The sequence below is a fragment of the Halomonas elongata genome (assembly GCF_029081005.1).
GTDB classification, from domain to species: domain Bacteria; phylum Pseudomonadota; class Gammaproteobacteria; order Pseudomonadales; family Halomonadaceae; genus Halomonas; species Halomonas elongata_B.
This window is the reverse complement of the sequence record NZ_JAJQTQ010000003.1, coordinates 1-115,343: the sequence shown is the minus strand read 5'-3', so window position 1 is coordinate 115,343 and position 115,343 is coordinate 1. Positions and strand designations below refer to the sequence as shown.

The following is a 115,343-nucleotide window of genomic DNA, read 5'->3' as shown; positions in this document are numbered from 1 at the left end:
CTACCACAAGGTCGCCTCGGGCAAGAGCTACGACCATCAACATGACCATCACGACGATGCCCCGGTGCGCGCCGAGCTGCACGCGGAACTGGATGACTTCCGTGCCTTCCTGCGCTCACTGTTGATACATGGCGTCGTCGGCACTGCCCTGGGCGGCGTCGCCACCATGGTCGGCGAACCCCAGAACCTGCTGATCGCCAAGGAGGCGGACTGGGGCTTCATCGACTTCTACCTCAACATGCTGCCGGTCAGCCTGCCTGTTCTGGTGGCGGGTCTGGCGACCTGCGTGCTGCTAGAGAAACTGCAATGGTTCGGCTATGGCACCGCCATGCCGAAGACGATCCGCAAGATCCTCAAGGACTATGACCACTACAAGGCCATGAAGCGGACGAATCGCGAACGCGCCGCCCTGATCGGCCAGGCCCTGGTCGCCGCCTTCCTGATCGCGGCCCTGGCGCTTCACCTGGCCGAGGTGGGACTGATCGGGCTGGCGGTGATCGTGCTGTTGACCAGCACCAACGGCGTCAGCGACGAGCACCAGATCGGCAAGGCCTTCCAGGAGGCACTGCCGTTCACCGCCCTGTTGGTGGTGTTCTTCACCGTGGTGTCGGTGATCCACAGCCAGCACCTCTTCCAGCCCTTCATCGAGATGGTACTGGCCCGGCCGGCCGAGGGGCAGGCAGGGCTGCTGTTCATCGCCAATGGCCTGCTCTCGGCAATCTCCGACAACGTCTTCGTCGCCACCGTCTACATCGGCGAGATCAAGGCGGCGTTGCTCAGAGGCGACATCGGCACCGAGCAGTTCCACCTGTTGGCCATCGCCATCAATGCCGGCACCAACCTGCCCAGCGTGGCCACGCCGAATGGCCAGGCCGCCTTCCTGTTCCTGCTCACCTCGGCGATCGCGCCGCTGCTGCGCCTCTCCTATGGACGGATGGTGGTAATGGCCTTCCCCTATGCGGTGGTGCTGTCGCTGGTCGGCTACTGGGGCGTGACCCACTGGGCAGGGTGAGCCGCCAATGCGAGCCCCGTGCCATCGACAGCATTGCTCTCGGCATGGGGCATCATTTGTCAGACAAGGAATCCATATGACCGATCACGTACTGGCCGCCATCGACGGCTCGATCTTCTCGGAAAGAGTATGCGACTACGCCGCCTGGGCCAGCCAGGCGCTGGCGTCTCCGCTGACCTTCCTGCACGTGGTGGACAACCATCCCCAGACCGCCGAGGCGGACCTCTCCGGCAACATCGGTCTAGGGGCTCGGGAACACCTGCTCGAGGAATTATCCGAGCTGGACGAACAGCGCGCCAAGGTCGCCCAAGAGCAAGGGCGACTGATGCTCCAGGCAGCCAAGGAGCGCGCCATCGAGGACGGCGTGGCCGAGCCGGCCAGCCGACAGCGCAACGGCACCCTCGTCGAGACCCTGGAGGAACTGGCCGGCGAGACCCGGCTGCTGGTGATGGGCAAGCGCGGCGAGAACGCCCATCAGGACAGTGAGCACCTGGGGTCCAACCTGGAGCGCGTGGTGCGCGGCCTGCACCTGCCGATCCTGATGGTGCCGGAGACCTTCAAGCGCCCCGAGCGAGTGATGATCGCCTTCGATGGCAGCAAGACCACCCGCAAGGGCGTCGAGATGCTGGCTCGGAGTCCGCTGTTTCAGGGCATCCCGGTGCATGTGGTGATCGTCGGCGCCGAGACCGGTGACCATCGCTCCCAGCTCGACTGGGCGCTGTCGACATTACGCGAGACCGGCCACGAGGCGGAAGGCGCCATTCGCGCCGGCGAGGTGGAAGCCACACTGCACGCCTACCAGGAAGAGCACGACATCGACCTGGTGGTGATGGGGGCCTACGGCCACTCACGAATTCGCCACCTGCTGGTGGGCAGTACCACCAGCGAAATGCTGCGCAAGACCCGCATCCCGGTGTTGCTGCTGCGATAACATTTCCCGAAACCGGCCCACCGCTTGGGGTACGTTTGGTGCGGCCGGTTTTTTTACATAGAGAGCGACACACCTCGGAGAAGAGCCTACCCATGAAAACCACGCCACCCTGATAGGCCACCGTTTCATCCCCCACCACAAGAGGACCCCGACAGTTTCCTTCTCCGCAAGGGCATGACAAGGAACCGACCATTGGACAGTACGACCTTCGCTCATACGGCTTTCTTCGATGAAAGCTCCTCATCCCAGCGTTTCGTCGCCGAGCTGCTCGAAAAAGCGGATATCCGCATCAACGGCGATCGCCCCCGAGATATCCGTTTCAACGCTCACGGCGTCATCGACGAGGCCCTGGCTCGGGGCAACCTCGGGCTTGGTGAAAGCTACATGATGGGGAACTGGGATGCCGAGCGGCTCGATGAATTCTTCTTTCATCTGCTCCGCGCGCGCCTCCCCGACAAGATCAACCCCCGCAAGCTGGTCTTCCACCATATCCGGACCCGCCTACTCAACCTGCAGACCGCCAAGCGTGCCTTCGAGGTCGGCGAAGCCCACTACGACCTCGGCAACGACTTCTACGCCGCCATGCTAGACTCGCGCATGACCTATACCTGCGGTTACTGGAAGAATGCCACCAATCTGGATGAAGCCCAGGAAGCCAAGCTGGATCTCATCTGCCGCAAGCTCGAGCTGGAGCCCGGCATGCGAGTGCTCGACATTGGCTGTGGCTGGGGCAGTTTCATGGCCTATGCCGCCGAGCACTATGGTGTGGAATGTGTTGGTCTGACGATTTCCCGGGAACAGACCGAATACGGCAAGCAACTGATGAAACAGGGGCTGCCGGTGGAGTTCCGCCTCAAGGACTACCGCGACGAGACCGAGCAGTTCGATCGCATCGTCAGCATCGGCATGTTCGAGCACGTGGGGCGCAAGAACTACCGCGAGTACATGGAAGTCGCCGAGCGTTGCCTCAAGGACGACGGCCTCTTCCTTCTGCACAGCATCGGCAAGAACGTGCGCGGTACCTCGCCGGATCCCTGGATAGACAAGTACATCTTCCCCAACGGCGAGTTGCCCGCCCTGGGGCATGTCACCGATGCCGCCGAGGAACTGTTCGTGGTCGAGGATCTGCACAACTTCGGCGCCGACTATGACAAGACCCTGATGGCCTGGCATGCCAACTTCGAGGCCAACTGGCACCGTTTCGCCACGGCCTACGGTGAGCGCTTCTACCGCATGTGGCGCTACTACCTGTTGAGCTGTGCCGGCGCCTTCCGCGCCCGTGACATCCAGCTCTGGCAGTTCGTGCTCAGCAAGAAAGGCGTCGTTGGCGGCTACCACCGGGTCAGTTGAATCGCGCCTTACCACTTACTCACAGCGTGGCAAGCCCTGCGCCGTGGATGCCGTGGTGCTGTCGACCCAGCACGATCCGGACATCGACCAGGAAGAGCTGCGCGAGATGGTCCGTCGCGAGATCATCGAGCAGGTGATTCCGGCCGAATGGCTGACCGAGACCACCCAGTATCACATCAACCCGACCGGCAAGTTCGTCATCGGCGGCCCGGTGGGCGATTGCGGCCTGACGGGTCGCAAGATCATCGTCGATACCTATGGCGGCATGGCACGCCACGGGGGCGGCGCCTTTTCCGGCAAGAATCCCTCCAAGGTCGATCGCAGCGCCGCCTATGCCGGTCGTTACGTGGCCAAGAACCTGGTGCCTGCCGGCCTGGCCGAGCGCTGCGAGATCCAGGTGTCCTACGCCATCGGGGTGGCCGAGCCGACCTCGGTGTCGATCAACACTTTCGGCACTGGACGGATCAGCGATGAGCGCATCGTCGAGCTGGTGCGCGAGCATTTCGACCTGCGGCCCAATGCCATCACCCGCATGCTCGACCTGCAGCATCCGATGTATCAGTTGACGGTGGCCTATGGCCATTTCGGTCGAGAACCGTTCGAACACCGCTACACCTGGACCGATACCCAGGACGAGGAGCATGTCGAGACCTTCACCGCCTTTCCCTGGGAGAAACTCGACCGGACCGATGCCCTGCGGGCCGCCGCCGGTATCTAACCCCAACGACACGGAGAGACGAGATGTCACAGAAGATCTACCACCTTCCCGAGGAGAATGACCCGTGACCGAACAGAAGATGAACGTCGAGAGCTTCAACCTGGACCACACCCTGGTACAAGCCCCCTACGTGCGGCTGGCCGATATCAAGACCGGCGAGCACGGCGATCGTATCCACAAGTACGACATGCGCATCTGCCAGCCCAACCGGGATCACATGGCAATGCCCGCATTGCACTCCCTGGAACACCTGATGGCCGAGCTCTCTCGCAATCACTCCGACAGGGTCGTCGACATCAGTCCCATGGGCTGCCAGACCGGCTTCTATGTGGCCATGATCAATCACGACGATTATGACGGTGTACTCGACCTCCTCGAGGGTACTCTGCGGGACGTGCTGGAGGCCACCGAGGTACCGGCATGCAACGTGATGCAATGTGGCTGGGCGGCCAGCCACAGCCTCGAGGGCGCCAAGGAACTGGCCCGTGGCTTTCTCGCCAAACGTGACGAGTGGAGCCGGGTCTTCGCGTGAGGCAATCGTGGCCAGGAAACCATCCGGGACGTCTACACAGCCACCGACAGAGGCGATATCGTGGACGGTTCCTGGAGGTGAGCCGACATGAACCACCCCGATATCGATACCGACCGCGTCATGAAACGGCTCGAGGACCAGCGCGCCGCCCTGGTCGAGCAACGCATCGAGAGTAGCGAAACTCGAGCCTCGACAGACCGGTCACCCGCGGCCTTGCAGCACCCGGCAGTGACCGAGGAGGAGGAAGAACGAAGACGCCAGACGATGCGTCGGATCGACTCTGCCCTGGACCGCCTCGATCGCAATGAGTTCGGCCAATGCCAGGCATGCGGCGAGCGGATCTCGGCCCAACGACTGGAAAGAGATCCCCTGGTGTCGGAATGTACCGATTGTGCGGATGGCAGGTACATCGAACGGCCGATCGCACACACTTGATCTTAGAGAATGACCAGAGGAGAGATGCCAAGCTTTATGCCACACAACGTGACCCTGGCAATCCAGCGACAGGACGAACGGCAGGAAGCCCTCGACGCCGTCGTGATTCCCGCCACTGACAAGCAACGCCATGATCTGGGCAGAGCCGCCGTCGGGCAGGCCTGGATGACATGGTCATCCAGCGAAGAAACCTCGAAAACGATAAAATTCATGCTGCCGCAAGTCGCTGCCACCGAAAGCGAATGGCGAACGGTGCTACAGGGCTATCGCTTCGCCATCCGCATCGCGGATCGTCATGAAGCCACCGCTCTGTCCCTACCGCTTCCCGAACAGGCAGGACTGGACTCCCGGGAAAAGGAGCAGGCATCAGTCCTGTACCGTTGCATCCTGGAACAATGCCAGGAGCTCAATCATATACGTCATGTTCGACTCCTGGCTCGCGACGAGCGTGAAGCCGCTCTTTACACGGGGTTGACGACCGGGGTCCAGGGCGAGGACCAGGCCTGATCTTGCGGCCTCACGCCCCCCTTGTTATCGTCGACCACACCTTGATTCTTTATCCAGATACCTTCCCAAGGTCGCTGGTAACTGCAGGAGATGCACTCCGATGATTCAGTTACTCACCGACACCCGCCCCAGTCCACCCTAGGTCTGCTATCCCCTGACCCGACCTTCTGGCCCGACAGGCACTGCCACGTCGGCTTTCATATCTGCCTGAATCCCGTTTCAAGCGGGGTTCCAGAGCATCTCGAAGGGGATTTAGCATGCAAAATGCCTTCATGCCCAACGTGGGCGAACTCTCCCGCGAAGATGGCTGGATCAGTGTCCATGATCATCTACCACTCGATTGTCGAGCCACCCTGTTGGTGGTCTATCAGGATCTCCATGGTGCCGGAGTTACCTCCGCCTGCTGTGAGCGAGGACGTTTCTTGAATAGTGCCAACCGCGCCCTGGTCAGGGGCGTCAAGGCCTGGCGTTACCAATAAGGCTGGCGGTATGTCCCAGTATCATGAAGACGACTCGCACCGAATCCAGGTGCTTCTGGATCAGGGATTCATCAGCATTCGGCATCGACGACCCAGCGAATCCGATCATATCGATTACGACCTTCGCTTCATGGGACAGCGGATTGCCGGTCACAAGCGCTTGAATAGCCTGCGACTGGAAGTCGATGAGGCCCTGAACCCCATCGATGCTGCCTTGCTGCTCGGCACAGGGCCGGGGATCACGTCGATCTATTGGAGGCTTCACGATCCGTCGAGTGACGACATGGCCATCGAGGCGCGCGATGAGGATTAGGCGAGATATCTGCCCTCATCGCTACTCGGCATATCAAAAACTCCCTATTCTGCAGAGTAAAGCATGTCAACCTCTAGAAAACACGCCAGCGGATCACTGCAACAGGAGGTGAAGAAGCGGCGCACGTTCGCGATCATTTCGCATCCCGATGCCGGCAAGACGACCCTGACGGAGAAGCTGTTGATGTATGGCGGTGCAATCCGCTCGGCGGGCACCGTCAAGGGCAAGAAGAGCCAGCATTTCGCGACCTCCGACTGGATGGAAGTCGAGAAACAACGAGGCATCTCGGTCGCCAGCTCCGTCATGCAGTTCGAACATGCAGACTGCGTGATCAATCTCCTCGATACACCCGGTCACCAGGATTTCTCGGAAGACACCTATCGGGTACTCACGGCGGTCGATGCTGCCCTGATGGTCATCGATGCCGCCAAGGGGGTCGAGGCTCAGACCATCAAGTTGCTGGAAGTATGCCGACTCCGAAAGACACCGGTCATCACCTTCATCAACAAGATGGATCGAGAAGTCAGGGACTCGCTGGAATTGATCGACGAGATCGAGGATATCCTGGGATTGCCTTGCGCCCCGATCACCTGGCCCATCGGCATGGGCAAGGAGTTCGCCGGTATCTTCGATCTCGGCAAGAACCGGATGCTCAAGTTTACCCCGGGAGAAGACCGACCCGAGAGTGATCAGAAAGTGCTCGATGGGGAAGATCATCCTTACCTGATTGACAACTTTCCCATCGCCCACGCGACCTTCAAGGAAGAAGTCGAGATTGTCCGTGAGGCAGCGGCGACCTTCGATCACGACGCCTTTCTAGGTGGCGACCTTTCCCCCGTGTTCTTTGGTTCGGCCATCAACAACTTCGGCGTTCAGGACATCCTCCAGGCGTTGGTTTCCTGGGCTCCGGAGCCTCGTCCTCGCATGGCGCGGCAACGCGAGGTGATGCCGGATGAAGCACAGTTTTCCGGTATCGTCTTCAAGATCCAGGCCAACATGAATCCTCAGCACCGGGATCGTATCGCCTTCCTCAGGATCTGTTCCGGTGAATACCGCACGGGCCTCAAGGTCAAGCACGTCAGGAGTGACAAGCCGATCAAGCTCGACCATGCCATCAACTTCATGGCCCAGGAGCGAGGTCAGCTGTCCACAGCCTGTGCGGGCGACATCATCGGCATCCCCAACCATGGCCGGCTACGGATCGGCGATGTCATCACCCAGGGCGAGGTGCTTGAACTGGTTGGCATCCCCCATTTCTCGCCGGAAATCTTCAAGACGACCCGACTGAATGATCCGCTGCGCGCCAAGCAGCTCAACAAGGCCCTCAAGGAGCTCGGGGAGGAAGGCACCATCCAGGTGTTCGAGCCCCTGGAAAAAACCGGCATGATCCTCGGCGCCGTCGGGCAACTGCAATTCGAGACCGTGGCTCATCGACTGCTGACCGAATACCATATCGACGTCGGCTTCGATAACGCACCGATCCATAAGGCGCTTTGGGTACACTGTGATGACCCCGTCACCATGAAACGCTTCATGCAAGCCAATGCCAACCGTCTCGCCCGGGACGCCGCGGGCACCCTGGCCTTCATGGCGCCTAACCGTTCCGTGCTCGACTTGACCCTTGAAAAGTGGCCCGATATCGCCTTCGACAGCACCCGGGAAGTCGGCGCCGTCCCGGACAGCCCCACTTCCTCCTGAATTCCTCTGTGAACGTAGCGACATGGACAACAGCAACGATATGGCCGCGCGCCAGGCCGAGCGCCGACACCTCGATGACATTCACACTCGTATCGACACCAACCTCGCCGAGCTGGACCGCCGGCTCGAGGCATATTCCGATGATATTCAGGCACAAAAGGAATATCTGTGGTCAAGCCGGGACGAGATGGATCATATCGAGAAGATCTCGGCAAGAGAATCCATCCAGCAGGCAGTGATGACAGGCGACAATGCCCTGTCACGTCGCAAGAAGCTCGAGAAACTACAGCAGTCTCCTTACTTTGGACGTTTCGACTTCGTCCAACAGGGCTGCGTGAAACCGGTCTACATCGGCATCCACCATTTCCATGACGACCTCGCCGGCGAAAGCCGAGTGCACGACTGGAGGGCGCCTATCGCCTCGATGTTCTACGAGGTCGAGACCGGTCCGGCATCCTATGAGAGCCCGGAAGGGCACGTCGCCGGTGAAATCACCCTGAAGCGCCAGTTTCGCATCAAGGGGAACGAGATCGAGCTGATGATCGACAGCGACGTGCATGTGGTCGATGACGTCCTTCAGGAGGAATTGAGCCGTGCCAGCGATGAGGGCATGAAGAACATCGTGGCCACCATCCAGCGCGATCAGAACGCCATCATCCGTAACGATGAGGCGCAGGCGTTGATCATCCAGGGAGTGGCGGGTTCCGGCAAGACCTCCATCGCCCTCCATCGCATCGCCTATCTGCTCTACCGCTTCAAGGACAGCCTGAGCTCCGAGGATATCCTGATCATCTCGCCCAATCGGGTCTTTTCCGATTACATCGGCAATGTGCTCCCAGAGCTGGGCGAGGAGACAGTCAATCAGATCGGCATGGAGGATCTGGCCGACGAGCTGCTGGATGGCCAGTATCGTTTCGAGACCTTCTTCGAGCAGACGACGACCCTGCTGGAAAAGGATGACGAGACGATGAAAGCGCGCCTGCGCTACAAGGCATCGCCGGAATTCCTCGACGACCTGGATCGCTATGCCGGCCATGTCGAGGCAAACCGCTTCGCCGCAGAGGATATATGGATCGCTCGACGCCTGGTGCCCGGCTGGTTACTGGAAGAGGTATTCCGCAAGCATCGCCATCTGCCCACCAATGAGCGCCTGAAGCAGGTCAGTTGGGAAATCGAAAAAAAGATTGGCAACCAGTATCACTATGACCTGGAACCCGATGAGCGCAAGGCGCTCAAAGCCTCGATCAAGACGATGTTGCGCCAGGCCACCCTGCGCGAGACGTACAAGGGCTTCTACGACTGGCTGGGCCGCCCCGAACTCTTCAAGTCGGCGTCCAGGGGACGACTCGAATACGCCGATGTCTTTCCCCTGATTTACCTGAAGATGCGCCTGGAAGGCATTCGCTCCAGCTGGCGAAACGTGAAGCACCTGTTGATCGACGAGATGCAGGACTATACCCCGGTGCAGTATGCGGTCATCGGCCGCCTGTTCAGTTGCAAGAAGACCATCCTCGGCGATGCTTTCCAGTCGGTGAATCCTTACAGTGCGTCGAAGGCCGATGAGATTCGGCGGGTCATGCGTCAATCCCGCTGCGTCACCCTCAACAAGAGCTATCGTTCCAGCTTGCAGATCACCCGTTTCGCCCAGCGAATATCGCCCAATCCCGACCTCGAGCCCATCGAACGCCACGACGAAGAACCTCGGGTCATCCCCTGCCGTACCCGCAAGGAAGAAATGGCGACCATTGACGCCATGGCCCGGGACTTCCTCCAGGGGGCGCACAACACGCTGGGGATCATCTGCAAGACCCAGAAGCAGGCCAAAAAGATCTTCGACGCCCTCGATGGTCAATACGAACGGCTGCAGCTGCTCGGCGAACACAGCCAAGCCTTCGGGCGAGGCGTCATCGTCTGCACCGCCCATATGGCCAAGGGGCTCGAGTTCGATCGTGTCATCGTGCCGGACGCCACGGCACGACACTATGCGACCGAGATGGACCGCAATCTGCTCTACGTGGCCTGCACACGCGCCATGCACCGATTGGCCCTGACCCACGTCGGCCCTCCCTCGCCGTTACTGTCGGGTTCCCCGGATGGCGAGCAAACCAGTGCCGGCACGATCTGAAGGGCTCCGCCCGGGACGCCTCCTTGCACGACCGATGAAACCACCGGGCCTTGTCCTTCAGCACGTCTTGTCACGATGTGCCGGTATCCGCCGAGTCGTCGTTCGTCCTCGCTCGCGAGGGACCGGCGCCTCCCCCCCTGACCTGCTGGAAGGCTTCCATGATATCGATGGGCAGCGGCACCACGATGGTGGAGGCATTCTTGTTGCTCATGTCGCTCATGGTCTGCAGGTAGCGCAGCTGCAGGGCGGCCGGGTTCTCCGACATGATGTTGGCGGCTTCGACCAGCTTCTTCGAGGCCTGAAGCTCGCCCTCGGCATGAATCACCTTGGCGCGCCGCTCGCGTTCGGCCTCGGCCTGGCGGGCGATGGCGCGGATCATGCTTTCGTCCAGGTCGACATGCTTGATCTCCACGTTGGCGACCTTGATGCCCCAGCCCTCGGCCGAGGCGTCGATGATCTCCTGAATGTCGTCGTTCAGCTTGTCGCGCTCGGAGAGCATCTCGTCGAGATCGTGCTTGCCCAGCACCGAACGCAGGGTCGTCTGGGCCAGTTGGCTGGTGGCGTTGACGAAGTGCTCCACCTGGATGATCGCCTTTTCCGGGTCCACGACCCGGAAATAGAGCACCGCGTTGACCTTGACGGTGACGTTGTCCTGGGAGATCACGTCCTGCTCGGGCACATCCATGGTGATCACCCGCAGATCGACCACCTGCATCTTCTGGATGGCGGGAATGACGATGACCAGTCCGGGGCCCTTGACGGACTGGAAGCGTCCCAGGAAGAACACCACGCCGCGCTTGTACTCCGGCAGGATGCGAATCGAGGCCGCCAGCAACAGCAGCACCAGGACGGCCGGCACGAGATAGGTAAGCATCATGATGCATTCTCCTCATCGTTGACGCCCGTGGCCGCGGCGTCTGTCGGTTCGACCACGACCGTGAGGCCATCCATGTCGATCACCCGCACGACCTGGCCTGGCTCGAGGAACACCTCGCAGCGGGCATTCCATCGCTCACCGTGCAAGCGGACGTGGCCCTCGCCCCGGAAGCCCTCGAGCACTCGGGCCTCGCTGCCCAGCAACTCTTCCTGGCCGGTGCGCGCGGGACGCCGACGCAAGCCCATGAAGCGAGTGACCACCCACAGCATCAGACCGGCCGCCACCAGGGCCACGCCGCCGATCAGGGGCAGCGAGATGTTCAACGTATCCGCATCCATCAACATCACCGATCCGATCACGAAGGCCACGATGCCGCCCATGCCGAGAATCCCGAAGCTGGGCATCAGGGCCTCGCCGACGATCAGCCCCAGCCCGACCAGGATCAATGCCAGGCCGGCATAGTTGATGGGTAGCACCTGAAAGGCGAACAACGCCAGTAACAGCGAGATGATGCCCACGGTACCAGGCACCAGACTGCCGGGATTGGAGAGCTCGAAGATCAGGCCGTAGAAGCCGATGATCATCAGAAAGTAGGCGACATTGGGGTTGGTGATCACCGCCAGCAGCCGGGTTCGCCAGTCCGGATCGAAACGCTGGACGACCAGCCCCTCGGTGGACAGGGTGTGCCGGCCGTCGTCCATGACCACCTCGCGACCGTCGATCCGGGCGAGCAGGTCATCGAGGTCGGAGGCCACCACGTCGATGACATTACGCTCCAGGGCCTCCCTGGCGGTGAGGTTGCTCGCCTCGCGTACCGCGGACTCGGCCCAGTCGGCGTTGCGCCCATGGCGTTCGGCCAGGGAGCGGATATAGGAAACGGCATCTTCCAGCACCTTGCGCTCCATGGCGGTCTCGCCACGGCGCTTGTCCGAGGCGCCCTCCTCCGCGGTGTCCGTCGTGTCGGATTCGCCTTCCGAGTCGGCATCGCCGGCACCTTCGCCATCATTCGGCGTTTCGGGCTCACCGCCGATGCCCGGCACGCCGCCGCCGCCGAGCTGGACCGGGGTGGCCGATCCCATATGAGTTGCCGGCGCCATGGCCGCCACATGACTGGCATAGAGCAGGTAGGTACCGGCACTGGCAGCCCTGGCACCGGCGGGCGCGACATGGAAGGCCACCGGCACGTCGGCGGCGAGCATGACAGTGATCATGTCGCGCATCGAGGCATCCAGGCCTCCCGGCGTATCGAGGCGCACCACCACCAGCTCGGCGTCGTCCGCCTCGGCCATGGTCAGGCCACGCTGGAAGTAGTCGCTGGTGGCGGGACCGATGGCCCCCTCGAGGGTCATCGCCAACGCCATGCCCTTCTCCCTCGGGGCCTCCTGGGCGACCGCCTGCCATCCCAGCAAGGCACCCGCCAGCAACAGACAGGCCAGGCACAGCCAGATGGCGGCGTGACGCGGGTGGTGCCTCGGCTCGACGTACATGCGCCTCACCTCGAAACGGCAGATAGAGTGAGCCGTCCCGCCGGTCCATCGGCTCGTTCAGTGCCGGGGATTCATCGCCAGGACATCGGCGCGAATCACCTTCTGCTCGGCGATCAGTTCATTGACGACCGCGCGGCTCTCCTTGTAATGGGACGTTTCCTTGTGGGCCACCAGGGCCTGTTGATCAGTGTAGATCTCATAGAGGTGTATGAGGTCCGGTTCGTCGCGATCCTCGATCACATCGAAGGCATGGCAGCCGGGCTCCTCGCGCACCGACGCCTCGGCATTGGGCAGCATGGCTTCGAGAAAACGTTCTCGGGTACCGGGCTTGAGCCGCGTCTGGACGATGATGCAGTACATGGGGATCTCCTTGGGGTTGTGGAAAGGAACGATATGTGAAAATATTTTCCACTATACGTTTCAACCTCGACCGCGCACAAGGAGGCCTCATGCAACGCCCCGCTCCGTTCAACGGCATGCGCCATATCGCCCTGCAGGTTCAGGATCTCGAAGCCTGCGAGCGCTTCTACGTCGAGATCCTGGGCCTGGACATCCTGCGGCGCGCCCACGCGGATCTGGTCTACCTGACGCTGGGCAACGACAACGTCTCCCTGGCCCGCGCCAAGCAGGCGACCGGCGGCGACCCGCAACGCCTCGATCACCTCGGCTTCGTCGTCGACGAGCGCGACGATGTCGACGCCTGGCACGACTACCTGGTGGCGCAGGGCGTCGAGGTGGTACGCGGCCCCCACGACCACGCCGACGGTGGGCGCAGCCTCTACTGCAAGGACCCGGACGGCAACACCGTTCAGCCACTGTTTCATCCCAGCGTCTCGGGACAGCGCCTGGCCTGAGGCGCATATCCAGATACCCGATGGCAAGGAGAGATCGGCTCTCTCGTGGCGGCCCATGGCCGCCTCATCCCTGCATGCCTGGCATGCTGGCTCGTTTGGCGTCCCGGTCACGGTGACGCCCTTTTTCTTTGTCCCGTAGCGGTTACCATCAGGGGATGCCCTCGACCTGGATGCCGCCGATGTCACGCCGTTTCGTCCTTGCCCTTACTCTGACCACCGCCTCGATCGCCCCCATCCCGAGCCTGGCCGCCGACGCCGAATCGCCGCTTGACGCCCCCTGGCCCGCCGTCGAACGGCAAGCCGAGGGCCAGACCGTCTACTGGAGCGCCTGGGGCGGCGATCCCGCCATCAATCGTTACATCGACTGGGTGGCTGACCGAATGGGCGAACGGCACGACCTGGACATCGTGCACGTCAAGGTCGACGACATCGCCACGACGATATCCCGGGTCGTCGCCGAACAGGCCGCCGGCAACGATGGCGAGGGCGCCGTCGACCTGATGTGGATCAATGGCGAGAACTTCGCCGCCATGAAAGAACGTGGCCTGCTTTTCGGCCCCTTCGCCCGCCGATTGCCGAACTTTTCGCTGACGGCACCCGACGACAATCCCGAAATGCTCACCGACTTCACCCTGCCGACCGAGGGCTACGAGTCGCCCTGGGGCAAGGCGCAGTTGACCTTCTACTACGACGCCGAACGGCTCGAGACGCCGCCACGCAACATGTCGAAACTGTTGTCCTGGGCCCGCGAACATCCCGGCCGCTTCACCTATCCCCTGGTGCCCGACTTCCTGGGCAGCACCTTCCTCAAGCAGGCGCTGCTTGCGAGGGTCGAGGAACCGGAAGTACTGGCCGACCCCGCCTCGCGCCATGATGTCGAGGCCGTGACCGCGCCGCTCTGGGAGTATCTCGATGCCCTGCACCCCCACCTATGGCGCCAGGGACGACACTTTCCATCCAGTGGCCCCGAGCTCAAGCGCTTGATGGGAGACGGCGAGCTGTCGCTGGCCTTCACCTTCAATCCCGCCGAACCGGCGGCCGCCGTGACTGCCCACCAGTTGCCGCCCAACACCCGCAGTTATGTGCTCGAAGGCGGCACCCTGGGCAATGTCCATTTCGTGGCGATCCCCTTCAACGCTCGCCACAAGGCCGGCGCCATGGTACTGGCCAACTTCCTGCTGTCGCCCGAGGCCCAGGCCCGCAAGCAGGATATCGATGTCTGGGGCGATCCCACCGTGCTCGACATGCGCCGTCTCGATGCCGCCGAACGCGACGCCTTCGAAGGCGACCGCCACCCCGCTAGCCCGCCCCCCGAGGCATTGCAACGCGTCCTGCCCGAGCCCCATCCAAGCTGGGTCGAGGCCCTGGAAGCGGAGTGGCAGGTACGTTATGGCGATGGCTGACGATAGGGAAACACTGCTTAAATGCCTGCGCATGCAAATCGCTGCGTTGCGCAGTGCTCGAAAGCTCGCCTAACCCCTCGTTATGTCTCGCTTTCTGTGCTCCGTGCGCCTTGCGCTTCACTATGCTCGGCGATTTATTCAGTATTTCTATAGAGCACGACACTGATGCCGTACTTCGTGACCGGGATACGCGTTGTTCCCGTCATTACCCTGGCGCTGCTGATCCTGCCGGTGCTCCTGGGCCTGGCCGGCGTGGTCGCCCCGGCTTTCGGCTGGCACCCGGCACTGGGCGGCGAGGCCTGGACACTGGTCCACTGGCAGGCGCTCGGCAACACGACCGGTCTCGATGACATGATCCGCCTGAGCCTGTTCACCGGACTGGCCAGCGCCCTGGCGACATTTGGCATCGTGGCGCTTTGCCTGGCCACCTTTCTCGAGACGCGCGCGTTCGGCACGATACGACGCCTGCTGTCGCCGTTGCTGGCGGTTCCCCACGCGGCCGCCGCCATCGGGCTGGCCTTCCTCCTGACGCCCTCTGGCCTGGCCAGTCGCCTGGTCTCGCCCTGGCTCAGCGGCTGGTCCCATCCCCCCGACTATCTGTTCCCCGGTGACGAGGCCGGCCTGGCCCTGACCCTCGGCCTGACCCTCAAGGAGATTCCCTTCCTGCTGCTGATGAGCCTGGCCGCCCTGCCCCAGTGCCGGGCCGGGGAACGCCTGATGATGGCCCGTTCGCTGGGCTACGGGCGGATCAACGGCTTTCTCAAGGGCGTGATGCCGGCTCTCTACCCGCTGATCCGGCTACCCCTCTACGCGATCATCGTCTTCGCCACCGCCAACATCGAAGTGGCCATGATCCTCGGTCCCTCGACGCCGCCGCCCCTGGCCGTGGCCGTAGTGCGCTGGCTGGGAGATCCCGATCTAACGATGCGTTTCCAGGCCGCCGCGGGGGCACTGCTGCAGATCGGCGTCACCGCCGGGGCCCTGCTGATCTGGTGGCTGGGCGAGCGGCTGGTCTCGCGACTGGGGGCCGGCTGGCTGCGCGATGGACACCGACGACGCGGCGAACGCCTGGGACGCGGCCTCGGCACCCTGATGACCTGGCTGGCCATCGGCGTGCTGGTCGCCGCCCTGGCCGGCCTCATCCTCTGGTCGCTGGCCGGTTACTGGCCCTTCCCTGACGCCTGGCCCGCCCCGCTGACCCTGCATGCCTGGCAACAGGCCACCATGGGCATCGGCGGCCCCCTCTCGAATACCGTGACCATCGGGCTGGCCGCCACCGGCATCGCCCTGGTGCTGACCCTCGGCTGCCTCGAAGCCGAGACGCATCGTCGTCGCCCATTGAGCGCCGGCGCCCAGTTGATTCTCTACCTGCCACTACTGGTCCCCCAGGTGGCCTTCCTGCAGGGACTCGTGCAGTGGCAAGCCCAGGTGGGGCTGAACGCCGGCTGGCCGGCGGTGACCCTGGGCCACGCCCTGTTCGTGCTGCCCTACACCTTCCTGTCCCTGGCGGAAAGCTATCGCCGGCAGGATCCCCGCTGGCGCCAGGTCGCCGCCACCCTGGGCGCCTCGCCCGCCAGCGTCTTCCTGCGCATCCGCCTGCCCATGCTCGCCGCGCCGATCCTCGTCGCCGGTGCCGTGGGCTTCGCCGTCAGCATCGGCCAGTATCTGCCGACCCTGTTGCTCGGCGCCGGTCGCTTGACCACCCTGACCACCGAGGCGGTGAACCTGGCCAGTGGCGGTGACCGCCGGCTCACGGCTGTCTATGCCCTGTACCAGCTCGCCCTGCCGGCCCTCGGCTTCGCCCTGGCCACGACCCTTCCCCGTCTGTGGTGGCGCCACCGCCGCCAGATGCTGTCCGGAGACGCCGCATGAGCACCGCCTCTCTACGACTGGATGAGATCGCCATCACCCATGGCGGGCACCCCCTGATCGACGTCTCGGCCAGTGTCGCCCCCGGCGAGATCCTGACCCTGATGGGGCCGTCCGGCGTCGGCAAATCAACCCTGCTGGCGCATATTGCCGGCTTCCTGCCGGTCGGCTTCCGGGCCTCGGGGCGCGTACTACTCGGCGAGACCGATCTCGGTCTCCTGCCGCCGGAGCGACGACGCCTCGGCCTGCTGTTCCAGGATCCCCTTCTGTTTCCGCATCTCGATGTAGGCGGCAACCTGGCCTTCGGCATGCCACCGGGCGGCTCGCGTCGACAACGGCGAGACGAGGTGAACATGGCGCTCGACGACATCGGCCTGGCGGGGTTCGCCGAACGCGACCCGGGGACCCTCTCTGGCGGTCAACGCGCCCGGGTCGCCCTGATGCGGGTACTGCTCGCCCAGCCCCACGCCATGCTGCTGGACGAGCCCTTCTCCAAGCTCGACACCGCCCTGCGCGACGAGATGCGACGCCTGGTGTTCGAACGAATCCGCCGGGATGGCCTGCCGACCCTGATGGTGACCCATGATCGCGCCGACGCCGAGACCGCCGGCGGACCGATCATCGAGCTCTGAGGCGTCGCCGCCGACGAGTTTCCATGGCCTGTGTAAGGTTTCGCCGTCTGCCGCGACAAAACGTTGCCCATCGACATATCGACACGGTGCTCGATGGCGTCCCACAACGCAGAAGCCCACGGAGGCAGACCATGAAACATTCCATGCTGATGGCCGCCGTCATCACCACCGCCATCGCCCAGGCCGGGGCCATGACGGCCGCCTACGCCGACGATGAATCCAAACAAGCCATGGAGAAATGCTACGGCGTTGCACTGGCCGGCCAGAACGATTGCAAGGCAGGCCCCGGAACCACCTGCGCCGGAACCTCTACCGTCGACTATCAAGGCAACGCCTGGAAGCTGGTACCGGAAGGCACCTGCACCAGCATCGAAACGCCCCACGGGAACGGTAGCCTGACCGAAATCGACCGTCCCTGACATGGTTCGACACTGTTCATGGCCCGCGCTTGCGGGCCATGGCGCCACCGAGGAGGCCTGCATGTCGACGGATTTCACCATGCTGCCAGCCGGTGCCCAGGGCATCGGACTCAAGCACCAGCATTTTCCGGAGCTCCTGTCCCGTCACACCGACGTCGATTTTCTGGAACTGCACGCCGAAAACCACATGAGTGCCGGCGGCCCGTTCCGCGACGACCTCGCCGCCATTGCCGAGCGCTATGCTCTCTCGGTGCATGGCGTCGGCCTATCCTTGGGAGGCGCCGAGCCGCTGGATACCGCTCACCTTCAGCGACTCGTCCGCCTGGTCGAAGCGCTGCGACCGTCTCTGGTCTCGGAGCATCTCGCCTGGAGCCGACTCGAGGGAGATGTCTACAACGATTTGCTACCGTTGCCGTTGACCCAGGAGAGTCTGGCCGTGGTGATGCGGCATGTCGACGAGACACAACAAGCGCTGGGGCGCCAACTGCTGGTCGAAAACCCCAGCCTCTACGTTCGCCTCGACAACACCCTGGAAGAGGCGGACTTTCTTGCCGAACTCGTCGACCGAACCGGCTGCGGACTGTTGCTGGACATCAACAACGCCTACATCAGCGCCCAGAACCTCGGGCGCGACCTCGATGCCTACCTGGACGCCTTGCCGCTATCCGCCGTGGGGGAATTCCACCTCGCCGGCCACCATCTCGACACCGAGGCCGTTCCACCGCTGAGCATCGACGATCACGGGAGTCCGGTCTGTGAGGCCGTATGGCAACGCTATGCCCAGCTATCGCGCTGGTTGCCGAACGTCCCGACCCTGATCGAGTGGGATACCCGCCTCCCCTCCCTGTCACGCTGGCTCGAGGAAGTCGACAGGGCACGCCTCCACCACCCCGCACACCGTCCACAGGCCATCGCTCAGGAGGGTGTGTCATGACCTCCCTGGCCGAATGGCAGCATCGCTTCGCCGAGGCCCTGCACGCGCCAGGTGCTGAATTTCCCGGCCCCGGCTCCCGACAGGGGCTCGATGTCTATCGCAACAACGTCAGGCAGAGCCTGATCGAGGCGTTGTCCAGTACCTTCCCGCATACCCGAACGCTACTTGGCGAACGCTTCTTCACCGCCGTGGCAAGCACCTACGCACGCCACCATCTTCCCGATGAGCCTCGCCTGGTCCACTACGGACACCGCTTTGCCGAAATGCTCGAGGACCTGCCGACGATGACCGACTACGCCTATGTCATCGACATCTGCCGTCTCGAACGCGCCCGGCTCGATGTCAGCCATGCCGCCGACACCATACCGCTGGATGCCGAGACACTGGCCAGCTCGCAAGATCCCGGCGCCCTGGCATGCTCACCAAGCCCCGCTTCATGCCACCTGATCGGTCATCACGACGTGCTCGACCTGTGGCAAGCCCTGGAGCGGGGGGAAACAGGCATCGCCGTCGGGGCGGCGGGCAGGTGGCACTGGCTGCTCGTCCGGCATGGCCGAAACGTCGACATCCAGTCGGTCACCCCGGCCTGCGAAACGCTCTATCACGCCCTCGACGCCCGGCCGATACTCGGCGACGCCCTGACGGCCTGCAGCCGGCGCCACGGTCAGGAAGACGCCGGCCAGGCGCTCGGCACGCTGCTCGGTCTCGGCGCCTTGACGCCGTGCCGCCACGAGGAGACCCCATCATGACATCGCCGCTGCTCAAGCCTCTGGAACGCTATTATCGCCACCTGGCTCCCTGGCTGGATCGCCTGCCCCTGGATGCGGTGCTGCTGTTGATGCGCGTCGTCCTCGGCAGCGTCTTCTTCCTCTCGGCCCTGACCAAGGTGGATGCCGGCGGCATCATGCAGAGCACCTTCTTTCTGTTCGAGAACGAATACGACCTGCCAGTGATTCCCCCGGCCCTGGCGGCGTATCTGGCAACCCTTGCCGAGATCAGCCTGTCGCTGGCGTTGTGGGCCGGTCTCGGCACCCGACTCGCCGCCACGGGACTGCTGTGCATGACCCTGGTGATCCAGACCTTCGTCTACCCCGGTGCCTGGGTCACCCACGGCCTCTGGGCCGGTTGCCTGCTGAACCTGATACTACGCGGCCCGGGTATTCTGTCGCTGGACTGGCTGCTGAACGCCTGGCTGACCGACTCGTCGCGCCAGCGTTGAAGGCAGGGATCGTATACGCTTGTCGATGCATGGGAGTATCACGAGACCGAATGACATCCTGCGACGGGGGGGAGGCGTGAACGACAGCACCAAGACCGCTGCCGGAGCAGAAGGCTATGGCAGGCGCCTCGAGGCCGTTCGACCTCGACTGGTGTCCTTCGCCCTCCTGCATCTACGCGACAAGGCCCAGGCCGAAGATGCCGTTCAGGACACCCTGGTAACCGCCATGGAAAAAAGCGACTCGTTCTCCGGACGCGCCGGCTACGAAACCTGGGTGTTCGGCATCCTCAAGCACAAGCTGCTCGATGCCATGCGCGCCCAGCAACACAGCGGCCGGTGGCAACCGCTGGAGAACGAAGCCAGTGACGACGTCGTCGATCGCCTGTTCCGGCAGAACGGGCGGTGGGAGCAACATGCCCGCCCGACTTCCTGGGGAGAGCCCGAGGCCTCATTCGAGAACGAAACCTTCTGGCGAGTCTTCGACGCTTGCATGATCGGCTTGCCGGACAACCTCGCCCGCATCTTCTCGCTGCGCGAGCTGATGGGACTTTCCACCCGTGACATCTGCCACGAAGTCGGCATCAAGGAAAACAACTGCTGGGTGATGCTGCACCGCGCTCGTCTGAGGCTGCGCGCCTGCATCGAAAGTGGCTGGCTGACGGAGACTTCCACATGCTGATGTGCAAAGACGCGACCCGGCTGATGTCGATGAAGCGGGATCGTCCCCTGACAATCCGCGAGCGCGTCTCGCTACGCTTCCATCTGGCGATGTGCAGCGCCTGCCGCGAGTGCGATCGTCAATTCGAACTCTTGCATCACGTGAACCGGCGTTTCGAGCCCCCGGCGGAGAATCGGAGGACCGACGCCCCCCGGCAGTGAATGTTCCCGTCACACCGGAACTGGCCCCCTGCACTTATTAACCTGGCGATCCAATAGATCGTCCTGATCTATTGGATTGTCGCCCGCACCACGCTGGCGCAGATGCGTGGATCTTCTAGTGTGGCGCGGGCTCGCGCCGGCCTGACGGCCGGCGGCGGCACGTCCCTGTGCCGCGATTGACCCGACATGAAAGCTTGCCGGGTTAATAGTCCAGGTAGCCGACCAGCCCCTCGAGATCGGACACCGTGATATCGGGATCGATGCCCCAGGGATCGAAGGGCGCCTCGGGGCTGCGCCGGACCCAAGCGGCATGCAGTCCGGCGTGGCGGGCGCCGATGACATCGAAGGCATTGCTGGAAATCAGCCAGGTATCCCCGGGCTCGACCTCGAGACGCTGGCGCAGGTGGGCATAGACCGCCGGGTCCGGCTTGAAGCGCCTGACTTCCTCGACGCTGACGATATCGGCGAAATACTCGCCAAGGCCGGCGCCTTCGAGCAACCCGGCCACGGCTTCCCGACCACCATTGGAAAAGGCCACGCAGGTGAGATCGGTCTCGGCGAGACGGGCCAGCGCCGAACTGGCATCGGCAAAGGCCGGCAGACCGGCATAGGCCCCCATCAGGTGTTCCTTGTCGGTCTCGGACAGACCGGTACCCAGCAGCCGGTCGGTGAACTCCAGGGCCTCCCGGGTGCAACGCGAGAAATCCACGTAGGCACCCATCAGTCCTCGTCGGAAGCTGTACTCCAGTTGCTTGTCGCGCCAGCGTCGCGAGAAGTCGCCGGCCATGGACGGCTCATCCAGGCGCGCCTGCAGTTCATCGACCACGCCATGGGTATCGATCAGGGTGCCATAGACATCGAAGGCCAGTACGCGTCGGCTCATTGCGGTCTCCTCGACAAAGGGGGTGCGGCAAACATCTCCGACTTCAAGATTGGCCCCTGTGCCCACCGTCGGCAAGCGGGGGCATTCAATGCCATGCCCCACCCACGGCTACGCTTTATCCGAAAACTAACTGCGCTTGCCCATCCAGCGTTAGAAATCGACTCAAAATACTCATTTACACGGCGTAAACTCCGTCTTTTCGTCGATTTTTGCCTTGTCTGACCATCGCTCGCCGACTTTTCAGACAAAGCTTAGGACAGCCGGGACAGTGCATAATCGGCGATGGCGGTATCCTGCACGCCGGTACCGGTGAGATCGCAGACCGTGATGGTGGCGTCCGACAGCCGCAGCATCTCGCGGGCCGAGATGACCTGCCCCAGCTCGTGAACCTTGAAGGGCGTCTCCCGTCCGGCAAACGCCTTGAGCTCGCCGTTGACCTCGCTCTGGGCCCGGGTATCGCAGACGAAGGCATCGGCGCGGGTCAGCAGGGAGATATCCAGCTCGCGCTTGTCGGGACTGTCCGAGCCCATGGCGGTGACATGCACGCCGTCCGGCAGGTCCCGCGCCTGCAACAGCGGCTCCCGGGACGGCGTGGCGGTGACGATGATGTCGGCCCGCTCGCAGGCAGCCGGCACATCGTCATGCACCTTGACCTCCAGACCGCGACCGCGCAGCGTTTCGGCATACGACTCGGCGGCGTCCCGACGACGTGCCCAGACATCGACGACGCGGATATCGCGCACCAGCCGCAACGCCTCCACCTGCCGCTCGGCCTGCTCGCCGACACCGAGCACGGCGACACGATGGCTGTTCTCTCTCGCCAGATGCTTCGCGGCAATGGCACCGGCCAGGGCAGTCCGAATCATGGTCAGATAGCCTTCATCGAAGAGCACCGCCTCCACCAGCCCGGTCCTGGCAGAAAACACCATCATCAGGCCATTGAGACTCGGCAGCCCGAGCCCGGGATTGTCGAAGAAGCCCGGGCTGACCTTGATGGCGAAGCGTTCGGCGCCGCGAATGTGCGCCGTCTTGACGTCGACCTCGCCGTTGGCCTCCTCGATGGCCATGGACAGGATGGGCGGCTGAACCACCTCACCCCGGCCCAGGGCAGCGAAACCGGCTTCCACCGCCGCCAGCGCGTCATGATCGAGGGTCACGACCCGGGCGATGGCATCGCGATTGTGGAGCTGCATGGAAAACCTCCTCAAAAGCTCGAAACCCAAAGCATACGAGCGGCGAGATGCGAGATCCGACCCCCGACAACCGCCTCCAGAGCTGCAACTCCCTGCTCTAAGCTCTAAGCTCGAAGCTCGAAGCTCGAAGCTCGAAGCTCGAAGCTCGAAGCTCGAAGCTCGAAGCTCGACATTCATCGTCCCGCCAGGGAGCGGGCGCGATCAAGCGTTTCCAGCGATACGCCGTTGCCGGAGAGCACCAGTGCTACCGTGTGCCCTCGCACGTCCAGGTCGTGTTCGTTCAGGGCCGCCAGCCCCACGGCGGCGGCACCTTCGACGAGGACTTTCTCGTGCTCGAGGATATCGACCATGGCCGTGGCAATGGCGCGTTCGGAGACACGCCAGTGCGAGTCCATGACCTCACGTACCAGCGCGAAGGTACATCGATTGTCCAGCCCGATACCGCCACCCAGCGAGTCGCCGAGGCTGTCGACTTCCTCGACCGTCACCGGATGGCCGGTCAGCAGGCTGTCATGCATCGCCGCGCCTTGCGACAGGCTCACGCCGGTCACTTCCAGCGACGGGCGGATTGCCTTGAGGGCGGCGCCGATGCCACCCAGCAGGCCGCCACCGGAAAGCCCCACCAGCACGCGATCGAGGTCCGGCGCGTCCTCCATCAGCTCCACGCCGATGGTGCCCTGGCCGGCGGCGATCAAGGGGTCATCGAAAGGAGGAATCGCCACCATGCCGCCTTCGGTCACCAGCCGCTCGACCTCGCCGAAGGCCTCGTCCTGGCTATCGCCGACGCGCCGAGCTTCGGCACCCAGGGCCTCGATAGCCGCAACCTTGTTGTCGGGCACCCGCCTCGATAGACAGACCACCGCCGGCACACCGAGCCGTGAAGCGGCGTGGGCCACCGCTCGACCGTGATTGCCGGTGGATGCGGTGGTCACGCCCGCCGCCAGGGCCTCGCGACCATTGCGTTCCAGCATGGCCGCGATCATGTTGGTGACGCCACGCAGCTTGAAGGCACCGGTAGGCTGCAGAGTCTCCAGCTTGAGCAGAATCTCGGCATCGAAGCGTCGCGACAGAACCTCGGAACGCACCAGTGGCGTGCGCACCGCCTGCCCGGCGATGCGTCGACGCGCCGCATAGATCTCGGCCAGGGTCACGCCATGCGATGGTGTCGACATCTCACCTCCCCTTTCTCGCATCATGCGACGGTAGGATCCATCATTGACGTCCACAACAACGACATTCGCCGCAGGGAGCCCCGCGGCGAATGTCATCACGCTATCGTCGATGTCCCGTACACGATCTAGGCGGCCTGGATGGCGCCTTCCCGGGTCAGTGCATCGGTCACCTTGTTCACTGCCCGCTCGGTGCGCGCGACGATCTCGTCGACTTCCTCGCGCGTGGTGGTCAGCGGCGGCGCGAAGCCGAGAATGTCGCCCTGCGGCATGGCACGCGCGATCAAGTCTTCCTCGAGGGCGGCGGCAGACATGCGCGGCCCGACCTTGAGGGACGGATCGAAGTGACGACGCACCGCCGGGTCAGCGGAGAACTCCAGCGCGGCCATCATCCCCACACCACGCACCTGGCCGACGACCGGATGGTCGGCGAAGGCCGCTTGCATGCGCTCCTGCAGGTAGGCGCCGGTCTCGGCGGCGTTGGCGGTGAGGCCCTCGCGCTCGATGATCGCCAGGTTGGCCAGCCCGGCGGCACAGCCCAGCGCGTGACCGGAATAGGTCCAGCCGTGACCGATCGGGCCATATTCGCCGGTACCCTGCTCCAGCACGTCCCAGACACGGTCGCCGACGATCACCCCGGACAGCGGCTGGTAAGCGCTGGTCAGGCCCTTGGCCACGGTGATCAGGTCCGGCTTGATGCCATAGCGGTGGCTGCCGAAGTCGCTGCCCGTCCGGCCGAAGCCGCATACCACCTCGTCGGCGATCAGCAGCACATCATACTTGGCCAGCACCGCCTGGATTTCATCCCAGTAACCTTCGGGCGGCGGCACGATGCCGCCGGTGCCGAGCACCGGCTCGCCGATGAAGGCCGCCACGGTGTCCGGACCTTCGTCCAGGATCATTTCCTCCAGCTTGGCGGCGCAATGCCTGGAGAATTCGCGCTCGGTCATGCCTTCCTGCTCGGCGGCACGATGATAGTAGTACGGCGCCTCGGTATGGCGAATCGTCTCGATCGGCAGGTCGAAATGATCATGGAATGCCTTCAGGCCGGTCAGCGAGCCGGAGGCGATGCCGGAGCCGTGATAGCCGCGCATCCGCGAGATGACCTTCTTCTTGTGCGGCCGACCGAGCACGTTGTTGTAGTAGCGCACGATCTTGAGCTGGGTCTCGTTGGCATCGCTGCCGGACATGCCGTAGTAGACCTTGGACATACCCGGGCCGGCCAGCTCGAGGATCTTCTCGGAAAGCGCGATCTGCGGCTCGTTGGAGTGGCCCACATAGGTATGGTAGTAAGACATCTCCAGGGCCTGCTGGTAGATCGCCTCGGCGACCTCGCTGCGACCATAGCCGATGTTGACGCAGTACAGACCGGCGAAGCCGTCGATGAATTCGCGGCCATCCTTGTCGACGATCTTGATGCCCTTGCCACCGGTGATCACGCGGCCCGGCGCATCACCCTGGGCGAAGTCGCGCAGGTGCGTGGAGGCGTGGAAGGTCACCTTGCGATCGCGGTCGATCAGATCCTTGTGCGTGGTCATGCGTTTCTCCAGTGAGACTCCCCGGCTCTGCCGGAGAGAAGGTTCATCGAATTCGGTGTGTCCTGGCGATTCCTGTATGCGGCGATTCGGCGGCAGGTCTCTGTGAGGGCGCTGTAAACCCATCCCTGGGCGCTACTTTTGCCATCCCTGGCAAAAGACCCTCACTACGACCTGTCGCCTCAGCCACTAGCGACGCAGTACTCCAGACGAAAGAGCACTGCGAGCGATGGTCAGGCAAGGCAAAAATCGGCGAAAAAGCGGAGTTTACATTGAGTAAATGAGCAGTTTGAGCCGATTTTTAACGCCGCCTGACCGAGCGCAGCATGCTCAGCTCCCAGAAACCGAACCCAGGGCTCCCAGGCAGTAATACTTCGTTTCGAGATATTCATCGATACCGGTCACGCCGCCCTCGCGGCCCAGCCCCGACTGCTTGACGCCGCCGAAGGGTACCGGGGGGCCGGTCATCTTCACCGAGTTGACCGAGACCATGCCGTACTCCAGCGCCCGCAGCAGCTTCCAGATGCGACGGATGTCGTGGGTGTAGACATAGGCCGCCAGGCCGTACTCGGTGTCGTTGGCCATCTCGATGACCTCGTCGTCGTCGCGATAGGACGTGATGCCCGCCACCGGTGCAAAGTTCTCCTCGCGCCACACCTGCATTTCCGGGGTCACGCCGGTGATCAGGGTCGGCATGAAGAAGTTCGGGCCGGGCGCCTCGCGCTGGTCGCCCGCCACCAGGGTGGCGCCACGAGAGACAGCGTCGTCGACGATGGACGAGGCCTTCTCCACCGCCTGGCCGTGGATCAGCGGGCCGAGATCGACCTCGCTTTCCAGGCCGTTGCCCACGGTCAGCGCCGCCATGCGTTCGGCGAACTGTGTCACGAACTCGTCGTGGATCGACTCGTGGACCAGGATGCGGTTGGCCGCCAGGCAGTCCTGGCCGGCGGTCTGGAACTTGGCCGCCACCGCCGCGAAGGCAGCTTCTCGAGGATCCATGTCCGGCCCCACGATGAAGGGGGCATTGCCGCCGAGCTCCAGCGACACGCGCTTGACGGTATGCGCGCACTGTTCGATCAGCAGCCGGCCGACCCGGGTGGAGCCGGTGAAGGATAACGCCTTGATGCGGTCGTCATCGCACAGCAGCTTCGACACCTCGGGGGCATCGCCCAGCACCACGTTGAACACCCCGGCAGGGATACCGGCACGCTCGGCCAGTTCGGCCAGAGCCAACGCCGAATAGGGCGTCTCGTGGGCCGGCTTGACGATCACCGGACAGCCGGCGGCCATGGCGGCGGCGGCCTTGCGGGTGATCATCGCCAACGGGAAGTTCCAGGGCGTGATCAGCGCGGCGATGCCCACCGGTTCCTTGAGGGTACCCAGCGCGGCGTTGGGAATATGGCTGGGAATGGTGTCACCGAAGGTGCGCTTGCCTTCCTCGGCGAACCAGCGCACGAAGCTGGCACCGTACTCGACCTCGCCACGGGCATCGGGCAGAGGCTTGCCCTGCTCCAGGGTCATGATGGTCGCCAGGTCCTCGCGGTTGGCCTGCAGCAGGTCATACCACGCCAGCAGGCGCTCGCAGCGCTCGTCGGCGCGCAGAGCGCGCCACTGCACGAATGCCGCCTCGGCGGCGTCCACCGCGCCCCGGATCTGCTCGGCTTCCAGCACCGGGATATGGCCGAGGGCCTCGCCGGTAGCAGGATCGAAGACGGCTTCCTCTCGGCCGGTATCGCCGTGAGTCCACTTGCCGTCGATGTAGGCGTACTGACGGAACAGTCGCAGATCGCTGAGTTGGTTGGACAGCGTCATAAGCACCTCCCCTGACACGCCGACGTCCATGCGACGCCGACCATGAAGACAACCGCGGCGATGGCCGCGTGATGCCTCCATGGTAAGGGAGATGAGGGCTCAGGACTTTTCGAAGCAAGGCACCGGAAGCATGAGGATTTTTTTTCCCGTGCGGGTAACTTGGTGTTTTTTCTGCCCGCCGCCGTTGCGCCTCATGTCGCGAGATCATCGGCGGAAATACCGGCCGACGGTCGCTTGACGGTCTTGGTGACGATGTAGGTGAAATAGCGCTCGATGCCGACATCCGAGGTCAGCCAGTCGTCGATCAGGCGCTGGTAGGTGTCGATGGTATCCGCCTCGATCCTGACCAGATAATCGAGGCCGCCGCCGACGGCCACGCACTCGGTCACTTCCGGGGTCTCATGCACCAGTGCCTCGAAACGGGCGAAGCTCTCGGCGTTGTGGGCCTTGAGCTCGATCTGTACCCAGACGGGGGTGCGCTTGACCAGCACATCGGTATTGAGGCGAGCGCCATAGCCTTCGATGACGCCGGCCTTCTCCAGGCGCCGAACGCGCTCCCAGCATGGGCTGACCGAGAGATTGATGGCCTCGGCCAGCTTCGACTTGGTGATACGACCGTCCCTGGAAAGGATCTCGAGGATCTTCAGATCATAGCGATCAAGCTTCATGGGGCTACCTGATTGTCCGTATTCAGCCGAGCGACTCGACGACCTCGGCGATCACCGCAATGGTATCACCCATGTTGACACTGGCCGGGAAGCGTCGTGCGGCCAGCACGCCATCGCGCCCAGCTCGATACTCGATGGGTGCCACGCCGCTGCGGGTCATGTCATAGACCCGGGCGATCACCTGCCCCTCGGTCACCGGATCGCCCAGCGCCACGGTCAGCTCGAGCAGGCCGGTGTGCTCGCTCTGCACGTAACAGCTGGCATCGGGCATATCGAGATAGATCTGGGGCTCGGCGGGAGCCTGGAGCTCGCCCTCGACCAGGCCGTAGTGCACCAGGAAATTATCGATGCCACGTTCGGTAATGGCCAGGCTCTCGGGCGTCGAGGTGCCGCCGCCACCCAGCTCGGTGGCCACGAAGATCTTGCCCTGACGCTCCACGGCGGTATCGAACAGTGCCTCGGCGTCGAGCTCGAACATCATGATGGCATAGGGGGCGCCGAAGGCCTTGGCCCCTTCCAGCGCGCGGCGCTGCTGGTCGGCATCATCGAGCACATGGGAGGCGGCGAACGGGATGATATCCAGCGTCCGGCCGCCGGAGTGCAGGTCGAGCACGACATCGCTCATCGGTACCAGCACCCGGGTAAAATAGTCGGCGATCTTCTCGGTGACGGAGCCGTCCGGGTCCCCCGGGAAGCTGCGGTTGAGGTTGCCGCCATCCATCGACGACGTACGGCGGCCGACCGTGCAGGCCGGCGTGTTCATCATCGGCACGATGATCACCCGGCCCTGGACGTCCTCCGCGCGCAGTCGGCTGGAGAGCTTCTGCAGGGCGGTGATGCCCTCGTACTCGTCGCCGTGATTGCCGCCGGTCAACAGCGCCGTGGGCCCCTCGCCACGCTTGACCACGGTGACGGGGATCATCACCGCGCCCCAGGCCGACTCGTCGTTGGAGATCGGCAGCTTGAGAAAACCATGCTGGACACCCTCGGCATCGAAGTCGACGGTGGCGGAAATCGGGCTGGGCCGCTGCTGGCCGGGTTGCTTGCTCATGGGGACTCCTTACTTGACGAACAGCTGGCGCGGGAAATCGGCCAGCGTCTCGCAACCGTTCTCGGTGATCAGAATGCTCTCGGTAATTTCGAGGCCCCAGTCCTCCACCCACAGACCGGGCATGAAATGGAACGTCATCCCCGGTTCGAGGATTGTCTCGTCGGAGGGGCGCAGGCTCATGGTGCGCTCGCCCCAGTCCGGCGGATAACTGATGCCGATGGGGTAACCGCAACGTGCACCGCCCCGGTCGAAGCCATACTTGTCCATGGCCGCACCCAGCGCCATGGCGATATCGGCCGTGCGGTTGCCGGGCTTGGCCACCTCCAGGCCATTCTCGATGCCCTCGAGCAACGCCGACTCGGCACGCACGAACTCGGGCGGCGGACGCCCCAGATAGACGGTGCGCGACATCGGCGCGTGATAGCGCTTGTAGACCCCGGCGATCTCGAAGAAGGTCCCTTCGCCCTCGCGAAAGGGCGAATCGTCCCAGGTCAGATGGGGGGCCGCCGCATCCTTGCCCGTGGGCAACATCGGCACGATGGCCGGATAGTCGCCACCGAATACCTTGCCGTCGGGCGATGTCCAGCCCTCGATACCGACCCGGTAGATCTCCGATACCAGCTTGCTCTTGGGTAGCCCCGGCTCGATGACTTCGAGGATCCGCGAGTGCATGCCGGCGACGATCTTGCCGGCGATGCGCATGTACTCGATCTCCTGGGGCGACTTGATCGCGCGACACCAGTTGACGAGCGCGTTGGCGTCCATGAAACGCGCATGGGGCAACTCTCTCAGCAAGCATTGATACGCCTTGGCCGAGAAATAGTAGTTGTCCATTTCCATGCCCACGACGCCCTTGTGCCAGCCACGGTCGGGCAGGATCGTCTGGGCCAGATAGTCCATGGGATGCATGTCCGGATTCTGGACGTAGTGATCCGGGTAGTAGGTGATGTTGTCCGGATCGATCCAGCAGGTGCGCAGTGCCCCGTTGGCATCCATGCGCCGTCCGTACCAGACCGGTTCGCCCTCGAGGCCGATCAGCACGCACTGATGCACGTAGAATGACCAGCCGTCATAACCGGTCAACCACGCCATGTTGGACGGGTCGCTGATGATCAGCACGTCGATACCCCGGCTCGCCATTTCGGTACGCACCTTCCATAGCCGGCCAGCGTATTCCTCGCGAGTGAAGGGTAATGAAACCTGAATCATGAAATCGCTCGCCAAACGATCATGTCACCAATATCCGGCTGCCTCTTGCCCGAGGCACCGGGGCATAGGGAAACACTGCACAAATGCCTGCGCGTGCAAATCGCTGCGTTACGCGGTGCGCGAAAGCTCGCCTAACGACATGTTATGTCTCGCTTTCTGTGCTCCGAGCGCCTTGCGCTTCACTACGCTCGTCTATTTGTTCAGTGCTTCCATAGCGCAAACCTGCCGACCGTCACGGGGCCATGTCCATTGTCATGACATTTGTTAACATGTCTCATGACAATTACCGGTCAATATCGCTAGTCTGATACTATCACCACCACTTGGCGGGCGGTCAAAGGCTTTATTGAATCATGACAATTGATCTGACGCCCTATCTCTCCGATACGGGCCCCAAGTACCTCGCCATCGCCCGAGCGTTGTCCGAGGCGATACGTCAGGGCCAGCTGACGCCCGGCACGCGATTGCCGCCGCACCGTCAACTGGCCGACACCCTGGGCGTCAGTGTCCAGACCGTCTCCCGGGCCTACGCGCAGGCCGAGAAGATGGGACTGGTTCAGGCCCGTACCGGCAGTGGCACCTGGATCAACGCCCTGGACGACACTCGGGAGTCCGCCTACCTGCGCAACCTCGAACCCCGCCACGAGGATGCGTTGATCGACTTGTCCATCGCCCACCCGGTCTGCCCCCCCGGCCATCACCTGCGCTTTCGCGAGACCCTGGCCCTGCTCGCCGAGCAGGCCAGTCCCGAGGTCGTCACCGCCAGTCGTCCGATCGCCGGGCTTCCCCATCAGCGGGAAAGGGCCAGCGAATGGCTGTCCCGGCGCCTCGGCGTGCCCGGCGAGCCGGAGGACCGCATCCTCTGCAACGGCGCGGCTCATGGCCTGCTGCTGGCGATTTCCACGATCGTTCAGCACGGCGACCTGGTACTGACCGAGGCCCTCACCGATCATGGTCTGATCGCCTTGTCCCGCACCCTGGGGTTCCAGTTGAGGGGAGTGGCCCTCGACGACCAGGGCGTGTTGCCCGAGGCCCTGGACATCGCCTGTCGGCGCTTCAAGCCCCGCGCCGTCTGCCTGACCCCCACTCAGCTCAATCCCACCGGTGCCACCATGAGTGAGGAGCGGAGAGACGCCGTCGCCGAAGTGCTGGAACGTCATGGTGTCTGGCTGATCGAGGACGATGTCCACGCCCTGCTCGAGCCCCCCGGCCTGACGCCTCTCACCGCACGCGTACCGCACCTCGGCTTCCATATCACCAGTCTGACCAAGGCCACGGTGCCGGGGCTGCGGGCCGGCTACCTCAGCGTGCCGCGGGGCCAGTTGCATCACACCCTGCCACGCATGCGCGCCACCACCTGGATGGCCACACCGCTGATCTTCGAGATCGCCGACGCCTGGATCGCCGACGACACCCTGGAGAACATGGCCAGCGAACAGCGCGAATTGCTGGCCGAACGCCAGCGCCTCGCCACGCGTCTGTTGAGCGGACACGAGCGCACCGCTCGCCCCACCGGCCTGCATGTCTGGCTGGCACTGCCGACCGCCTGGCGCACCGAGGAACTCCAGCAACAGGCCGAACAGGAGGGCGTCGCCATCACCACCGCCGTTCCCTTCATGGTGGAACAGACGGCAGCGCCTCGACGGGTTCGCCTGAGCGTCGGCGCCGAGCCGGATATCGAGCGTTTCGAGGAAGGCCTGCAACGCCTCGCCAACTTGCTCGGCGAGGCGCCACCGCCCATGATGCAATTCGTCTACTAGCAAGCAGGAGCAGGACATGATGCGCGTACTCGTCCACCACGACCGCGCCGACGACTGGCGCGAGGCCCTGGCCCGGCGACTGCCGGATGCCGAGATCCTGACCCGCGAGGCGAGTGCCAAGCAACGCCGCGATGTCGACTACCTGGCCGCCTGGAAGCCCCCGGCGGAGCTGTTCGCCGAACTCAGCCGGCTCAAGGGCATCGTCAACCTGGGCGCCGGTGTCGACGCCCTGCTGAACAACCCCGCCCTGCCTCGCGACGTGCCCATCGTCAAGCTGCGCGACGCCGGCATGGCCGGCCCGATCGCCGATTATGTCCGCTACGGGGTGCTTCACTTCCAGCGCGATTTCGACCACTACGCCCGACAGCAAGCCGCTAACCAGTGGCGCGAGCACCCCATGACGGACAAGGCGGACTGGCCGGTCGGCGTGCTCGGGCTCGGTGCCATCGGCGCCAAGGTCGCCACCTCGCTGGCCGCCGATGGCTTCCCGGTGCATGGCTGGAGCCGTTCCCCCAGGCAGCTCGACGATGTGACCTGTCACCATGGCGACGCAGGCCTCGACACCCTGCTCGGCCAGGTCCGCAGCCTGGTGCTGCTGCTGCCGGATACCCCCGCCACCCGACGCCTCATCGATACGCGGACCCTGGGACTGATGCCCGAAGGGGCCAGCCTGATCAACCCCGGGCGCGGCTCGCTGATCGACGAGACGGCCTTGCTCGACGCCCTGGACACGGGACGACTGCGCGGCGCTCTGCTCGATGCCTTCCCGGTGGAGCCCCTGCCCGCCGACAGCCCGTTGTGGTCGCATCCGCGCATTCTGATCACGCCGCACATGGCCGGCCCCACGCCGCTGGGCGACGCCGTCGATCAGGTCGCCGACGCCTTGCGCGCCTTCGAGGCCGGCACGCCCCAGCCGACCATCGATCCGGATGCCGGCTACTGACGCCATGGCCTACACGAACGCCCCTGCAAGCGATACGCTGATGAATAGCAGGGGCAATCCCGCCCCTGGACAAGTGACACCCACCGACTCCCGTGAAGGAGGTGCGCGATGTCTCGGATCACACAGTCTCAGGCCACTCGGTCCCGGCCTCCCCAGCACTATGACCGCCGCGATGCACTGCTGGTAGTCGACATGCAGAACGACTTCTGCCCGGGCGGCGCCCTGGCCGTGGCCGGTGGCGACGCCCTGGTGCCGGGCATCAACGCCGAGATGGCCGAGGCCAGGCGGGCCGGCGCCTTGATTGTCGCCTCCCGGGACTGGCACCCCGTGGACCATGTCAGCTTCGCCCATCGGGGCGGCCCCTGGCCGGTGCACTGCGTGCAGGACACCCCGGGGGCCGCCTTCCACGCCGATCTGGCACTGCCCGACACGACCATTCGCGTCAGCAAGGCCACCGCCTTCGATCGCGACGCCTACTCGGCCTTCGACGATACCGGCCTCGGTGACTATCTCCGCGAACGCGGGATCGAGCGTGTCACGGTCTGCGGCCTGGCGCTGGATGTCTGCGTCAAGGCCACGACACTCGACGCGCTGCGCGAGGGATTCACCACCCGCCTGCTCGATGGCTTGAGTGCGGCCGTGGATCCGGAAGCCATCGAGGCCTGCCGCGACACGCTCACCGACGCCGGTGCCGAACTATGCCGATGACCGCTCCGCTGACGGTGGAAGACGACGAGCTGGCGCTGCTCACCGATCTCTACCAGTTGACCATGACCCAGGCCTACTGGCGCGAAGGCATGGGGGATTCGGCGACCTTCAGCCTGTTCTTCCGCCGCCTGCCGGACGAGCGCCGCTTCATGCTCGCCTGCGGCCAGCAGCATGCCGCCGAGCGGGTCAGCCGACTACGCTTCGGCGAGCGTGCCATCGCCCGGCTGGCCGAGACCGGGCGCTTCGACGACGCCTTCCTCGACTGGCTGGCGAACTGGCGCTTCGAGGGCGACATCTGGACCCTGCCGGAGGGCACGCCGGTCTTCGCCGACGAGCCCCTCCTGGAGGTCGATGCGCCCATCGCTCAGGCCCAGTTGCTCGAGAGCCTGATCATGAACCTGGTGCAGCTGGAGACGGTGCTGGCCTCCAAGGCGGTACGGCTGGTCATGGCCGCCCGGGGACGACCGGTGGTCGACTTCGGCTTGCGCCGCATGCACGGCGTGGACGCTGCCGTGCGTGGCGTACGCGCCTATCGCACTGCCGGACTGGCCGGTACCAGCAACGTTCTCGGCGGCCTGCGCCACGACCTGCCGCTCAACGGCACCATGGCGCATAGTTACATTCTCGCCCACGACAGCGAACGCGAGGCCTTCCGTGCCTTCGCCCACCACATGCCGGACACCACCCTGCTGGTGGATACCCATGACACCCTGGCGGGCATACGCGAGGTCATCGGCCTGCTGCGTGACGAGCCCGACCTGCGCATCGGCGCCATCCGGCTCGACTCGGGCCACCTCGAGGAACTGGCGCGCCACGCACGCCGGCTCCTCGACGACGCCGGCCTCGGCGACGTGAAGATCGTCGCCAGCAGCGGCCTGGACGAATATGCCATCGATGCCCTGATCCGCGCCGATGTGCCGATCGATGCCTTCGGCGTCGGCACCCAGTTGGGCGCCTCGGCCGACGCCCCGGTCATCGACCTCTCCTACAAGCTGGTGGAATACGCCGGCGAGCCCCGGGTCAAGCACGCCCCGGGCAAGGTCAATCTACCGGGGCGCAAGCAGGTCTATCGCCACCTCGACGGCGCCGGACGCCTCGCCGGCGACACCCTGGCCGGGCGCGACGAGCCACTCGATCACGGCTCACCGCTGCTGGTACGCAGTGTGAGCCGGGGGCAGCCCGATCCCGACGGCATGGCACTGGCGGCATCCGCCCGGGAGCGCGTGGAAGAGGTCCGCCGGCGCCTGCCGGAAAGCCTCGCCCGCCTCGACGCCGGCGATAGCGACTACCCAGTGACGCTCAGCGAGGGGCTCGCCGCCTGGCGCTGACCCGAACGAGCGGAGCCGCCCCTTCGGGCGGCCCCGGGAGTCGCCGTGGCGAGCAGCCTGCGTCGCCCCGACAAGATGTCCCGGAATAACCGGTGGCTTAGGCTTACAGCAGCTCGTTGAAACGCGCCAGCCAGGCCGGATGCGCCGGCCAGGCCGGGGCGGTCACCAGCTTGCCGCTGGTGATGGCCTGATCGACCTCGATCCCGGCATAGTCACCCCCGGCCAGGGAGACCTCAGGCGCACAGGCCGGATAGGCCGAGACCCGAAACCCCGACAGGGAGATGGCGGCGGCCAGCAACTGGGCGCCATGGCAGATGGCGGCCACGGGCTTGTCGTACTCGAAGAAGTGGCGCACCGTCTCGAGGACACGTTCGTCCAGACGCAGATACTCCGGGGCACGTCCGCCGGGAATCACCAGGCCATCGTAATCGGCCGCCGACACCTCGGAGAAGGTGGCATTGAGAACGAAGTCATGCCCGGGCTTCTCGGTATAGGTCTGATCGCCTTCGAAGTCGTGGATGGCGGTACGGATCCGATCGCCCTCGCGCTTGTCGGGGCACACGGCATCCACCGTGTGACCCATGGCCTGCAGGGCCTGGAAGGGCACCATGATCTCGTAGTCCTCGACGAAATCGCCGGCGATGAGCAGTAATCTGGCCATGGTATTCACCTCGTCTGCGAGTGGAGAAGGTTGCTGTCGCCAGCATAGGTCATGTCCGGCGAGGCGACGAGCGCCCCGGCACATGACCGCTTTTCCCGGCCATCCTCGGGAACCTCGCACCCTTCTTCGCGCTCCCAGAACCGTCGACACCGAGAGGATCGTTCATGCCCGCCTTGCCGCTACTTCGCTCGTGGCTGCTGATACTGCTCCTGTCGTTCGCCGGCCCCGCCGTCGCCGACACCACGCCACAACCCTTCAGCGCCCGTTACCACCTACAAGTGGCGGGCTGGCCCGATGCCGACATCCAGCATCGGCTGCAACGCACCGCCAGCGGCTGGCAGAGCGAGATGAGCGCCAGGCTGCCTGGGGTCAGCGGCCATGAGATGGGCCGCTTTCGCCTCGAGGACGGCCGGGTTCACTCGCTCTACTATGCTTCCGGCTACTCGCTGCTGGGCATCCAGCGATCCTATCGACTCGAGCGCGATGACCTGGCGACATGGCCGGACCGCCAGAGCGCCCTGTTCGCCCTGTCCCGGGAGGCCATCGACGGGGACTGCGCATCGGGGTGTCACCTGCGCTATCTCGACCATCGAGGACGCGAGGAGCGCCTCGACTACCGGCGGGTGGGCCGCGAGACGCTGAACCTGCCCGCGGGCCGATTCGAGGCGCTGCGCGTGGAAGTGACCGAGCCGGATGAACCGGACCGCCGCCTGGTCTTCGACTTTCTCCCCCGGATGCCGGGACTGCTGCTGTCCATGGCCTACTACCGCGACGGCGAACGCCGCAACCACCTGACACTCACCCGCTTCGATTCGCCCTGAGGGAAGTGCTGCATAAATCGCCGAGCATAGTGAAGCGCAAGGCGCACGGAGCACAGAAAGCGAGACATAACGAGGGGTTAGGCGAGCTTTCGAGCACCGCTCAACGAAGCGATTTACATGCGCAGGCATTTTTGCAGTGCTTCCTGATCACCGGCCTTCCTCCCTGTACAGAAAACGCCTAGAGTGAGGGGTTTTTCGGCGCGCCGTCGGGCGGGGCAAAAGGCCCTCTCGACGGCGCCGCGTTTCTCCAAGGAAGGAATCTCGCGATGTTGAGTGGCCTCTTGATCGTCCTGCTCCCCCTGGTGCTCGGCTATCTGGTGCGTATTCGCCATGCGACGCTCATGGCCGGCATCAACCGGGGAGTGAACGCCTCCATCTACGTGATCCTGCTGCTGATGGGCATCAGCCTGGCCGGACTCGACGACCTGGGCGGCAAGCTGACACAACTGGGCGGTCAATCGCTGCTGCTGTGCGCCGTGATCTCGGCCTGCAACCTGGTGGCCCTGGCCTGGCTATCGCGCCGCCTGCGCCTCAAGGTCGACGCTTCCCGGGCAGTGGCAGGCGCCCCCACCAGCAAGCTGGCCGCCATGGCGGGCTCGCTGTCGTTGATCGGCGTAGTGCTGGCCGGCGTCATCCTCGGCCTGCTGGCGGGCGGGTCGCTGGGCGAGCCTCTGTTCGCCTGGGCCGAGACGCTCTCCGAGTGGGTACTCTATGCCCTGCTGGCCTTGATCGGCTGTCAGCTTCGCAACTCCGGCATGCCGCTCAGACAGATCCTGCTCAACCGCTTCGGCCTGGCCATCGCCAGCGTCCTGGCAGCGAGTTCACTGATCGGTGGACTACTGGCCGCCCCGCTGCTCGACCTGCGCTGGAACGAGGGGCTGGCCATGGCAGCCGGCTTCGGCTGGTACTCGCTGTCCGGTATCCTGATCGGCGACCAGTTGGGACCGCTGCTCGGTGGCATCGCCTTTCTCAACGACCTGATTCGTGAGCTGGTGGCCTTCGTGCTGATCCCCCTGGTCATCCAGCGCCACGCCGCCCTGGCCATCGGCTATGGCGGCGCCACCTCCATGGACTTCACCCTCCCGGTGATCCAGCAGCACGGCGGCGTCGCCTGCGTGCCGGTGGCGGTGGTCAGCGGCTTCATCCTCTCGCTGCTCTCGCCGCCACTGATCCTCTTCCTGCTGACGCTGTAGGCCGGGCCCTCCCAGCAGCAGTTACCGGGGACCAGGACGAAAACGCCCGCGACTCGAGAGTCGCGGGCAAGTATCGAAACAGTGCTCGGTCAGGCGAAGTGGGGTCAGAACCAGATCTCGCTCTGCACCCCGAAGGCCCATTCGCCGCCGGTAAAGCCGGCACTACCGAAGGCGTCGTCCGCCGAGTAGTCGTTGAGCTCTTCGTCCCAGTCGCTCCAGGAGGCGAACAGCCTGATCTCCGGACGCTTCCAGAAGCCTCCCACCTCAGGCTTGAAGGTCGGCGCGATGGTCAGCTTGGTGTAATCTCCTTCCACGGCGTTGTTGCCGCCGAAGCCTTCGGGCGAGATATCCATCCACTGGTAGCTGCCTTCATACTGCATCTCGAAGTTTTCGGTCAGCTCGTTGGCCAGGCGAACATTGAACGTTGCCCAGTCGTACTGGTCACCCTCGACGTAACGGTCTTCGCTGGTTTCGGCCAGAATCGCCGGCGCCACACGCCACCCGGGCGCTATGTAGGTGGTGCCATAAAGGCCCAGGCGTGTCGCGGTGGCATCCTCGCTCAAGTCGCCATTGGAACCAATGCTCTTGGTCTCGGCACCCAGTCCCTGACCATGCATCACCGCCGCCTTGAAGCTACCGTCATTCAGGCCGAAGAAGCTGTCGCCATGGTAAGCCACCATCGTGTGTACGCCGTTATCCGCGGCGCTGATGTTGCCTTCGGTCAGACGCTCATCGTTGTCGGTGGCATTCATGCCACTGACCATCCACTGCCAGTTACCGAAGTAGTTATTGGAGGTGAGGATCAGGTTATCGGTACTACCGGACTCTTCGGCCGGATTCTGGCTATCGACCGGGAAGTCGGTGAAGCTGCGACCATAGACGGACAGGTTCGACTTCCAGTTGTCGGCAAGTTGCATGTCGTAGATGCCGCCACCGGTTCCGGCCAGGAAGATGAAATCGCTGTCGAGCCAGTGAATATCGAAATTGTCGCGGTCGAAGCGCTTACCCGCCCAGATCGAGGCGTTTTCGAAGGCACCGGTAAAGCTAGGCAGATCGCTGAACTCAGCATAGACCTGGCGCACATTGAGATCCGATTCGCCGGCCGTCCAGTCATTACTGGTGGTGACGCCATCGGCGATCATGGTGGTGTACTTCGCCTTGGCACCGTTATCGAAGCGCATCTTGTAGTTGAGGATCGCCTCGGCGTAGGTATCCGGTTCGTTGCCGAGACGCCCCACGGCACCACCCTGCGAGCCGGCCGGCGTCAGGTAGGGGCCTCCCTCGGTGCTCTTGCCATCCTCACCGATCAGCAGCCCCGAACGGGCATAGGCGTTGAAGGAGAAACCTTCTTCACCATTGGCATGGCGCTCCACCTTGGCAAGACGCGACTCGATGTCCTGACCGACAGACCGAGAGTCGTCGGCCTGCTCCCGGGCCATTTCCCGTTCAGCCTTTTCGGCCCGCCTTTCCGCGGCGGCGGCGCGCTGCTCGGCGGCCACAATCCGTTGCTCCAGTTCGGCCAGACGCGCCTCGAGATCACTGTCCGCTTGAGCGTTCGCCAGCGAGCTGGCCGTCATGGCGGCGGCGGCAACCGCCAGGACAAGAGGGGACTTACGCAGGCGTTGGGTCGCAAATGTCATCTCATTCAAAGCCTTTGTTGTTGTCACGGGAAGAGACCAGCCGGCGACGTCTGTCGCCACACCCTGTGCATGGGGAGGCGCATCATCGGAACACTGATCTTAATCGATTAAGACGCTACCCCAATTGAGACCAGTTCCTAAATACCACCTATGTCTAACCACCTTGCAGATTTCTCTATAAAAATTTTTAATTTCAAATAGTTATATAGGAAATAGCTTTGAGCCGGCGCACCGACGCTCGCCGTTAGCCCAAAGTCTGGGTTGATCGTGCTCATCACCCGGTCTAACGTTTTTCTGCAGTCGATCTTAATCGATTAAGACAACACTTTCAGAAAACACTCGGAACCAAGGCTCTCCCTTTTGTCACACCGGCGGTCAGCCTTGAATCAAGCGTCAGCGCATAACAACAAGTCGACAAGGAGCACCATGAACAACAGATGGATTCCCGTCATCGCCTTGGCCGGCCTGGCCGCCCAGCAGGCCCATGCCGCCGAACTGACCATCTCCTGCGGCGCCGTGGGGGCTGAACTGCAGCTCTGCGAGCAGGGCGTCGAGGCCTGGGAAGAGAAAACCGGTCATACGGTCGATATCGTTTCCACGCCCAACTCCTCAACCGAACGACTGTCGTTCTATCAGCAGATCCTCTCGGCCCAGTCGGGCGACATCGATGTCATGCAGATCGACGTGGTATGGCCCGGCCTGCTGGCCAACCACCTGCTCGACCTGAACGAAACCCTCGGCGAGGAGGTCGCCGACGGCCATTTCGAGGCCATCGTCGCCAACAACACCGTGGATGATCGACTGGTCGCCATGCCCTGGTTCACCGACGCCGGCGTGCTCTACTACCGCCAGGACCTGCTCGACGAGTACGGCTTCGAGCCGCCGGAAACCTGGCAGGAGATGACCGAGATCGCTCGCGAGATCAAGGCCGGCGAGCGCGAAGCAGGCAACGACGATATCTGGGGTTATGTCTTCCAGGGGCGTGCCTACGAGGGCCTGACCTGCAACGCCCTGGAATGGATCGCCGGCAGCGGCGGCGGCACCATCGTCGATGCCGAGGGCGAGATCACCATCGACAACCCGGAGGCCGCCAAGGCACTGGACCTCGCCGCCTCCTGGATCGGCGATATTTCGCCGGATGGCGTGCTCAACTACACCGAGGAAGAAGCCCGGGGGGTCTTCCAGTCCGGCAACGCGGTCTTCATGCGCAACTGGCCCTACGCCTGGGCCCTGGCCCAGAGCGAGGACAGCAAGGTGCGCGGCAAGGTCGGCGTGGTGGCCCTGCCGCATGGTGAAGGCGACAGCAGCGCCGCAACCCTGGGCGGCTGGAATCTGGCCGTTTCCCGCTACTCGGAAGTCCCGGATCTGGCCGCCGAGCTGGTCGCCTTCCTGACATCCGAGAAAGAGCAGAAGCGTCGCGCCATCGAAGCCTCCTACAACCCGACCCTCGCCACCCTGTACAAGGACGAGGAAGTCCTCGAGGCAGTGCCCTTCTTCGACACCCTCTACCCCGCTTTCACCAACGCCGTGGCACGCCCGTCATCACCGACCGGCAGCAAGTACGGCCGAGTGAGCAACGGCTTCTTCAATGCCGTGCACAACGTGCTGTCCGGCAACCAGAGCGGGGCCGAGGCAGTATCGCAACTGGATAGCGAACTGTCGCGCCTCAAGCGCCGCCGCTGGTAAGCCAGGAGGCCCTCATGTCACACCCTGTCGCCGAGCGCGCCCCCCACCGCGGGGGTGCCGCCAAGTCCGGTTATCGCGGCACCAAGGTGCGTCGCCAGCGAGTCCGTGCCGCCTGGCTGTTTCTCGCTCCCATGCTGGTGGCGCTGGCCCTGGTAGCCGGCTGGCCACTGCTGCGCACCTTCTACTTCAGCTTTACCGATGCCTCCCTGGCCGATACCGGCCGGGCGACGCTGATCGGTTTCGAAAACTATCTGGTCTACGACGACGGCGCCTGGTACGGACTGCTCACCGATCCTGTCTGGTGGACCTCGGTCTGGAACACGGTGTTCTTCAGCGTGACGTCGGTATCGCTGGAAGTGGTCTTCGGGGTCATCGTCGCCTTGCTGCTCAATGCCGAATTCCGGGGGCGCATGCTGGTGCGCGCCGCCGTGCTGATTCCCTGGGCGATTCCGACCATCGTCTCGGCGAAGATGTGGGCCTGGATGCTCAACGACCAGTTCGGGATCATCAATCACCTGCTGATGATGCTGGGCATCATCGACGCTCCCCTGGCCTGGACCGCCGACGCCGACCTCTCGATGTGGGCGGTGATCATGGTCGATGTCTGGAAGACCATTCCCTTCGTCGCCCTGTTGGTATTGGCCGCCCTGCAGATGTTGCCGAGCGACTGCTACGAAGCTGCCGAGGTCGACGGCATCCATCCGGTCAAGGTGTTCTTCCGCGTCACCCTGCCGCTGATCACGCCGGCCCTGATGGTTGCAGTGATCTTCCGCCTGCTCGATGCCCTGCGCGTGTTCGACGTGATCTACGTGCTGACCTCCAACTCGACCAACACCATGACCATGTCGATCTACGCCCGCCAGCAACTGGTCGAGTTTCAGGACGTGGGCTACGGCAGCGCCGCCTCGACGATGCTGTTCTTGATCATCGCCCTGATCACGGTGCTCTACCTCTATCTGGGCCGCCGCCAACTGGGAGTCGACCAATGAACCGGACCGTACTCCGACTGCTCAAGCGCCTCGGCTTCTATGCCCTGATCGCCGTGGTGCTGTTCTACGCCATCTTTCCTTTCTACTACGCCGTGGTCACCTCGCTGAAACCCTCCAGCGAACTGTTCCGCGTGGATTTCTGGCCGTCATCCTTCGATCTCGTCAATTATGCCCGGATCCTCGGCGAGAAGAGCTTCGTGCGCGCTATCCTCAACTCCATCCTGGTGTCGTTCAGCGTGGTCTTCATCGCCCTGCTGCTGGGCCTGACGGCCTCCTATGCACTGGGTCGCGTGCGCTTCCGGGGCCGCACCTCGGTGCTGCTGATCATCCTGGGTGTCTCGATGTTTCCCCAGGTGGCGGTACTCTCGGGACTGTTCGAGGTGATCCGCGTCCTCGATCTCTACAACAACCCCGCCGGCCTGGTGCTCAGCTACACCATCTTCACCCTGCCCTTCACGGTCTGGGTACTGACAACCTTCATGCGCCAGCTTCCCCAGGAACTGGAAGAAGCCGCCATCATGGACGGCGCCACCCCCTGGATCACCATCACCCGCGTTTTCCTGCCGTTGATGTGGCCGGCCATGGCGACGACAGGGCTGCTGGCCTTCATCGCCGCCTGGAACGAGTTCCTGTTCGCCCTGACCTTCACTCTCACCGACGACCAGCGCACCGTGCCGGTGGCCATCGCCCTGATCTCCGGCGGCAGCCAGCACGAACTGCCCTGGGGCCCGATCATGGCCGCCTCGGTCACCGTCACCGTACCGCTGGTGGTACTGGTGATGATCTTCCAGCGGCGCATCGTTTCGGGGCTCACCGCCGGCGCGGTCAAGGGCTGAATCTCTTTATCAAGGAGTCCAAGATGCAGGACAACACCTTCTGGTGGCACGGCGGCGTCATCTACCAGATCTACCCGCGCAGCTTCATGGATGCCAACGGCGATGGCATCGGCGATCTCGCGGGCGTCACCGAGAAGCTGGACTATGTGGCGAGCCTCGGCGTGGACGGTATCTGGCTATCGCCCTTCTTCACCTCGCCGATGGCCGACTTCGGCTACGACGTCAGCGACTACCGCGATGTCGACCCGATGTTCGGCACCCTGGACGACATCAAGGCCCTGCTGGCCCGAGCCCACGACCTGGGCCTCAAGGTGATCATCGACCAGGTGCTCAGCCACTCCTCGGACCGCCACCCCTGGTTTCGGGAGAGTCGCCAGGATCGCGGCAATGCCAAGGCCGACTGGTATGTCTGGGCCGACCCCAAGCCCGACGGCACGCCACCCAACAATTGGCTGTCGATCTTCGGCGGCCCAGCCTGGACCTTCGAACCCAGACGCCGTCAGTACTACCTGCACAACTTCCTGGCCAGCCAGCCCGACCTCAATTTTCACCATCCCGAGGTGCGACGGGCGCAGCTCGACAACATGCGCTTCTGGCTGGACCTGGGCGTCGACGGCTTCCGCCTGGACACCGTGAATTTCTACTTCCACGACACCGCCCTGCGCGACAATCCGCCGGTGCCGGAAGGTGCACCCAGGACCCTGGGCGCACCGGACAGCAACCCCTACACCTGGCAGCGCCACCTGTACGATATCAGTCGCCCCGAGAATCTCGACTTTCTACGCGAGCTGCGTGCTCTGATGGACGACTATCCCGGCACCACCACGGTAGGCGAAATCGGTGACGACACCCCGCTCGAGCGCATGGCGGAGTACACCGAGGGCGGCGACAAGCTGCACATGGCCTACACCTTCGACCTGCTCAACGAGCCGCACTCGGCAGCCTATATCCGCGAAGTGATCGAACGCTTCCAGAAGTTGGCCGGCGATGCCTGGCCCTGCTGGGCGCTCTCCAACCATGACGTCATGCGCAGTGCCAGCCGCTGGGGCGGCTCCGAGGACCCGGATGCCTATCCTCGGGTCGCTCTGGCGTTGCTGTTTGCGCTACGCGGCAGCGTCTGTCTCTACCAGGGCGAGGAACTGGGACTGCCGGAGGCCGAAGTGCCCTTCGAACGCATCCAGGACCCCTACGGCAAGGTGCTGTGGCCGGAATTCAAGGGGCGCGACGGTGCCCGCACGCCCATGCCCTGGCGTTCCGCCGCGTTCGGCGGCTTCTCGACAACCGAACCCTGGCTGCCGCTGGACAGGCGCCACCTGCCGCTGGCCGTGGAGACGCAGGAGCGCGACCCCGGCTCCACGCTCAACGCCGTACGGCGACTGTTGAGCTTCCGGCGTCAACACCCCGCCCTGCGCGACGGCGACCTCGAGCTGATTGATGTGGGCGAAGCGTTGCTCGGCTTTAGCCGGCAACATCGCGACGAGCGCCTGTTGTGCGTGTTCAACCTGACCGACGAGACGCAACATACCCGCCTGCCGGCCAAGGGACGCCCCCTCGACGACCATGGATTCAGCGCCGCGCTGGACGGCGAGACCCTGACGCTGCCGCCCTACCAGGCCGCTTTCCTGCACCTCGATTCATCCCCCCAGACAGCCGGAAACGCAAACCGGCAGGGAGTCGCCACATGGCAAGCGTGACCCTCGAAAAGCTCAACAAGGTCTTCGGCAACACCCAGATCATCAAGGACGTCGACCTGACGATCGGCGACGGCGAGTTCGTGGTCTTCGTCGGTCCTTCCGGTTGCGGCAAGTCGACGCTGCTGCGGCTGATCGCCGGTCTCGAATCGATCACCGACGGCGAGCTGTCCATCGGCGAGCGTGTCGTCAACGACCTGCCACCCCGCGAGCGCGGCGTGGGCATGGTGTTCCAGTCCTACGCCCTTTACCCGCACATGACGGTCTACGACAACATGGCCTTCGGGCTCAAGCTGGCCAAGGCCGATGACCAGACCGTCGAGCAGCGCGTCATGGAGACCGCTCGCACCCTGCAGCTCGAGACGCTGCTCGAGCGCAAGCCCAAGGAGCTCTCGGGAGGCCAGCGGCAGCGGGTCGCGATGGGCCGCGCAATGGCACGCAACCCACAGATCCTGCTGTTTGACGAGCCGCTGTCCAACCTCGACGCCTCCCTGCGCGTGCAGATGCGCAACGAGATCGCCCAGCTCCACCACCGGCGAGGCTCCACCGTCGTCTACGTCACCCATGATCAGGTCGAGGCCATGACCCTCGCCGACAAGATCGTGGTGTTGCGGGATGGACGCATCGAGCAGGTCGGCAGTCCGCAGACCCTCTACCAGCGACCGGCGACGCGCTTCGTCGCCGGCTTCATCGGATCACCGACCATGAACTTCCTGCCCGCCGAGCTGTGCGATGCGAGCCCTGATGGCTGTCGGGTGGCGGTCGCCGGCGTCGGCGAACTCGACCTGCACCAGGACGCCGGCGAGACATCGGGACAACGGCTGACCCTGGGCATTCGCCCCGAGCACCTGCGACTCGACGCGGCCGAGGGCGACAACCGCTTCACGATCGTCAACGTCGAGTACCTGGGCAACGAGGTCTACGTCTATCTCGAGCCCAGGGAAGGCGACACCCTGTTGATCCACCGCAGCGAGGCGCCCAGCGACTGGCAGGTCGGCCAGGACGTCGCCCTGCACGTCGACGTCGAGCATGCCCATCTGTTCGACGCCTCCGACCGGGCCCTGACCATCGCCACGCAGCGTCACGCTGCCTGACCGGGAGACATCATCACCATGGGACGCCTGACACTCACCGGCATCGGCAAGGACTACGACGGTGTCGAAGTCTCGCGAGACATCGACCTGACCATCGAGGACGGCGAATTCGTGGTCTTCGTCGGTCCCTCCGGCTGCGGCAAGTCGACGCTGCTGCGCATGATCGCCGGCCTGGAAGAAATCAGCCGAGGCGAAATGTGCCTGGACGGCGAGCGTCTCAACGAGACGCCGCCCCAGGAACGCGATATCGGCATGGTCTTCCAGTCCTACGCCCTCTACCCCCACATGACGGTGGCGGAGAACATGGCCTTCGGACTGAAGCTCGCCCACGCCGACAAGACCGAGATCAAGCAACGGGTCGATACCGCCGCCCGCACCCTGCAGTTGTCGCCGCTGCTGGATCGCCGCCCCAAGGCACTGTCCGGAGGTCAGCGCCAGCGGGTGGCCATCGGCCGCACCCTGGTCAAGCAGCCTCGGGTCTTCCTGCTCGATGAACCCCTGTCCAACCTCGATGCTTCGCTGCGCGTCGAGATGCGCGTGCAGCTCGCCGAGCTACATCGACGACTCGGCGCCACCATGGTCTATGTCACCCACGACCAGGTCGAAGCCATGACCCTGGCGGACCGGATCGTTCTGCTCAGCGGTGGCCGCATCGCTCAGGTCGGCGCACCACTGACGCTCTATCACTTTCCCGAGAGCCTGGAAGTCGCGGCCTTTATCGGCTCGCCCCGCATCAACACCCTGCCGGTCACGGTCATCGACCCCGGACGGCGGCGTACCGGCGTGCAACTGCCCAACGGCGAGCCCCTCCCCGTGGCAGTGGATGGTTCGCACCTGACGACGGGCGAGACTGCCACTCTGGGCATCCGCGCCGAGGACTTCGTGGCACCGGACGCGGCCGACGCCCTGCTGAAAGGTCGGCTGGGCGTGGCCGAACGCCTCGGCTACGAGACCCTCGCCCACATCGAGGTGAATGGCGCCGATGGCACCATCACCCAGCGCCTCGACCGCCTGGCGCACCTCGAGCCTCGTCAGGCGACGACGCTGGGCCTGTCCGGCGAGCAGTGCCACCTGTTCGATGCCGAGGGTCGGGCCTGTCCCCGCCAGGTGACGCTGCCCGGCGTGGCGGCGTGAATGCCGCGTCTCCCGCGGCGAGCGCCGCGGGAGACGGGTGACCGATGCGATTCAGCGTGCCTGGAGACGCTCCGCCAGCCAGGCGCGAGCCTCCTCGTCGCCGGCACGCTCAGCGCGTTCGGCGAGCTGCATGGCGAGCTCGATGTCACCGGCCTGCAGGGCGGCCCGCATCAAGCGACGCCAGTCGAGAGGGGCCGGGTCGTCCGGTGCGACCTCACGGGGCATCGTCGCGAAGCTCTCCGTGCGCGTCGTCACCGTCTCGGCGCCGCCGGTACCCAGCAGAGGCGCCAGCAGACCGTCGCTCTCCCCCAGCGGCCTCACCCGCAACGACACCTCGCCACTGGCCAGATGCGGCGCCACGGGATCGACCACCGCCGGCTCGGCGAGATGACGCGCCCGGGCCTGGGCCCGCGCCGGATGCAGCAGCTCGCTTTCGGCGGCCCGGGCGGCATCGGACGTCAGGACCACCAACCGGTCGGTCCGGACCGAGGGTGTGACGCCGAGACTCAGATAAAGGCGATCGTCGTTCAGCCCCCGTGCCGACTGGTAGGTGAAATCCTGCCAGTCGAAACGTCGCTGTATCACCCCCGTCTCGTCGAGGAGCAGCACCAGAGGAGCGAACAGTGACAGTTGCCCCTGATCGTCGCGCTGCACGCGGCTGATCAGCTCCAGGCGCAGCGGCCCCATCCCCCGTGGTAGTGCCATGGCATGAAAAGGACTCGGACCGGTATCGAAGCGGTGCACCGGCGTCTCGGGCCCAAAGCGCAGTGTTCGTTCGTCACGCCCCGCCAGCGGCGATGACGGCAGGGTGGCGAGCCCCCGACAGCAATCGCTGGCACGCTCAAGCCAGGCTTCGTCGAGACGGTGATCGGGGGGCGTGGGCGTCGTCGTGGCGCAACCGCCGAGCAGCAACGCCCCCAGTACGCCCGTCAGGGCAAGACGACGCTTGGTCGCCCCGCGGGACAATTCGATGGACATGTCAGGACCTCGTGGGGTGGCAAGAAAACCGTGGCAAGGAAAAATGCCGGTGCCTCGAGAGCACCGGCAAAGGATCAGCAAGCTGTCATCTCACGAAACGCGCGGGGCTTACCACCAGGCTTCGGCCTGCAGGCCCACGGTCACGCCGTCATCCTCGCCCATCTCGATGGACTCGCTGGCGGCGTTGTAGACATCGCCGTCCCAATTGGCGTAGGTGACGAAGGCGCGCAACACCGGACGCGCGAAGGCACCGCGTCCCGCCGACCATTGCTGGGCCAGAGTCAGCTTGGTCAGGTCGGCGGTTTCCATGCTGTCCTGCTGGGGGTCGATACGATCGTAGCCGAGTTCCAGTGCAGTGCTCTGAGTATCGCTCCAGTAATAGGTCGGTCGGATACCGGCCGACAGCCAGGTCTGCCCCTGGCCATTGTCCAGGTCACGATCCTCGTAGATGGCGGCGTAGAGCATGTCGATATCAGGCGTCAGGTTGACCTGGCCATGGTCGAGCACGCGAATCATGCTGCCTTCCGGCGTGGTCGAGGCGGTGTTGGTACGACCCGAGCCGCCGATGATGCCGTCGGTGGCGTACTGCACTGCAAGCTTGTTGTAACCACCGAACCAGTCGCCCTGGGTGTGCTGCAGGGTCACCATGTGCCCTTTCTCAGGATCGACGCCGGCACGGTCCTGGGCATCGGTTAGCGTCGCCGAACCATAGTCATAGCCGATCTCGAGGCTACCGCCCGCATTGGTCTCGATATCCGCCAGACGGATGTCGAAGGTGTTGTTGGCGAGATTCTGGCGCCCATCGGGGAACTCGGTATCTTCACTGGAGTTGCGCAGCCAGGCCAGACTCAGCTTGCCGAAGCCCAGGTCGATGTTCTCGATACCGCCACCGGGCCCCGAGAGATCCCAGTAGTAGTAATCGTTCATATGGATGTCGTGGCGCTGGTAGAAGCGCTTGCCGGCCCAGAGGGTGGCCTCGGGCATCGCCTCGATCACGCCGGTCGCCTGGACATTGAGCTGGCGCAGCGCAATGGTGTTGCCATCGTCGCTGTCGCTGTCCAGGCCTTCGAAGTCATTGGCCTGCTCGTTGACATAGGCCACCAGGCTGTCGAAATAGAAGGTCTTGTCGTCCTTCTCGTAGAGGGTCGAACCCAGCCCCAGCTCGGCATAGGTCTCGCACTCGTTGCCGAGGCGATACTTGGCCGGCGCCCCGGCCGCCTTGAAACAGGCCTGATCGCCACCACCGGAGGTCGAGCCGATCCCCGAGCGTCCATAGCCATGAAAATTGACGTCGGCAGCCTGCGTGGCCCCGGTCGTTGCCAGGGCGATGGCCGCGGTCAGAGAGGAAAGCGTGAAGCGTCGTGTCCTGGGAGAGGTCATGATGATCCCTTTATTGTTGTGCATGGTGCCGTCGGGTTGGAACCCCTTGCGTTTGAAACCCGATCGGGCGTGAAACCACGGCAGCCCTGTCATGGGATACCGCCGTGATGCCACTGTGTCGGAAAGCGCTCGAGGTGTTGTCCTCCCCGCCACCGTGACGAGGGGGCGGGGGAATGAGGCGTAGGAGGCAACCCGGGGAGGAGGAGAATCAGCCCTTCACGCCGCCGGCGGTCAGACCGCCGACGATCCAGCGCTGACAGAGCAGAAACACCAGGGTGATGGGCAGTCCGGAGAGCACCGCCGCCGCGGCGAAATCCCCCCAGCGCTGGTTATGCTCGGCGAGGTATTGCTGAGCCCCCACCGCGAGCGTCAGCTTGTCCTCGTCGAGCAGCAGCACCGAGGCCATGGGGTACTCCATGATCGACATGATGAAGGCCAGGATGAAGACCACCATCAGGATCGGCACCGACAACGGCAGCAGAATATGCCGGAACGCCTGCCAGGTGCTCGCGCCATCCATCATGGCGGCTTCCTCCAGGGAGCCGTCGATGGATTCGAAATAGCCCTTGATGGTCCAGATATGCAGGGCCACCGCGCCAAGCGAGGCGAGAATCAGCGAGCCATGGGAGTTGATGCCGAGCCAGGGCACCAGCTGGCCGAGCCGGTCGAACAATGCATAGAGCGCCACCAGCGACAGCACCGGCGGGAACATCTGGAAGATCAGCATCCCCTTGAGCAACCCCGCCTTGCCACGAAAACGCATGCGGGCGAAGGCATAGGCACTGGTGGTGGCGAGCAGCAGGATCAGCACCGAGGACACCGCCGCCACCTTGACCGAGTTCCAGAGCCACAGCAGCACCGGAAACGGCGGCTGCACCATGCTGCCATCGGGGCGCTCCCAGGGAATGCCCAGCGCCAGCGACCAGTGTTCCAGGGAAAAGTGCTCGGGAATCAGACTGCCGGTGGCAAAGTTGCCCTCGCGAAAGGAGATCGAGATCACCAGCAGCAAGGGGAACGCCACCAGGGCGACGACGCCCAGCAGGGCGAGATGCGCGGCCAGCTTGCGGGCGCGGATGGAACGCGGTTGAACCATGGCCATGGAAGAATTCTCCTGAAATCCGAACGGTGGCGTGTTCCGTTACACCTCGACCCTTGATAGCCGCAGGTTGAGCAAAGACAAGCCCATCACCAGCAGGAAGATCAGGGTGGCGATGGCCGCCGCCAGTCCGAAGTCCTGACCGGCATCCTGAAAGGCGATGCGATAGGTATAACTGACCAGCAGGTCGGTGGTGCCCGCCGGCGTGCTCGCCCCGAGGATGTCCGGTCCACCGCCGGTCAGCAGGGTGATCAGCACGAAATTGTTGAAGTTGAAGGCGAAGGCGGCAATCAACAATGGCGTCAACGGCTTGATGATCAGCGGCAGGGTGATCCGGAACATGTTGGTCAGCGGCCCCCCGCCATCCACCGCCGAAGCCTCGTACAGGTCGCGGGGCACCGACTGCAACAGTCCCATGCACAGCAGCAGCATGTAGGGATACCCCAGCCAGGTATTGACGATCAGCAGCATGGTCCTCGCCATGGCCGGATCGGTGAACCAGTCCGGACGGATGCCGAAGACATTCTCGAGAATCAGGTTTATCTCGCCGTAGGACTGATTGAACATGCCCTTGAAGATCAATATCGAGATAAAGGCCGGCACGGCATAGGGCAGGATCAGCAGCGTACGATAGACGGCCTTGCCCCGCAGCTGCTCCCATTGCAGCAAGGATGCCAGCACGAAGCCCACCGCCAGGGTGAAGAGCACCGTGAGACCGGCGAAGACGAAGGTCCAGACGAAGATCGCCAGGAAGGGGCCTCGCACATCGGGGTCCAGCAGCACCCGGGCATAATTGTCCAGCCCTACCGCCACCGGCCAGCCCGGCGTCAGGCGTTCTCCTTCATCATCGACGAAGAAGCCATGCTCATGATCCGGTGTCAGGCGTGTCCCGTCGCGCCGATCGGTGAGGCTGCCATCGGGATTTTCCGTGTAACGCGGCAGGATCGGCGCGAAATGCCGCAGCCCCGCCATACGCAGCTCGACATCATCGGGCGTGGTCAGCACCAGCCGCTGGAGGCGTTCACGCTCGGCGATCACCTCGCGCATGCCCAGTGCTTCCCCCGCCGGCGGCGACTGAGCGGGATGCACCGCCAGGACACCCTGCTGCCCACTGTCGACCAGGGGCTCGGATACCAGGCGCGATGCCCCGATATCCACGTCTTCCCCCTGGGCCTCGAGATAGAGGCGGCGGCGTTCTCCCTCGCGATAGAGCCGGAAATCGAAGGCGCTGCCCTCCGCCTGATAAGTGCGTTCGAGAAACTGGGCGCGAACCCGCTCCTCACCGAGCAGGTTGCTCGAGCTGTAATTGCTGAAGCTGATACCGACGGTATACAGCAACGGAAAAATCACAAACACGCCCATGCCGGCCAGAGCCGGAAAGACATAGCGGTGACTCATCAGCTCGCGCTTGCCGAATACCACGGCCAGGGAGGCTCCCAGCACCAGGAAAAGCAGCGCGAACATCCACTGCCCGCGCAGGTGGAACGCCACCACCAGCCACAGCAGGAATACCACCAGCACCGCCACCAGGGCACGCGAGACCCAACGGCGATAACGCTCGGCAATGGAACGGGAACGATGGCGCGGCAGGCCGCGTGAAGCATTGGTCGTGAACATGGTTGGTCACCTGCCGCCCGCGACCGGACCGGGGCCAGGACGCGGGCGAATGTCGGGAAGGGTCACTGATTCGAGGTGCGCATGCGCTCGGCGGCAGCATCGAGAGCGGCTCGCGGCACCTGGCGGCCACTTCCGATGTTCTGCAGTGCCGGCTCCATGGCCGACCAGAAGGCACCCATCTCGGGAATGTTGGGCATCGGCTCGCCGATCTCGGCATTGGCCAGGGTGGCGGCGATATCGGGGTTCTCGCCCAGTTCCGCCTGATAGGCCCGATGCGCCACCGCACCCAGGGAACCATCGCTGTTGAAGGTCCGCAGGCCTTGCTCGTCGAGCAGATAGCCTTCGAGAAATTCGATGGCCAGGAAGTCGTTGGGCGAGGCGGCATTGATCATGGCCGCGGTCACCCCGAACAGAGGTTTCGCCCTTGCCTCCCCCACCCGGGGCAAGGGCGCCACACCGAAATCGATGCCGCTCTTCTCGAGGTTGCTCCAGGCCCAGGGGCCGCTGATCATGGTCGCCACCTCGCCACGATTGAAGCGCGAGGCCATGACGTTGTAGTCGGTACCCTCGGGCAGAACCCCCGACGCGATCAGCTCGCGCAGACGCCGCGCGCCCTCCATGGCCCCGGCGTTGTTGACGCCGATGTCGCCGACGTCATAGCCCTCGGCGGTCCGCTTGTAGGGATAGCCGCCATTGGCAGCCAGCAGGGGCCAGCCGTAATAGGGCTCGCCATAGTCAAACAGGATCGCCTTCTTGCCCTCCTCGCTCAGTTCGGCGTCGAGTTCTGCCAGGGCCTCGAGGCTCTCCGGCGGCGTCTTGACCAGTGCCTTGTTGTAGATCAGCCCCAGAGACTCCACCGAGATGGGATAGCCATACGTCTCGCCATTCCAGACCATCGCGTCCCAGGTGAAATCGAAATAGCGCTCGCGATACGCCGCCGACGGCGACACCGTCTCGAGCAGCCCGCTCTGCGCCCATTCTCCCATTCGGTCATGGGCCCAGATGACGATGTCCGGCCCCTTGCCGCTGCCGGCGGCCTGCTGGAAACGATCGGTGAGATTGTCGGGATTGACGATATCGACCTCGATGCCCATTTCTTGCGTGAAACGCTCAGCTACCTCACGAATGCCTTCCGGGCCCTTGTTGTCACCCATCCAGATCGTCAGGGCATCATTCTCGAAAGCCAGCGCGGGCGATCCTCCGAGAGCGGTCGCTACCAGGCAGGCCGGCAGTGCGTAGCGTCGTATCATAGCGCGGTTCCTCTTGTTATGATCCTGCAAGCATCGATCTCTCCATGGACCGATGCCCCATCGCCACGAGACTCGGCTATCCTTGTCGCGACGTGCTCATCCCGCGGTCCCGCCAGGGTGGCGTAGCCCCGGGGCGTAGGCCCCTCGCGGGGCAAATTCGACCTGGGGGCTTCTCTCCCATCGCCTACCACCTTGGTCGCAGATCGCCCCACAAGACGATAATTCGCGCCATACTGACAGCATCTGTAACGATTAAGACGCTGCCTCAGGTGCCGCATGCCGTTGATCCATGACAAGCTGATGGCCCCCACCCTGCCCCCGACGACCGTGTCCCGCGAGCGGCTCAACGACCATTTCGCCCTCAGCGAGCACACGCGCTTGATGGTGATTCAGGCCCCCTCCGGTTACGGCAAGAGCACCCTGATGGCCGAGCGGTTGCCGGCGCTCGAACAGCCTGCCGCCTGGCTGCGCCTCGAGCCCCTGGACGATGACCCGGTGCGCTTCGCGCGCTACTTCGCCGCCGCGCTGGGCACACTCTGTCGCCAGCACCTCGGCCTTTCACTGCTGGAAGACGACGAGACCCAGCCACTGGCTTCGCGCATCGATGGCTGGCTGACGGTCCTGCCCGACCAGGCGCCTCCCTGCCGTCTGGTCATCGACGAATTCGAACACCTGCGTTCACCGGTGCTGCTGGAGGCCTTGCGTTACTGGCTGCGCCATCAGCCTCGCTGGTTGACCCTGACCGTGATATCCCGTTCACGCCCGGACCTTGGACTCGCCGCCATGCGCCTGCGCGGCGAACTGGAGGAGCTCGGCCCGACGCAACTGGCCTTTACCCTCGACGACAGCCGCGCGCTGAGCGACCAGCTGCTGAGCTTTCCGCCCACCCGGGTCAGCCTCGAACGCGCCCTGCGGCTCACCGGCGGCTGGGCCATGGCCATCAACTGGCTGTTCGAACGCACCACTACCACCGCCAGTTTCGATGCGCTTCTGGAACGACTGGGCGGTGGTCACCCCGACTTCGTGGCCTGGTTCGACGATTTGATGCACGAGGCACTGGAGGAGTCGGACCGTATCCTGATGCACCAGCTCGGCGTGCTCGAGCGTTTCTCACCCCACCTGGTCGCCCGGCTGCTCGAGGGCCAGCATGCCGGACGCCGCCTCGAGGCGCTGGAGCAGGCCGGACTCTTCATCGAACGCGACGATCCCCACTCGCCCTGGTGTCGTTTCCATCCGCTATTTGCCCAGTACCTGCGCTACTGTCGCGGGGAACTCAGCCTGGATGCCCAGCGTGACCTGCATCGCCGAGCCAGTCAGGCCTGGCTGGCCATGGGCGATTCTGCCCTGGCGGTAGCACAGATGACCGAGGCACAGGACCCCGAGGCCCTGGCCACGCTGGTCGAAGCCGAAGGACCAGGGTTGCTCGATCGTGGACAATGTGCCCCGCTGGCACGCGCTCTTGACGTGCTCGGCGACACGCGCCTGTCGGCCTCGCCCCGATTGACGCTGTTGTGGGGCTGGGTCACCCACGCCCAGTATCAGTTCGCGCACACCGAACGTGTCATCGGCTGGATCGAGGCGCGACGCGACCGGGACGAGTGGCAGGCGCTCAGCGCCGAGTTCGACACCCTGCGCGCCCAGCTCGCCATCAACCGCGGCGAGGCCCGACACGCCGCACCGCTGGCCGAACGCGCCCTGAACCTCCCTGCCACCTACCTGCCCGGCATGCCGCTGGCGGCCGCCACGATTCTCTGCGAATCCCGCTTCGTGCAGGGATACCTGGACGAATCACTGCGTCGCGTTCGCGATGTCGCTCGCGAAGCGCGCCGGCGCGGTGACGACCAACGCCTGCTCTGGGCCCATTGCCACGAATCGGAGACCCTGTTCGCCATGGGTCGACTGCAGGCCGCGCACGACGTCCAGCAGCGCGCCGTGGCACATATCGAGCGCCGACGACTGCAGCACCTGCCCATCGTCGAATTCGTGCATCGCATCCGCAGCCAGTTGCTGTGGGAATGGCATCGCCTCGACGAGGCCGAGCAGGCGGCGCTCGATGGTATCGCCGTGCTCGACAACCAAGGCGAGCACTGGACCCTGCAGTGCCACATCAGCCTGGCCAAGATCGCCCTGGCGAAAGGCGATCATACCCAGTGCAGCGACCATGTCCGCCGTATTCGGAAGGCCCTGGCCGACGGCGACTACCATATCGACTGGCGGGCCAATGCCCACACCACCCTGCTCAGCTGGTGGGCGAGCCAGCACGACCTGGAGGCCATCGAGCGTTGGCGTCAGGACGCCCCGGAGGCCAGCCCGGCCGATGCCACCAACCACTTCACCCAGTGCAATGCCCGCAACCATGCCCGGGCCCTCATGTACCTGGGACACTTCGCGTCGGCACGCGAGCTGCTCGAGACCCTGGAGACACAGACACGACGCCTGGGACTGGTGACGGACGCCAATCGCAATCGGCTCTGCCTGGCCCAGCTCGAGTGGCTGGCCGGCCGTCGTCATGCTGCCCTTCCGCATCTCGAACAAGCCCTGGAGCTGGCCTCGCGTACCGCCCTGGTCGGCAGCTTTCTGCGCCTGGATGATAACCTGGCCCCCATGCTCGACCTCCTGCTGGAGGACGACACCCTGGACACACTGACGCGTCAGCGTGCCGAGCGCCTGCTCGACCTGAGCCGGCGGCGATGCAACTACGGACGTGCGGTTCGCCTGATGCTCGACGATGCCGTGATCGCCGACCTGGTCGCGCGCCCCGATGTGCCCGAGTTGATCCGCACCTCACCGCTGACACGACGCGAATGGCAGATCCTCGGCCTGATCCACGCCGGCCTCTCCAACGAACGGATCGCCGAACGTCTCAACGTGGCCCCCACGACCATCAAGACGCATATTCGCAGCCTGTATCAGAAGCAGCACATCCGTCATCGCGACGAGGCCATCGCCCTGGCGGGCCAGTTGCTCGAGCGCATCCAGGGTGACACGCCGGCACCCGCCGCCATCGCCTCCGCCCCGGTTCCTCCCCCGAGCTACGCCTGACGGGGAGGAGGCCGGACGCTTGCCGGATCGTCACCATGTCTCCTGCCAGGCGGCGCCCGTCACATCCGTTCCGGGCGCCGCGTCTATCGACAGGAGGATTCGGGGCATGACCCGGACGACGCAAATCGACAAGCCAGGCCAGGACTGGTGGCGTGGCGCGGTGATCTACCAGGTCTATCCGCGCAGTTTTCAGGATACCGGCGACAACGGGGTAGGCGACCTGCGAGGGGTGACCGCACGGATTGACTACATCGCCTCGCTGCACGTCGATGCCATCTGGCTCTCCCCCTTCTTCACCTCGCCGATGAAGGACTTCGGTTACGACATCAGCGACTATCGCGACGTCGACTCGCTGTTCGGCACCCTCGAGGACTTCGACCGACTGGTGGAAGCGGCCCATGCCAGGGGCCTCAAGGTCATCATCGACCAGGTGCTGTCGCATACCTCCGACCAGCACCCCTGGTTTGCCGAGAGCCGCCGGGATCGCGACAACCCACGCGCCGACTGGTACGTCTGGGCCGATCCGCGCCCCGATGGCACTCCCCCCACCAACTGGCAGTCGATCTTCGGCGGTGCGGCCTGGCAGTGGGATACCCGGCGTCGCCAGTACTACCTGCATAATTTCCTGGCCGAGCAGCCCGACCTCAATTTCCGCAACCCGGAAGTGGTCGAGGCCATCCTCGGCGAGGTGCGTTTCTGGCTGGATCGTGGCGTGGATGGCTTTCGTCTCGATGCGATCAATTTCTGTACCCACGGCGCCCTGCGCGACAATCCCCCTCGGGAGGCCCTCGAAGAAGGCTTCATGGGCGTGCGGCCAGACAACCCTTATGCCTTCCAGCACCACCGGCACGACAAGACCCAGCCCGAGAACCTCGTCTTTCTCGAGCGCCTGCGTGCCCTGCTGGACGAATATCCCGGCACGACCTCGGTCGGCGAGGTCGGCGATGATGACTCGCTGACGGTGATGGCCGACTACACCCGGGGCGGCAAGCGGCTGCACATGTGTTATTCCTTCGACCTGCTGGGCGAGCGACACGACCCCGACTACCTGCACCACACCCTGGCCACCATGGAAGCCCGACTCGACGACGGCTGGCCCTGCTGGGCGCTCGGCAACCATGACGTGACGCGACTGGCCACACGCTGGAATGCCGACCGGGATGCGGCAGCCCTGCGTCTCTTCATGGCCTTCCTGCTGACCCAACGCGGCAGCATCTGCCTTTATCAAGGCGAGGAGCTGGGGCTGGGCGAAGTATCGCTGGACTTCGCATCGCTGGTCGACCCCGCCGGCATCGCCTTCTGGCCCGCCTACAAGGGACGCGACGGCTGCCGAACCCCGCATCCGTGGTGTCACGACGCCCCTCATGGCGGCTTCTCGACGACCACCCCCTGGCTGCCCGTCACCACCGAACACCTGGCCCTGGCCGTGGATCGACAAGAGGACGACCCGGACTCCCTGCTCAACGCCTATCGCGACTTCCTTGCCTTCCGCCGGCAACACTCCGCGCTGGTCGAGGGCGATGTCGTCCACCATCCGATACAGGACGGCGTCATGCGCCTGGAACGATACCACGGCAGTGAACGCCTCCTGGTGGCCCTCAATTTCGCCGACGAGCCCCGCACCCTGTCCGCCCCAGCGGCCGTCACGCCGCTGGACGATGTGCCAGCATGCGTCAACGGCCGATGGTCGCCGAACAGCGTGACACTACCGGCACGAGGCATCGCCATCACCGCGGCGACAGTGGGGTGGCCATATCACTGATCTTCATCATGAGGGAGGCTCATTATCGATCATGACACACGCTCCGACGGCCAGTCGGCACCACCGTCCCGGCCCCGCCTCGATGACGACTCCTCCCATACGGCATGGTCAGGGCTGGGCCCGCCCCGGCCATGCCGGTATGCTGGTCACCCAACGCCTTCAGCATGGAATCTGGCTGTGACACCTCCCCCTCGCCACATCACGCTCAAGGACCTGGCCCGCGAACTCGGCGTCTCGACCGCCAGCGTGTCCAACGCCTTCAATCGGCCGGACCAGCTCTCTCCGCGCCTGCGCGAACGCATCCTCAGCGAGGCCCAGCGCCTGGGCTATCAGGGACCGGATGCTCGGGCTCGCACCCTGCGTACCGGTCGTTCACGGATCATTGCGGTCGTGCTCGCCGAAACCCTGACCTATAGCCTGAACGACGCCGTCTCCAGCGAACTGCTGGCCGGGATCACCGAGGTGCTCGACGATCACGGCCATACACTGTTGCTGCTCTCGGGGCGACAGCCCGGCTCTGCTCAGACACCCGGCACGGCGAGCATGGCCGACGGTTTCATCGTCTATGGCCTGATGCCGAGCGTGATGCTGCTCAGCGACCTGCCTGCCCAGCGCCCGCTGGTGGCCGTGGACTTCAACATTGAAGGCCGACCGATGGTGCACATCGACAACGAGCCCGCCAGCTACGCCATTGCCTGCCACGCTCTGTCGACACCGCCTCGCCGTGTGGGCGTGATCACCCTGCGACTCACCGAGACACCCTGCAACGGCCGGGTGACCGAAACGCAGCCCTGGTTGACGGCCGAGCGCACCATCACCCGAGCTCGCCTCGATGGTTTCTATCGCGCCTTCGAGGAACATGGCATCACCCCGTCCTCGGTGCCGGTGTGGAATATCGAGGAGAACACCCATGACGTCTGCGCCCCGGTGATCGCCGAGATCCTCGACCTCCCCGACGACGAGCGCCCGGACCTGTTGCTGTGCATGTCGGACCGTATCGCGCTCACCGCCCTGACCCTGGCCGAGCAGCGCGGCCTGCGTGTCCCCGAGGATCTTCGCCTGACCGGTTTCGACGGCATCGCCGAAGGCCAGTACCGATCGCCTCGACTGACCACCATGCATCAGGATAGTGTCGAGAAGGGACGCGCCGCCGCCCGCATGATCCTGGATCTGGAGCCGCACCGGGCACTGACGCTGAACACCGAGCTGATCGTCGGCGAAAGCTGCCCCTGATCGAGCGGCGACTTTCACCGGGATTGCACGATACGCCCGCTCCGTGAAGGTATCCTGAGGCATTGTTCCCTGCTCGAGGACGACTCACGTATGCGCCCCTCCCGCCCTTCCTTCTCGCGACTCGGCATCAAGCTGTTCGTGATCATACTGGTGGTCAACGTGGCCATCTCGGGGCTGGTGTTCATCGCCGTGTCGCGCAGCCTCGACCAGGGCTTCATCGAATACCTCGACCGGACGCAGACGCGCCGCGCCGAGACCCTGGCCGAAGGCCTCGCCGAGGAATGGTCGCGACGCGGCGACTGGCAGTGGCTGCGTCAATCGCCACGCGCCTGGCATCATCTGGTGCGCCACCAGCTCTGGCCCGGTGATGCGCCGCCACCGGAGGGCATCGAACGACGCCTGGGCGATCCCAAGGACTTCGTGCTCCATGACGCCCGTGGCCTGCCGGTCATCGGGCTGCCACCGGACAACGACCGGGATGCCGCCGAACTGCGCTGGCTGCCGATCATCAGCGACGGCGAACAGGTCGGCACCCTGGGCTACCGACCGCCTCAACAGTTGATGGCACGCATGGACCGCATCTTCCTCTCCCAGCAGCGCCGCAACCTGGCGATCATCGTCGCCGCCCTGGGGCTGGCCTCGCTGCTGCTCGCCGGCGGGCTATCGTGGTGGCTGGGGCGCCGAACCGGCGGCATGACGCTGGCCACCCGACGCCTCACCGAGGGCGACTACAGCACCCGCCTGACCGAGCGCGGTGGCGACGAACTGTCGCGCCTGGCCCGCGACTTCAATGTACTGGCCGCCACCCTGGAAGCCAGCCGCGAGGCCCGCAGCCGCTGGGTCTCGGACATCGCCCATGAACTGCGTACCCCGCTCGCCGTGCTGCGCGGCGAGATCGAGGCCATGCAGGACGGCGTGCGCCCCCTGAGCCTGGACAGCCTCGGCTCGCTGGGCCAGGAAGTCGGCCAGCTCGAGCGCCTGGTCGCCGACCTGCGCCTGCTCTCCCAGAGCGACGCCGGAGCCCTCGAGGTGCAGCTGGCCCCTCTCGACCTAGCCGACAGCCTCGCCTCGCGTCTCGATGAGGCCGAAGGCTGGCTGAACGATGGCGGTTTCACGCTCGAAACCGACATCGACGGCCCCGCCTGGATTCGCGGCGATACCCAGCGCCTTCGCCAGCTCTGGACCAACCTGCTGGACAACACCTGCGCCTACACGCATTCCCCCGGACGGCTGCGGGTCACGCTCACCCGCCAGGGCGAGTCCTGGCAGCTCCATTGGGAAGACAGCTCGCCCGGTGTCCCGGAAGCCGAACTGCCGCGCCTGACCGAGCGTCTCTATCGTGTCGAGGGCTCGCGCAACCGCGCCAGCGGCGGCAGCGGTCTCGGCCTGTCCATCGCCATGGCCCTCGCCCGGGCCCATGGCGCCGACATGACACCCAGCGTGTCGGTACTGGGCGGGTTATGCTGGACGCTGACCTTTCCAGCCATCACCGACCACCAGCTCAGAGGGGATGACACATGACTCGCATCACTACCGACAGCGTCCTGATCGTCGAGGATGAGCCCAAGATCGCCCGACTGGTGGCCGATTACCTGGAGGGCAGCGACTATACCACTCACCATATCGACCACGGAGATGCGGTACTGCCCTGGTTCGAGTCCCTGGATGCCGTCCCCGAACTGGTCCTGCTGGATTTGATGCTGCCGGGCACCGATGGCCTGACCCTGTGCCGCGAGATCCGTCAGCGCTGGCCGCGGATTGCGATCATCATGCTCACCGCCCGGGTCGAGGAGGTCGACCGCCTGCTGGGACTGGAACTCGGCGCCGACGACTACATCTGCAAGCCGTTCAGCCCCCGCGAGGTCGTGGCCCGTGCCCGTGCCGTGCTGCGCCGCAGCCGGGCAGCCGACGACATCCCGCACGCAGGCGGCAATGCCCTGACCCTGGACGACGATGGCTGGTGTGCCATGGCCGATGGGCACGACCTGGCCCTGACCGCGGTGGAGTTCCAGCTGCTGCGGGTGATGATGCACTCGCCCGGACGCATCTTCTCCCGCGAGCAGTTGATGGATCACATGTACCGCGACCACCGCATCGTTTCCGAACGAACCGTGGACAGCCACGTCAAGAAACTGCGCAAGAAGATCGCCGACATCTGGCCGGATCGCGAGATCATCCGTTCGGTCTACGGCGTGGGCTACAAGTATCAGCCCGAAGAGTGAAAGATGACGTCCGGCCGAACCTGATCTAGGCTTGAGCCTTCAAGCAGGGGAAAGCGATATGGGACATCACCGGGACATCATGCGCTTCTGGCGTGACCCCGCTCTGCCGTTTCTCGAGGCACGCCGGGTCACGGACGGTCGTCGCGTCTGCTACGAAAGACACAGCCACGACACCTTCTCGATCGGCGCCATCACCGGAGGCCACAGTACCTACTGGAACCAGGGCCACACGGAGCGCGTCGAACCGGGGACGGTCGTGGTCATGAATCCCGAAGAGGTGCACGCCTGCAACCCCATCGACGACCGCCCCTGGTCGTATGACATGCTCTATCTCGACAACGACTGGCTGGCCGGCCTGCAGCACGAACTCGGCGCGCCCGCCCACCTCGATTTCCAGACCTACTCCGCCCGCTCGAGCCGTCATCCGGCGCTGTATCGGCGACTCGTCAGCCTCTGCGACACCCTGTTCGCCCCCGATGCCACACGCCTCGCCCGGGAAACCCGTGCCACCGAGCTGGTCGTCGAGATGCAGCGCCGACTCGCGCCGCGGATATCGCCCATCGAGGAATCACCTCTCGGCCTGAGGCGAGCCGCAGACTACATCGATGCCCACTGTACCGAGGCCATCGGCCTGGACGACATCTGCCACGCCGCCGGCCTGTCGCGCTCCTACCTGGTGCGCCGCTTCAAGGCCCACTATGGCATGACACCGCACGCCTTTCTCATCAACCGCCGCATCCAGCTCGGCTGTGCCAGGCTGCGTGCCGGCCAGCCCATCGCCGAGGTCGCGGCCGACTGCGGCTTCTCCGACCAGGCGCACTTCCAGCGCACCTTCAAGCGCCTGCGGGCCACCACACCCGGCCATTACCTCGGCGGCACCGGATAGCCGGCGATCTGCCGACAGGTGTTGCGTTACAAGCGTGCCACCACCAGATACCCCGCACTGACCACCAGCAGCAACGCCAGGACACGATTGACCAGGCGTACCTGGGACGCGTCACGCAGCCAGTGGCGAAGACAGGCACCGGCCACGGCCCAGCAGGCGATCGAGAGATAACAGATCACCAGGTAGAGCAGCGCGAAACGCAGGATCAGGCCGACCTCGCCATTGGCGGCATAGGCCCCCATCCCCGCCAGCGAGGCCAGCCAGGCCTTGGGGTTGAGCCACTGCATGATCGCGCCCTGCAGCATGGAGGGCCCTCGGGTGTTCCCGCCGTCTCCGAGCTGGCCATCGTCGACGCCGAGCTTGATCGCCATGTAGCCGAGAAAGGCCACTCCGGCCCAGCGAACGCCCTCGATGATCGACGGCCAGCGTGCCAGCAGCTCATGCAGGCCGAGGCCGATCAACAGCAGCAACAGGGTGAAGCCCAGGGATGCGCCGGCGACATGCCGCATGCTGGCGCGCAAGCCATGGCTTGTCCCGGCGGACAGGGCCACGATGTTCACCGGCCCCGGCGATATCGACGCGGCCAGGGCGAAGGCCGACATGGAAAGCAGCAAGCTGAGCGTCATCATCACGCTTCTCCCGTTTCGACTGGACAGTTCCCGTGCAGGATACGCAGGCCGCGCCGGAGGGTATTGAACGCTATTGCCCTCCGACGCCTCCTCGGTGTTTGCACGCTTGGTACACCGACCTTGCACGCCGGAAACCGATACTGACCTTGTCACTTCAGGACACAAGGAGTCTGTTCATGACGACATCGTTTTCCCGCAAGCTGCTGATGCCTGCCCTGCTGGCCGCCCTCGTCGCGCCGCTGTCGCTCGCCGCCAGCGCTTCCCCCGACCACGCCCCTCGCCACGGTGATCGCCACGAGGAGGCCCGCCAGGCGCTGTTCGAGCAGGCCGGCATCGACCAGCAGACCCGCGACGAGCTCTCCCAGGCCCGCGAATCCTATCACCAGTCGATGGACGAGCTGCGCGCCGAGCATCGCCAACAGGTCGACGAGATCCTCGGGGACGACGGCAAGGCCGCCCTTGCCAAGGCCAAGCAGCAGATGCGTGAAGCGCATCGTGCCGAGCAACGACAGGCGCGTGAAGCACGCATCGACGCCCTGTTCGACGACTGGGAGCTTTCCGAGGCGACCCGCGAGGCCCTGGCCACCCAGCGCGACACCTTCCGCGCCAAGGCCGAGGCCCTGGGGGAACGCGAGTTCGAGAATCCCGAGGCCCGCCACCAGGCCTGGAAGGCACTGATCCAGTCCCATCGCGAGGCCTTGTCCGACTATCTCGACGACGATCAACTCCACGCCCTTCGCGATGCCATGCGGCCCGAAGGCCATGGTCCCGGCCGCCCCCATGATCGTGGACACGACCACAAGCACCCGGGGCCCATGGACGGCTGATCCCGGCCTCCCGTCGCTTCCCGATACGTCCCGTCATACGCCCGGCCCCGCGCCGGGCGTATTGCGTCGGGCCCTGGTTTCTTTTCCCACGGCCCTCCTGCCCACAGGCCCCGCCATTCGGTCGATTCTGCCCTTCGACTTGCAGTCGACGAGGGATGTGCGTATTTTATTTGAACATTCATTTAAAAAAGAGAGCGAAGGAGGATATGTTGAATGTCGGATAACCACGCCATTCCCGAGAAACGCGACCGGATAAACCGCACGGTCTTCCATGGCAGTGTGGCCGGTATCCTGGTCTTCCTGATCCTGACCATGACGTTCACCGAGGAGGCCGGCGCCTTCTTCGACGCCGGCCTGGCCTGGGTGAACGATACCTTCGGCTGGTATTACATGCTGGCTGCGGTGGTCTATCTGGTCTTCGTGATCGTTATCGGTTGCTCGCGCGTCGGCAACATTCGCCTGGGGCCCGACCACTCCCGTCCCGAATTCTCGCTGGTCTCCTGGGCCTCGATGCTGTTCGCCGCCGGCATCGGCATCGATCTGCTGTTCTTCTGTGTGGCCGAGCCGTTGTCCCACTACCTGGCGCCGCCCGACATGGCGCCGGAGAGTGCCGCGGCGATGCGTGCCGCCGTGCCCCAGACCTTCCTGCACTGGGGACTGACCGGCTGGGGCATGTATGTCCTGATGGGCATGGCACTGGCCTATTTCAGCTATCGCCACCGCTTGCCGCTGGCCATCCGCAGCGCCCTCTTCCCGCTGCTCGGCAAGCGTATCCACGGCCCCATCGGCAATGCCGTCGATATCACCGCCGTGATCTCCACCGTGTTCGGCATCGCCACCAGTCTCGGCATCGGCGTCATGCAGCTCAACTACGGGCTGACCTTCATGTTCGGTGTGCCCGAGAGCCTTTCCACCCAGGTGGTACTGATCGTGATGGTGGTGATACTCGCGACCATTTCGGTCGTCACCGGCGTGGAGAAGGGCATCCGTCGCCTGTCCGAGTTCAACATGGGGCTGGCCGCCCTGCTGCTGCTGTTCGTGCTCTTCCAGGGCGACACACTGCACCTGCTCGACGCCCTGGTCCTCAACGCCGGCGACTATCTGAGCGGCTTTGTCGGCAAGAGCTTCGACACCTATGCCTTCGCCGGGTCAGATGCCCAGCAGTGGAAAGGCTGGTGGACCATCTTCTTCTGGGGCTGGTGGATCGCCTGGACGCCCTTCGTCGGCCTCTTCCTGGCCCGCATCTCGCGTGGCCGCACCATTCGCGAATTCGTCATCGGCGCCCTGCTGATCCCGCTCGCCTTCATGATGGCCTGGATGTCGATCTTCGGTAACAGCGGAATCGAGATGGTCGCCAACCAGGGACTGGCGGAGCTCGGCCAGGAAGCGCTCAACTCGCCGCAGACCACCATCTACACCTTCCTCGAGCAGTATCCGTACATCGGTATCACCGCCTCGGTGGTGACCATCCTCGGCATCGTGTTCTTCGTCACCTCCGCCGACTCAGGCGCCCTGGTGCTGGCGAACTTCACCTCGATCCTGTCCGACGTGAACCACGACGCGCCGATCCGTCTGCGCATCTTCTGGTCGGTGGCCATCGGCCTGGTCACGGTGGCCCTGCTGATGGCCGGCGGCCTGTCGGCCCTGCAGAGCGCCGTGGTGATCACCGCCGCGCCCTTCTCGCTGGTGATCTTCGCCATCATGGCCGGCATGACCCGGGCCTTGAAGCTGGAAAGCACCAAGGCCGATGCTCGCCAGCACGTCAGTGGCGCTGCCCCCGGCGGCGACTGGCGCGAACGACTGGATCGTGCCCTGGACACCTCCAACCGCGCAGGCGCCGCCGCCACCATCGAGCATGCCATCCGCCCGGCCCTGCGCCAGTTCGCCGAGGAGCTCGAGGGCCGCGGCCAGGCGGCGACGGTAAACGAGGAGACGGTCGACGGCGAACCCTTGCCCTACCTGACATTCCAGGTGGACTTCGACGATGCCGCCAGCTTCGTCTATCAGGTTCGCGCTCACCGGTTGCGCACGCCGAGCTTCCTGCCGGTGGATGACGACTACTATGTCCGCCTCGATGTCTATCTGACCGAGGGCGGCGCCGACAAGGACCTCAACGGCTACACCCGTGGTCAGGTCATCGGCGACGTGCTTGCCGAATACGAACGCCACCTGCACTTCCTGGCCCTGGCCGGGGAAGGCGGCAACGTGCAGGCCATGCCTGGCTCGGTGGGCGACCCTCCCCAGGACATTAGCCCGGCCTGAGACTGACGCTCTTCACGACGGCGACCCAAGGGTCGCCGTCGTCGTTCACGGCCCCGTGAAGACGAGGCCCCGGTCGGGTAGGCTGAGGAGTATCCCAGCCCAGGAGGCTCCCATGCCCGATTCCCGCTCCCTCGATACATCCTGTATCCGCTACTACCATGCCCATCTCTACTACCGCGATGCCGCCGGCCTGGCCGAGGCAAGGCGGGTCGCCGAGGCGGCCGCCGCGCGCTTCGATATCCGGGTGGGACGCTTTCACGAACGCCCGGTGGGGCCCCATCCGCTATGGAGCTGTCAGCTGTCCTTCGCCCCGGCGGTCTTCGCCGAGCTCGTGCCCTGGCTGGCGCTCAATCGCGGCGATCTGGACGTCTTCGTGCATCTGGGCACCGACGACGACCTGTTCGACCATACCCAGGGCGCGATGTGGCTCGGTCACAGCCATCCCCTCGACCTGAGCGCCTTTGGCGCCTGAGCGGGCACGCAGACACGAGGGGCGCGACCGGTGTCGCGCCCCTCGCTATCGCGTGCGCTTCCTTGACGATCAGAAGAAGCCGAGCGGGTTGCTGTCGTAGCTGACCAGCAGGTTCTTGGTCTGCTGGTAGTGCTCCAGTGCCATCTTGTGGGTCTCGCGACCGACACCGGATTTCTTGTAGCCGCCGAAGGCCGCATGGGCCGGGTACTGGTGGTAGCAGTTGGTCCACACCCGGCCGGCCTGGATGCCGCGGCCCATGCGGAAGGCCACGTTGATGTCGCGGCTCCACACCCCGGCGCCGAGGCCGAACTCGGTGTCGTTGGCGATCGCCAGCGCCTCCTCCTCGTCCCGGAAGGTGGTCACGCCCACCACCGGGCCGAAGATCTCCTCCTGGAAGACGCGCATCTTGTTGTGCCCCTTGAGCAGGGTCGGCTGGATGTAATAGCCGTTGTCATAGGCCGGGTCGAAGCTCTCCTTGCCGCCGCCGGTGAGGAACTCGGCGCCCTCCTCCCGGGCCACGTCCAGGTAGGACATGATCTTGTCGAACTGCTCCTGGCTGGCCTGGGCGCCGACCTGGACGTCGGTGTCCAGCGGATTGCCGCGCTTGATCGCCTTGGTGCGCTCGACCACCCTGGCCATGAAGTCGTCGTACATTGACTCCTGGATCAGCGCCCGTGACGGGCAGGTGCACACCTCGCCCTGGTTGAGGAAGGCCAGCACCAGCCCCTCGACGGCCTTGTCGATGAACTCGGGCTCGGCGTTCATGATGTCGGCGAAGTAGATGTTCGGCGACTTGCCGCCGAGCTCCACGGTGGAAGGGATGATATTGGCCGCCGCGCACTCGAGGATGTGCGAGCCCACCGGCGTCGAGCCGGTGAAGGCGATCTTGGCGATGCGCTTGCTGGTCGCCAGTGCTTCACCGGCCTCGGCCCCGTAGCCGTTGACCACGTTGACCACCCCGGGCGGCAGCAGGTCGCCGATCAGCTCCATCACCTTGAGGATCGACGCCGGGGTCTGCTCGGCGGGCTTGAGGACCACGCAGTTGCCGGCCGCGAGCGCCGGCGCCAGCTTCCAGGTGGCCATCAGGATCGGGAAGTTCCAGGGGATGATCTGCCCCACCACGCCGAGCGGCTCGTGGAAATGATAGGCCACGGTGTTGCCGTCGATATCGGCCGCGGTGCCCTCCTGGGCGCGGATGCAACCGGCGAAGTAGCGGAAGTGGTCCACCGCCAGCGGCAGGTCGGCATTGAGCGTCTCGCGCACCGCCTTGCCGTTGTCCCAGCTCTCGGCGACGGCCAGCATCTCGATGTTGTCCTCGATGCGCTGGGCGATCTTCAGCAGGATGTTGCTGCGCTCGGTGGCCGAGGTTCTGCCCCAGGCCGGCGCCGCGACATGGGCGGCGTCCAGCGCCTTGTCGATGTCCTCCGCGGTGGAGCGGGGAATCTCGCAGAACGCCTCGCCGTTGACCGGACTGAGGTTGTCGAAGTATTGCCCCTTCACCGGAGCGACGAACTCGCCGCCGATGTAGTTGCCGTAACGCGCGGCGAAATCGACCAGGGCATCGGGGGTACCGGGGTTGGCATAGATCATGGCATGGCTCCTAGGAGGTTATCGTTATGAATGACACTCCACAGTCTTGGCCATACAGATCGAGCGGGACATACACCTTTGGCAGGACACCGCCTCCCGGATTGACCGGGAGGCAAAGGCGTTCTTGCTGATGCCCGGCAATCGCCGGGCCCGACACGGTGTCAGCCCTCGGCCGCCATTGCCACGGCCTTGTCACCGCGCTTGATCAGCGCATAGCCCAGGCCGGTCACCAGCGAGCCGGCGACGATGGCCAGCAGGTAAGGCAGTACCGGCGTGATGGCATTGGGGATCAGCAGCACGAAGATGCCACCATGGGGAGCCATCAGCTTGGCGCCGAACAGCATCGCCAGCGCTCCGGTCAGGGCGCCCCCGACCATGCTCATGGGTATCACGCGCAGCGGGTCCTTGGCGGCGAAGGGAATGGCCCCCTCGGTGATGAAACACAGGCCGAGCACGAAGGACGCCTTGCCGGCCTCGCGCTCCGGGTCGGCGAACTTGCTGCGGGCCACGAAGGTCGCGATGCCCATGCCGATGGCCGGCACCATGCCGGCCGCCATGATCGCCGCCATCGGGGCATAGCTCTCCGAGGCCAGGAGCCCCACGCCGAAGGTATAGGCGGCCTTGTTGACCGGCCCGCCCAGGTCGAAGCACATCATGGCGCCGAGCAGTGTCCCCAGCAGCACGGCATTGGCCGAGCCCATGTCCTCGAGAAAGGCCGTAAGGGCAGCGAGAATGCCGGCCACCGGCTCGCCCACCACGTAGATCATCACCAGGCCGGTGACCAGGCTGGCCAGCAGCGGGATGATCAGGATCGGCTTGAGCGACTCGACGCTGGCCGGCAGCTTGACGTAGCGGGTCACCGCCCAGGCCACATAGCCGGCCAGGAAACCGGCCAGAATGCCGCCGATGAAGCCGGCGCCGATGTCGGACGCCAGCATGCCACCGATCATCCCCGGCGCGATACCGGGTCGGTCGGCGATGGAATAGGCGATATAACCGGCCAGTACCGGAATCATCAGTGCGAACGCCGTGCCGCCACCGATTTCCATGAGCGCCGCGGGCAGGGTGCCCTCTTCCTTGAAGGCCTCGATGCCGAACACGAAAGAGAGCGCGATCAACAGGCCGCCGGCGACCACCATCGGCAGCATGAAGGACACCCCGGTCAACAGGTGCTTGTAGACGCCCTTCTCCTTGACGCTTTTCTTGGCCTCACTCTTGCCGGAGGCCTCACCCTCGTGCTCCACCTCGGCCTCCGCCAGGGCTGCTTCGATGGTCGGCCGCGGCTTCTTGAGGGCATTGCCGGTGGAAGTCCGGTAGGTCCGCTTGCCGGCGAAACGGGTGGGATCCACCTCGATATCGCAGGCCAGAATCACCACCTCGGCGGCGGCGATCTCTGCCTCGGTGAGGGCATCCTGGGCGCCCACCGAGCCCTGGGTTTCCACCCGGATCTCGTGCCCCATCGCACGCCCCGCCTCGGCGAGTGCCTCGGCAGCCATGAAGGTGTGCGCCACGCCCGTCGGGCAGGCGGTCACGGCGACGATGCGTTGTCCCCCGGCCTTCCCCATCGGCGCCTCATCCGCCGTTTCCTCGAACTCGAAGGGGCGGGCATCGCGCTCGGCACGCGCCAGAAAGGCCTCGGGATCGGACAGCGCCTGGTCGATCGGCGCCTGGAAGACACGCTTGCCGGCGAAGCGCGAGGCATCGGGAATTCGATCGGCGGCCACCACGACCAGCTCGGCGGCCTCCAGGGTGGCATCATCGACCAGCGTGACGGCCCTCGCCTCGCCATGCGCCTCGACCGCGACTCGCCAGTCCAGTCGTTCCGCGGCGCCCTGCAGGCGGCGCGCGGCGAGATAGGTAGTGGCCATGCCGCTCGGGCAGGCGGTGATCAGGATCACATTCATGCAAGCGCTCCCCCTGCGTCGTCGCCTTCATCCAGGCGGCTCACGCGAGTCTGTCGTTGGAGTTCGGAAAAATCGCCGGCGTCCGGGCGTCCCACGCCGACATGCCGTACGGCCTCGGCGGACAGGGCCGTGGCCAGTCGCAGCGCGTCGTCGGGCGATACCTCCTCGAGCACGCCATGCAGCAGCGCCGCAACCAGGGTGTCGCCGGCGCCCACGGTGTTGACGGCCTCCACCCGAGGCGGCATGGCCTCCCAGGTACCACGCCGACCGAGCCACAGAACGCCCTCGGCACCGGCGGATACCACCGCTTCCTCGACACCGGCATCACGCAGGCGCTGCGCCGCCACGCGACGCGCCCCATCGTCCAGCGGCGCTCGGCCGACCCAGGCGGCGAGCTCATGCTCATTGGGCTTGACCGCCGTGGCACCCGCCGTGATGGCGGCATCGAGCGCCGGGCCGCTGGTATCCACCCATACCGGCAGGCCTGCCTCGCGCCCCAGGGCGACCAGTTCAGCCATCATGGCAGGCGTGACGCCGGGTGGCAGACTCCCGGCGATCACCACCGCCCGGGGCCGCGGAGAGGATGCCTCGAGTCGCCGGGCCAGCCCGTCGATCAGCCGATGCCAGGCATCGGCGCCGATGACCACGCCCGGGCCATTGATGTCGGTGACACGACCGTCATCCTCGGCCAACTTGACGTTGGTACGGGTATCGCCGGGGACCCGCAGGAAGGCATCCTCGATGCCCAGGGTCTCGAAGGCGCGGCGAAAGACACCGTCGTTGTCGGCACCGAGAAAGCCCGACGCCGTCACCTCGTGCCCCAGCGCTACCAGCACCCTGGCCACGTTGACGCCCTTGCCGGCGGCTTCCAGATGTGTCTCGCGCGTCCGGTTGACCTCGCCGGGCGACAGGCGCTCGAGGCCGACCGACAGGTCGAGTGCCGGGTTGAGGCTGAGGACCATGATCGAGGCCATCATGTCTCCTCCAGGGCATCGCGCACCTCGTCCGCGGTGGCCCGGGTCAGCGCTCGTCGCGCCTGATCCCGGGCATCCGCCAGATCGAACTCGCGCAGCCGCGCCTTGACCATCGGCACCTGGCGGGCACTCACCGAGAGCTCGTCGACGCCAAGCCCCACCAGCACCGGCACCGCCGCGGCATCCGAGGCCAGCTCACCGCAGACCCCGACCCACTTGCCATGGGCATGGGCCGCCTCGACGGTCATCTCGATCAGTTTCAACACCGACGGGTGCAGTCCGTCGGCCTGGGCGGAGAGCTCGGGGTGTCCACGATCGATGGCCAGGGCGTACTGGGTCAGATCGTTGGTGCCCACCGAGAAGAAGTCCACCTCCACGGCCAGGCTCGACGCCAGCAAGGCGCTGGAGGGCACCTCGATCATCACCCCCAGCTGGACGTCGGTGGAGCGCTCGTCTTCCGGGAGTTCGGCGAGCAATCGATCGAGCATCCCCCGCGCGATGCGCAGCTCGGCCACATCCTTGACCATGGGCAGCATGATGCGCAGGGGCCTGCCGATGGCGGCCCTGAGCAGCGCCTCGAGCTGCGTTGCCAGGACCTCGGGACGCGTCAACGCCAGGCGAATGCCGCGCAGACCGAGGAAGGGGTTGTCTTCCTGGGGTACCGGCCAATACGGCAACGGCTTGTCGCCACCCACGTCCAGGGTCCGCGCCACCAGGGGACGTCCATCCAGGGCATCGAGCGCCTCACGATACTCCGCTATCTGAGTGTCGAGATCCGGCGCCTCGGCGTGGGCCATGAACAGGAACTCGGTACGCAGCAGGCCGACTCCCTCGGCCCCCCGCGATACCGCATCGACGGCATGCGCCGTATTGCCCAGATTGGCCGCCACTTCGACGCGATGCCCGTCCCGCGTGCCGGCCGGTTCGAAGCGGGCCTCCCAGGCCTCGCGCTCGCGTTGCTCGCGATCCGCCAGTTGCCGCTCGGCCCGTTGGCGTCGCGCCTCCCCCGGGGCCGGCACGACCCGGCCTCGCTCGCCATCGAGAATCAAGGGGGTGTCATTTTCCAGGGACAGGATGCGCTCGCCGGCACCGACCACGGCGGGAATGCCCAGCGCCCTGGCCAGAATCGCGCTGTGGGCCGTGGCGCCCCCCCTGGCGGTCAGCAGGCCACGTACCCGCTCGGTATCGAGGCGGGCCACATCCGAGGGGCCGACATCATCCATCACCAGGATATAGGGATGCGTCGGCGGTTCGGGCAAGGCCACGTCACACAGCCGCCCCAGCACCCGTCGACCCACATCGCGCAAGTCGGCGGCACGCTCGGCAAGCAACCGATCGGCGAGCATTTCCTGGGCCCGGGCGGCGGTATCGATGGCGTTCCACCAGGCGGCCTCGGCGGAATATCCTTCCTGAATACCTTCGCGAGCGGCCTGCCGCAGCTCCGGGTCGTCGAGCATTTCCTCGTGCATGGAGAGAATCTCGGCGACCTCCCCTCCCGGCGCACGACGTGCCAGCGCGGCAAGCTGCTCGCCACCCTCACGGACCGCCACGTCGAGTCGATGCATTTCGGCGTCGGGATCATCGGCGAGCCGGGGATAGTCGAAGCGTGGCATGCGCATCACGAAAACGGGGGCGATGGCCAGGCCCGGCGAAGCCGCTACCGCTTGATATACGGTGTCGTCGGGCAAGGGAGCCGGCGCGTCATCCGTGTCGGTCGCCACGGCCGTCTGCGCGGACTCACGACTGTCGTCGAAAGGCTCCACCGCCTCGCCGAGCCCTTCGGCGACGGCCTTGTCGATGGCCGCCAGGGCCGGTTCGGCGTCCTCGCCCTCGGCGGAAAACACCAACCATTGGCCACGTCGGGCACCGAGTCCGATGACCTTGGTCAGGCTGGTGGCCGACACCGGCTCGGCACCGCCTTCCGCCAACCGCACCCGGATCGGCACGGCCTGTTCACGGGCCACCTGAACGAGTTGCTTGGCCGGGCGCGCATGCAAGCCATGCGCGTTGAGCACCCGCACGCGTTGCGTATGCGTCGACGCCCCCTCGCCGGCCAGGCGCGCCAGCACCGTTTCGGCATCGGCGCGCCGCAGCGTCTCGACTTCGCCGCCATCCAGCAGTGTGGCGAGCCGCTCCAGCAGTTCCAGGTGCGCGTCTTCCCGCGCCGCCAGGCAGAACACGCCATTCACGCCCTCGCCTTGCACCTCGAGGGCAGCGGCAGGGGTCGCCAGCGACAAGGCCGGCACCGAGACGTCGCGACGGGCCATGGCCAGCCAGGCTCCCTGGCCGAGCCGACGGGGAGTCATCCCGGCAATCTCGGCGATGAAGCCATCCTCGACACAACCGGCCTGGCGCAGCCTGGCCGCCCCCGCCAGCGCCAGCTCCCGAATGTCGCGGGCGGGCACGCCCAGGCACAGGGTATCGGCATCCAGGCGGGCCTCGACGGGGGCACGAGATAACAGCGCCACCACCTCGTCGGCATCATCGGCACTGGCCAGGCGCTCGGCGACATCATCACGGTCCAGCACATGGGTCAACTGGCGCAGGATATCCAGATGCTCGTCGTTCTGGGCGGCGATGGTCACCAGCACATGAACTCGCTGTCCGTCGTGCCACTCGATGCCCCGGGGAAACTGCAGCACCCGAATGCCGGTGCGCCGTACGTGGGTGCGGCTTTCCGGCGTGCCATGGGGAATCGCGATGGCATTGCCCAGATAGGTGGAGGATTGTGTCTCCCTGGACAACAATCCTTCCCGGTATGCCGGGTCGGCCAGTTCCGCGCCGACGAGAGCGTCGGCGGCAAGATCCAGGGCCGAACGCCAGTCCTCGGCCCGGCAGTCGAGCAGAATATCGCTCTCGCGTAGCGTCAGCATGCGTATCTCCTGTGCGGTGGTGACGCGAGCGGGATAGCCCTGAAAGCTGAATCGTGTCACCTTGATGATTTCAATGCTGGATCGATTCATACTGTATGGCAAGCTTGAACGTCTACGACTTTGGCAGAAGCCGGGCACGACGTCGCTTACCGCCACCGACCGCCACGCACCGGAAGGACCCATGACGCTCGCTGAAATTGCCCGACTGGCCGGGGTCTCCCGCACCACCGCCAGCTATGTCATCAACGGCAAGGCCCAGGAACGCCGCATCAGCCAGGATACCGTCGACCGGGTCATGGCCGTGGTGGGCCGCTACCACTACCGGGTCGACGCCCAGGCCGCCGCCCTGCGTCGCGGCTCCAGCCGGTTGCTTGGCTTGATCGTTCCCGACCTGGAAAATGCCAGCTACGCACGCCTGGCCAAGTTGCTGGAGCACGGCGCCCGACAACGCGGCTATCACCTGCTGATCGCCGGCTCGGATGATGACATGGCAGGCGAGCAGGAGCTGGCCCTGGCGCTGCGGGCCCAGGGCTGCGATGCCCTGATCACCGCCAGTTGCCTGCCGATGGAGGCGCCCTTCTACCGGGACCTGATGGAAAGCGGATTACCGGTGGTGGCGATGGACCGAGGTCTTGACCCGACACATTTCGCCAGCGTGGTCAGCAACGACCGGGAGGCTGCCGAGCGACTCACCCGCTCGGCGCTCGACGCCCCGGTGGACCGGGTCGCCTGGTTCGACGCGGTGCCAGCCCTGTCGATCAGTCGCGAGCGTCGCGCCGGCTTTCAGGATGCCCTGGCCCGGCACGATGTCACAGCCAGCCTGCACAGTGCGGAGCGTTATGATCGTGTCGCCGGCGCGAACCTGATGCGCGAGCTGCTCGATCGACATGGTCTGCCCGATGTCCTCATCACCGCGTCCTACACCTTGCTGGATGGCGTCTTCGATGTCCTGCTGGAGAACGGCCGCCTGCCCGACGGCCTGCGCCTGGCGACCTTCGGCGATAATCGACTGCTGGATTTCCTGCCCCTCGCGGTGGATTCGGCGGTTCAGGATCACGCCCGCATCGCCGCGACCACCCTGGCGTGCGCCGAAGCGGCGGCCAACGGCGACTACCGCCCCGGCCACCAGGTCATCGGACGGACACTCCATCGACGCTCGGCCTCCCCGAGCCATCGCCAGGATGCGCACGCCTGACACCCGATCGCCCCGGCGGGCGTTTCATCGGCTCGGCGGGGCCGAGGCATCGAACGCTTGCAGGGTCTGCGCCAGACATTCCTCCAGGCGCTGCACATCGGCCTGCGCACTGTCCAGCACGCCATCCCGGCCGGCCCGTTCCAGGCGCAGGGCCGTGTCGGCGACCTTCACGGCCCCCAGGCTGGCGGACTCTCCCTTGAGCTGATGGGCCTGGTACCGCACCGCTTCGGCATCGTGACGTGCCACGGCCTCACGCAACCTCGCCAGATGATCGCGGGACTGCTCGCGGTAGCGCTCCACCAGAGCCGCCATGTCATCATCGCCGAGGCTCTCCTTCAGGGCGCCGATGACCTCGTCATCCAGCAACGGTTCCGGCTTCACCGCGGCGGCCCGGACCATCGGCTCATCCGCTCCCCGATGCAGATGACGGCGCAACATCACCTGCAGCGCATCCTGGAACAACGGCTTGACCAGATAGCCGTTCATGCCGGCGGCCAGGCAGCGGGCCTGGTCCCCGCCGGGACCACCGGCGGTCATGGCCACGATCGGGACCTCGGCCATCCAGCCCCCACGCTCACGAAGCCGGCGTGTCACCTCCAGGCCATCCATGTCGGGCATCTGAACGTCCATGAAGATCAGGTCGAAACGCTCCGTCTCGACGCGTTCCAGCGCTTCATGACCGGAACTGGCCAGGCCGACTCGACATCCCAGCTTATCCAGCATGGCGATGGCGACCTGCTGATTGACGGGATTGTCCTCCACCACCAGCAGTCTGGCATCGCCCAGGACATCGTCATCCTCGCGATGCGTGCCGTTGTCCAGGGGAACCGCCTCGTTGGCACCCGCCACCAGCGGTAGCCGAACCCAGCAGCGGCTGCCGACATGCACCTGACTCTCCATGCCGATTCGCCCCCCCAGAGCCTCCACCAGGCGCCTGCAGATGGCCAGTCCCAACCCTGTGCCACCGAAGCGTCGGGCGGTGGACGGATCGCCCTGCTGGAAGGGCTCGAACAATTTCGCCTGGCGCTCCGCTTCGATGCCGCAACCGGTATCGATGACGTCCATTCCCAGTTCGCCATCATCGGTGACGAAGGCCGCCACGCGCACCTCGCCTCGCTCGGTGAACTTGATGGCGTTCGACAACAGGTTCAACAGGATCTGACGCAGACGGCCCGGATCGCTGACGACATGCGTCGGCAGGTCGGGATCGATCCATGCGTCCAGGCGAATCCCCTGCGCTTCGGCATGGGGAGCGAAGAGCGACAGTGCGCCATTCACCAGCTTGGCGAGCGACAGCGACCGGGTCTCCAGGTCCAGACGCCCGGCCTCGATCTTGGAGAAGTCCAGGATGTCGTTGATCAGCTCGAGCAGGCGCTGCGCACTGTCATGAATGGTATCGGCATAGTGCCGAGCACCGTTCGGCAGGCTGTGCTCCGCCAACAGTTCGCTCATCCCGATCACGCCATTGAGCGGCGTACGGATCTCATGGCTGACGGTCGCGAGAAACTCCGACTTGGCCTGGCTGGCCGATTCGGCCCGACGCGCCGTGACTTCCAGCTCGTCGCTGAGGGTTTCCAGAGCACGGCGGGCGGCGGCGTTGTCGCGGGATTCGCGAATCAGGAAGGTCACCACCATCATCGCCGACACGCTCATTGCCAGAATCAACACCAGCAATAGCCCATACAGCCACTTTAGGCGACCCCGTTCGCGAGTCGAGGCTTCGGCCAGATGCCCATTGATGGTCACGATCAAACGCTCGGTGGGTTCGCTCAGTTCGACCAACTGTCGACGCATCCTGGCCTGAGTCTCGGCATCCAGGATGTCGGCCTCGCGCATGATGGTGTCGAGGGTCTCGAGATGCCGTTCGATCTTGCCCGACAAGCGCTCGGCGAGCGGGATCGATTCGATGAGATCGGCGATCTCCCCGCCTCTCAGCAGGGTAAGCCGGCTATAGAGCAGTTCGAAGCGTAGCCGAGCATCCTCGAGCGCCCCTTCGCCGGGTTCGTGCACCGCCAGGAAGTTGCGTAGCTGCACGACATCGCGATCCAGCTTGTAGGCATGCCAGGTGGCATCCTCGCCCACGCGCCAGATCAGGCTATCCTGTCGCCAGGCCACCAACCCCACCACCAGCAAGGCGGCGGCGAACAGCAACAGGGCAGAAATGGCGCCGAGCTTGAGGCGCAGAGGATATTGCTGAAGCACCGACACCTCCCGGCAGGCACAGGGAAACACCACTTGCGATCGGCGGTTCCTCAGTAGACGAAGATTCGATTCACCTGCCACACCGAGCGAAATCGGATGGCTTCGGTCATGAGCTCGGGATGCTCATCGAACGGATACACCACGAACAAGGGACCGAAGTCCCGGATCGGCATCGGCTCGCCATTGCGCCACATGGCCAGGATGACGTCATACTGCCGGAAATCACTGACCGGAATTCTGGCTTCGAAACCATTCAGGGCCCCGACCCTCACTTCATCACCGTCGGCCCCCACGGCCTCCAGCAAGGCCGAGAAGAGAGGGCCCTCGAAACGTCCGGGGCCGGGTTGCCAGGGCGTCGTCGTGACGATGGTGTGCGATGCCAGGCGATCGAGCATGGCACGATCGAAGCGGGCCTCATCACCGACATTGGGATGCGCGATATCACCGCGAATGGTCAGGATCACCTCGCCGCTGGGCGATGGCAGGGGCGCCGCCTGGACGGCGACGCCCATGGCCGCCGCCGCCAGACCGAGGATCACTGCAAGTACAGGCCTGAGGGACATGGGAAGCATCTCGATTACCGATCATGGCGCCAAGCCTACGCGATTCACGTGCCACATGCAGTGACAGTCTTGTCACACCACGCCCCGGCATGCCCGGGGCGTGGATACCCGCCTTCCGACAGGTCAGCGCACGATCATTACCGACACCTTGCTGTGGTGCACCACATGCTCGGCGTTGGGTCCAAGGACATAATCGGTGAACTTGCGCTTGGTGTGCGAGGCCATGACAATCAGATCGGCCTCGACCTTCCCGGATGCCTTGATGATCGCCTCCCAGGGCGAGCCGTCGACGATCACGCTCTGGACCTGGATGTCCTCCGGCACCCGGTCACGGATGAACGCATGCTGTGCATCGCTGACCGCATCGCGCGCCTTGTCGACGAAATCTTCCGGGAAGAACCCGCCGACCAGCGGCATATGGACATCGGGCAGCACCGTCACCACATGCAGGGAGGCCCCGAAGGTTCGGCATAGCGTCAGTGCCGTAGGCAGGGCCTTGGACCAGGAGGCCTCCTCGTTGAGGTCCACCGGCAACAGGATTTTGTTGTACATGGCTTACCTCCTCAGGCCGACACCGGGTCGCCATCACGCTCCCGACGCCGACGCTGCAGCAATACCACCAGGGCGAACACCAGGAAGGCCGGTATCCACATCCACTCCTTCGTCCAGCGCTCCACTGGCGCCTGTACCTCGATGATCTCCTGGTCAAAGTCGAAACCGAGCTCCGAGGCCTGACTACCGAAGGTCACCATGTCGACCACGGCCCGCTCGTCTTCCATGCGCAGCTCGAGCCCGAGGTTGGTCATGCGTTCCTCGCCATTGTCGCCATCCGGCACCGGCAGGGTCATGTAGGTGCTCATCGGATCGCCGTAGGCATCCTGCCCCTCGATCTGCACGCGCAGGGTGCTGTCCTCGTCGACATTGCCCAGGGCCTCGACGAACTGCGTCGGCGGGATCGAGCGATACGGATCATGGATCATGTCCATCCAGAAGCCGGGACGGAACAGCGTGAAGGCCACCAGCAGCAGCAGGATCGACTCATACCAGCGATTGCGGGTAATCATGAAGCCCTGAGTCGCCGCCGCGAAGATCAGCATCGCCACTGTCGCCACCACGAAGATCAACACGCCCTGCAATGGCGAGACGTCGATCAGCAGCAGATCGGTGTTGAAAATGAACAGGAAAGGCAGTGCCGCGGTACGCAGGCTGTAGTAGAAGGCCTGGAAGCCGGTACGGATCGGGTCGCCCCCCGAGACCGCCGCTGCGGCGAACGACGCCAGTCCCACTGGTGGCGTAACGTCGGCCATGATGCCGAAGTAGAAGACGAACAGGTGCACCGCGATCAGCGGCACCAGCAGGCCATTCTGCTCACCGAGTGTCACGATCACCGGCGCCAGCAGGGCCGATACCACGATGTAGTTGGCCGTGGTGGGAAGCCCCATGCCGAGGATCAGGCTGAGCACCGCAGTGAACAGCAGGATCAGCATCAGGTTGCCCATCGACAGGATTTCGACCACATCGGCCAGTACCAGGCCCACCCCGGTCTGGGAGACGGCCCCGACGATGATCCCGGCGGTCGCCGTGGCGATACCGATACCGATCATGTTGCGGGCACCGGTCACCAGGCCGTCCCACAGGTCAAGAAAGCCTTCGCGAACATCGGCACCGAAGTTGCTGCGATGCCGGAACATGGCCGTGATGGGGCGCTGGGTCAGCATGATGAAGATCATCAAGACCGTCGCCCAGAAGGCCGACAGTCCGGGCGACAGCCGCTCCACCATCAGGCACCAGATCAGCAGGATCACCGGCAGGATGTATTGCAGGCCGACCAGCACCGTGGGCCGGGTCTGCGGCAGCGTATAGATCGGCTCATTGGGATCATCGAGCTCGAGTTCGGGATAGCCGGAGGCCAGCTTGAGCAAGGCCACATAGATTCCCGTCAGCGCCAGGGCCACGACCCAGGGGGTGGCACCACCGAGTAACGGCTTGAGCCATCCCAGCCCGTAATAGACCGCCAGGGCGGTGATCATCATCAGCAACAGGCCGCCGAGGAAACCGATCACCTTGCGCACCAGCGGCTTGGACGGATTGCTGCTCTCCAGCCCCTGCATGTTCGCCTTGAGGGCCTCGAGATGCACGATGTAGATCAGTGCGATATAAGAAATCAGCGCCGGCAGGAAGGCGTGCTTGATGACCTCGACATAGGAAATGCCCACGTACTCGACCATCAGGAACGCCGCCGCCCCCATCACCGGGGGCATGATCTGGCCATTGACCGACGAAGACACCTCGACGGCGCCGGCCTTCTCCGAGGAAAAGCCGACCCGCTTCATCATCGGGATGGTAAAGGTGCCGGTCGTCACGGTATTGGCGATCGACGACCCGGAAATCAACCCGGTCATGCCGGAAGCCACCACGGCAGCCTTGGCCGGGCCGCCCTTGTAGTGGCCCAGCAACGAAAAGGCGACCTTGATGAAATAGTTGCCGGCCCCCGCCTTGTCCAGCAAGGCGCCGAACAGCACGAACAGGAACACGAAACTCGTCGACACCCCCAGGGCGATACCGAATACCCCCTGACCGGTCAACCACTGGTGGTTGATCAGGCCATAGAGGCTCACGCCGCGGTGCGCCAGGATGCCCGGCATCCACGGTCCTGCCAGCGAATAGATGATGAAGATGCTGGCGATGATCGTCAGTGGCGGTCCCAGGGCGCGTCGCGTGGCCTCGAGCAGCAACAGCAGCCCCATCACCCCGATGATCACATCCTGCAGGATCGGCGCCCCGGGGCGTTGGGACAGTTGATCGTAGAAAATGAACGTATAGGCAGCAGCAGCGGCCCCCAGGATGGCCAGCACCCAGTCCATCAACGGGATACGATCCCGCGGTGAGCCCTTCAATGCCGGATAGGCCATGTACGCCAGGAGCAAGGCGAAGGCCAGGTGAATGGAACGCGCCTCGGTGGCGTTGAAGACCCCGAATCCCAGCACAAATGGCAGCGGGGACGCGATCCACAATTGAAAGAGCGACCATGCCGCCGCGATGCTGACCAGCAGCTTGCCCGGCATTCCCGCCGGCTTGCGGGCGCCCGAATCGCTCGAGGAGACCATGTCCTCGAGATCGACGTCGGCGTCCGGCCCCCTCTTTTTATCCTCAGTCATAAGCGTGCCCTGCTCTGAGTCGATTGACACTCACCGTGCGCCGCCGGCGACCGACCGGCACCGCAAACGTAAAGCGCGGCCCCTCGGCAAGGGACCGCGCATCCTTCAATGAGATGCATGTGATCTCATTCGATTCCGATCACTCGATCCAGCCTTGCTCGCGATAATAGCGTGCGGCCCCCTCGTGCAGCGGCGCCGACAGGCCTTCGGAGACCATGTTCTCGGGCTGCAGGTTGGCGAAGGCCGGATGCAGTTGCTTGAAGCGATCGAAGTTGTCGAACACCGCCTTGACGGTCTGGTAGACGACATCGGGATCGGTTTCAGCGGAAGACACGAAGGTCGCCGCCACACCGAAGGTCTCGACATCATCCGGATTGCCCTTGTACACCCCACCCGGAATGGTCGACATGGAGTAGTAGGGATACTCGTCGACCAGCCCCTGGATGGTCTCGTCATTGAGCGGAATCAGCTTGGAATCGACGGTGGTGGTGGCTTCCTGAATGGCCCCATTGGGATGGCCCACCACATAGGCCATGACGTCGATGTTGTTGTCGGCGAGCGCGGAGGCCATTTCGGCGGCATCCAGCTCGGAGGCCAGGGAGAAGGTATCCTCGGTCCAGCCCTTGGCGTCCATCACCACTTCCATGGTGTTGCGCTGTCCGGAACCTGGATTGCCGATGTTGACGCGCTTGCCTTCCAGGTCGTCGAGGGTCTCGACGTCGGCGTCGGCTCGGGCCAGCAGCGTCAGTGGCTCGCCATGCACGCGGAAGACCGCGCGCAGGTCTTCATAGGCTTCGCCCTCGAAGTTACCGGTGCCATTGTAAGCCTGGTACTGGACGTCGGACTGGGCGACCCCCATGTTCAGCTCACCGCTGCGAATGCCGTTGATATTGGCCACCGAGCCGCCCGTGGAGGGGGCATTACACTTGATGTTGACGTCTTCCAGACGGTTGACCAGACGACACACCGACTGACCGACCACATAATAGACGCCGGTCTGACCACCGGTGCCGATGGTGATGAACTGCTCTTCTTCCTGCGCCATGGCCGGCGACGCGAACATCGCGGCCCCGAGCAGAGCGCCGGAGAAAGTGGCGGCGGAGAAAACATGGCGTTTCATGGACACACCTCATTGTGACGTTATGGTCGAAGCGTTCGATCGACGAGTCCGTGTCGTCGATCGTCGGCGGTTTGACCGCCCCTTCCTACTTTAGCGAAAAACGCAGCAACATGATTCGGCATCTTGCCTGCCGTGACAGTCTAGTCGGGCACAACGTTTAGCGTTCGTTAATTTTCATGTCTGACCGGCGTCAACGCAACGTGTCATTCCCTCATCGCGGTTGCCGACACGCCACCGGGGAGATCAGACTGTCAAAGGATAGTTCCAAGCGAGGAGAACAACATGCCGACTCCCGCATCCATCATCGAGTGTCGTCAGGGCGATATCGCACGTCAGGATGACATGGAGGCCGTGGTCAATGCCGCCAATGCCGCCTTGCGCAGTGGTGGTGGCGTGGCGGGCGCCCTGCATCGCGCCGCCGGCCCGGCACTCGCCGAAGCCTGCCGCCCCCTGGCACCGATCCAGCCCGGCCAGGCAGTGCTCACCGACGCCTTCGAACTCCCCAACCGGTACGTCATCCACTGCCTGGGGCCGGTCTACGGCGTCGACGAGCCCTCCGACACCCTGCTGGCCGACGCCTACCGCAACGCCCTGCACCTGGCCCAGCGGCACGGCATCGCACGCCTGGCCTTTCCCGCACTGTCCACCGGCGCCTTCGGCTATCCTGCCTCCGAGGCGGCGCGCATTGCCCTGTCCACGGTATTGGCCACCCTGCCCGGCTGCCCGGCCGTGCACCGGGTTCGCTTCGTGCTGTTCGATGACGCCAGCCGTTCGCTGCATCAACAGTGGCTCGATGCCCTCACCTAGCGACGACGAGCCAGGCCCCGAAAAGCCGCCACGAGCCTCGGGCGGCGAGTCACGAACCCCGAGCACGGCAGCCCCAGGCTTGCCTCTCATCGCTCATCGCTCGTCGCTCGTCGCTCGTCGCTCGTCGCTCGTCGCTCGTCGCTCGTCGCCTAGACGTTATAACCGAGCACCCCGGGCAACCAGAGGGCAATGCCCGGGAACATCGCCACCAGCGCCAGAGCGGTCGCCATGGCGACCACGAAGACCATCGCCCAGCCAAGGGTCTGTTCCAGGCGCACCCGGGCCACCTCGGTGGTCACCATCAGGTTGACCGCCACGGGCGGCGTGAACTGCCCGATGGCGATATTCATCGCCAGCAGGATGCCGAACCACACCGGATTCCAGTCGAAATGCTGCATGACCGGTATCAGGATCGGCATCAGGATCAGGTAGATCGAGATGGCATCCAGCAGCATGCCGGCCACCAGCACCGCCAGCATGATCAGCACCAGCAACAGGGTGCCGCTGTCGGACAGGGCGATCACCCACTCCGCCAGGTGACGGAAGGTCCCCAGCATGGTGCCGGCCCAGGCGAAGATGCCGGCCAGCGCGATGATCAGCATCACCACCCCGGAGATCACCGCCGCTTCGCCGAACAGCTCCCAGAGGTCGCGCCAACCGAGCTCACGGGTCAGCCATAGGCCTACCACCACGCCATAAGCCACCGCTACCACCGCCGCCTCGGTGGGCGTGAACAGGCCACTTCGCAGCCCGCCGAGGATCAGTACTGGGGCGAACAGCGCCGGGATCGCCTGGCGGAAGCTCTCGCCGAGCGGCGGGCGCTCTACCTCGCCGGGGGCCTCCCAGCCGAAGCGGCGGGACAGCCACCAGGCCGGTACCAGCAGCGCCGCGCCGGCCAGCATACCCGGGAACAACCCGGCGGCGAACAGCGCCCGCAGGTCCACCCCTGGCACCACGATGGAATACAGGATCAGCGCCACCGAGGGCGGAATCAGGATCGCCGTGGAGGCCGACGCCGCGATCAGCGTCGCCGAGAAGGGCTTCGGATAGCCCGCCCTGGTCATGCTGGGCAGCATCACCATCGCCACGGCCGCCGCGTCGGCGGGGCCGGAGCCGCTCATGCCGCCCATGATCATGCAGACCAGTACCGCCACCAGTGCCAGCCCGCCGTGACGAGGTCCGATCAATGCCTGTGTGAAGCGCACCAGACGCGCTGCCACCCCGGCGCGCTCGAAGATCAAGCCGGTGAGAATGAACAGGGGGATGGCGATCAAGGGGTACTTGGCGACACTGTTGTAGGTATTGGTCCCCAGGGTCGCCAGCATGTCGGGGGACAAGCCGGCGACGATGCCGACCGCACCGGACAGGCCCAGCGAGAAGGCCACCGGCACACCAGCGATCAACAGACCGGCAAAGGCCAGCAGCATCCAGAGATCAGGGCTCATCGTCGAGCCCTCCGCGCAAGCGATCGCGGGTCTGCTGACACTGGCGCCAGAACATCAATGCAGCGAGCAACGGCAACCAGACCAGATACCACCACTGGGGCAGCCCGAGACCCGGCGAGAGCGTCTCCCACTGATACTCCTGCCAGGCCAGTTTGCCGCCGTACCAGGCCATCAGCCCCAGCACGACGAGGCCGCAAAGTCCCTGAAAGAGGATCAGGATACGGCGTGCTGCTGGCGGCAAGGCGCGCTCCAGCAGACCGATGCGAATATGGCGATGGCGACGCAGGGCTACCGAGGCGCCGGCAAAGGTCAGCAACACCAGCAGAAAGACCGAGAACTCCTCGGTAAAGGCGAAGGAGGCATCGGTGACATACCGCACCACCACGTTAGCCAGGCTGATCAGACCGATGATCAGGATGGCCAGGGTTGCGAGCACGCGCTCGATTCTTGCATCGGGACGTTTCATGACAGGGATTTCTTGACGGGTGAGCAATGGCGCCCGGCACGATGACCGGGTGCATTCAGCGCGTCATTCAGGGCGCATCGATGTCGCGGCGGGCGGCCTCCACGATATCTTCGCCGATGCGCGGCACCCACTTGTCATGAACGTTCTCGGTGGCCTCGACAAATGCCTGGTGCTGTTCATCGTCCAGCTCGGTGACGGTCACGCCACGCTCGCGGATCGCCTCGAGACGCGCGGCTTCTTCCTCGCGAGTCTTGGCGATTTCCCAGGCGCCGGCCTCGACGGCCGTCTCGCGCAGCATCTGCCGTTGTGACTCGGAGAGCGAGCCCCACACCTGATGATTGGCGGCGAACACCAGAGGATCATTCATGTAGTTCCACAAGGTCAGATGCGTCTGACCTACCTGGTCGATACGCGCGACATCGAACACCGACAAGGGATTTTCCTGGCCATCCACGGCGCCGGTGGTCAGCGCCGGCTTGGCATCGGCCCAGCTCATCTGGGTCGGATTGGCGCCCAGGGCAGTGAAGGTGTCCTGGAACAGCGGCGACCCCACCACACGGATCTTGAGCCCCTCGAGGTCGGCCGGTTCGTCGATGGCACCACTGGAATTGGAAAGCTGGCGGAAGCCGTTCTCGCCCCAGGCCAGCGGCACCACCCCCTTGTCCTCGATGGCGGAGAAGATCATCTCCCCGGCCTCGCCGCCGGTCACCGCATCGACGGCTTCTGCATCGGGCAGCAGGAAGGGCAATGAGAACAGGTTGAGCGCCTGTACCTGCGGGGACCAGTTGATGGTCGACCCGACCGCCAGGTCGATCAACCCGGAGCGCATGGCCGAGAACTCCTGGGTCTGGTCACCGCTGACCAGTTGGGCATTGGGATAGACGCGCAGCGTCAGTTCGCCGTCAGAGCGCTCTTCCACCAGGTCGGCCCATTTCTGCGCGGCCTGCCCCCACGGGAAGGCATCGGACAACACGGTGGAAACGGAAAGCTCCCGGGCCTGGGCGGTCAACGCCGACGTCAGGAGGGCGACGCCGGCCAGGGTGGCGGCGAATCTTGCGAGGTGGCGGGTCGTTGGCATGACGTGTCCTTGGTATCCGCATTGCGGTTATTGGTTGTCGGGAAGCATACCGGCACCTCGGACGACACCCTGAGCCATCGCCGTTATCCCTGGTGTATCAGCGACTTGCAACACCTTTCGGTTATCGCCTCTGTTTCCATGCCGCGAGGGCACCGGGCCTGCCCCGTCTCCCCTGATGCCAGGGGGTGGTGATTCACAACGTTTAAATATGCATGCAAGACACGGTCTTCCACAAGGGCTGGCACCCGCCGAAGCGGGCTTGCGTTGTGTGAACGCTTATGTACACAAAAAACATTGATGAGAGACCCAATAGAATTTATAACTGTATACAAGCACTGTCAGACAAAGTAATCATTCGCTTGTCTACAAGCGATGAAAACAATAACAAGCTTCGCCAGCGTCCCTCCGCTTCCCGCCGTGGCATATCTCGCCACCGGCAGTGCCGGGACTCGCCCAACGGCAGGGCGCTCGAGGCATCGGCCCGCTCCAACGACAACAGCCAACAATGGAGAACCATGATGCTCAACAAGACCAGACTCGCCCTGGCCACCGCCGCCGCCTCACTGTGCCTCGCCCAGAGCGCCCATGCCGCCCTGTTCAGCACCACCAAGGTGGAAGCACTGTACGGCTGGGATTACGAGAGCCAGGCCGGGGCCGGTTTCCCCATCGACAACGAGGAACACGCCATCCTGACCCTGGCCAACGCCACGGGCTGGGCCTATGGCGACAGCTTCTTCTTCGCCGATGTCACCAACCTGGATCACGGCAGCGGGGGCGAGAACGACTTTGGCAGCGTGCACGCCGAATGGAACCTGCGCGGCAATATCGGCGAACTCAGCGGTCTCGACCTGTCCGCCGGGCCAATCAGTGATCTCTACGTCACCGGACAACTGGACATCGACCGCAACGCTTCGGTGCGCAAGACCACCCACATGGCTGGCCTGTCCGCCGACCTGGAGATTCCCGGCTTCCAGTTCTTCAAGCTCTATGCGATGTATCGCAATGACGAGAGCAGTGGGGCCCGCGGCAGTTCGGAGCAATACACGGCAGCATGGAACCTGCCCTTCACCCTGGGCAATGCGGACTTCACCTTCGAAGGCTTCGTCGACTACATCACCGAGGAAGGCGACCTGGAAGCCCAGTTGTTGACCCAGCCGCAACTGGTCTGGCATGCCACCGAGCATTTCGGCATCGGCATGGAATACCAGCACTGGGAAAACAAGTTCGGCCTGGAGGACACCGACGAATCATTCCCGCAGGTCATGGTCCGCTGGACCTTCTAGTGTCCTGTATCAGAAGTTGACTGTAGAACGCCGGCGGCCCCCTGGGCCGCCATTAGGCCTCGCCGAGGCGGTTCCCCTACCTCACGCACGGCACCGGGTCTGATATGCTGACGGCTTCCTTCTCGCCATCGACCAAGGGAAGCGCTGAACAAATCGACGAACGGAGCGAAGCACAAGGCGCACGGAGCACAGGAACCGGAGCCTATGGGGTATAGGTGAGGATTCCGAGCACCGCGCACAAATTCGCCGGGAGCGAATTTGAACCGCCTTTAGGCGGGCCCGCAGGGTAGCCGCCAGGGATGGCGGCTATAGCGAAGTGATTTGCCCACGCAGGCATTTGTGCAGTGTTTCCCCAAGGAAGTCTCGTGCCACTACGCGACCTGCTCATCGGACTGGGTGTCATCGTCATCTGGGCGCTGAACATCATCGTCATCAAGGTCGGCGTGACCGACATGCCGCCCCTGATGCTGACCACGCTGCGCTTTACACTGGTGGCCCTGCTGCTCGTGCCCTTCCACCCGGTCGCCCGTCACCAGTTGCCCTTCCTGGCCCTACTGTCGCTGACCTTCGGCACGCTGCACTTCGCCCTGCTGTTCATCGGACTCGGCCAGGCCGAAGCGGGAACCGGCGCCCTGCTGGTGCAGATGGGAACGCCCTTCGCCACCCTGCTGGCGGTGATCGTGCTCAAGGAACGCCTGGGAGGGCGACGCCTGGCCGGCCTGATTCTGTCCTTCGCCGGCGTGATCGTGCTGGCCGGTGGCCCGACATTGCCCGCCCCGCTGCCTACTGCCCTGCTACTCGCCAGCGCCCTCGGCTGGGCCGTCTCGCAGCTGTTGATCAAGCGTGGCCCCAATGTGTCCCCCCTGGCCCTGGCCGGTTGGGTGGCACTGTTCGCCATTCCCCAGGTCGCGCTGGGTTCCTGGTGGTTCGAGCGGGATCAACTGGCGGCACTCGGCGCGGCCGGCTGGACCGGCTGGGGCGCCGTCTTCTATACGGCGGTCATGTCCTCAATCATCGCCTATGGCGCCTGGTATGGCCTGCTGCGACGCCATCCGGTCAATCGCGTGGTGCCCTTGACCCTGTTGGTCCCGGTACTGGCAGTGGGGCTTGGCGTGCTGATGCTCGGCGACTCGCTGGGCCCCCACAAGTTGATCGGTGGTGGCCTGGTGGTCGCCGGAATCGGTTTGATCGTGCTGCGTTTCAAGGGCAAGAACAGACAAGACGGCGCCGACCGTCCGGCCTCGTGACTGGCCCGGCACAAGGCCGGACCAGAGGCGACGATCACGCTTCGAAGGGCGCGGTAACCCCGCGTCCTTCGCGTACCACCCGGGGGGGAAGCTCGCGCAGATCGATGACGCTGGTCGGTTCCAGGTGGCAGGCACCGCCATCGATGACCAGATCCAGATGCGCACCGAAGCGATCACGGATTTCCTCGGCATCGGTCATCGGCAATTCCTCGTCCACCGGGATCAGCGTCACGCTCATCAAGGGCTCGCCCAGTTCGGCAAGCAGCGCCCGGGGAATCGGGTGATCCGGTACCCGCACGCCGATGGAACGTCGCTTGGGATGCAGCAATAGCCGGGGCACTTCGCTGGTGGCCTGGAGGATGAAGGTATAGGCGCCGGGTGTATGTGCCTTGAGCAGTCGGAAGACGGCGTTGTTCACCTTGGCATAGGTGCCGATCTCGGACAGGTCGGAACACACCAGGGTGAAGTTGTGCTTGTCATCGAGGGACCGCAACCACTTGATGCGCTCGATGGCCTTCTTGTCGCCGAGATGGCAGCCCAGGGCATAGCCGGAATCGGTGGGATAGGCGACCACGCCACCATCGCGGATGAGACGGACCGCCTGATCGATGAGTCGCTTCTGGGGATTTTCCGGGTGAATCTGGAAGAACTGGCTCATGGGCGCTCCCTGTTCATTGATATTGTCGAGGACGTTCGCCGGCTTCAGGCTGCCGGCACGGAGCGACCGAATGCGGCCGCAAGACATGGATGGGTCCAGACCGGCGCCACGGAGGTACGCGGTACCGGCGTCATGCTGCCCGGCGCCAGATGACCGCCGGGGAAATGGAAGTCGCTGCCGAGCGAGGCCAGCAGGCCCCGCTCGTCCAGTTGGCGCGCCAGGTCGCGCGTGACATCGGCATTCTGGAAGCCACTGACCAGTTCAGCGGCCTGCCCCCCGGCGGCGTGAAAGTCATCGAGCAATTGCCCACGCTTGCGGCGGGTCAGCCCGTAGCGCAATGGATGCGCCAGCGCCGCCACGCCACCGGCGTCGAGCACCCAGCCCACCACCGTGGAAAGCACAGGCCAATGGGCCTTGATATCGCCCGCCTTGCCGTTACCCAGATGGCGTCGAAAGGCCGTGGCCATGTCGGGGACCAGTTCCGCCGCCACCAGGGCCTTCGCGAAGTCCGGACGTCCCAGGGGACGATCAGAACCGGCCTGGTCCCGGGCCCGGTCGAGAGCGTTATCGAGGCCAATCCGCTCCATGCGGGCAGCAATCTGCAACGCGCGGCGCTCGCGCGCCTCGGCCTGGTGTTCAAGCCCCGACGCCAACTCGCCCCCGACGCCCGACGGCAGCAACCCCACCACATGGATGTTGAGACCACGCCATTGGCAGGACAACTCGGTACCGGGCAACACCATCACCCCGTGATGTCTGCCGGCGGCACTCGCCCGCTCGACGCCGGCGATGGTGTCGTGGTCGGTCAATGCCATATGCGTCAGACCACGCGCCGCACAGGCGTCGACAAGCGCCTCGGGGGACAAGGCGCCGTCGGACGCGGTGGAGTGCATGTGAAGGTCGATGGAGAGCGCCTCGCCCTCGAAACGCTCGGGAAGTGCATTCATTGGCATGACGCCGGCAGGTGTCTTTGTCAGAATAACGTCTATGGTGCTCGCACGGCCCATGGGGGTCAAATGCCGAGCCCTCTCGTTCACGCGGTGCAAGCCGCTTTACCGAGGACTATCCGTGATGCTCTACGCCATCATCAGTGAAGATGTGAACAACAGCCTGGAGCGGCGCCTGGCCGCGCGTCCCGACCACCTGGCCCGCCTCGAGGCGCTGCGCGACGAGGGGCGCCTGGTACTGGCCGGCCCGCATCCCGCCATCGACAGTGAATCGCCGGGCGACGCGGGCTTCAGCGGCAGCCTGGTGGTCGCCGAGTTCGATGACCTGGAAAGCGCCCAGGCCTGGGCCGACGCCGATCCCTTCGTCATTGCCGGCGTCTACGCCAGGGTGACCGTGAAGCCCTTCAAGCGGGTCCTGCCATAGGGGACAAGGTATCCACAGCGGTTTCCCCACAACTTTCCCCACAACTTCTGTGGATAACATTGTTGAAACGCCGCGGACGCATCTCCAGGGCCCGGTCGCCATGCCGTCATGCTGACATCGATCAAACGTTAACCAACAGACGCGGAGTCACGTCTTGCCACCCGCCAACGATCCACTGCCGCCACTCGCCGGCCTGACCCGGGCCCACCTCGACTGGCGGTCCGACGACGGCGGGGAAGATGCACCGCATTCAAGCGACTTCGACGATGTCTATTTCTCGCGCCATGACGGACGCGCCGAGACCGAGCATGTCTTCCTCGAGGCCAACCGCCTGCCCGAACGCTTCCGGGCCTGGTCGGAGGATCGCCCCTTCGTCATCGGCGAGACCGGTTTCGGCACCGGCCTGAACATGCTCTGCGCCTGGGCCTGCTTCGATGCCCACGCGCCCGCTTCCGCCAGGCTGCACCTGATCTCCACCGAACTTTACCCGCTGGACCGCCGGGACCTGGCCCGTGCCCTCGACGCCTGGCCGGACCTCGCCGACCGAGCGGCGATGCTGCTGGCACAGTGGCCCGAGCCGGTGAGCGGCGTGCATCGACTGTGGCTCGATGCGCGCGTGACCCTGGATCTGCACTTCGGCGATACGACCGAGCGCCTGCGATGGCTCGACGGCCGTGTCGATGCCTGGTTCCTGGATGGCTTTGCGCCGGCCCGCAATCCCGACATGTGGCAGCCGACGCTGTTCGCCGCCATGGCCGCGCGTTCGCGCCCCGGCGCCACCTTCGCCACCTTCACCTGCGCCGGCGTGGTCAAGCGCGGCCTCGCGGCCGCCGGCTTCTCCTGGCGCAAGGTGCCCGGCTTCGGGCGCAAGCGCGAGATGCTCGCCGGCGAGATCACCGCACCTCCCGAGGACGAACGCCGCCGCGCCACGCCCTGGTTCACGCCTCCCGCCCCGCGCCCGAGACGACGGATAGCGGTCATCGGCGGTGGTATCGCCGGCGCCAGCGTGGCCGCCGCCCTGGCGCGACGCGGTGTCGCGGTGACCCTGATCGACCGCGAAGGGCCCTGTGCCGGCGCCTCCGGCAATCGACAGGGCGTGCTCTACGTCAAGCTCGCCGCCGAGACCAACGACCAGAGCCGCTGCTATCTGGCCGGCCTGCTGCACAGCCGACGCTGGCTCGACGCACTGGATCCCGATGGCACCCTGTGGCACCCCGGCGGCGTATTGCAGCTTGCCACCGGTCCGCGCGAGGCGCGACGCCAGGAACGCTTCCTCGACAACCATCCATTGCCCGAGAGCGTGGTTCGCGGCATCTCGTCGGCACAGGCCAGTCGACTCGCCGGCATTCCGATCGAAAGCGACGGGCTCGAATACCCGCTCGCCGGCTGGGTCAGGCCGGATGCCCTGTGCCGCCGTCTCGCCGCCACGCCCGGTGTGACGCTCCGATGCGGAGAAGTCCACGACATCATCGCCACGTCCGAGGGATGGCGACTGTCGATGACCGGCGCCGAAGGGGAAAACGAGCTCGATGCGGACCAGGTGGTGATCGCCACGGCAAGCCTGGCCAACCGCTTCGCCCAGACCGCCGACTTGCCGCTCCAACCGGTGCGCGGACAGGTCTCCAGCCTCACGCTGCCCGAGGGCGCCCCCGCACCGACGCGGGTGATCTGCGCGGGCGGCTATGTGGCACCGCCTCAGAGTGATCGACTGACCTTCGGCGCCACCTTCCGGCCCAACGAGACGGATGACCGGGTCAGCGACGCCGACCACCGGGCCAACCTCGACGAGCTGACCCGCACCCTGCCCGACTATGCTGCGAGCCTGGAAGCATCGGGGGCATCGCTCGACGTCACGGCATTCGACGGACGCGCCTCGGTGCGCGCGGCAAGCCCGGACAAGACCCCCTACACCGGCCCCGTCCCCGACGCCGACGCCTGGCGCGACGCCTACGCGGTATTGGCCAAGGACGCCACCCGGGTTCCCGACACCGTGGGCCGTCATCATGCGGGGCTGTGGATCAGCGCCGCCCACGGCTCACGGGGGCTCGCCAGCGCCCCCTTGTGCGCGGAGGTCATCGCCTCGCGGATCTGCGACGAGCCGATGCCCCTGGAAGCTCCCCTGGTCGATCACCTGCACCCGGGTCGGCGGCTGATCCGCGACTTGATACGCGGTGTCTGAAGCGTTTTCGGTCCCGACGAGCACGCGTGGCTCGTGGCTCGTGGCTCGTGGCTCGTGGCTCGTGGCTCGTGGCTCGTGGCTCAGCCTATCCCTCTTCCTCGTCATCGGCCAGGTCGCGACCGAAGGCACGCCACTGCGCCAGCGTCATGACCTCGGTGGTCTCGGTCTCGAGATCATGGGCAATCAGCAGCTCGCTATTTTCCAGTTGGCGCTTGAGCTGAGCCGTCCAGCCGGTCATGCCCTGCTCGGTATCACTGGTGTCATACCCCTGGCGGGTCACGAAGGCCTCCAGCAGGCCGTCCAGGGTTTCCCCGGGCAGCATTCGGTACGGCACCTCGATAAAGCGATCGCCGCTCATGCTTCGTCCTCCTGCGTATCTTGCTCCGATTGGCCGTTTTCCCAGTTCGCCAGGCGCTCGACAAAGGTTGCCTCGTCGATCACCTCGACGCCGAGCTGCTCGGCCCTGGTCAGCTTGCTGCCGGCAGCTTCGCCGGCCACCAGGCAGGCGGTCTTCTTCGATACGCTGCCGGAGACCTTGGCGCCCAGCGCCTGGAGCCGCGCCTTGCCCTGATCACGGGTCATGGCCTCCATGGTGCCGGTGAGCACCCAGGTCTGGCCTTCCAGCGGCGTCGGGCCGGCCTCGACCTCGGTTTCCTCCCAGTGCAGTCCGGCGTCGATCAGTGCCTGGATCGTCTCGCGGTTATGGGGCTGCTGGAAGAAGGTATGCACATGGGCGGCGACAATGGGGCCGACGTCGTCCACCTGCTCCAGGGCCTCCCGCTCGGCCGCCATCAGCACCTCCAGGGTGCCGAAATGACGCGCCAGGTTGGCGGCGGTGGCCTCGCCCACTTCCCGGATCCCCAGAGCGAAGATGAAACGCGGCAGCGTCGTCGCCTTGGCCTTCTCCAGGGCCGCGACCAGGTTCTCCGAGGATTTCTGCCCCATGCGCGGCAGTTCGGCGAGACGCTCGGCCTCCAGGGCGAAGAGGTCCGCCGGGGTCTTCACCCAGTCGCGCTCGACGAGGCCGTCGATCAGCTTCTCGCCCAGCCCCTCGATGTCCAGCGCCCGGCGCGAGGCAAAGTGCTTGAGCGCCTCCTTGCGCTGGGCGGCACAGTAGAGCCCGCCGGAACAGCGCGCCACGGCCTCGTCCTCGAGACGCTCGATCTGGGAGTCGCAGACCGGGCAGCGCTCGGGGAAGACGATCTCCCGGGCGTCGGCGGGCCGCTCCTCCTCCTGGACCCGCACCACCTGGGGAATGACATCGCCGGCCCGGCGGATGGCCACGGTATCGCCGATAATGACCCCGAGTCGGGCGATCTCGTCGGCATTGTGCAGGGTGGCGTTGGAGACCGTGACGCCGGCCACCGAAACCGGCTCGAGTCTCGCCACAGGCGTGATGGCCCCGGTGCGGCCGACCTGGAACTCCACGTCGTTGAGGCGCGTCACCTGCTCCTGGGCGGGAAACTTGAAGGCGATGGCCCAGCGCGGCGCCCGCGCCACGAAACCCAGCTCGCGCTGCAGGCGCAGGTCGTCGACCTTGATCACCGCGCCGTCGATGTCGTAGCCAAGCCCGTCGCGCTTCTCGCCGAGCCGCCGGCAGTAGTCGATGATGCCCGCGGCGCCGGTCACCACCTCGAGCTCGGCATTAACCCGGAACCCCCACTCGCGGAGCAACGCCATTTGTTCGCTATGCGTCGGGGTATCGATATTGGCGAGACTCGCCATGTCTTGGCGAACCAGTTGGTAGGCGGTGAATTCCAGCGGTCGGGTGGCGGTGATGCGTGGATCGAGCTGGCGCAGGCTGCCGGCGGCGGCATTGCGAGGATTGGCGAAGACCTTGGTGTCCTCGGCGCGCGCCCTGTCGTTCATCGCCTCGAAGTCGGCGTGGCGCATGGTCACCTCGCCGCGCACCTCCAGCCGATCGGGCCATTCACGGCCGCGCAACTTGAGGGGAATGGACTTCAGGGTCCTGAGGTTGGAGGTAATGCCCTCGCCAGTGCGCCCGTCGCCCCGAGTCACGCCGGTGGTCAGCTCGCCATGCTCATAGACCAGCGACACCGCCGCACCATCAAGCTTGGGTTCGCAACAGAAGGCCAGACTCTCGGGGGCGACCTCGAGGCGGTCGGCCACACGCTTGACGAAGGCGGCCAGTTCCTCCTCGTCGAAGGCGTTGTTCAACGACAGCATGGGCTCTGCGTGCTGGATCTCGGGAAACCCATCGGCGGGGGCGGCCCCCACCCGCTGAGTGGGCGAGTCGGGCGTCTCCAGCTCGGGATGCTCGGCCTCGATCTCCTGCAGACGCCGCAGCCGACGGTCATAGTCGGCGTCGGTCATGCGCGGCTCGTCGAGCACGTAGTAGCGGTAGTTGGCGTCCTCGAGTTCGGCGCGCAGGCGCGACGCCTCATCACGGGTTTCCTGATCGGGCTGGGTCATGTCATCCGTGTCTCGATCTATTGAGAAGGCCTCGAAGCTCGAAGCTCGAAGCTCGAAGCTCGAAGCTCGAAGCTCGAAGCTCGAAGCCAGCATGGTCGCCTAGTTTACCAAAGCAGCAACCCCCGTGGGGTGGCCTCACGGGGGTTGCTCTTCTCTTCCAGCTTACGGCTTATCGCTTCCGGCTTCAGTTCACCTGATAACGATGCAGTCGGTTGCGGCGCTCGAACTCCTGCACGCGCTGGCGGGCAAACTCCACAGTCTGCGCGGTCATCACGCTCATGTGCTCGTCCTTCAGCTCGCCCCCCAGGTGGCGGACGATGACCATGGCCGTCTCGACCATCGCCTCGAAGGCCGCGGACGTATCGCTGGCGCTCGGCAGGGGCATCAACAGGGTGACACCCGGCGTCTGGAAATCATCCATGGAGTGGATGGGGAAGGTCCCGGGCTTGACCACGTTGACCATGGAGAACTGCAGCGGGCTTTCGGCGTCTTCGGTCTCGAAGCGATGGAAGATCCCCATGTCGCGACCGTAACGCAATCCACAGGCCAGCATCAGATCCAGCAGTGCCGTCCCCGAGAAGCCCTGTTCCTCGCGTGACATCACGCTGATCACAATGACTTCCTCGGCATGGCTCAAGGCCTGGCGGGCATGGCCGGCGCTCACATCGTGGCGCATGGCCTTTTCCAGTACCGGATGCGCCTTGACCACATCATCCTCGAGCGGCATTTCCGTCACCCCGGCCGCGGCGTGGGTGTCCTCGTCGCGCTGGCGAGAAGCGGCGGCATCATCGAACAAGGGATCCTCATCGCGCTCGGCGACCTCGGCCTCGAAACGATGGCGTTCCGCCTCGCGAGCGGCCCTGACCTCGGCTTCCTCGCGCTCGTGGCGAGCCTTCTCCTCACGCTCGGCCTGCTCGCGCTGCCTGCGTTCTGCTCGCTCCTGTTCCTTGCGCGCCCGCTCCTGGCGTTTGTGATCGCGACGCTCGGCGAGGGTCTTCTGCAGAGAGGAACCGAAACGCTGCATGGACGACCCCATGCGTCTGGAGCCACTCTTCAACGAATCTCCCATGCCTTCGAGATCGACCAGGCGATACCGCTCATCGTCATCATGATACGCCTCGTGATCATCGGGATCAGCCGCCAGAGGCTCGGACGCGGGTTCGGCAGGACGACGCTCGCGCTCCGGCGACTGATCGGCCAGCGGGCCGTCATCGATTGCCAGCCCGGGCTCACGTCGCTCTCCGTCTTCTTCGTGGCGCGACTCGCGCATCGCCGCCACCTCGGAAGGAGATGTCGCGACGTCATCGTCGCCGGGGTCGATATTCGTCCGCGCCCCGGGGGCTTGATGACCAGGCTCGGCACGCCTGGCAGCCGAAGACGCCGACACGTCTCCGACTTCAGGATCCACATCGTCATCCCGACGCTGACGGCGAAATTCGGACAGCACCCTGGAGGGACCGGGGTGGTCCTGTCGTTGCAATTTTGGCTTGGGCTGCACGTCCGCCTGCTCCGCCGGCCTGACGACACGTGCCCCTCCGTTGGGCAGTTCCCATCTGAGCTCGGCCTCGCGCGCCGCCACTTCGGGGTCTTCATCGGAATCCGCCGTCACTCCGTCCGCCGGCTCGTAACCGGCCCGGTCGAGACGCGGCACCTGACGTTGGCGCTGGAGGCGACGCACCCCATCGATCACGATGAGGGTCACCAATGCCAGCCCAAGAATGATCAGCCACTCTCTAAGTTCCATGGGTCGTCATGCCTTTTGCTAAGGCGCCATGCCTGAAGGTTGTTCGACAACAGCATAGCGCGATTGCCCGAAAAAGGACCACTTTTTTGTTTGTCAAGCTCGGATTTTTTTCACCGAGTGTCGACAAGGCCCCCCGCAATCGCCCTTCGTCAATCCCTTTACGTACTCGCAATGCAACATTGTTACCTTCCTTGTAAACCCTTCACCATTATCGTTCAAGCCTGTCAGGCCTCGGCAAGGGCTGCCGCCTCCTCGACACCCACCGAGACCAGACGCGATACCCCCGGTTCCTGCATGGTCACCCCCATCAGTCGTTCCGACGCTTCCATGGCGATCTTGTTATGGGTGATATAGATGAACTGGACCGACTCCGACATTTCCTTAACCAGTCTGGCATAGCGTCCCACATTGGCATCATCCAGGGGGGCATCCACTTCATCCAGCATGCAGAAGGGTGCCGGATTGAGCTGGAAGATGGCAAAAACCATGGCCAACGCGGTCAACGCCTTTTCGCCCCCGGACAAGAGATGAATGGTGCTGTTCTTCTTGCCCGGAGGCCTGGCCATGATGGCCACACCGGTCTCCAGCAAATCGTCGCCGGTCAGGGTCAACCATGCGGTCCCGCCGCCGAAGATCTTGGGAAAAAGCGTCTGCAGACCCGTATTGACTCGCTCGAAGGTATCGCGAAAACGCGTCCGGGTTTCCTGGTCGATTCGACGAATCGCCCGATCCAGGGTCTCCAGTGCCTCGCTGAGCTCCACATGCTGGGCTTCGAGGTAATCACGCCGCTCGGCCTGCTGGTCGTACTCCTCGATGGCCGCGAGGTTGATCGCGCCGAGCCGGCGGATGCGTTCGCCGACCTCCTCCAGCCGCGTCTGCCAGGCAGATTCGGTCGCGTTCGGGTCCAGCGACTCGGCCAGGGCATCGACGTCGTGTCCCAGCTCGCGTAGCTGCTCGTCCTGGGACTCGGCCTTGAGCACCAGGGCCTGAACCTGCATGCGAGATTCCTGCAGGCGCTCACGAATGCCCTCGAGCTGACGCTCATGCCCCTGGCGTGCCTGTTCATCCTCGCGCAGCCGCTCGACCAGGGCGGCGGCACGGGAACGGGCCTCGTTGAGCTCCCGTTCCTCGCGCTCCCGGCGGTGCAACAGCTCATCGAGCCGTTCACGGCGTTCCTCATCCGGTTCATGCAGTCCTTCGCGTTCCTCTTCCAGTTCGGTGCAACGTTGCTCGAGGCGCTGGCGAGCCTCGCCGGAGCGCCCCTGTTGTTCCGCCAATCCCGCACGCTCGGTGGTCAGCCGCTGATACTCCAGCGCCAGGCGCTGGGACTGCTCGGCGAGGGGACGCTGCCGAGTACGCAACGACGTCAGCCGCTCGCGGGCCTCGCGGCGCTCCCGCTCGAGGCGCTCACGCTTCTCGGCGCCTTCCTCTAGCCGGGCCATGGCGGCCTGCCAGTGTTCCCGGGTCTCCTCGATGGCCAGGCGCGTTTCCTCGGCGGACGCTTCCAGACCCTCGACCTCCTCGGCAAGCTCGGCGGCCCGCCCCTGGAGATGCTCGAGACGGCTGGCCAGCCCGCTGTCCTGGACGGCCAGCTGCTGACGCTGCTGATCCAGGTCGCGTTGCTCGATACGCACCTCTTCTTGACCGGCCTCGGCTCGTTCGACCTCTTCGCCGGCTTCGGCGAGCTGCGCCTCCAGGGTGTCGAGCCGCGCTTCCACCGTCGCCAGTTCCTCGCGTACCTCGGCCTCGCGGCGGCGACTGACCAGCAGGGCATCCGGTCCCTCTTCCTGACCACGATGACGGGCCCAGCCGTCGCCCACCCAGAGGCCATCGGCGGTGATCAGGCTGTCGCCGGGCGCCAACGATGACCGGCCGGCCCAGGCCTCCTCCCGCGAGGCGACACAGTGAATCGTCGCCAGCCACTGGGCCGCTGCACCGGCCCCCTTTACCTCGGCGGCGAGGCTGCCGGCCGGTGCCGTGCGTTCCTCTTCCGACAGCAGGCCCAGTTCAGCGGCCAGTTCGGGAGCGAGAATTCGGGCACCATCATCCGGCGTCGCCACACGAGCCTTGAGCCAGGGAGCCAGCACCCAGGAGACCGCGTCCTCCCAGCCCGGCGTGACATCGAGCCTCTCCCCGAGCCGTGCGGCATCTGCCAGGCCGTGCTCGGCCAGGTGCGACGCCAGGTGCTCATCGTGATCGGCGAGCGCCGCCTGGATCAGGGCCTCGAGAGAGGCCAGCTCCCCCTGCAGGGTGCTGCGACGCTGGCGATCGAGCTCGCGCGCCTCCTCGGCATCGCGAACCCGCTGGCGGGCGGCATCCCGGCTCTCCTGCCAGTCGGCGCGTCTTTCCTCGCTGGACGCCAGTTGCTCCTCGAGCTCGGCCAGACGCTCGGCGACTTCGCTACGCTGGGCTTCGAGTGCCGCGATGTCGGGAAGTTCCTCACGCTGCAGACGACGCTTGCGTGCATCGTCCTCGATACGCTCGAGCCGCGACTCCTGCTCGCGCAGGCGATCCTGGGAACGTTCGGCCTCGCGGCTATCCTCCTGCCAGCGCTCACCGAATGCTTCCCAGGCGGCATCGGCCTCCTCGGCGAGCGGCTCGGCCTCTTCCAGGGCGGCCTCCAGCTCGGCGAGCCGCTCGGCCACGTCTTCCTGTTCCGGCCCCAGGGTCTCGAGACGCTCGTCGAGCCGTGCCAGGCGTTCACCGTCGTCTTCCCCCACCCGCTTGAGGTCGTCCAGCTCGCGACGGGCGCTGTCCAGGTCCCGGGCCAGTTGCTGATCCCGGGCACGAGTATGCTCGAGATCCTGCTCCAGACGGGCAATCGCGGTGGTCGTCTCGTGGAAGCGCGACTGATAGCCCTCGAGTTCGGATGCCAGCCGATCGTGCTCCGCCCGAGCCTCCTCCAGTCGCGTCTCGCATTGGCGAAGGCCCAGCACTTCGCGCTCCACGGCGGTCTCGAGCTCGCCGACCCGGGCCTGCTCCTCGTCCTGGCTGGCCTTCAGGGCACGGCCACGCAACAGCGCCAGTTCCCCCTTGAGCTGGTACTCTTCCTGCTTGAGGGTCTGGTAGCGCCGTGCTGCGTCGGCCTGGCGCTTGAGCTTGTCCAGTTGCTTGTCCAGCTCCTCGCGGATGTCCTCCAGGCGTTCGAGGTTTTCCTGAGTGCGACGCATGCGATTCTCGGTTTCGCGGCGGCGCTCCTTGTACTTGGAGATGCCGGCCGCTTCCTCGAGGGTGCCGCGCAGTTCCTCAGGGCGCGACTCGATCAGCCGCGAGATCATCCCTTGCCCGATGATGGCGTAGGAACGCGGCCCCAGGCCGGTGCCGAGGAAGAGGTCAGCGATGTCGCGACGGCGGCACTTCTGGCCGTTGAAGAAGTAGCTGGATTGTCCTTCCCGGGTGACCTGCCGCTTCACCGATATCTCGGCGTACTGGGCGTAGGGGCCGCCCATGGAACCGTCGCGGTTGTCGAACATCAGCTCGATGGAGGCCTGCCCCACCGGTTTTCGGCCGGTGGAGCCGTTGAAGATGACGTCGGCCATCGACTCGCCGCGCAGGGTCTTGGCCGAGGACTCCCCCATGACCCAGCGCACGGCGTCGATGATGTTGGACTTGCCACAGCCATTGGGCCCGACGATGGCCGTCATGTTGCCGTCGAAGGGCACACTGACGGGATCGACGAAGGACTTGAAGCCGGCCAGGCGGATGGAGGTCAGGCGCATGAATTAGTCGACTACCCTGTCGATGGCAGCATCGGGCGATTCATCGACGCCCGATGGCATATTGCGTTGGTCCCCGTCGCTCGCCGGCTGCCCGGAGGCCGCCAGGCGACGCTGGGCGGTCTCGATGCCCTGGCGCAGGGCGTCGGCGGAGCGACCGTCGTCCATGCCGGCGATGGCCCGTCGCCAATGATCGATGGCCCGCCGATAATTCCCGTTCTCGAAGGCATCGATGCCCAGCATGCCCAGTATCGTGGGCTGGTCGGGCGCCTCGGCAAGCACCTCGTCGACCAACGACCGGACATCCGCGCCAAGGGTGCGTCCCGCGGCGAAATAACGCAACTGTGCCAGCTCGGCCAGCAACGCCGGACGCCGGCCTTCCAGCTCGATCAGTCGGCTCAGGGCCGAATCGGCGTCTTCGACTCGTCCGGTATCGCGATAGAGCGGAAACAGCGAACGCCAGACATCGGCGTTCTCTGGTTGTCGCGCGGCCTGGATCTCGAGCGCCTCGACCAGCTCGGTCACCGACGCACCGGGCTTCTGCAGGACCTGTTGTTGAGCGGCACGCAGCGCCAGGTCGCCCTCAGCCCCTTCCTGGCGATACCAGAACACGCTGGCCGCCACCAGGGCGATCATCGTCACCGGCACCAGCAATCGGCCCGAGACAGCGGACTTCAAGGGCGTGCGACGCGAGCGCTCGGTATCCTCGAGCAGGCCGCGCTCCAGTTCCAGGCGATCCTCCTCGAAGCGATCGGCATCGATGTCCCCCCGCGCCAGGGCCGCTTCGAGCGAGGCCAGGCGGCGCCGGTAGATCGCCACATTCTGCTCGGTACCGGGCTCACTCGCCTCGGCGGCATGCTGGGCCGCCCGCACGCCTTCGGCTCGGCGCAGGGGAAGGATCAGCAACCACAAGGCCGGCAACAGCAGGATGGCGAAGGCGAACCAGAGCAGGGTCATTCGTTCCTCTCGTGGTGAGCGGTGTCGTGATGCGCGCCCTGGCGATGGACCAGGGCATCGAGTCGGGTACGCTCGGCCTCGCTGAGCCCGCGCGCGGCGACATCGCGGCGCACACGCACCAGCATGATCACCAGCACGATGCCCAGCAGCACCAGGGCCGCGGGCAGTCCCCACAGCAAGAGGGTGCGTCCCTCGAGGCGTGGATTATAAAGCACATAGTCGCCGAAGCGGCGCACCATGAAGTCGAGAATTTCCTTGTCCGAGCGTCCCTGCTGCAGTTGTTGGTAGACGCGCTCGCGCATGTCGCCGGCGATAGGAGAATTGGAATCGTCGATCGCCTGGTTCTGGCACTTGGGACAGCGCAGTGTCGCGGTGAGATCACGGTAGCGCTGTTCCAGGACCGGATCGTCGAACTGGCGTACTTCGACGGCCGCCAGGGCCGGCAGCGACATCGCCGCCAGCAGCACCAACAGCCACACACTCACTCTCGCCATTTCTTCACCTCCGGCATGATCACGCGAGACACGTCTTCGGGGGCGATGTAGCCGGTGTGGTGATACCGGATCACGCCGTCGACGTCGACCAGGAAGGTTTCCGGTGCCCCGTAGACGCCGAGATCGAAGCCCAGGCTGCCTTCGGGATCGAAGATATTGACCTCGAAGGGGTTGCCGAACTCATCGAGAAAAGCGCGCCCCTTGGCTCGGGTATCCTTGTAGTCGACCCCCACCAACCGCACGCCTCGCTCAGCCAGTTCGAGCAACTGGGGCATTTCCTGCTTGCAGGTCGGGCACCACTCGCCCCAGACATTGACCAGGGTCACCTCACCCTCGAGCAGCGAGGCGTCCACCCGACGGTCGGGATCGGCCAGGGTGGCGAGATCGAACTCGGGGAAGTTCCGAGCCACCATGGCCGAATCACGGTCCGACGGGTCCATCGACAGGCCTCGATACAGGAATCCCCCCAACACGAGAAACCCCAGCAATGGCAGCAACAGCAGCAGGCGACGCTTCATGCGCTGGCCTCCCGCACGCTCGCCGGGACGGCACGCTCGGGGTCGCGCGCGGTGACCGCACGGCGATAGCGACGGTCGACGACCGCCAGCAGACCACCCACCGCCATCAACAGGGCACCCAGCCACAACCAGCGCACCAGCGGCTTGTACTGCAGCCGCAAGGCCCAGCTGCCCTCCCCCAGATCCTCGCCCATGGCCACGTAGAGGTCACGCAACGGCCCCGGACGCAGGGCCACATCGGTCATCGGCATGCCGGTGGCGAGATACAGGCGCTTCTCCGGCGTCATCACAAAGTGCCGATCATCCTCGCCATGCCGCACCTCGAGTCGCGCCGTATCGGCGACGAAGTTGGGCCCGCGGCGCTCGCCCAGCTCGGTCAGGGTGAAGGTATAGCCGGCCAGGCTGACGGTATCGCCGACCCCCATGCGCACGTTGCGTTCGACGGAATAGTTCGCGACCACACTGACCCCGACGATGGTCACCGCCACGCCCAGATGGGCCAGCAGCATGCCCCAGTAGGCGAGCGACAGCTTGCGCAGGGCGGCCCGCTTCGTGGCGCCCCGGCGCATCCTGTCCAGCAGGCCTCGCAGCATCGGCAGCACGATCCACAGCGCCGCCGCCAGTCCCAGCGAGACCCGGAGATTCCACTCGCCGTCGTACAGCAGCGGTATCGCCCCGGCGATGACCAGGGCCAGGCCGCCGGCCAGCCAGGTGCGTCGCCAGAGCGCGCGCCCGGACATGCGTTTCCATTGCGCGAGCGGCCCCAGCCCCATGAAGACACACAGAATCACCGTCAGCGGCACGAACAGGGCATTGAAGTAAGGCGGTCCCACGCTGATCTTGCCGAGCTCGAAGGCATCGAGCAGCAGCGGATAGAGGGTGCCCAGCAACACGGTGACCGTCATGACCACCAGCAGGATGTTGTTGATCAGCAGCAGGGCATCCCGGGATAGCCAGGTAAACCCCGTGCGCTGGCCGACCCGGGGGGCACGCAGCGCGAACAGCAGCAAGGAGGCGCCCACAGTGATGCCCAGCAGCATCAGGATGAAGAGTCCTCGCGATGGATCGTTGGCGAAGGCGTGCACCGAGGTGAGCACGCCCGACCGCACCAGGAAGGTGCCCAACAACGACAGCGAGAAGGTCGAGATGGCCAGCAGTACCGTCCAGCTCTTGAAGGCACCGCGTTTCTCGGTGACCGCCAGGGAGTGGATGAGCGCGGTACCGGCGAGCCAGGGCAGCAGCGAGGCGTTCTCCACCGGATCCCAGAACCACCAGCCGCCCCAGCCGAGCTCGTAGTAGGCCCACCAGCTGCCCAGCGCGATGCCCACGGTGAGGAAGGCCCAGGCGACATTGGTCCAGGGCCGCGCCCAGCGTGTCCAGGCGGCGTCCAGGCGACCGCCCAGCAAGGCGGCGATGGCGAAGGAAAAGACCACCGAGAACCCCACATACCCCATGTAGAGCATCGGAGGATGGATGATCAGGCCGACGTCCTGCAGCAGTGGATTCAGGTCGGCACCATCGGTCGGCACATCGGGCAGCAGCCGCGCGAAGGGATTGGAGGTCACCAGCACGAAGGTCAGAAAGCCCGTGCTGATCAGGCCCATCACGCCCAGCACGCGGGCCAGCATGTCCCGAGGCAGTTCCCGGGAAAAGTGCGAGACGGCGTAGGTCCAGACCCCCAGGATCAGGCTCCACAGCAGCACCGAGCCTTCGTGGTTGCCCCAGACGGCGCTGAACTTGTAGTACCAGGGCAGCATCGAGTTCGAGTTGTTGGCCACCGTGGCCACGCTGAAGTCATCCAGCAGGTAGCTGGCGGTCAGGCAGGCGTAGGCGACGAGCAGGAACAGGCACTGACCGGCGGCCATGGGGCGCGCATAGGCCATCCACAGCGGTCGACGAGTCGCCGCGCCGGCCAGCGGCACCACCGCCTGCACCAACGCCATCAACAAGGCGATGACCAGAGCGAAATGGCCAATCTCGGGGATCATCTCGATCAACATGGCGACTCCGTATCACTCCTGGCCGGCACGCCGTTCGGCATCCAGCCGTTTTCCCACCTCGGCGGCCTTGTCCCGGTAGTCCTCCGGCGCATAGCCGGCCTCTTCCAGGGCCTCGGCCACCTCGGGCGGCATGTAGTTCTCATCGTGCTTGGCCAGCACCTTGTCGGCACGCACCCAGCCCTCCGGCTGCAACCGGCCCACCACTACCACGCCCTGCCCCTCGCGGAAGAGGTCGGGCAGGATGCCGCTGTAGCGCACCCTCACGTCCTCGACGTAATCGGTGACAGTGAAGGTCACATCCAGGCTTTCCGGGTCACGCGTCACGGAGCCTTCCTTGACCATGCCGCCGGCGCGAATCTGGCGCTCCAGTGGCGCCTCACCGGCCACGATCTGTACCGGGCTGAAGAACAGGTTGATATTGCTGCGCAGGGCATAGAGCGTCAGTCCCACCGCCAGCGCCACCAGAGCGACCAGCCCCAGAACAACGAACAGCTTCTGTCTGCGCCTGGCTCTCATGAAGGCACCTCCCCGTCACGCGCCTGTCGACGCTCTCGCCGAACACGGCGGCGCAACTCCCGCCACAGCCGCCGGCGTTCCAGACGCAGGTGCAGTACCACGGCGAACAACAGCAACAGGGTGGCACCGTAGGCGGGCCAGACATAGGGCGCGTAACCGCCCATGGCCAGAAAAGCGGTGAACGAATCGAAGGCCATCAGTTCCCCTCCCCGACCAGATCGCGTACCCAGCGCTTGGCGGACTCGCGACGCAGAATCTCGTTGCGCGTCCGCGTCAGGGTCACGGCGATGAAGAAGCTATAGAAGCCCAGCACCATGATCAACAACGGCAACCACATCTCGGTGGGCATCGCCGGGCGCGAGGTGACGGAGAAGGTGGCGGGCTGGTGCAGGGTGTACCACCACTCCACCGAGTACTTGATGATCGGGATATTGATCACGCCGACCATGGTCAGCACCGAGGCCGCTCGCGAGCCGCTGTCGCGACCGTCGAAGGCACTCCGCAAGGCGATCACGCCGATATACAGGAAGAACAGGAGCAGCATCGAGGTCAGGCGGGCGTCCCACTGCCACCAGGTCCCCCAGGTGGGCACTCCCCATACGGCACCGGACAGCAGTGCCACGAAGGTCATGCCGGCGCCCAATGGTGCCATCGCCGTGGCCGCCATGTCGGCCAGCTTGATCCTCCAGACCATGAATACCAGCCCGGCCAGGGCCATGACGACGAAGATCGATTGCGCGAGGAAGGCCGCCGGCACATGGACATAGATGATGCGAAAGCTGTCGCCCTGCTGGTAATCAGCCGGCGCGAAAGCCAGCCCCCAGACGAGGCCGCCCCCGATGAGTGTCGTCGCCGCCACCCAGAACCAGGGCGACAACCGCACGCTGAAGGCGTAGAACCCTTTCGGGGAACCGAGCTTGTGAATGAAGGCCCACATTGATGTGTCGATACCTCAACCGTTGAGACTGATACGCAGCGACGCCGCGATCGCCCAGGGCGCGAACACCAGGGCTACCGCCAGCAATGCCCCGAGCAGGGCCAGGTGCGCCGCCACGCCGGTTCCCGCGATGGCCGCCTGGACGGCACCGGCGCCGAAGATCAGCACCGGCACATAGAGTGGCAACACCAGCAGCGACAGCAGGACGCCCCCGCGAGGAAGGCCGGCGGTCAAGGCCGCGCCGATGGCACCGATCAGGCTCAGCGTGGCGCTCCCCAGTGCCAGCGACAACGCCAGCACCCCGTAGCTGCCCAGCGGTAGCGACAGCATGACGCCCAGCACCGGCGCCATCAACGCCAGCGGCAGGCCGGTCGACAGCCAGTGTACCGCGACCTTGGCGAGCGCCAGCATCGGCAAGGGACGAGACGACAGCAGCAGCTGTTCGAGGGTACCGTCCTCGACGTCATTGCGGAACAGGCCATCCAGCGACAACAGGGCAGCGAGCAACGCCGCCACCCACAGCAGGCCCGGTGCGATAGCCGAGAGCAGCGCCGGGTCCGGCGAGATGCCGATCGGAAACAAGGTGATCACCAGGGCGAAGAAGGCCAGGGGGTTGAGTGCCGTGCTGGGGCGTCTCAGCAGCAGCAACAGGTCCCGCCGCATGGTCGCGTACAGGGCAATCCCGATCCCGGTGTCGCGCTCGCGCTTCCGACCGCGACCGACGACGTCCGAACGAGCCTCAGGGCACGACATGGCCATCCCCCTCGCCCAAGCGTACGCGGCGCATCGGCACCGACACTTCCAGTGCCTGATGCGTGGTCAACACCACGCCACCGCCATTCCGCACATGCGCTGCCAGCCGCACCTCCAGGTCGGCGACGCCCTCACGGTCGATGGCAGTGAAGGGCTCGTCGAGCACCCAGAGCGGACGCGGCGTCAACTCGAGACGCGCCAGGGCCACACGCCGCTGCTGACCGGCGGAAAGCTGGCCGGCAGGCAGGTCTTCGAAGCCCCTAAGCCCTGCCGCCTCCAGGGCCGACATCCGTTGCGCTTCGGCGCCATCCACGCCGGCCAGGGCCTGGTACCAGGCCAGATTCTCGAGCGGCGTCAAGGCCGCCTTGATGCCGGGGGCATGACCGAGATACAGCAGGCTGGCGAGGAAATCCTGACGCGCGTGTCTCAGCGGCATATCCTGCCAGAAGAGCGTCCCCTGGTAATCCATCAGTTGCCCGGACAGAATCTTGAGCAGGGTCGTCTTGCCACTGCCATTGGGTCCTTCGACACGCAGGATCTCGCCGCCGCGGATCTCCAGGTCGAGATCGCGGAACAGCCAGCGGTCGTCCCGCTCACAGGCCAGCTTCCGGGCTTGCAGGCGCAGGCTCAAGGTAGTCTCCGAACCGGGGAAATCTGGTTAAAAACTGTACACGTAAATAGTTTTCATCGCCAGTATACAAAATAGACAAAAAGCTGTATCCATTTTGCTTGTCATCGGCATGAACCGTCACCCTTGCCAGATTCATGTCGCCTGCTATGCTGGCAAAGTACTGTATGAATCGACAGTCACCGCCAATGGAGAGACGTCGCGCCATGCCAAGTCCCACAGCACAGTACCTCTTCCGTCAGCCCAACCTGTCCCTGGCCTCGTCCTGGTCGCCCATCGACGCCGATGACCTGGTGGAGATCCCCCTGCTCGGGCGTGTCTCGGCGGGCATGCCTATCGAAGCCTGCCTGGACGCCGGCAGCATCGAAGTCCCCTCGCGCATGGTCAGGCGCAACACCTACGCCCTCCGGGTGAACGGCGACTCCATGATCGATTGCAACATCTTCGATGGGGATGTGATTATCATCGAGCGTCGCGAAAGCGCCGAGAACGGCGAAACGGCCGTGGTGATGATCAACGACCAGGAGGTTACCCTGAAGAAATTCTACATCGAGAAGTCCGGCGTGCGCCTGCAACCGGCCAACGAACAGATGGCGCCCATCTTTCTGCGCAACAGCGACATCCAGGTGCTGGGCCTGGTGATGGGTGTCGTGCGCCAGCCGGACCTGGCCGCCTGATGCGCTACGCCGTTCCCGATCTCGCCGAGGGTGCCCGGCACGAAACCGAGCTGGAAATCGAGCGCAGCCGCTTCATCACCTGGACCGCTCACACTCCGGGCGCGATGGCCTTCGAGACACTGCTGTCCGAGGCCCGTCGTGCCCACTCCAATGCCAGCCACCATTGCAGCGCCTTCATCGCCGGCCCTCCCGGCGAACAGAACGCCATCGGCTTCTCCGACGACGGCGAGCCCGGCGGCACCGCCGGCCGCCCCATGTTTCAGGTGCTGGAAGGCGCCGGGCTCGGGCGAATCGGCTGTGTGGTCATCCGCTATTTCGGCGGCATCAAGCTCGGCACAGGCGGCCTGGCGCGCGCCTACGCCCAGGCCGTCAGCGAGGCGCTCGATACCCTGCCCAGGCGCGAGGTCATCGAGCGCACGCCCCTGAACCTCAAGGTTGACTTCGCCGGCGAGGCCGAGGCTCGCGCCTGGTGCGGCGCGCATGACATTCCCGTCGAGCATGCCGACTACCAGGCCGATGGCGTGACGTTGACCCTGGGCTGGCCGAGCGATATCGAGCGCGATCTCGAGCCGCTCAATTCCCGGCTAAAAGGACGTATGACGCTGGTCGACCCCCTCCTCTAGAAGTAGAAGCCTGTTCGGCACCCGCCTGCCGCCCGACATCGTCGCCTGCCGTCTCGCCGATATAGCGTGCACGCTTCTCGGGCTTCAAGCGCGTGACATCCACGACCACCAGTCCGTCGGTGCAATAGCCGAAGCCAGCGTCCACACCGAAGGCCAGAAAGCGCGCCCCACCGGGTTCGGCGACATCGATGTACTGCTTGTAGAGGGCCGGCACACCAGCGCCCATGGCCTGAAGAGCATGGCGCAGACGCCGGAAATCTTCCTTGGCATCGCCACCATCCAGCAACCGCTCCACTTCCAGCTGGCCGGCCCGTGACATCCGGAAGGGAGCCCGGGGACGAATCGAGGTCTCGGCCTCGCCATGGTAATGCTGGTAGTACCCCACCAGCAGTTCCTTGGCCAATGGCGGCATCAGATTGGGAATGGTCACCGGCCCGAACAGCCAACGAACCTCGGGATGCTCGCGCAGATAGGCACCGAGCCCGACCCAGAGATAATCCAGGCTGCGACGCCCCCAGTAGCGCGGCTGCACGAAACTGCGTCCCAGCTCCAGGCCATGGCGCCATTGTGCCCAGGGCGCCTGTTCGAGCTGGAAGATCGTCGAACTGTACAGTCCTGCCGTTCCCTGGCGGTCGAGAATCTCGCCGACGTTACCGAGCCGATAGGCGCCGGCGATTTCCAGATCCTGCTCGTCCCACAGGATCAGGTGCCGGTAGTGGCTGTCGAAGTCGTCCAGATCGCGCTTGTTGCCGGTTCCTTCGCCCACGCGGCGAAAGGTGATCTCGCGCAGGCGGCCGATCTCGCGCATCACCGCCGAGTCGGGCCGACTGTCGAACAGCAGGATACGCTTGCCGTCCGTCGTCTCGCCCAGGCGACGCGCCTCGCGCAGTTCCTCGCGCAGACGCTGGCGATTCTCCGGGCGGGCGATGCCGGTCTCGCTGACGAACACCCCCTTGCGGCCACGCCCCAGTCGATACACGTGCTTGCGCAGCAGCTTCAACTTGACCGGCGTGGTCAGGTCGTCGCGATCGAAGCGTGCCAGGGGGATCAGCCCCCCGACCCGCAGGGCGATCTGCCGATCGCGCTGGCGAAACATTTCACCGGGCAGCATCAGGGTTCCCAGCGGGGCATGCAGCGATGACAGGCTATAGAAGCGCGAGGAATTGCGCCCCCCCACATGCACCGGCAGGATCGGTGCATTGGTGCGCCGCGCCGCATGCAGGAAACCCGACAGCCACTTGCCGTCGCGAACGCCGGCGGGCCCGGCCCGAGAGACCTCACCGGCGGGGAAGACGATCACCGCACGGTCTTCTTCCAGCGCGCCGATCATGCGCTCCAGGCTGCGGCGAAAGCCCTTCCGGGACAGGTTATCCACCGGCAGCATCACCTCGCGCAACGGCTCGATCTGCAGCAACAGGTCGTTGGCCAGGATCCGCACATCGGACCGCAGTTCGGCGACCATCTTGACCAGGGCCAGGCCATCCAGGGCTCCCAGGGGATGGTTCGCCACAATCACCACCCGCCCGGTGGCGGGAATGTTGTCCCGATCCCGGGACGACAGGGTATAGCCGAACCGAAAATGGTCGAAGACCTGGTCGATGAACTCGAGCCAGCCCAGCCGCCCGTATCGTGTCAGAAAGGCGTTGACGTCACGTTCGTGCACCAGCCGGCGCAGGCCGGCGACCAGGGACTTCCGCATCCAGGAGGGCCAGGCCGCGATGCGAGGGGACTTGCCCAGCAGGGCTCCTTCGATATCGATCATCCGACTCTCGCTCCAGTCGGGCGCCACGGCGCCGATGTCCTCAGGCTAGGAGCGGAAGATGACAGGACGATGGCGGCCCCGGAACGCGATACGGCGCCCATCGGGGCGCCGTATCGTCATCAGGACCGATGGAGGGAATCAGCCGAGGTACTTGATCATCACCCCGGCGGCCACGGCCGAGCCGATGACGCCGGCCACGTTGGGCCCCATGGCGTGCATCAGCAGGAAGTTGTGGGGGTTGGACTCCAGCCCCACCTTGTTGGACACCCTCGCCGCCATGGGGACCGCCGACACCCCGGCGGAACCGATCAGCGGGTTGATCGACTGCTTGCTGACCGCGTTGAGCAGCTTGGCCATGAGGATACCGCAGGCGGTGCCGATGGCGAAGGCAACCATGCCGAGCCCGAGGATGCCCAGGGTCTCCAGGGCCAGGAAACGATCCGCCATCAACTTGGAGCCCACCGAAAGTCCCAGGAAAATGGTCACGGTATTGATCAGGGCATTCTGGGCGGTATCGGAAAGCCGCTCCACCACGCCGCACTCGCGCATCAGGTTGCCGAAGCAGAACATCCCCAGAAGGGGCGCGGCATCCGGCAGGAAGAGCACGACCAGGACCAGCAGTGCCAGCGGGAAGACGATCTTCTCCAGCTTGGACACCGGCCGCAGCTGGGTCATGGCGATCTCGCGCTCCCGGGTCGAGGTCAGCGTGCGCATGATCGGCGGCTGGATCAGCGGGACCAGGGCCATGTAGGAATAGGACGCCACGGCAATGGCCCCCAGCAACTCCGGCGCCAGCAGGCTCGAGACATAGATCGAGGTCGGCCCGTCGGCACCGCCGATGATACCGATGGCGGCGGCCTGCTTGAGCGAGAAGTCCATCACGCCCATCGCCGAGAGGCCCACCGCGCCGAGCAGGGTGGCAAAGATGCCGAACTGGGCGGCGGCCCCCAGGAACAGGGTGCGCGGATTGGCCAGCAGCGGACCGAAATCGGTCATGGCGCCGACCCCCATGAAGATCACCAACGGCGCCACGCCGGAGGCAATGGCCACGCTGTAGAACTGGTACAGCATGCCGGGGGCATAGCCGGCATCGGCGGCCACATCATTGGCGGCTCGCACCAGTGCCGGGGAGGTGTCGCCGTGCAGCGCTTCCGTCACGAGATGACGCGCGCCCTCGATACCCGCAGCCGGGTCCAGGGTTGTCTCGAGCGCCGACGCCAGGCGTTCGAGCACCTGGGGCCCGGCCTGATGGGCGGCCTGCTCGGCGGCCGACAGGGCCAATCCCGCTTCGGGGATGTTGGCCAGGATGCCGCCGAAGCCGATCGGCACCAGCAACAACGGCTCGAACTTCTTGTTGATCGCCAGGTAGAGCAGCCCCAGCCCCACCAGAATCATCACCCCCTGGCCCCAGTCCAGGTTGTAGAGCCCCGAGCCATGCCACAGGGTCAATAGTTTGTCTGTCATGAAACCATCCTTAGAGAACGATCAGCTCGTCACCCACCGCCACGCTGTCACCTTCACTGACCTTGACCTCCGACACGGTACCGGAACCGGCGGCCCGTACCTCGGTTTCCATCTTCATGGCCTCGAGGATGATCACCACATCACCCTCGGCGACACTGTCGCCCGGCTTGACGTTGACCTTGAAGATATTGCCCGCCAGCGGCGCCGTGATGGCCTCGCCCGAGGAAGCGGCCGGTGCCGACGGCGCCTGGGAGCTCGCGTCCTGCTCCTGCACCCGATCGATCTCGCCACCCTCGGCGACCTCGACCACATAGGCCTTGCCGTTGACCTTGACGGTATAGGTCTCGGGGCCAGCCGGCTCGGCCGTCGCCGCCGGGACCTTCGCTGGCGGATTGGCCTGGGCACTGCCGGTATCGGGTACCTGAGGTGCCGGCTCGAAGGCACCGGGATCATCGCGGTTGGCGAGGAACTTCAGGCCGATCTGCGGGAAGAGCGCATAGGTGAGCACATCATCGATATGCCGCTCGCCCTCGGCCAGCCGGATATTGTCCTCGGCGGCCTTGTTCGTCAGCTCCTCGGACAGACGCTCCATCTCGGGTGACAGACGATCCGCCGGACGTTCGGTGATGGGTTGCGCGCCGTCGAGGACTCGTGTCTGGAGTTCCTGATTGAAGGCGGCGGGCGCCGCACCGTACTCACCCTTGAGCAAGGCCTGTACTTCCTTGGAGATGGACTTGTAGCGTTCGCCCATCATCACGTTCATCACCGCCTGGGTACCGACGATCTGCGAGGTAGGGGTCACCAGGGGGATGTAGCCCAGATCCTCGCGCACCCGGGGAATCTCGGTCAGGACGTCATCGAGCTTGTCGCCGGCGCCCTGCTCCTTGAGCTGGCTCTCCATGTTGGTGAGCATGCCGCCCGGCACCTGCGCCACCAGAATCCGCGAGTCGATGCCCTTGAGCGCCCCCTCGAAGGCGGCGTACTTCTTGCGCACCTCGCGGAAATAGCCGGCGATGTCCTCGAGTTGTTCGAGGTCGAGCCCGGTGTCGCGCTCGGTGCCCTTGAGGATGGCCACCAGCGACTCGGTCGGGCTGTGGCCGTAGGTCGTCGACATCGAGGAAATGGCGGTATCGACATTGTCGACCCCCGCCTCCACTGCCTTGAGCGCAGTGGCCGTGGACATGCCGGTGGTGGCGTGACAGTGCAAGTGGATGGGAATGTCCAGCGCCTGTTTCAGGCGCGACACCAGCTCGTAGGCGTCGTAGGGCGTGAGCAGGCCGGCCATGTCCTTGATCGCCAAGGAATCGGCGCCCATGTCGGCGATGGAACGCGCCAGCTCCACCCAGCTCTCCATGGTGTGAACCGGGCTCACGGTATAGGAAATGGTGCCCTGGGCATGCCCCTCGTTGGCGCGCACCGCGCGGATGGCACGCTTCAGATTGCGAGGGTCGTTCATGGCATCGAAGACGCGGAAGACATCGACACCATTGGTCCTGGCCCGTTCGACAAAACGATCGACCACATCGTCGGCGTAGTGACGATAGCCGAGCAGGTTCTGGCCCCGCAGCAGCATCTGCTGGGGCGTATTGGGCATGGCCTCTTTCAACGCCCGTATCCGCTCCCACGGATCTTCACCGAGGTAGCGGATACAAGCGTCGAAGGTAGCCCCGCCCCAGGATTCCAACGACCAGAAGCCGACGCGATCGAGCTTCTCGGCAATGGGCAGCATGTCATCCAGGCGCAGGCGCGTGGCGAACAGCGACTGGTGGGCATCGCGCAACACCACATCGGTGATGCCGAGCGGACGTGCGTTCTCAGTCATGCGGGTTTCCTTATCGTTGTAACCGAAATGCGTCGTCATATAACGAAACGCGAGAAGAAAGCGGCCCTGTTATTCGTTCAGCGGCGATGACGGCGGCGATGGCGATGAACGGCGGCGCTGATCGCGGCCATGATGTCGTCATTCCGGGCCGGTGCGGACCGACCGGAGGCCGAAGGGGGATTCGCCGGCGCCGGTTCCGGGAAATAGCGCCCGATAACCCGAGACATCAGGGTCGTGGTGATCACCAGAACGGTCAGAAAGACGAACACGAACCCCATGCCGAGCCCCATCAGGGCAAAGCCTTCGCTCAATAACTGCGTATCCTGCATGCGGTTTCCTCCTCGTTCGCGCCGCCATCCCGCCTGCCGATGACGCGCATGAATGCTGAGGCTATAACCTGCCACCCTCGCGATGGATTACAATGACGCCATGGTGGAAGTCGACGTTGTTAATTTACTACATAATGGTCGTATCGGCCTAGCCCCGATGGAAGGGGTCATCGATGCCGCGACACGCGACCTGCTGACCCGCTCCGCCGGCATCGACTGGACGGTGACCGAATTCGTGCGCGTGGTCGACACTCGCCTGCCGCCACGCGTCTTCCTTCGTCACTGCCCTGAACTGGCCAGCGGACCCCCCTTCACGCCCGGCGGCGCTCCGGTACACCTGCAATTGCTGGGCTCGGACCCCGCTGCCCTGGCCGCCAACGCGCACCAGGCGCTGTCGCTCGGCGCGACGAGCCTCGATCTCAACTTCGGCTGCCCCGCCAAGCTGGTCAACCGGCACGACGGGGGCGCTTCCATGTTGCGCGCCCCCTGGCGCCTGCGCGCTGCCGTCGCCGCCGTGCACGATGCCGTGGGCGACATCCTCCCGGTGACGGCCAAGATCCGGCTGGGGTTCGCCGATCGTCGACTGGCACTGGACTGCGCCCGGGCCGCCGAGGACGGCGGCGCACGACAACTCGTGGTCCACGCTCGTACCCGCAACGAGGGCTATCGCCCACCGGCACACTGGGAGTGGATCGGCCGCATCCGCCATCGACTGTCGATCCCGGTGGTAGCGAACGGCGACATCTGGACCCTCGAGGGTTACTGGAAGGCCCGGACCCTCTCCGGCTGTCCCGATGTCATGCTCGGTCGCGGCGCCCTGGCCGACCCCGGGCTGGCACCCCGCATCCGCCATTGGCAGGGCACCGGCGAACACCTTCCCCCGACCTCATGGGCCGACAAGGCCAGCCTGCTGCTCGATTATGCTGCAATGCAGCGTAGCATACTTCCATCCAAGACGGTGGTGGCTCGACTAAAGCAGTGGATGAACCACATGCGTGGACGGGACCCCGAGGCGGCACGCTGTTTCCAGGCACTGCGTCGCATCACCGAACTGGACGACTTTCTGGCAGGATTGGTGGCATCGACGGACAAGATCGAGGCAGTGGCGATTGCCACTCGAACGCCAGGGGGCTCGAGGGAGAACTTCGGATAAAAAAAGAGGCGCTCGTCGCATCGCGACGGCGCCTCGAACGATCGCAGGACCACGCCCTGTTCAGGAATGAACGGGTCCAGCTAGTGGCAAGCCTGCCAAAACGAAAGACCCGCCCTCTTGTGGAGGACGGGTCGAAATCTGGCGCGCCCGGGAGGATTCGAACCTCCGACCGCCTGATTCGTAGTCAGGTACTCTATCCAGCTGAGCTACGGGCGCTTTGCACAACGATGCGACTCGTTGAATTTGACAGTGAATCCTCCTAGGCTCGACAAGTGAGGACTCGTCTGGAGGAAATGGCGCGCCCGGGAGGATTCGAACCTCCGACCGCCTGATTCGTAGTCAGGTACTCTATCCAGCTGAGCTACGGGCGC

The 115,343-nt window shown here is 65.0% G+C and carries 101 protein-coding genes, 2 tRNA genes and 1 pseudogene (1 of these 104 running past the window's edge); 51 read left to right on the top strand and 53 right to left on the bottom strand.

The window, feature by feature from the left end; all coding sequences use genetic code 11:
- The 11 genes and pseudogenes from nhaB to LU493_RS03245 form a co-directional block, all read left to right on the top strand.
- A protein-coding gene (gene nhaB, locus LU493_RS03295) for a sodium/proton antiporter NhaB (protein WP_275286362.1) crosses the window boundary here: on the top strand, window positions 1-1,012 show its 3' portion. The gene continues 545 nt to the left of window position 1, outside the view; the window shows 1,012 of its 1,557 coding nt (coding positions 546-1,557); its start codon lies off the left edge, out of view; it ends in the stop codon at window positions 1,010-1,012.
- 76 nt (window positions 1,013-1,088) lie between these two features.
- The gene (locus LU493_RS03290) at window positions 1,089-1,943 is read left to right on the top strand and encodes a universal stress protein (protein WP_275286361.1); all 855 of its coding nucleotides are present in this window, start codon (window positions 1,089-1,091) and stop codon (window positions 1,941-1,943) included.
- A gap of 174 nt (window positions 1,944-2,117) precedes the next feature.
- Window positions 2,118-3,293 carry a cyclopropane fatty acyl phospholipid synthase gene (gene cfa / locus LU493_RS03285; protein ID WP_428994517.1) on the top strand — a complete coding sequence of 392 codons (1,176 nt, stop codon included), beginning with the start codon at window positions 2,118-2,120 and terminating at the stop codon, window positions 3,291-3,293.
- Window positions 3,217-4,011 (top strand): annotated as a pseudogene (gene metK / locus LU493_RS03280) (methionine adenosyltransferase); the annotation flags it as partial. The gene cfa and the pseudogene metK, both read left to right, overlap by 77 nt.
- Before the next feature lie 64 nt (window positions 4,012-4,075).
- Window positions 4,076-4,543 (top strand): S-ribosylhomocysteine lyase, encoded by a 468-nt coding sequence (locus tag LU493_RS03275; RefSeq protein WP_275286359.1) that lies wholly within the window; start codon window positions 4,076-4,078, stop codon window positions 4,541-4,543.
- A gap of 87 nt (window positions 4,544-4,630) precedes the next feature.
- Entirely contained in the window at window positions 4,631-4,978 is a 348-nt protein-coding gene (locus tag LU493_RS03270) for a TraR/DksA C4-type zinc finger protein (protein ID WP_275286358.1), read from the top strand.
- Window positions 4,979-5,014: 36 nt separating this feature from the next.
- Window positions 5,015-5,485, top strand: a complete 471-nt coding sequence (locus tag LU493_RS03265) for a hypothetical protein (RefSeq protein WP_275286357.1) — start codon at window positions 5,015-5,017, stop codon at window positions 5,483-5,485.
- Between the two features lie 257 nt (window positions 5,486-5,742).
- Window positions 5,743-5,964 (top strand): hypothetical protein, encoded by a 222-nt coding sequence (locus LU493_RS03260; RefSeq protein ID WP_275286356.1) that lies wholly within the window; start codon window positions 5,743-5,745, stop codon window positions 5,962-5,964.
- A 10-nt stretch (window positions 5,965-5,974) separates the two neighbouring features.
- A complete protein-coding gene (locus LU493_RS03255; RefSeq protein WP_275286355.1) occupies window positions 5,975-6,277 on the top strand; it encodes a hypothetical protein in 303 nt (100 codons plus the stop codon).
- 63 nt (window positions 6,278-6,340) lie between these two features.
- Window positions 6,341-7,975, top strand: a complete 1,635-nt coding sequence (locus LU493_RS03250) for a peptide chain release factor 3 (RefSeq protein WP_275286354.1) — start codon at window positions 6,341-6,343, stop codon at window positions 7,973-7,975.
- Between the two features lie 22 nt (window positions 7,976-7,997).
- On the top strand, window positions 7,998-10,100 hold the full coding sequence (locus tag LU493_RS03245) for a HelD family protein (protein WP_275286353.1): 2,103 nt from the start codon (window positions 7,998-8,000) through the stop codon (window positions 10,098-10,100).
- Window positions 10,101-10,170: 70 nt separating this feature from the next.
- Here the strand turns inward: LU493_RS03245 and LU493_RS03240 are convergent, their stop codons facing one another.
- The 3 genes from LU493_RS03240 to LU493_RS03230 are packed head-to-tail and all read right to left on the bottom strand — an operon-like array spanning window position 10,171 to window position 12,824.
- Window positions 10,171-10,977 (bottom strand): slipin family protein, encoded by an 807-nt coding sequence (locus LU493_RS03240; RefSeq protein WP_275286352.1) that lies wholly within the window; start codon window positions 10,975-10,977, stop codon window positions 10,171-10,173.
- Window positions 10,974-12,464 (bottom strand): NfeD family protein, encoded by a 1,491-nt coding sequence (locus tag LU493_RS03235; protein ID WP_275286351.1) that lies wholly within the window; start codon window positions 12,462-12,464, stop codon window positions 10,974-10,976. Before LU493_RS03235 ends, LU493_RS03240 begins: the two co-directional genes overlap by 4 nt.
- A gap of 57 nt (window positions 12,465-12,521) precedes the next feature.
- On the bottom strand, window positions 12,522-12,824 hold the full coding sequence (locus LU493_RS03230) for a putative quinol monooxygenase (RefSeq protein WP_275286350.1): 303 nt from the start codon (window positions 12,822-12,824) through the stop codon (window positions 12,522-12,524).
- A gap of 89 nt (window positions 12,825-12,913) precedes the next feature.
- Between LU493_RS03230 and LU493_RS03225 the strand changes: the two genes are divergently transcribed.
- The 10 genes from LU493_RS03225 (at window position 12,914) to LU493_RS03180 (ending at window position 20,673) form a co-directional block, all read left to right on the top strand.
- Window positions 12,914-13,318: a VOC family protein gene (locus tag LU493_RS03225; protein WP_275286349.1), complete on the top strand. Its 405-nt coding sequence runs from the start codon at window positions 12,914-12,916 to the stop codon at window positions 13,316-13,318.
- A 179-nt stretch (window positions 13,319-13,497) separates the two neighbouring features.
- The gene (locus LU493_RS03220; RefSeq protein WP_275286348.1) at window positions 13,498-14,721 is read left to right on the top strand and encodes an ABC transporter substrate-binding protein; all 1,224 of its coding nucleotides are present in this window, start codon (window positions 13,498-13,500) and stop codon (window positions 14,719-14,721) included.
- A gap of 165 nt (window positions 14,722-14,886) precedes the next feature.
- Window positions 14,887-16,593, top strand: a complete 1,707-nt coding sequence (locus LU493_RS03215) for an ABC transporter permease (protein ID WP_275286347.1) — start codon at window positions 14,887-14,889, stop codon at window positions 16,591-16,593.
- A complete protein-coding gene (locus LU493_RS03210) occupies window positions 16,590-17,222 on the top strand; it encodes an ATP-binding cassette domain-containing protein (RefSeq protein WP_275286346.1) in 633 nt (210 codons plus the stop codon). The genes LU493_RS03215 and LU493_RS03210 overlap by 4 nt, the downstream gene beginning before the upstream one ends.
- Before the next feature lie 131 nt (window positions 17,223-17,353).
- Window positions 17,354-17,641, top strand: a complete 288-nt coding sequence (locus LU493_RS03205) for a BufA1 family periplasmic bufferin-type metallophore (protein WP_275286345.1) — start codon at window positions 17,354-17,356, stop codon at window positions 17,639-17,641.
- Between the two features lie 61 nt (window positions 17,642-17,702).
- On the top strand, window positions 17,703-18,575 hold the full coding sequence (gene bufB, locus LU493_RS03200) for an MNIO family bufferin maturase (protein WP_275286344.1): 873 nt from the start codon (window positions 17,703-17,705) through the stop codon (window positions 18,573-18,575).
- The gene (locus tag LU493_RS03195) at window positions 18,572-19,324 is read left to right on the top strand and encodes a DNA-binding domain-containing protein (RefSeq protein ID WP_275286343.1); all 753 of its coding nucleotides are present in this window, start codon (window positions 18,572-18,574) and stop codon (window positions 19,322-19,324) included. The genes bufB and LU493_RS03195 overlap by 4 nt, the downstream gene beginning before the upstream one ends.
- On the top strand, window positions 19,321-19,794 hold the full coding sequence (locus tag LU493_RS03190) for a DoxX family protein (RefSeq protein WP_275286342.1): 474 nt from the start codon (window positions 19,321-19,323) through the stop codon (window positions 19,792-19,794). The genes LU493_RS03195 and LU493_RS03190 overlap by 4 nt, the downstream gene beginning before the upstream one ends.
- A 76-nt stretch (window positions 19,795-19,870) precedes the next feature.
- A complete protein-coding gene (locus LU493_RS03185; protein WP_275286341.1) occupies window positions 19,871-20,473 on the top strand; it encodes a sigma-70 family RNA polymerase sigma factor in 603 nt (200 codons plus the stop codon).
- Complete coding sequence (locus tag LU493_RS03180) at window positions 20,467-20,673, top strand: zf-HC2 domain-containing protein (RefSeq protein ID WP_275286340.1); 207 nt, start codon at window positions 20,467-20,469, stop codon at window positions 20,671-20,673. The genes LU493_RS03185 and LU493_RS03180 overlap by 7 nt, the downstream gene beginning before the upstream one ends.
- A gap of 202 nt (window positions 20,674-20,875) precedes the next feature.
- On the opposite strand, the gene LU493_RS03175 is transcribed toward LU493_RS03180, so the two are convergent.
- The 8 genes from LU493_RS03175 to doeA all read right to left on the bottom strand — a co-directional run bounded on the left by LU493_RS03175 (window position 20,876) and on the right by doeA (window position 30,193).
- Entirely contained in the window at window positions 20,876-21,556 is a 681-nt protein-coding gene (locus LU493_RS03175) for a haloacid dehalogenase type II (RefSeq protein ID WP_275286339.1), read from the bottom strand.
- 251 nt (window positions 21,557-21,807) lie between these two features.
- Window positions 21,808-22,749, bottom strand: coding sequence for a cyclodeaminase (locus LU493_RS03170; RefSeq protein ID WP_275286338.1), 942 nt, complete (start codon window positions 22,747-22,749; stop codon window positions 21,808-21,810).
- A gap of 173 nt (window positions 22,750-22,922) precedes the next feature.
- Entirely contained in the window at window positions 22,923-23,921 is a 999-nt protein-coding gene (eutB, locus tag LU493_RS03165; RefSeq protein WP_275286337.1) for a hydroxyectoine utilization dehydratase EutB, read from the bottom strand.
- A gap of 125 nt (window positions 23,922-24,046) precedes the next feature.
- Window positions 24,047-25,456 carry an aminotransferase gene (locus LU493_RS03160; protein ID WP_275286336.1) on the bottom strand — a complete coding sequence of 470 codons (1,410 nt, stop codon included), beginning with the start codon at window positions 25,454-25,456 and terminating at the stop codon, window positions 24,047-24,049.
- A 327-nt stretch (window positions 25,457-25,783) separates the two neighbouring features.
- Window positions 25,784-27,265: an NAD-dependent succinate-semialdehyde dehydrogenase gene (locus tag LU493_RS03155; RefSeq protein ID WP_275286335.1), complete on the bottom strand. Its 1,482-nt coding sequence runs from the start codon at window positions 27,263-27,265 to the stop codon at window positions 25,784-25,786.
- 191 nt (window positions 27,266-27,456) lie between these two features.
- Complete coding sequence (locus LU493_RS03150) at window positions 27,457-27,933, bottom strand: Lrp/AsnC family transcriptional regulator (protein WP_275286334.1); 477 nt, start codon at window positions 27,931-27,933, stop codon at window positions 27,457-27,459.
- 22 nt (window positions 27,934-27,955) lie between these two features.
- Window positions 27,956-28,984 carry a N(2)-acetyl-L-2,4-diaminobutanoate deacetylase DoeB gene (gene doeB, locus LU493_RS03145; protein ID WP_275286333.1) on the bottom strand — a complete coding sequence of 343 codons (1,029 nt, stop codon included), beginning with the start codon at window positions 28,982-28,984 and terminating at the stop codon, window positions 27,956-27,958.
- Window positions 28,985-28,993: 9 nt separating this feature from the next.
- Complete coding sequence (gene doeA / locus LU493_RS03140) at window positions 28,994-30,193, bottom strand: ectoine hydrolase DoeA (RefSeq protein WP_275286332.1); 1,200 nt, start codon at window positions 30,191-30,193, stop codon at window positions 28,994-28,996.
- Between the two features lie 353 nt (window positions 30,194-30,546).
- Here doeA and LU493_RS03135 point away from each other — a divergent pair, with 353 nt between their 5' ends.
- The 4 genes from LU493_RS03135 to LU493_RS03120 all read left to right on the top strand — a co-directional run bounded on the left by LU493_RS03135 (window position 30,547) and on the right by LU493_RS03120 (window position 34,932).
- Complete coding sequence (locus tag LU493_RS03135) at window positions 30,547-31,953, top strand: PLP-dependent aminotransferase family protein (RefSeq protein ID WP_275286331.1); 1,407 nt, start codon at window positions 30,547-30,549, stop codon at window positions 31,951-31,953.
- Between the two features lie 19 nt (window positions 31,954-31,972).
- A complete protein-coding gene (locus tag LU493_RS03130) occupies window positions 31,973-32,896 on the top strand; it encodes a 2-hydroxyacid dehydrogenase (RefSeq protein WP_275286475.1) in 924 nt (307 codons plus the stop codon).
- A 108-nt stretch (window positions 32,897-33,004) separates the two neighbouring features.
- A complete protein-coding gene (locus tag LU493_RS03125) occupies window positions 33,005-33,604 on the top strand; it encodes a nicotinamidase (protein ID WP_275286330.1) in 600 nt (199 codons plus the stop codon).
- Window positions 33,595-34,932 (top strand): nicotinate phosphoribosyltransferase, encoded by a 1,338-nt coding sequence (locus tag LU493_RS03120; protein WP_275286329.1) that lies wholly within the window; start codon window positions 33,595-33,597, stop codon window positions 34,930-34,932. The genes LU493_RS03125 and LU493_RS03120 overlap by 10 nt, the downstream gene beginning before the upstream one ends.
- Window positions 34,933-35,035: 103 nt before the next feature.
- Here the strand turns inward: LU493_RS03120 and LU493_RS03115 are convergent, their stop codons facing one another.
- Complete coding sequence (locus LU493_RS03115) at window positions 35,036-35,593, bottom strand: DJ-1/PfpI family protein (RefSeq protein WP_275286328.1); 558 nt, start codon at window positions 35,591-35,593, stop codon at window positions 35,036-35,038.
- Between the two features lie 164 nt (window positions 35,594-35,757).
- Here LU493_RS03115 and LU493_RS03110 point away from each other — a divergent pair, with 164 nt between their 5' ends.
- Window positions 35,758-36,414, top strand: a complete 657-nt coding sequence (locus LU493_RS03110; protein ID WP_275286326.1) for a hypothetical protein — start codon at window positions 35,758-35,760, stop codon at window positions 36,412-36,414.
- Between the two features lie 266 nt (window positions 36,415-36,680).
- Entirely contained in the window at window positions 36,681-37,607 is a 927-nt protein-coding gene (locus LU493_RS03105) for a lysine exporter LysO family protein (RefSeq protein ID WP_275286325.1), read from the top strand.
- Window positions 37,608-37,711: 104 nt separating this feature from the next.
- On the opposite strand, the gene LU493_RS03100 is transcribed toward LU493_RS03105, so the two are convergent.
- On the bottom strand, window positions 37,712-39,247 hold the full coding sequence (locus LU493_RS03100) for a carbohydrate porin (RefSeq protein WP_275286324.1): 1,536 nt from the start codon (window positions 39,245-39,247) through the stop codon (window positions 37,712-37,714).
- A gap of 426 nt (window positions 39,248-39,673) precedes the next feature.
- Between LU493_RS03100 and LU493_RS03095 the strand changes: the two genes are divergently transcribed.
- From LU493_RS03095 to ugpC, 6 genes are read left to right on the top strand one after another with little or no spacing between them, the layout of a single operon-like run.
- Window positions 39,674-40,933, top strand: coding sequence for an ABC transporter substrate-binding protein (locus LU493_RS03095; protein WP_275286323.1), 1,260 nt, complete (start codon window positions 39,674-39,676; stop codon window positions 40,931-40,933).
- Between the two features lie 14 nt (window positions 40,934-40,947).
- On the top strand, window positions 40,948-41,922 hold the full coding sequence (locus tag LU493_RS03090) for a carbohydrate ABC transporter permease (protein WP_275286322.1): 975 nt from the start codon (window positions 40,948-40,950) through the stop codon (window positions 41,920-41,922).
- Window positions 41,919-42,758, top strand: coding sequence for a carbohydrate ABC transporter permease (locus tag LU493_RS03085; protein ID WP_275286321.1), 840 nt, complete (start codon window positions 41,919-41,921; stop codon window positions 42,756-42,758). Before LU493_RS03090 ends, LU493_RS03085 begins: the two co-directional genes overlap by 4 nt.
- Before the next feature lie 23 nt (window positions 42,759-42,781).
- Window positions 42,782-44,452, top strand: coding sequence for an alpha-amylase family glycosyl hydrolase (locus LU493_RS03080; RefSeq protein WP_275286320.1), 1,671 nt, complete (start codon window positions 42,782-42,784; stop codon window positions 44,450-44,452).
- Complete coding sequence (locus tag LU493_RS03075; RefSeq protein WP_275286319.1) at window positions 44,440-45,543, top strand: ABC transporter ATP-binding protein; 1,104 nt, start codon at window positions 44,440-44,442, stop codon at window positions 45,541-45,543. Before LU493_RS03080 ends, LU493_RS03075 begins: the two co-directional genes overlap by 13 nt.
- Window positions 45,544-45,561: 18 nt before the next feature.
- On the top strand, window positions 45,562-46,677 hold the full coding sequence (gene ugpC / locus LU493_RS03070) for a sn-glycerol-3-phosphate ABC transporter ATP-binding protein UgpC (RefSeq protein WP_275286318.1): 1,116 nt from the start codon (window positions 45,562-45,564) through the stop codon (window positions 46,675-46,677).
- 51 nt (window positions 46,678-46,728) lie between these two features.
- Here ugpC and LU493_RS03065 read toward each other — a convergent pair whose 3' ends face one another.
- From LU493_RS03065 to malE, 5 genes are all read right to left on the bottom strand, one after another.
- On the bottom strand, window positions 46,729-47,655 hold the full coding sequence (locus LU493_RS03065; RefSeq protein WP_275286317.1) for a MalM family protein: 927 nt from the start codon (window positions 47,653-47,655) through the stop codon (window positions 46,729-46,731).
- 108 nt (window positions 47,656-47,763) lie between these two features.
- Window positions 47,764-49,059: a maltoporin gene (locus tag LU493_RS03060; protein WP_275286316.1), complete on the bottom strand. Its 1,296-nt coding sequence runs from the start codon at window positions 49,057-49,059 to the stop codon at window positions 47,764-47,766.
- Window positions 49,060-49,243: 184 nt separating this feature from the next.
- Complete coding sequence (gene malG, locus LU493_RS03055; protein ID WP_275286315.1) at window positions 49,244-50,134, bottom strand: maltose ABC transporter permease MalG; 891 nt, start codon at window positions 50,132-50,134, stop codon at window positions 49,244-49,246.
- A 39-nt stretch (window positions 50,135-50,173) separates the two neighbouring features.
- Window positions 50,174-51,748 carry a maltose ABC transporter permease MalF gene (gene malF / locus LU493_RS03050; protein ID WP_275286314.1) on the bottom strand — a complete coding sequence of 525 codons (1,575 nt, stop codon included), beginning with the start codon at window positions 51,746-51,748 and terminating at the stop codon, window positions 50,174-50,176.
- 62 nt (window positions 51,749-51,810) lie between these two features.
- Window positions 51,811-52,998, bottom strand: a complete 1,188-nt coding sequence (malE, locus tag LU493_RS03045) for a maltose/maltodextrin ABC transporter substrate-binding protein MalE (protein WP_275286313.1) — start codon at window positions 52,996-52,998, stop codon at window positions 51,811-51,813.
- A gap of 276 nt (window positions 52,999-53,274) precedes the next feature.
- Here malE and malT point away from each other — a divergent pair, with 276 nt between their 5' ends.
- The 6 genes from malT to LU493_RS03015 all read left to right on the top strand — a co-directional run bounded on the left by malT (window position 53,275) and on the right by LU493_RS03015 (window position 62,143).
- Window positions 53,275-56,040 carry an HTH-type transcriptional regulator MalT gene (gene malT, locus LU493_RS03040; RefSeq protein WP_275286312.1) on the top strand — a complete coding sequence of 922 codons (2,766 nt, stop codon included), beginning with the start codon at window positions 53,275-53,277 and terminating at the stop codon, window positions 56,038-56,040.
- 106 nt (window positions 56,041-56,146) lie between these two features.
- On the top strand, window positions 56,147-57,802 hold the full coding sequence (locus tag LU493_RS03035) for an alpha-amylase family glycosyl hydrolase (protein WP_275286311.1): 1,656 nt from the start codon (window positions 56,147-56,149) through the stop codon (window positions 57,800-57,802).
- Window positions 57,803-57,979: 177 nt separating this feature from the next.
- Window positions 57,980-59,035 (top strand): LacI family DNA-binding transcriptional regulator, encoded by a 1,056-nt coding sequence (locus tag LU493_RS03030; RefSeq protein WP_275286310.1) that lies wholly within the window; start codon window positions 57,980-57,982, stop codon window positions 59,033-59,035.
- A gap of 90 nt (window positions 59,036-59,125) precedes the next feature.
- Complete coding sequence (locus LU493_RS03025; RefSeq protein WP_275286309.1) at window positions 59,126-60,556, top strand: ATP-binding protein; 1,431 nt, start codon at window positions 59,126-59,128, stop codon at window positions 60,554-60,556.
- Window positions 60,553-61,257 (top strand): response regulator, encoded by a 705-nt coding sequence (locus LU493_RS03020; RefSeq protein WP_275286308.1) that lies wholly within the window; start codon window positions 60,553-60,555, stop codon window positions 61,255-61,257. Before LU493_RS03025 ends, LU493_RS03020 begins: the two co-directional genes overlap by 4 nt.
- Before the next feature lie 58 nt (window positions 61,258-61,315).
- A complete protein-coding gene (locus LU493_RS03015) occupies window positions 61,316-62,143 on the top strand; it encodes an AraC family transcriptional regulator (protein WP_275286307.1) in 828 nt (275 codons plus the stop codon).
- Between the two features lie 26 nt (window positions 62,144-62,169).
- Here LU493_RS03015 and LU493_RS03010 read toward each other — a convergent pair whose 3' ends face one another.
- Window positions 62,170-62,772, bottom strand: a complete 603-nt coding sequence (locus LU493_RS03010; RefSeq protein ID WP_343076078.1) for a LysE family translocator — start codon at window positions 62,770-62,772, stop codon at window positions 62,170-62,172.
- Between the two features lie 176 nt (window positions 62,773-62,948).
- Between LU493_RS03010 and LU493_RS03005 the strand changes: the two genes are divergently transcribed.
- The 3 genes from LU493_RS03005 to LU493_RS02995 all read left to right on the top strand — a co-directional run bounded on the left by LU493_RS03005 (window position 62,949) and on the right by LU493_RS02995 (window position 66,333).
- Complete coding sequence (locus LU493_RS03005; RefSeq protein ID WP_275286306.1) at window positions 62,949-63,599, top strand: hypothetical protein; 651 nt, start codon at window positions 62,949-62,951, stop codon at window positions 63,597-63,599.
- Window positions 63,600-63,812: 213 nt separating this feature from the next.
- Window positions 63,813-65,861 carry a choline BCCT transporter BetT gene (gene betT / locus LU493_RS03000; protein ID WP_275286305.1) on the top strand — a complete coding sequence of 683 codons (2,049 nt, stop codon included), beginning with the start codon at window positions 63,813-63,815 and terminating at the stop codon, window positions 65,859-65,861.
- Window positions 65,862-65,973: 112 nt separating this feature from the next.
- A complete protein-coding gene (locus tag LU493_RS02995) occupies window positions 65,974-66,333 on the top strand; it encodes a DOPA 4,5-dioxygenase family protein (protein WP_275286304.1) in 360 nt (119 codons plus the stop codon).
- 69 nt (window positions 66,334-66,402) lie between these two features.
- Here the strand turns inward: LU493_RS02995 and exaC are convergent, their stop codons facing one another.
- The 4 genes from exaC to ptsP form a co-directional block, all read right to left on the bottom strand.
- Window positions 66,403-67,923, bottom strand: coding sequence for an acetaldehyde dehydrogenase ExaC (gene exaC, locus LU493_RS02990; protein WP_275286303.1), 1,521 nt, complete (start codon window positions 67,921-67,923; stop codon window positions 66,403-66,405).
- A gap of 161 nt (window positions 67,924-68,084) precedes the next feature.
- The gene (locus LU493_RS02985) at window positions 68,085-69,827 is read right to left on the bottom strand and encodes a PTS fructose-like transporter subunit IIB (protein ID WP_275286302.1); all 1,743 of its coding nucleotides are present in this window, start codon (window positions 69,825-69,827) and stop codon (window positions 68,085-68,087) included.
- A complete protein-coding gene (gene pfkB, locus LU493_RS02980) occupies window positions 69,824-70,801 on the bottom strand; it encodes a 1-phosphofructokinase (RefSeq protein ID WP_275286473.1) in 978 nt (325 codons plus the stop codon). The genes LU493_RS02985 and pfkB overlap by 4 nt, the downstream gene beginning before the upstream one ends.
- Window positions 70,801-73,674, bottom strand: coding sequence for a phosphoenolpyruvate--protein phosphotransferase (gene ptsP, locus LU493_RS02975; protein ID WP_275286301.1), 2,874 nt, complete (start codon window positions 73,672-73,674; stop codon window positions 70,801-70,803). Before ptsP ends, pfkB begins: the two co-directional genes overlap by 1 nt.
- 181 nt (window positions 73,675-73,855) lie before the next feature.
- On the opposite strand from ptsP, the gene cra reads away from it, so the two are divergent.
- Window positions 73,856-74,869, top strand: a complete 1,014-nt coding sequence (cra, locus tag LU493_RS02970; protein WP_275286300.1) for a catabolite repressor/activator — start codon at window positions 73,856-73,858, stop codon at window positions 74,867-74,869.
- Window positions 74,870-74,893: 24 nt separating this feature from the next.
- Here the strand turns inward: cra and LU493_RS02965 are convergent, their stop codons facing one another.
- From LU493_RS02965 to LU493_RS02945, 5 genes are all read right to left on the bottom strand, one after another.
- Window positions 74,894-77,071 carry an ATP-binding protein gene (locus tag LU493_RS02965; protein ID WP_275286299.1) on the bottom strand — a complete coding sequence of 726 codons (2,178 nt, stop codon included), beginning with the start codon at window positions 77,069-77,071 and terminating at the stop codon, window positions 74,894-74,896.
- 50 nt (window positions 77,072-77,121) lie between these two features.
- Entirely contained in the window at window positions 77,122-77,634 is a 513-nt protein-coding gene (locus LU493_RS02960; RefSeq protein ID WP_275286298.1) for a molybdopterin-dependent oxidoreductase, read from the bottom strand.
- A gap of 123 nt (window positions 77,635-77,757) precedes the next feature.
- Window positions 77,758-78,186, bottom strand: coding sequence for a universal stress protein (locus LU493_RS02955; RefSeq protein ID WP_275286297.1), 429 nt, complete (start codon window positions 78,184-78,186; stop codon window positions 77,758-77,760).
- A gap of 11 nt (window positions 78,187-78,197) precedes the next feature.
- Window positions 78,198-80,792: a TRAP transporter permease gene (locus LU493_RS02950; RefSeq protein ID WP_275286296.1), complete on the bottom strand. Its 2,595-nt coding sequence runs from the start codon at window positions 80,790-80,792 to the stop codon at window positions 78,198-78,200.
- Between the two features lie 139 nt (window positions 80,793-80,931).
- A complete protein-coding gene (locus tag LU493_RS02945; RefSeq protein WP_275286295.1) occupies window positions 80,932-81,912 on the bottom strand; it encodes a TAXI family TRAP transporter solute-binding subunit in 981 nt (326 codons plus the stop codon).
- Between the two features lie 282 nt (window positions 81,913-82,194).
- Here LU493_RS02945 and LU493_RS02940 point away from each other — a divergent pair, with 282 nt between their 5' ends.
- A complete protein-coding gene (locus LU493_RS02940) occupies window positions 82,195-82,719 on the top strand; it encodes a macro domain-containing protein (protein WP_275286294.1) in 525 nt (174 codons plus the stop codon).
- A gap of 149 nt (window positions 82,720-82,868) precedes the next feature.
- On the opposite strand, the gene LU493_RS02935 is transcribed toward LU493_RS02940, so the two are convergent.
- The 3 genes from LU493_RS02935 to LU493_RS02925 form a co-directional block, all read right to left on the bottom strand.
- The gene (locus LU493_RS02935; protein ID WP_275286293.1) at window positions 82,869-84,164 is read right to left on the bottom strand and encodes a TRAP transporter large permease; all 1,296 of its coding nucleotides are present in this window, start codon (window positions 84,162-84,164) and stop codon (window positions 82,869-82,871) included.
- A complete protein-coding gene (locus tag LU493_RS02930) occupies window positions 84,154-84,630 on the bottom strand; it encodes a TRAP transporter small permease (RefSeq protein ID WP_275286292.1) in 477 nt (158 codons plus the stop codon). Before LU493_RS02930 ends, LU493_RS02935 begins: the two co-directional genes overlap by 11 nt.
- A 67-nt stretch (window positions 84,631-84,697) precedes the next feature.
- Complete coding sequence (locus tag LU493_RS02925; RefSeq protein ID WP_275286291.1) at window positions 84,698-85,708, bottom strand: DctP family TRAP transporter solute-binding subunit; 1,011 nt, start codon at window positions 85,706-85,708, stop codon at window positions 84,698-84,700.
- A 515-nt stretch (window positions 85,709-86,223) separates the two neighbouring features.
- On the opposite strand from LU493_RS02925, the gene LU493_RS02920 reads away from it, so the two are divergent.
- Both LU493_RS02920 and LU493_RS02915 read left to right on the top strand, forming a co-directional pair.
- Window positions 86,224-86,991, top strand: a complete 768-nt coding sequence (locus LU493_RS02920; protein ID WP_275286290.1) for an outer membrane protein OmpK — start codon at window positions 86,224-86,226, stop codon at window positions 86,989-86,991.
- A gap of 365 nt (window positions 86,992-87,356) precedes the next feature.
- A complete protein-coding gene (locus tag LU493_RS02915) occupies window positions 87,357-88,238 on the top strand; it encodes a DMT family transporter (RefSeq protein ID WP_275286289.1) in 882 nt (293 codons plus the stop codon).
- Window positions 88,239-88,272: 34 nt separating this feature from the next.
- On the opposite strand, the gene LU493_RS02910 is transcribed toward LU493_RS02915, so the two are convergent.
- Both LU493_RS02910 and LU493_RS02905 read right to left on the bottom strand, forming a co-directional pair.
- The gene (locus LU493_RS02910) at window positions 88,273-88,896 is read right to left on the bottom strand and encodes an L-threonylcarbamoyladenylate synthase (RefSeq protein ID WP_275286288.1); all 624 of its coding nucleotides are present in this window, start codon (window positions 88,894-88,896) and stop codon (window positions 88,273-88,275) included.
- A gap of 44 nt (window positions 88,897-88,940) precedes the next feature.
- Complete coding sequence (locus LU493_RS02905) at window positions 88,941-89,849, bottom strand: PHP domain-containing protein (RefSeq protein WP_275286287.1); 909 nt, start codon at window positions 89,847-89,849, stop codon at window positions 88,941-88,943.
- A 118-nt stretch (window positions 89,850-89,967) separates the two neighbouring features.
- Here LU493_RS02905 and LU493_RS02900 point away from each other — a divergent pair, with 118 nt between their 5' ends.
- Both LU493_RS02900 and mnmC read left to right on the top strand, forming a co-directional pair.
- On the top strand, window positions 89,968-90,267 hold the full coding sequence (locus LU493_RS02900; RefSeq protein ID WP_275286472.1) for a YciI family protein: 300 nt from the start codon (window positions 89,968-89,970) through the stop codon (window positions 90,265-90,267).
- 154 nt (window positions 90,268-90,421) lie between these two features.
- Window positions 90,422-92,446: a bifunctional tRNA (5-methylaminomethyl-2-thiouridine)(34)-methyltransferase MnmD/FAD-dependent 5-carboxymethylaminomethyl-2-thiouridine(34) oxidoreductase MnmC gene (gene mnmC, locus LU493_RS02895; protein ID WP_275286286.1), complete on the top strand. Its 2,025-nt coding sequence runs from the start codon at window positions 90,422-90,424 to the stop codon at window positions 92,444-92,446.
- Window positions 92,447-92,531: 85 nt separating this feature from the next.
- Here the strand turns inward: mnmC and LU493_RS02890 are convergent, their stop codons facing one another.
- The 14 genes from LU493_RS02890 to LU493_RS02825 form a co-directional block, all read right to left on the bottom strand.
- A complete protein-coding gene (locus LU493_RS02890) occupies window positions 92,532-92,804 on the bottom strand; it encodes a YheU family protein (RefSeq protein WP_275286285.1) in 273 nt (90 codons plus the stop codon).
- A complete protein-coding gene (gene ligA, locus LU493_RS02885; RefSeq protein ID WP_275286284.1) occupies window positions 92,801-94,879 on the bottom strand; it encodes an NAD-dependent DNA ligase LigA in 2,079 nt (692 codons plus the stop codon). The genes LU493_RS02890 and ligA overlap by 4 nt, the downstream gene beginning before the upstream one ends.
- A 184-nt stretch (window positions 94,880-95,063) precedes the next feature.
- Complete coding sequence (gene zipA, locus LU493_RS02880; protein ID WP_275286283.1) at window positions 95,064-96,623, bottom strand: cell division protein ZipA; 1,560 nt, start codon at window positions 96,621-96,623, stop codon at window positions 95,064-95,066.
- Window positions 96,624-96,847: 224 nt separating this feature from the next.
- Window positions 96,848-100,342 carry a chromosome segregation protein SMC gene (smc, locus tag LU493_RS02875; protein WP_275286282.1) on the bottom strand — a complete coding sequence of 1,165 codons (3,495 nt, stop codon included), beginning with the start codon at window positions 100,340-100,342 and terminating at the stop codon, window positions 96,848-96,850.
- Window positions 100,343-100,345: 3 nt separating this feature from the next.
- A complete protein-coding gene (gene ccmI / locus LU493_RS02870; protein ID WP_275286281.1) occupies window positions 100,346-101,296 on the bottom strand; it encodes a c-type cytochrome biogenesis protein CcmI in 951 nt (316 codons plus the stop codon).
- Window positions 101,293-101,790 (bottom strand): cytochrome c-type biogenesis protein, encoded by a 498-nt coding sequence (locus LU493_RS02865; protein ID WP_275286280.1) that lies wholly within the window; start codon window positions 101,788-101,790, stop codon window positions 101,293-101,295. Before LU493_RS02865 ends, ccmI begins: the two co-directional genes overlap by 4 nt.
- Window positions 101,778-102,308 carry a DsbE family thiol:disulfide interchange protein gene (locus LU493_RS02860; RefSeq protein WP_275286279.1) on the bottom strand — a complete coding sequence of 177 codons (531 nt, stop codon included), beginning with the start codon at window positions 102,306-102,308 and terminating at the stop codon, window positions 101,778-101,780. Before LU493_RS02860 ends, LU493_RS02865 begins: the two co-directional genes overlap by 13 nt.
- Window positions 102,305-104,308: a heme lyase CcmF/NrfE family subunit gene (locus tag LU493_RS02855; protein ID WP_275286278.1), complete on the bottom strand. Its 2,004-nt coding sequence runs from the start codon at window positions 104,306-104,308 to the stop codon at window positions 102,305-102,307. Before LU493_RS02855 ends, LU493_RS02860 begins: the two co-directional genes overlap by 4 nt.
- Before the next feature lie 12 nt (window positions 104,309-104,320).
- Window positions 104,321-104,824, bottom strand: coding sequence for a cytochrome c maturation protein CcmE (gene ccmE, locus LU493_RS02850; protein WP_275286277.1), 504 nt, complete (start codon window positions 104,822-104,824; stop codon window positions 104,321-104,323).
- A complete protein-coding gene (gene ccmD / locus LU493_RS02845) occupies window positions 104,821-105,021 on the bottom strand; it encodes a heme exporter protein CcmD (RefSeq protein WP_275286276.1) in 201 nt (66 codons plus the stop codon). Before ccmD ends, ccmE begins: the two co-directional genes overlap by 4 nt.
- Window positions 105,021-105,761: a heme ABC transporter permease gene (locus LU493_RS02840; protein ID WP_275286275.1), complete on the bottom strand. Its 741-nt coding sequence runs from the start codon at window positions 105,759-105,761 to the stop codon at window positions 105,021-105,023. The genes ccmD and LU493_RS02840 overlap by 1 nt, the downstream gene beginning before the upstream one ends.
- A gap of 15 nt (window positions 105,762-105,776) precedes the next feature.
- Window positions 105,777-106,514: a heme exporter protein CcmB gene (gene ccmB / locus LU493_RS02835; RefSeq protein WP_275286274.1), complete on the bottom strand. Its 738-nt coding sequence runs from the start codon at window positions 106,512-106,514 to the stop codon at window positions 105,777-105,779.
- Window positions 106,501-107,145 (bottom strand): cytochrome c biogenesis heme-transporting ATPase CcmA, encoded by a 645-nt coding sequence (gene ccmA, locus LU493_RS02830; RefSeq protein WP_275286273.1) that lies wholly within the window; start codon window positions 107,143-107,145, stop codon window positions 106,501-106,503. Before ccmA ends, ccmB begins: the two co-directional genes overlap by 14 nt.
- Entirely contained in the window at window positions 107,108-107,350 is a 243-nt protein-coding gene (locus tag LU493_RS02825) for a hypothetical protein (RefSeq protein WP_275286272.1), read from the bottom strand. The genes ccmA and LU493_RS02825 overlap by 38 nt, the downstream gene beginning before the upstream one ends.
- Here LU493_RS02825 and lexA point away from each other — a divergent pair.
- Complete coding sequence (gene lexA, locus LU493_RS02820; protein ID WP_275286271.1) at window positions 107,349-107,819, top strand: transcriptional repressor LexA; 471 nt, start codon at window positions 107,349-107,351, stop codon at window positions 107,817-107,819. The two genes, LU493_RS02825 and lexA, sit on opposite strands and share 2 nt — an antisense overlap.
- Window positions 107,819-108,442, top strand: coding sequence for an IMPACT family protein (locus LU493_RS02815; RefSeq protein WP_275286270.1), 624 nt, complete (start codon window positions 107,819-107,821; stop codon window positions 108,440-108,442). The genes lexA and LU493_RS02815 overlap by 1 nt, the downstream gene beginning before the upstream one ends.
- Here the strand turns inward: LU493_RS02815 and LU493_RS02810 are convergent.
- The 4 genes from LU493_RS02810 to LU493_RS02795 form a co-directional block, all read right to left on the bottom strand.
- A complete protein-coding gene (locus LU493_RS02810) occupies window positions 108,393-110,204 on the bottom strand; it encodes a lysophospholipid acyltransferase family protein (protein ID WP_275286269.1) in 1,812 nt (603 codons plus the stop codon). The genes LU493_RS02815 and LU493_RS02810 overlap by 50 nt on opposite strands.
- Before the next feature lie 138 nt (window positions 110,205-110,342).
- The gene (locus LU493_RS02805; protein ID WP_275286268.1) at window positions 110,343-111,668 is read right to left on the bottom strand and encodes a sodium ion-translocating decarboxylase subunit beta; all 1,326 of its coding nucleotides are present in this window, start codon (window positions 111,666-111,668) and stop codon (window positions 110,343-110,345) included.
- Window positions 111,669-111,678: 10 nt separating this feature from the next.
- Entirely contained in the window at window positions 111,679-113,490 is a 1,812-nt protein-coding gene (gene oadA, locus LU493_RS02800) for a sodium-extruding oxaloacetate decarboxylase subunit alpha (RefSeq protein WP_275286267.1), read from the bottom strand.
- Window positions 113,491-113,567: 77 nt separating this feature from the next.
- Entirely contained in the window at window positions 113,568-113,819 is a 252-nt protein-coding gene (locus LU493_RS02795; RefSeq protein WP_275286266.1) for an OadG family protein, read from the bottom strand.
- A gap of 157 nt (window positions 113,820-113,976) precedes the next feature.
- On the opposite strand from LU493_RS02795, the gene LU493_RS02790 reads away from it, so the two are divergent.
- On the top strand, window positions 113,977-114,972 hold the full coding sequence (locus LU493_RS02790; RefSeq protein WP_275286265.1) for a tRNA dihydrouridine synthase: 996 nt from the start codon (window positions 113,977-113,979) through the stop codon (window positions 114,970-114,972).
- Between the two features lie 139 nt (window positions 114,973-115,111).
- Here LU493_RS02790 and LU493_RS02785 read toward each other — a convergent pair.
- Together LU493_RS02785 and LU493_RS02780 are read right to left on the bottom strand one after the other, a co-directional pair.
- Window positions 115,112-115,188: transfer RNA gene (locus LU493_RS02785), tRNA-Arg, on the bottom strand.
- A 78-nt stretch (window positions 115,189-115,266) separates the two neighbouring features.
- Window positions 115,267-115,343, bottom strand: a tRNA-Arg gene (locus LU493_RS02780).

Coding starts and splice junctions, on each gene's coding strand:
- LU493_RS03060 (WP_275286316.1), bottom strand. CDS start 49,059: ATGCACAACAATAAAGGGATCATCATGACCTCTCCCAGGACACGACGC.
- LU493_RS03190 (WP_275286342.1), top strand. CDS start 19,321: ATGACATCGCCGCTGCTCAAGCCTCTGGAACGCTATTATCGCCACCTG.
- LU493_RS02810 (WP_275286269.1), bottom strand. CDS start 110,204: ATGATCGATATCGAAGGAGCCCTGCTGGGCAAGTCCCCTCGCATCGCG.
- LU493_RS03210 (WP_275286346.1), top strand. CDS start 16,590: ATGAGCACCGCCTCTCTACGACTGGATGAGATCGCCATCACCCATGGC.
- LU493_RS03130 (WP_275286475.1), top strand. CDS start 31,973: ATGCGCGTACTCGTCCACCACGACCGCGCCGACGACTGGCGCGAGGCC.
- LU493_RS02995 (WP_275286304.1), top strand. CDS start 65,974: ATGCCCGATTCCCGCTCCCTCGATACATCCTGTATCCGCTACTACCAT.
- LU493_RS02900 (WP_275286472.1), top strand. CDS start 89,968: ATGCTCTACGCCATCATCAGTGAAGATGTGAACAACAGCCTGGAGCGG.
- LU493_RS03235 (WP_275286351.1), bottom strand. CDS start 12,464: ATGTACGTCGAGCCGAGGCACCACCCGCGTCACGCCGCCATCTGGCTG.
- LU493_RS03255 (WP_275286355.1), top strand. CDS start 5,975: ATGTCCCAGTATCATGAAGACGACTCGCACCGAATCCAGGTGCTTCTG.
- LU493_RS02940 (WP_275286294.1), top strand. CDS start 82,195: ATGCCGACTCCCGCATCCATCATCGAGTGTCGTCAGGGCGATATCGCA.
- cfa (WP_428994517.1), top strand. CDS start 2,118: ATGACAAGGAACCGACCATTGGACAGTACGACCTTCGCTCATACGGCT.
- LU493_RS02945 (WP_275286295.1), bottom strand. CDS start 81,912: ATGAAACGCCATGTTTTCTCCGCCGCCACTTTCTCCGGCGCTCTGCTC.
- ccmD (WP_275286276.1), bottom strand. CDS start 105,021: ATGGCCTTCGATTCGTTCACCGCTTTTCTGGCCATGGGCGGTTACGCG.
- oadA (WP_275286267.1), bottom strand. CDS start 113,490: ATGACTGAGAACGCACGTCCGCTCGGCATCACCGATGTGGTGTTGCGC.
- doeA (WP_275286332.1), bottom strand. CDS start 30,193: ATGATTCAGGTTTCATTACCCTTCACTCGCGAGGAATACGCTGGCCGG.
- LU493_RS02935 (WP_275286293.1), bottom strand. CDS start 84,164: ATGAGCCCTGATCTCTGGATGCTGCTGGCCTTTGCCGGTCTGTTGATC.
- LU493_RS03170 (WP_275286338.1), bottom strand. CDS start 22,749: ATGCAGCTCCACAATCGCGATGCCATCGCCCGGGTCGTGACCCTCGAT.
- ugpC (WP_275286318.1), top strand. CDS start 45,562: ATGGGACGCCTGACACTCACCGGCATCGGCAAGGACTACGACGGTGTC.
- LU493_RS03290 (WP_275286361.1), top strand. CDS start 1,089: ATGACCGATCACGTACTGGCCGCCATCGACGGCTCGATCTTCTCGGAA.
- LU493_RS03150 (WP_275286334.1), bottom strand. CDS start 27,933: ATGAAGCTTGATCGCTATGATCTGAAGATCCTCGAGATCCTTTCCAGG.
- LU493_RS03065 (WP_275286317.1), bottom strand. CDS start 47,655: ATGTCCATCGAATTGTCCCGCGGGGCGACCAAGCGTCGTCTTGCCCTG.
- lexA (WP_275286271.1), top strand. CDS start 107,349: ATGCCAAGTCCCACAGCACAGTACCTCTTCCGTCAGCCCAACCTGTCC.
- LU493_RS03095 (WP_275286323.1), top strand. CDS start 39,674: ATGAACAACAGATGGATTCCCGTCATCGCCTTGGCCGGCCTGGCCGCC.
- LU493_RS03215 (WP_275286347.1), top strand. CDS start 14,887: ATGCCGTACTTCGTGACCGGGATACGCGTTGTTCCCGTCATTACCCTG.
- LU493_RS02925 (WP_275286291.1), bottom strand. CDS start 85,708: ATGCCAACGACCCGCCACCTCGCAAGATTCGCCGCCACCCTGGCCGGC.
- eutB (WP_275286337.1), bottom strand. CDS start 23,921: ATGTCGACACCATCGCATGGCGTGACCCTGGCCGAGATCTATGCGGCG.
- LU493_RS03205 (WP_275286345.1), top strand. CDS start 17,354: ATGAAACATTCCATGCTGATGGCCGCCGTCATCACCACCGCCATCGCC.
- LU493_RS03100 (WP_275286324.1), bottom strand. CDS start 39,247: ATGACATTTGCGACCCAACGCCTGCGTAAGTCCCCTCTTGTCCTGGCG.
- ccmB (WP_275286274.1), bottom strand. CDS start 106,514: ATGTCGTGCCCTGAGGCTCGTTCGGACGTCGTCGGTCGCGGTCGGAAG.
- LU493_RS03195 (WP_275286343.1), top strand. CDS start 18,572: ATGACCTCCCTGGCCGAATGGCAGCATCGCTTCGCCGAGGCCCTGCAC.
- LU493_RS03230 (WP_275286350.1), bottom strand. CDS start 12,824: ATGTACTGCATCATCGTCCAGACGCGGCTCAAGCCCGGTACCCGAGAA.
- LU493_RS03135 (WP_275286331.1), top strand. CDS start 30,547: ATGACAATTGATCTGACGCCCTATCTCTCCGATACGGGCCCCAAGTAC.
- bufB (WP_275286344.1), top strand. CDS start 17,703: ATGTCGACGGATTTCACCATGCTGCCAGCCGGTGCCCAGGGCATCGGA.
- LU493_RS02860 (WP_275286279.1), bottom strand. CDS start 102,308: ATGAAGCGTCGCCTGCTGCTGTTGCTGCCATTGCTGGGGTTTCTCGTG.
- ccmI (WP_275286281.1), bottom strand. CDS start 101,296: ATGACCCTGCTCTGGTTCGCCTTCGCCATCCTGCTGTTGCCGGCCTTG.
- LU493_RS03175 (WP_275286339.1), bottom strand. CDS start 21,556: ATGAGCCGACGCGTACTGGCCTTCGATGTCTATGGCACCCTGATCGAT.
- LU493_RS03075 (WP_275286319.1), top strand. CDS start 44,440: ATGGCAAGCGTGACCCTCGAAAAGCTCAACAAGGTCTTCGGCAACACC.
- LU493_RS02865 (WP_275286280.1), bottom strand. CDS start 101,790: ATGGCGAGAGTGAGTGTGTGGCTGTTGGTGCTGCTGGCGGCGATGTCG.
- malE (WP_275286313.1), bottom strand. CDS start 52,998: ATGATACGACGCTACGCACTGCCGGCCTGCCTGGTAGCGACCGCTCTC.
- LU493_RS02840 (WP_275286275.1), bottom strand. CDS start 105,761: ATGTGGGCCTTCATTCACAAGCTCGGTTCCCCGAAAGGGTTCTACGCC.
- LU493_RS02955 (WP_275286297.1), bottom strand. CDS start 78,186: ATGTACAACAAAATCCTGTTGCCGGTGGACCTCAACGAGGAGGCCTCC.
- LU493_RS03010 (WP_343076078.1), bottom strand. CDS start 62,772: ATGATGACGCTCAGCTTGCTGCTTTCCATGTCGGCCTTCGCCCTGGCC.
- ccmE (WP_275286277.1), bottom strand. CDS start 104,824: ATGAGAGCCAGGCGCAGACAGAAGCTGTTCGTTGTTCTGGGGCTGGTC.
- pfkB (WP_275286473.1), bottom strand. CDS start 70,801: ATGGCCTCGATCATGGTCCTCAGCCTCAACCCGGCACTCGACCTGTCG.
- LU493_RS03090 (WP_275286322.1), top strand. CDS start 40,948: ATGTCACACCCTGTCGCCGAGCGCGCCCCCCACCGCGGGGGTGCCGCC.
- ligA (WP_275286284.1), bottom strand. CDS start 94,879: ATGACCCAGCCCGATCAGGAAACCCGTGATGAGGCGTCGCGCCTGCGC.
- LU493_RS03220 (WP_275286348.1), top strand. CDS start 13,498: ATGTCACGCCGTTTCGTCCTTGCCCTTACTCTGACCACCGCCTCGATC.
- doeB (WP_275286333.1), bottom strand. CDS start 28,984: ATGAGCAAGCAACCCGGCCAGCAGCGGCCCAGCCCGATTTCCGCCACC.
- LU493_RS02910 (WP_275286288.1), bottom strand. CDS start 88,896: ATGAGCCAGTTCTTCCAGATTCACCCGGAAAATCCCCAGAAGCGACTC.
- LU493_RS03035 (WP_275286311.1), top strand. CDS start 56,147: ATGACCCGGACGACGCAAATCGACAAGCCAGGCCAGGACTGGTGGCGT.
- LU493_RS02905 (WP_275286287.1), bottom strand. CDS start 89,849: ATGCCAATGAATGCACTTCCCGAGCGTTTCGAGGGCGAGGCGCTCTCC.
- LU493_RS03245 (WP_275286353.1), top strand. CDS start 7,998: ATGGACAACAGCAACGATATGGCCGCGCGCCAGGCCGAGCGCCGACAC.
- LU493_RS03105 (WP_275286325.1), top strand. CDS start 36,681: ATGTTGAGTGGCCTCTTGATCGTCCTGCTCCCCCTGGTGCTCGGCTAT.
- LU493_RS02930 (WP_275286292.1), bottom strand. CDS start 84,630: ATGAAACGTCCCGATGCAAGAATCGAGCGCGTGCTCGCAACCCTGGCC.
- LU493_RS02790 (WP_275286265.1), top strand. CDS start 113,977: ATGGAAGGGGTCATCGATGCCGCGACACGCGACCTGCTGACCCGCTCC.
- LU493_RS03080 (WP_275286320.1), top strand. CDS start 42,782: ATGCAGGACAACACCTTCTGGTGGCACGGCGGCGTCATCTACCAGATC.
- LU493_RS03125 (WP_275286330.1), top strand. CDS start 33,005: ATGTCTCGGATCACACAGTCTCAGGCCACTCGGTCCCGGCCTCCCCAG.
- ptsP (WP_275286301.1), bottom strand. CDS start 73,674: ATGCTGACGCTACGCGAGAGCGATATTCTGCTCGACTGCCGGGCCGAG.
- LU493_RS02855 (WP_275286278.1), bottom strand. CDS start 104,308: ATGTTGATCGAGATGATCCCCGAGATTGGCCATTTCGCTCTGGTCATC.
- malG (WP_275286315.1), bottom strand. CDS start 50,134: ATGGCCATGGTTCAACCGCGTTCCATCCGCGCCCGCAAGCTGGCCGCG.
- LU493_RS03025 (WP_275286309.1), top strand. CDS start 59,126: ATGCGCCCCTCCCGCCCTTCCTTCTCGCGACTCGGCATCAAGCTGTTC.
- LU493_RS02950 (WP_275286296.1), bottom strand. CDS start 80,792: ATGACTGAGGATAAAAAGAGGGGGCCGGACGCCGACGTCGATCTCGAG.
- LU493_RS03110 (WP_275286326.1), top strand. CDS start 35,758: ATGCCCGCCTTGCCGCTACTTCGCTCGTGGCTGCTGATACTGCTCCTG.
- malT (WP_275286312.1), top strand. CDS start 53,275: ATGCCGTTGATCCATGACAAGCTGATGGCCCCCACCCTGCCCCCGACG.
- LU493_RS03225 (WP_275286349.1), top strand. CDS start 12,914: ATGCAACGCCCCGCTCCGTTCAACGGCATGCGCCATATCGCCCTGCAG.
- LU493_RS03015 (WP_275286307.1), top strand. CDS start 61,316: ATGGGACATCACCGGGACATCATGCGCTTCTGGCGTGACCCCGCTCTG.
- LU493_RS03270 (WP_275286358.1), top strand. CDS start 4,631: ATGAACCACCCCGATATCGATACCGACCGCGTCATGAAACGGCTCGAG.
- LU493_RS03260 (WP_275286356.1), top strand. CDS start 5,743: ATGCAAAATGCCTTCATGCCCAACGTGGGCGAACTCTCCCGCGAAGAT.
- malF (WP_275286314.1), bottom strand. CDS start 51,748: ATGTTCACGACCAATGCTTCACGCGGCCTGCCGCGCCATCGTTCCCGT.
- LU493_RS02795 (WP_275286266.1), bottom strand. CDS start 113,819: ATGCAGGATACGCAGTTATTGAGCGAAGGCTTTGCCCTGATGGGGCTC.
- LU493_RS02960 (WP_275286298.1), bottom strand. CDS start 77,634: ATGTCCCTCAGGCCTGTACTTGCAGTGATCCTCGGTCTGGCGGCGGCG.
- LU493_RS03005 (WP_275286306.1), top strand. CDS start 62,949: ATGACGACATCGTTTTCCCGCAAGCTGCTGATGCCTGCCCTGCTGGCC.
- smc (WP_275286282.1), bottom strand. CDS start 100,342: ATGCGCCTGACCTCCATCCGCCTGGCCGGCTTCAAGTCCTTCGTCGAT.
- LU493_RS03155 (WP_275286335.1), bottom strand. CDS start 27,265: ATGACGCTGTCCAACCAACTCAGCGATCTGCGACTGTTCCGTCAGTAC.
- LU493_RS02825 (WP_275286272.1), bottom strand. CDS start 107,350: ATGGCGCGACGTCTCTCCATTGGCGGTGACTGTCGATTCATACAGTAC.
- LU493_RS03115 (WP_275286328.1), bottom strand. CDS start 35,593: ATGGCCAGATTACTGCTCATCGCCGGCGATTTCGTCGAGGACTACGAG.
- betT (WP_275286305.1), top strand. CDS start 63,813: ATGTCGGATAACCACGCCATTCCCGAGAAACGCGACCGGATAAACCGC.
- zipA (WP_275286283.1), bottom strand. CDS start 96,623: ATGGAACTTAGAGAGTGGCTGATCATTCTTGGGCTGGCATTGGTGACC.
- LU493_RS03250 (WP_275286354.1), top strand. CDS start 6,341: ATGTCAACCTCTAGAAAACACGCCAGCGGATCACTGCAACAGGAGGTG.
- LU493_RS02920 (WP_275286290.1), top strand. CDS start 86,224: ATGATGCTCAACAAGACCAGACTCGCCCTGGCCACCGCCGCCGCCTCA.
- LU493_RS02890 (WP_275286285.1), bottom strand. CDS start 92,804: ATGAGCGGCGATCGCTTTATCGAGGTGCCGTACCGAATGCTGCCCGGG.
- LU493_RS03180 (WP_275286340.1), top strand. CDS start 20,467: ATGCTGATGTGCAAAGACGCGACCCGGCTGATGTCGATGAAGCGGGAT.
- LU493_RS02805 (WP_275286268.1), bottom strand. CDS start 111,668: ATGACAGACAAACTATTGACCCTGTGGCATGGCTCGGGGCTCTACAAC.
- LU493_RS03120 (WP_275286329.1), top strand. CDS start 33,595: ATGCCGATGACCGCTCCGCTGACGGTGGAAGACGACGAGCTGGCGCTG.
- LU493_RS03020 (WP_275286308.1), top strand. CDS start 60,553: ATGACTCGCATCACTACCGACAGCGTCCTGATCGTCGAGGATGAGCCC.
- LU493_RS03085 (WP_275286321.1), top strand. CDS start 41,919: ATGAACCGGACCGTACTCCGACTGCTCAAGCGCCTCGGCTTCTATGCC.
- LU493_RS03265 (WP_275286357.1), top strand. CDS start 5,015: ATGCCACACAACGTGACCCTGGCAATCCAGCGACAGGACGAACGGCAG.
- LU493_RS02985 (WP_275286302.1), bottom strand. CDS start 69,827: ATGAATGTGATCCTGATCACCGCCTGCCCGAGCGGCATGGCCACTACC.
- LU493_RS02815 (WP_275286270.1), top strand. CDS start 107,819: ATGCGCTACGCCGTTCCCGATCTCGCCGAGGGTGCCCGGCACGAAACC.
- cra (WP_275286300.1), top strand. CDS start 73,856: ATGACGCTCGCTGAAATTGCCCGACTGGCCGGGGTCTCCCGCACCACC.
- exaC (WP_275286303.1), bottom strand. CDS start 67,923: ATGATCTATGCCAACCCCGGTACCCCCGATGCCCTGGTCGATTTCGCC.
- LU493_RS03240 (WP_275286352.1), bottom strand. CDS start 10,977: ATGATGCTTACCTATCTCGTGCCGGCCGTCCTGGTGCTGCTGTTGCTG.
- LU493_RS03160 (WP_275286336.1), bottom strand. CDS start 25,456: ATGACCACGCACAAGGATCTGATCGACCGCGATCGCAAGGTGACCTTC.